The organism is Pantoea sp. OXWO6B1 (genome assembly GCF_001641135.1).
GTDB lineage: Bacteria > Pseudomonadota > Gammaproteobacteria > Enterobacterales > Enterobacteriaceae > Pantoea > Pantoea allii.
Genome location: NZ_LWLR01000001.1, coordinates 2,782,405 through 2,897,449, shown reverse-complemented (window position 1 = coordinate 2,897,449; position 115,045 = coordinate 2,782,405). Strand labels below are relative to the sequence as shown.

The window sequence follows — 115,045 nt, the reverse complement described above, 5'->3', positions numbered from 1 at the left end:
CCTCCGATTTCAACCGGGACGTGACTTTTTTCGGCGTCGGTCATGAGCGAAATGCTGTATTTACCTTCACTCAATCCCAATGCCTGCGGATTAATGTTGAAATTGACGTCGCCGACCTCTTGTCTGCCCAGCTCAATTTCGGTTTCCTTTCCTGTCTCATCTTTAAGGATCACCGTAACGGAATTGGCCGCATGATCGAGGGTGAATCGACCTTCAAGCGTGGTGACACCATCGCTATTGATCGTATCCGTCTGGACCATGACCTGTTGCCCAACCAGGTTGCCGGTTGTCAGGGTTTGCAGGTTGTCCATCAACACGGAATTGTTGGCCATAAGTTGAGTCAGGGTTTCCATAGACTGAACCTGAGTCAGTTGCGCAAGCTGCCCAACATATTCAGTACCGTCCGTCGGATTTAAGGGGTCCTGGTTTTGGATTTGTGCGACCAGCAATTGCAAAAAAAGGCTGTTCATTCCTGCCGCACTGTTGTCATTTGCGGAAACGCTGCTGCTACTGCCATAGGCGGTAGTAACAGATTGAGTGGAAACACCATTCACGCTCATCGGTTACGCCTCGCCGAGACGCAGCAGGCTTTGCTGCATACTTTTTACATTATTAAGCACGTCGACACTGGTTTCGAAATTGCGCGATGCCGACATCATGTCAGCCATTTCTTCCACCACGTTGATGCCGGGATACCAGACGTAGCCATCCTGGTTTGCCATAGGATGATTCGGTTCATAGCGCTGTAACGCATTGTCTGTTTCCACAATATCGAGTACCTGCACGCGCGCACCGGATAGCCCGTTGTGATTCATCAACTCATCGTTTTTATAAACTGCAGCAAAAACCGGACGACGCGCTTTGTACACATCGCCCTCCTCCAGCGCAGGGGTTTCGGCATTAGCCAGATTGCTGGCGATCGTATTCAGTCTCAGGGTTTGTGCCGTCATTGCTGAACCTGAAACGCGATAAATATCGGTAAAAGCCATTTCTCGTCACCTGAATTAATTACTTACCTTCTATAGCCTGCTTCAGACCGGTAAATTTCATGTTCAAAAAAGCCAGGCTCATCTGATAGTCCTGAACATTTTTTGCAAATTCAGCCTGCTCCACATCAAGCGCAACCGTATTACCGTCCGAAGCGGGTTGCCAGGGCACGCGATACCTCTCTTGCGCCGAGGTGCCTGGGAAATAACCCTGTTGTGAACGTTGCATCTCCGCGGCAAAATCAATATCTTTAGCCTGGAAATGCGGCGTATCAACGTTAGCCAGGTTTGCTGAAAGCAGTTCCGCCCTGGAAAGTCGAAGTGCTACAGCTTGCGGATGAACGCCCAAAGCCTTTTCAAAACTAATACTCACAACTCACTCCTTCGTGATAATGACCGCTGCGATAGCCTGTGCTGCCCCAACTAATAAGCAACTATCGTGCCAGGTTATTAACATCATGAATTATATAGTTTTTTGTAGGAAGTTCGTCGAAGAGAGGAAGTGTTTTTTCCGCAAGGAAGTCATCGTAATACTCAGCGTTTTTTGCCTGGCGGTGCCACCTGCTTCTGCCCAGTCGGTTAGCGCCTATAAACAAGTCTCTGTGCATGTGCGGCAAATGGCAGCAGAGGCGATTCGGAATGAGGCTAATCAGCAGCGCTGGCAGCGTTATCAGGCCAAATTAAACCTGTTTATCCCCGCTGAAGCTTCCCAACTTCCGCCTTGCGTTACGCCACTTAAGGCCACGCTTTCTGGAAGTGAGCGGCCTGACCTACGCCGGCTGCGCTATGACGTTCGCTGTGAAAGCGGCAAAGGTTGGGCGGTGCCTGTCACGGTAAAACCCGATATCTATATGCCGGTACTTGTGGCCAAAAACACCCTTGAACGTGGGCATATTGTTGGCCCTGCCGACGTCACCCAGAAAAAATTCAATATCACTCAAGTGCGCAGTGGTTACCTGACCCATCCTGACGATATAACCGGGCTTACACTGAAGCGCCGGGTGCGTGAAATGCAGGTGTTAACCCCGAACCTGTTCGATTCTCCGGTACTCGTTGAGCGCGGCCAGCGGGTAACGATGATTGCTGAACAGGATGGCGTTGAAGCCCGCACCACCGGGATTGCCATCAAAAAAGGACGTAAAGGCGAAATGATTAAAATAAAAAATGAAAACAGCGAGCGTGAAGTGAACGCCATCGTGATCGGTATGGGGATGGTCAGAACCACGCAGGCTGCCTCGCGTGAAAAAACAGGTGGCTGACGTTTAAGTTGACGCCCTCAAACGTCGCTTTGAGCAGGTAAGGCAAACGGAAGTCCAGCTTCCGCTTTGAGATGTGCATGACAGACCTGAACATGGAGCTACATGATGAAAATAACATCGACCCAATATGCAATGACCCGCGCGATCAATCAGGCCAACGCTACCACGCCTTCTCGCAGCGCAGGTCGTGAAGACATGAAAATTAGCCGTTCTGCCGCAATCGATCCGGTGATCGGAGAGGCTCAAACTAAACTCTCTGCTTTACCAGAGGTGGATATGGCGCAGGTGGCTGCTGTTAAAGACGCCATTGCCAATGGGCAAATTAGCATTGACCTGGATGCATTGGCCCACGCCATCGAGCAATATCATCAGAGGTAACCATGAGTAACGCCACACAGTGCGTAAAACAGCTGGTGCAGGATATGGTTGAAGATAATCAAACCTATGGCCAGCTTAAAGCCCTGCTCAGGGAGCAACGTCAGGCGCTGATTGCCCGCGATGTTGCTGAACTGGACCGGCTGAATCCGCAAATTTTTGCGCTTTATGAGCAACTCGCCCACAACAGCCAGCAGCGTTACCAGTTGCTGACCCAGTTGGGTATTCCTGCAAGCTCCAAAGGCTTGCGCCTGTTGTTTTCCCGCCTGCCTGCCAGGCACCAGGCTCAACTTGACCCACTCTGGCAGTCGCTGGAAAGCGTGGCGACAGAATGCCAGGCCCTGAATGACGGTAATGGTCTTGTTGTCAGTATGCAGCAGGACATACTCCAGAAACTGGTTAACGTAGGTGAACCCGAGAACTGGCTTTATCAGCAGGTTTAAGCCCGATCCAGGTACAGCTGACATACCGGGCGCCAGTGTCGCATCATTGGGCCGCGCGTTTTACCCGCCTTTTACTGATAAGCCGCTTAAAACGTCCTTTTCATTTTCTGTTTACCGGGGAGACGTCAGCACAGATTCTCCTGTCCGGCGAACGTTATCCGCACATTTATTCGATACAACATACTATGCAATTTATTGACTGGGCGACCTTTTCTCAGGTGATCTATATTAATCTGCCGCACCGGCGCGATCGTAATTTCCGCATGAAACGTCATCTGAGAGAACTGAAGGCACCTAAAGAGAAGGTCTTACGCTTTGACGCTATACAGGCCAGCCCCGGTTCGGTGGGATGTGTAAAATCACATATTGCGGTACTGGAAATGGCGATCGCCCAGGGTTGGGAAGATGTTCTGATTCTTGAGGATGATTTTGAATTTACCCATGATGCCCCCAGCCTGACGCGTCTCAATCTCTGGCTGCAAAGCCTGGGGAATGTCCACTGGGACGTGGCGTTTCTTGCAGCCAACTATCAACATGTTACCCCTTTGAAAAGTGTCGATTACCTGCTGCGCGTTAATCGGGCATGGTGTGCGTGTGCATATTGGGTTAAACAGCATTATTTTTCGCAACTGCTGGAAAATTTACGCCAGAGTCTGCGGTTTCTGGAACAGGGTGGCCAGCCACAACGCTATGCTCTGGATGTACACTGGTGGCAGTTAATGGCAAAAGATTGCTGGCTTGGCCTTTACCCTTGTGCAGGGTTCCAACAGGCTGACAGAAGTGATATTGAGCAACGGCATGTCGATTATCGCCCCCTGTTTTATAAATCACTGGAGGCTATTTGTTAACGCCGTTGCTTAAATCAATGACAATCCACACAGCAACATATAATCCGCACTGTCTTCACTGTCAGCCTCTGGGGTTTTATGCTGCTGCCAGCTAAACCAGGCGCTGGCCAGGATTACCAGATCGCGCGGCATCAACCGGTTATGATCTTCCAGCCACAGCGCGCACAACATTTTTAATTCAAATATCTGGCGAGTGAGTAACAGAAATGCATGACCATAATGTTGCCCACATCCACAGGGAAAGACCTCACCATAGAGACGATAAATCAACAGATTGCGTAAGATGTGGGGATGTTCGCTAAAGAATGTGTTGCTGGCAGCAAGGGTTTCCAGCGTTCGTAATCGTTGTTGCAATGCTGAAGGTGACATAACGGCCAGTTCGCTGAGTTTAAGCATCATACTCATTTTTTGGGTCGCGGGTAGATTAAGGTTTAAACGAAGCGCCCCCATCTGTGCCAGGGCATCGATGCGATTACTTTCGATTGACGGCAACATCCCATGTTGCTGCTCAAGAATGCCGTTATCCGCAAGTTGTGATAGTTGCTCCCCCATCGTGTCCAGCAGTTGCACGTCATGCTGCCCGTTGCTCTGGTGATGCTGGGTTTTACTAAGCAGCACGCCAATCGCATACAAACTGGTTTCTAAGGCTAATGCCGGGTGCACTGCCAGATTGATGCACTGTTGATTTAAATTTTCATCCCATTGCGTCAGTTCGCGACGATCCTGACATGGGGTCTGGGTGGTATGCAGGATAAAGGCCTGAGGATTTAACAGGATTTCCGTTGCGGCAGTTTCGCATCCTGCATTGAGGCTTTGCCGCTGCTGATTTTTAAGTTTAATGCTGACTCTCGGCCAGTCATCCTGCTCTGATGCCTGGCAAGAGGGACAACAACAGGGCGCTGGCATGGCATCGAAGCGAACAACATATTCTGGACGATAGTTTTCAATTAATTCCATTTGTAATACTCCGGCCGCCCGTTAAGCGGCACTGATTAGTGAGCTTTTTTTCGGAAAAACCAGTGAGTACAGTCGACAACCGCGCCATTAATGGGATCGGTTATTTCAGATAAAAAAGCGAAACCTGGCTGCAGACCAAGCCAGCAATGGTCCCGCATTTGCTCGGTCCAACAGGCATTCAGTGAATTCCCCTGCTGAATTGCCCGCTGGTAATGGGCAAGAAGCGTTGGGATATAGTTGCCATTAACGGCATAGGCGCAACCGCAGTCACCATCAGTAATCCGTGACACGCCAGGCAACGCGTTGAGGGGGACAACCCGATGATAGCGGCCACCCAGCAAGGTTACCTGCCAGTGAATATGCGGCAAACGGACTAACAGATGGTTAAGCGTCTTGAGCGATCGTTCTTTATGGACATAGCGTACCGCCGCGTCCAGCAGCAGTACGCTTGTCCAGTGGTGATGCAGCGCATGCGTTAATACCTCACAGTGGTTTGCCAGTTCTGCTGTGCTGGCGTCAGCGGCGCGGCGTTTTGCAAACGGCACTATCTGCTGCGGATCAACCCCAAGCAAGGTCAGTTTCTGCCGCTGCTGCTGCAGTGCTTCAGGCTGCGTGGCGTCATAAAGCACCGCGATTTTGTCAAAGGTTTGCCAGGCGACCACGGTGCTGAGTGGCGCCTGTCCCAGACGTCGATAGTGATTAAGCAAATTACGGTCGGTCACGAAGTCTTCCAGCGTTAAATTCACCGGTTGTGACGACCCCAGCACAAAGTCCTTATCGTAAGTATTGGCGCTGTGAGAGATGCACAGAATGGCCTCTTTGGGATCAATTTGCTGCACAGGTGTGGTGAAATTATTCAGAAATGCCTGCTCTTCAGCCAGCGTGGCACTGTCGTTATAGCGATGGTTCCTTAGGTAATTTCGGTGATAACCAAAGGTGCCGTTCAACGCGTGCCGTTCACCAAAAGAAACGGTGCGGTAGATTTTATCAAGATGGCTGTACCAGATATAAATCGTATCGCAGCCTGAGAAACGCGCGTTATTACGCTGCATCGACGCCACCTGGTGGCTGATTTTGCTGGGGGGATAATAGTCATCATCATCAAAACAGATAATGTATTCACCACGGGCCATATCATTGAGCATGTTGCGCTTTTTACCCAAATCCAGCCGAACCGGGCTGTGGACATAGCGCACATGTTGACAGGTGTGATCGACCAGCATCGCGATCAGATCTTCATTACTTTCAGCAGAATCATCCAGAATAATCAGTTCGCGTTTGAGCGCGGGATAATCCTGATACTGATAGATATACAGAAGATAAGGTAAAAAGGCCCGACGATTCCAGGTAGGGCATACCACACTGACAAAGGGTAATTCGCTGTTTCTTTTTTGCTGTCGGCGGTTAATCAGTGACCGCATCAGGGTTGGTGTTTCAGCCATCTTATTTCTGCCGTGATGTCTGTTGTCTCAACCAACTCTGCGTCGACAGCGCATCCGTGGTTTTTTGCTCACGTTGATCCTGGGCCTGCCTGAGCGTTTTCCTTCGTGCATCCATGACGTGTTCAATGCTCTTTTCCCGTCGAAACTCAGCCAGTAAATGGCGCTGTATTTTTTGTGCTTCGACGTTCGCCAGCGCCTGCTCCTGCTTTTGCCAGTCGATAACACGTTGCAGATTGCGTTTATACACCGACTGATTGCTCAACATCACCGCGTTTTCCTGGCTGGACTGCACGCTCTGCTTTAGCCCGGATAAAGCGTGAATGTTGTTTTCCAGGCGCTGGCATAGTCGCTGCTGACTGGCAAGTTTACGGGTAAGGTCGTTCACCGCGCGATGGCGCAGAAGGTGAAGTTGTTCAAGTGTGTGTATCAGTTTGCTCATGATGAATTATCCTGCTTTCGCCAGCATGTCTAAGTCAGAAAGGGTTTTCTCCAGCGATGCCGCATCCTGCACCTCCTGCTGTAAAAAACGGGCAATCGCGGGAGCGAGATTGACGGCTTTGTCTGCCATTGGATCTGCGCCGGCGACATAACCACCCAAGGGAATTAGAGGCTTAATATTTTGATACTCTGCGTAGAGTTGCTTGAGCGTACGCGCGTTACGCTGATGTGAGATATCCGTGACCTGGCTCATACACCGGCTGATGGACTGTCCGATATCGATGGCCGGATAGTGCCCAGCCTCTGCAAGATGACGCGATAATACAATGTGTCCATCCAGTACCGCCCGAGCACAATCCACAATGGGGTCCTGCTGATCATCGCCTTCAGCCAGCACGGTATAGATCGCGGTCATGGAGCCGCTGCTTTCGCTGTTTCCGGCGCTTTCTACCAGGCGGGGGATCAGACCAAATGCCGAGGGTGGATAACCTTTAGTGGCTGGCGGCTCGCCCAGTGACAGTGCGATTTCACGTTGTGCCATGGCATAACGGGTCAGGGAGTCCACCAGTAACAAAACATCTTTGCCTTTGTCACGATAATAGCTGGCAATGGTGTGGCACAGCTCGGTGGCTTTGATTCGCATCAGCGGGGATTCATCGGCGGGTGCCGCCACAATAACCGACTTACGACGCCCGATTTCCCCCAGTGAGTGTTCAATAAACTCTTTGACTTCACGCCCACGTTCACCAATTAATCCGACCACGACCACTTCCGCCTGGGTATAACGGGTAAGCATGCCAAGCAGCACGCTTTTGCCCACACCGCTGCCTGCCATCAGGCCAACGCGTTGGCCTTTACCGATGGTGAGCAAACCGTTAATGGCCCGAACGCCAACATCCAGCGGCGCCACGACGGGCTGCCGACGCAAGGGGTGCACTTGTGTCACCTGTTGAGGAAGCACGCTATCGCCTGACAGTTTGCCTTTATCGTCAATCGGTTCGCCAATACCGTTGACCACCCGGCCCAACCACTGGTCACCAATCAGAACCCCCTGCTGCTTGTCGAGAGGAAAGACACGTGCACCGGCAATGAGTCCGGAAGTGTGTTTAAAAGGCATCAGGAAGGTGACATCACGATCGAAACCCACCACCTGCGCATCAATCAGTTGGCCATCAATGCCTTCAATCTGGCAGAACTGTCCAACCGCCAGACGACATCCGACGCACTCCAGTAAAATGCCGGCCACCCGGACCAGGCGTCCTGCCACTCTGGCGAGATGGATCTTATCGATAGAGCGTAAAGCCTGTTCGAACGCGTTATCACTCATCATGGGTGTCCGGTAATAAGTTTTCTTTCAGCACGTCCATGCACTGGTCCAGACGATGCTGGCAGCCGACGTCCATTTCTGTCGTGTCAGTGATGACCCGGCACTCACCTGGGGCAAGCGTCGGCTCGGCCATCAGCCCCCACTGGGCGGTTTTTTCCGGTTCAGCTTCGCTAATACGACGATATTCATCGCTACTGAGCAGCACTTTGATCTGTTCTGGTCGCTGCGGTAATGCTGCAAGGGCTTCTTCGACAAGCGTCAAAATCTGCGTGGGTTGCAGCGTTAATTCACAACGGATGACCTGGCGGGTGACTTTTTCTACCAGTTGCAGCAGTTCTTCCCGACGGCGCTGTTCGTAACTGGCCATAAACGACGAGACACTATGAATAAGATTGTCCAGCGGCTGGGCCGCTTCCAGAAACTGCTGGCGGGCCTGAACTTTTCCCTCTGCCAGTCCCTTACGCAACCCTTCTTCAACACCAAGGCGAACGCCTTCCTGATAGCCTTCTTCTTTGCCCTCCTCCATGCCTTGCGCGAAACCACGATTCATGCCCTCTTCAAAGCCATGCTTCAACTGCGCGTGGACGGCGGCACTGCCTTCTTCAGGCGATAACACATCACTCTCTGATGCCTGCCGGCGTTTACGCAATGGCGGGAATTTATGCAGGCGCGGTTTAACAACGGCATCACGACTGTCAGTGAGTGCACTCAAGGGTAAACTGTGCTTTTTAAACATGGTTACTCCATTGTCTTTTCTGCAAACAGCTGTACCTGGATTTCCCCTTCTTCCGCCAGTTGTCGTACGGTCATCATAATATCTTTACGAATCTGTTCGATTCGGCTTACAGGTACGGGCCCCATTCGCGCCGTTGTGGATTGCAACAGTGCCACCTGACGTTTCGGCATGACGTTGAAGATGGTCTGACGCAGAACCGGCTCGGTGCCTTTTAATGCCACAGCCCATTCCTCAATCGGAATCTCTTCCATCAGGCGTTGCAGGGTTGCCGGTGTCTGGCGGCTGAGGATAAAGAATTCGTACATCTCTTCTTCCAGTTCATCCACCACTTCGGCATCCCGTTCCCGCAGCTGATCCAGCAGTTGCTGCTGATTAGTCGGAATACGGTTAACGATGTTAGCCGCATGTTTGATGCCGAGAACTTTAGAACCATGTTCAGAAAGAACGGCGACACCGCGTTCAATCAGGCGGTCGAGTTCATCGATAACATCACGGTTAATGTCATCAAGGCGGGCAATGCGCCAGACGATCTCATCCTGACGTTCCTGAGGCAGCACGCTGAGTACGCAGGCAGCCACATCCGGCGGCAGGAAGGCAAGAAATACCGCCTGCATTTGCAAATGTTCCTGCTCAATCAGTGCGGCCAGTTGGGGGACATCTACCCATTGCAAGCGCGCCATGCGATGACGTATTTCGTCACCGTAAATACCGTTTATCACGCTGCTGGCAATTTCACCCCCAAGCGCTTTTTCAAGAATGCCGCGTAAGTAAGTACGCGATGCCCCATTGATGCCACTCTGCTCACGGTAATCATCAAAAAAGTTATTCATTGCATTGCGAGCATGATCGACCTTAATGCCATGCAAGCGTGCCATCGTGTCACTCAGCAACAGAACCTCATCCCGATTCATCTTTTGCATTACTCTGGCAGCGGCTTCTTCCCCCACACTGAGCAATAAAATGGCGGCCTGTTCCAGGCGGTTCCTTCCCGTTTTAACACTGCTTTTACTATTCTTGTTTATTAGTAGTTCGCTCATTACTGTTAACCCATTGTTTCAGCACTTCAGCAACACGTTCAGTTTCTTTCTCTGCCAACATTTGCAGATATTCCACTTTGGTTTCCAGGCCGGAACTTTGCGGTGGCAGCTCGGTATCCTTATTGAATGCGGCCCCGGGCAGACCCTGAAGGCCCGCGTCAGTGGCGATCAGTTCTTTTGCTGGCGCTGTATCTGGAACGATGACGTCTTTCTCCTGGTTTTCGATAAGGTCATTTCGGCCAAAGCGTTGTGCCAGGGGGCGCACGCCAAATATCAGGGTGAGCAGTGCCAGGATGCCAATACCGCCATTTTGTCCCCAGTACTGAATTGACGGGTCCTGCCACCATTGCAGTTCCGGCACTACATCGGTCGCCAGGTGAACAAACGCCATCTTGTTAAGGGTCAGCGAGTCTCCTCGGGCCTTTTCGATGCCTGCAGCCTCCTCAACCAGACGTGTCAGCGTGCTGAGTTGCTCTGGCGTCATTTTTGCTAAGGCCTCTGCGTTTTCGTTCAGCGCCACCGCGACGCGAAGTTTTTCCAGCTTGTAACCTGGATGACGGATATGGCGGATATCACGGTCAAACGCATACTTGCGTTGTTGCTGGCTACGGCTGGAAAGTGAACGTGGGTCGTTGTTCTGCGGTTGCTGCTGAGATTGTTCCCCGGTCTGGGGCGCTGCTGGCACGGTCTGCTGGGCTGGCGCAGGTGACGGGTTAACGGGTCGATTGCTTAACGAACCCGGGATGCCAATCGCCAGTTCGTTGGTGCTGTTCTCCTGAGAGATATTTTCGTCGCTGACTTTTGGCTCTGAACCCAGGCGTTCTTGTGTCTCTTCTACACTGCTCATATCGACGGTGGGCGTCACGCTAATACTGTAGTTTTCACTGCCAAAAAGTGGATTAAGCAACTTAGCAATATTGGCCGTCGTTTCTTGTTTAATTCGCCCAGTCACATCCCGTGCCTGGCGCAGACTGGCAACGTTACTGGCGCCCTGCGGACCATTGTCAGACAGCAGATTCCCTGCCTGATCGACAACACGAACGCTGCTGGCTTGCATACCGGGCACCGAGCCAGCGACCAGTTGCACGATAGCCGCCACCTGTTGCTCATCAAGCTGTTTTCCATAGTGTAATTGCAGTACGACGGAGGCACTGCTTTGCGGCTTATGGGTTAACACAAATGAACTCGATTCACTCAGCCCCATATGAACCCGCGCTGATTCAACCGGATCAAGCGCCATAATGCTACGTGCCAGTTCACCTTCCAGGCTGCGTTTATAACGGACATTCTGAACAAACTGGCTGCTGCCGAGCATCTCGTCTTTATCCATCAGCTCGTAGCCATCGGGCATCACCGCCGTAATACCTTTAGCCGCCAGTGCCATACGCGCACGTGGTAACTGATTTTCCCGGATCAGAATCTGACCATTGTCGGGGTTAACGCGATAGGCAATGGCTTCCGCACCAAGAACCTCAACAACCTGGGCGACGGGAATGCGTTCCTGACTGCCGTAAAGTGGCACGTAGCCATGGCTGGTGCGCCAAAGGGAAAAAACAATCGCCATCCCCAGCAAAAAACCACCAACAGTAATGAGCCACTTTGGTTTTAGCAGGCCCACAGGAAGTGATGATTCTGAAAACTTTTCTTTTAACTTATTCAGCACGAGAAGACCTTACAGCGAAGTATTCATGACTTCGTCGAGTGCGGTGGTGAGTTTATTACGGACCTGCATCATGGCTGAGAACATAACACTCGCTTTTTGTGTTTCAATCATGGCACCCGCCAGATCGTCGCTCTGCCCCATTTCAATCGCCTGCTGTTTTGCAGCGGCGGCATGTTGCACAGCGTCAACATTGTCAATGGCCTGATTCAGCACCTGCGAAAAGGAATAAGCGTTCGTCGCCGCCGTCTCAGAAAAGGATGAGGCCAAAACCGTTGACGGTGCTGCCGGATGAATGCCTGATGACGCCAATGCAGCAGCCTGTTGCATTTTTGCCAGCATCGCCTGCTGGCTTGCCCCTATATCGAAACCGATGGTGTTAATCTTGTTCAATGCTTCAATCTCTTACGCCTGTTATGAGTAATATTCAGCGTCAATGCCTTCTTCACGCATCGATGCCAACCGGTAACGTAATGCACGTGGTGTAATGCCTAAGCACTGAGCCGTTTTCGATTTATTACCGTTATGGCGCTTCAGTAATTCAATAATGTACTGATACTCAGCCAGTCGGCCGTGGAGTTTTACATTGCTCATTGCGGAGGCTGGCACTGAAAGCTGTTCACGATATTCTGGCATTATGTCTGGACCGGGTTTTTCCAGTGACCTGCGTAAAGGAAGACCAAGATCACTGGCGGCGATCTCTTCACCATTACTTAAAATCATTCCGCGTTGAATAACATTTTCCAACTCACGCACATTGCCGGGCCAGTCGTATTCCAGTAAGACCTGACGCGCCTCATCGCTTAACTGCATATTCCCTTTATGGAAATCTTTGTATTTAGCAATAAACCTGAGTGCCAAAGGAATAATGTCTCGACGTCGCTCACGCAGCGGTTTGATATGAATAGGCACAACGGAAATACGATAAAACAGATCCTGGCGGAAACGCCCTTCAGCAATCTCTTTTTGAAGATCTTTATTGGTGGAGGCTATTAGCCGAATATCTAACGGGATGCGTTTATTACTTCCCAGCCGTTCGACTTCCTGCTCCTGCAAAACACGCAATAATTTTGCCTGTAACGCTAACGGCATATCGCCAATTTCATCCAGCAATAATGTTCCGCCATTGGCTTGTTCAAACTTACCGGCAACGCCCGTCACTGCCCCAGTGAAAGCGCCCTTTTCATAACCAAACAGGACAGCTTCCAGCATGCTTTCTGGAATTGCGGCACAGTTAACCCCCACATAGGGTGCATCCGAACAGCCCGAGGCTTTTTCATGAATGTAACGCGATACGCACTCTTTTCCCGTCCCCGTCTCACCTGTGATGAGTACAGCAACATTGAAGTTCGCCACGCGGCGAGCTAATGAAAATACACTTAAGCTTTCTGGCGAACTGGCCACAAATTTGTTTTCATCGCGCACATCGCACTCATTCAAAAAACGCATAACAATCCACCACTCATCACTTTTCATTTACCTTTCGCAGACCTGAAAGCCTATATCGCCTCAGGACAGCGAACGCATTTATAATGCAACCACTAATTCAAAAAAAGAGGGGAATAAGAATGATTGCCGAAGACTTCTTTTAATTGGCCTTAGTTTATCCATGCAAAACAACCTGTCGCGCTATTAATTGGTATTAATTTTTTAATCGTTTAAAATCAGTAAGTTACGATTATAATAAGATGTAATTAATAATTTAAGTATAATGAATTAATAATTCATGGTTTATTGACCCGCTTATTAAAAAAGGGTTTAATTCACCTCTGTTATAAAACAAAAAGCAGTGAGACAGAAAAGCAATACTGGATAAGCACCCATAACAATTCCGGTTTGGAAAACCTGATCCAGGTCAAATCATCGGCATTGTAATTCATTGCTCATCATTTTCATGCGGAACAAGTATGCACGTAGCGCCTCAAAGAATAAAAATATACCAGCGTCAGGAACTCACTGACATCGTGAAGCTTGATGTCAGTAAGCTTGGTCGGCCCTGGCATAAATTACCGAAAGTGATGAATGATAACTTTGATATCTTTGATTCACGCATCAGTATTTATTTTCTCAAGAAGCTACGGGTTAATATTGCGTTAAAATCATTGTCATTTAGTATCGATCAAGCCTATAAAAACACACAAATTTTCTCTACCTGTTTTGGTTCAATTGCCTTTGATATTGAACGCCCCCTTCTGCTGCAAATACTTCATGACTATTATGGGCTCGGTAAAGACAACAACAATTTAACACCAGATATTAATCAGCCCGTAACAAAGACAGAAGGACGTTTAAAAACAAAAATCGGCCTTGACCTTACCAACCTGCTCATTGATAGCGAAATTTTTGGTCAGGACATTGCAATAAAAAGTGACAGCACGACGGTAATGACGCAATGGGCATGGTGCGTAACTTTTACGCTTGAGGGCTATGAACATGGCAATTTTACCCTGTTATTCGATGACAACCATGTTGATCAGTTATTAGCCAAAATACGCGCACCGGAAAAAAATATGGCTGTCGCGCCGCAAACGCCACCGACTCAGGCACAACTGGAGCGACTGTTTCACAGCATGCCTTTGAAGTTAAACGGTAAGGTCGCAAGCCTGAATTTAACGATTGCTCAGTTATCAAAGATAAAACCCGGGGATATTATTCCTGTCCTTATTAATGATCCTGTCCCGGTTTTTATTGGGAAAGAGCAAATCTTTGATGCTGAAATCGCCGAAGACCGAGGCAAGTTATTTTTTTGTGAATTTAATGACAGAACTATCGAGAAATATCATGAGTGATGCACAACAAGACCTTAGCCAGTCCCTGGATTTTGATGACCTGAACATTGGCGACATCGCACGCGAAAAAACAGTTGAAGGTAACATCCGGCTTGATATTCAGGAAAAACCAGACGTCGTCAATGAAAATGATGACTTACGCAAAATCGCGCTATTCAGTCGTATCCCGGTTAACCTGACGCTGGAAGTCGCTTCGGTCGAAATATCACTCGCAGATTTGCTAACGGTTAACCATGATTCAGTTATTGAACTGGATAAAATGGCAGGCGAAGCCCTGGATATTAAAGTCAATGGTATTTTATTCGGCAAGGCGGAAGCCGTCATGCTGAATGATAAATATGGTTTGCGTATCCTGGAGTTCAACAGTAACAATTTGGGCGAACTGACACGATGAATCCGTTGCGCAAAACCGGCACGTTTTCGCTGCTACTGTCTGGTTTGCTTTTTTCACCGTTGCTGTATGCCGCACAAGGCGATGTCACCCTGCTCAGTACCGCAGTTACTGAAGGGGGTCAGGACTACAACGTAAAGATTGAAATCCTGATTCTGATGACATTGCTGGGGCTGCTGCCGCTCATGGTATTGATGATGACCTGCTTTACGCGATTCATTATCGTCCTGGCTATTTTACGGCAGGCGCTCGGCCTGCAACAAAGTCCACCCAATAAGATTCTCACCGGTATTGCACTGGCGCTGACGCTACTGATTATGCGTCCAGTCTGGACGACGGTTTATCAGGATGCCATCGTGCCATTTCAGCGCGATGAAATCACCCTGAAACAGGCGCTTAGCAAAGCAGAAACGCCCTTTAAAAATTTTATGCTGTCACAAACCAATACAAAAGCCCTGTCCCAAATGATGACCATTGCCAGGGTGACAGGCGAACCGCAAGCACAAGATCTTACGATTATCACCCCTGCCTATCTGCTGAGTGAGTTAAAGACCGCCTTTCAGATTGGTTTTATGATTTACATCCCCTTCCTGGTCATCGATTTAATTGTTGCCAGTATATTGATGGCTATGGGGATGATGATGTTATCGCCGTTGATTGTTTCCCTGCCTTTTAAGCTGATGCTTTTTGTGCTGTGTGATGGCTGGACGCTGATTGTCGGCACCCTGACATCCAGCGTGCAGGGGCTTTAATCATGGTCACAATGGACATTGCCGGCGATATTATGGCGGGAGGCATCAAGCTGGTGCTTATCATCTCTGCCGTGGCGATTATTCCCAGCTTGATTGTCGGCCTGTGCGTCAGCATCTTCCAGGCGACCACCCAAATCAACGAACAAACACTCAGTTTTTTACCCCGTCTGTTGGTGACGCTGACCGTGTTAATCGTTGGCGGAAAATGGATGCTTACCCAACTGGTGGATTTTACCGTCACGCTTTTTCAGCAGGCAGCGGCGCTGGTAGGTTGATGGCGATGAGCATTGATATTCATACCCTGACAGACCCGCTACTGGCGCTGGTGTTTCCTTTTACCCGCATCATGGCATTTATCCACTTTTGCCCGGTACTGGATAACAGTGCATTTAGCCGACGAATAAAAATCGCGATGGCCCTGACGCTGGTCGTGGTGATAACGCCGATGCTGCCGGAAAAAATTCTGCCTGGCTCACTGCTCTCGGTGCGCACGATACTGTTAATCGGTGAACAACTGTTATGGGGTTTACTGTTTGGCATGTCGCTGCAGTTGGTTTTCGTTGCGTTACAGACCGCCGGACATATTTTATCCATGAATATGGGATTGGGTATGGCCACGATGAACGATCCGGTTAATGGCAGCTCAACTACGGTTATTTCCCAAATCATTTATACCTTCTGCGGATTGCTGTTTTTCGTTATGGATGGGCATTTACTGGTCGTCACCATTTTATATAAAGGGTTTATCTGGTGGCCGATAGGAACAGCTATTACCTCCCCGCAATTGATGTTTATTGCTCAGGGGCTGGGCTGGATCATGTCTTCAGCCACGCTGATCGCGCTTCCCACGACATTTGTGATGTTAATTGTGCAGGGCGGGTTCGGGCTGCTTAATCGCGTCTCTCCCACCCTTAATCTTTTTTCGCTGGGCTTTCCGATTAGCATGCTGTTTGGCCTGCTGTGTATTTCAATGATGATCACCAATATCCCTGATCATTACCTCAATCTGACCAATGACATTCTGGCAAGAATGGAAGCCATGAGGAATGACTGATGGCTGCGTCTGGTGATAAAAGCGAAAAACCTACCGCGCAAAAACTACGTAAGGCGCGAAATAAAGGCGATCTTCCCCGTTCCAAAGATCTGACGATGGCTGCCGGCCTTCTGACCTCTTTTATTACGCTGAGTGCTTTTTTCCCCTACTACAAACACCTGATTGAAGAATCATTTACCGCAGCAGGAACAATGGCAAGCCAGATCAAAGACGACGATGTTCTCGGTCAGTTTCTGTTGATTAACGTTTGGGTTTTGCTGCGTTTTATCGCCACGCTCACCCCGATTCCCGTTGCCTGCATTGTGGCCAGTCTGGTGCCGGGCGGTTGGTTATTTACGCTGGAAAAACTCAAGCCTGATTTAAAAAAAATAAATCCGATCAGCGGATTAAAACGCATGTTTTCAGCCAGTCATTATGTTGACGTCGGAAAAATGCTGCTGAAATGCGGCATTATTCTGGCCGTGCTCTATTGCATGATACACAACGCCCTGAATCCGCTGCTGCACCTTCAGCGTCTCAATCTGAATCAGGCCATTCATCAGGGGCTTGGCATTCTGCATGGTGTGCTGATCTACTTTATCGCCGTGATCATTGTCTTCGCGTTTTTAGACGTTCCGCTCAGTAAATTCATGTTTACAAAAAAAATGCGCATGACGAAGCAAGAGGTTAAAGAAGAGTACAAAAATAATGACGGTAATCCTCAGGTTAAAGGGCGTATTCGCCAGTTACAACGGCAGATGGCAATGGGGCAGATCAACCGTGCCGTTCCTGAAGCCGATGTGATTATTACTAACCCTACCCACTTTGCCGTTGCACTTAAATATGACCCAGACAAGGCAGAAGCCCCCTATATTGTGGCAAAAGGCATGGATGATATTGCCCTTTATATCCGTGAAGTAGCCCAGCAGCACGAGGTGGAAGTCGTGGAATTTCCGCTGCTGGCGCGCGCTGTTTATCACACTACCCGCGTTAATCAGCAGATTCCGGCCCAGCTGTTTCGTGCCATCGCACATGTTCTGACTTATGTCATGCAACTGAAGTCATGGCGAACAGGTCAGTTGATGTCCAAACCCCATCTGAACAAACAAATAACGATTCCGAAAGAGGTACTTAAAGCCCATGGCGACCGGTAAGTTACAGCAAATCCTTGCTCTAATCCGCAGAGGCAATATTGGCATTCCGATATTACTGCTTAGCGTGCTGGCAATGGTGATGTTGCCTTTATCACCCTTAATGCTGGATATTTTATTTACCTTCAATATTGTGCTGTCTGTGATTGTCTTACTGGTGGCGGTCAATATGCAACGTCCTCTGGACTTTGCGGTCTTCCCGACGCTGCTGCTGATCACCACGCTCATGCGTTTGACCCTTAACGTCGCTTCAACACGCGTGGTATTACTGCATGGACATGAAGGCGAAGGTGCCGCAGGTCAGGTCATCGAGGCCTTTGGGCAGGTCGTGATCGGCGGTGATTTTGTCGTCGGTTTTGTCGTGTTTATGATCCTGATGATCATCAACTTTGTGGTTGTCACCAAAGGTGCAGAACGTATTTCCGAAGTCTCGGCGCGTTTTACGCTGGATGCATTGCCGGGTAAGCAGATGGCGATTGATGCCGATCTGAATGCAGGATTAATTGATCAACAAAAAGCAAAAGCCCGTCGTAAAGAGGTCGCGAAAGAAGCGGACTTCTATGGCTCAATGGACGGCGCCTCTAAATTTGTCCGTGGTGACGCCATCGCCGGCATCATGGTGCTGATCATTAACGTGATTGGTGGTATTTGCATCGGTATTTTTAAATACGATCTTGATGCCAGCCATGCCTTTCAGCAATATGTTTTACTCACCATTGGTGACGGTCTTGCGGCACAGATCCCTTCCCTGCTGCTGGCAACGGCTGCCGCCATCATTGTTACCCGGGTGAGTGACGGCAACAATATCAGCGATGAGATAAAAACGCAGCTCTTAGCCAGGCCACAGGTGCTTTATACCGCTGCGTTTGTGATGTTTATTCTGTCCATTGTGCCCGGCATGCCCCACGTTGCGTTTCTGTGTTTTACCGCGCTGCTGTTGTTTGCCGCCTGGCGACAAAGTAAAGCGATTAAACCGGCACAAGAAGACGTTGATTACGATGCGATTAACGCCGCGCTGAACGACGATAGTGCGACGAAGATCGGCTGGGAAAACATCCCCCTGGTTGAACCTATTGGTCTTAACCTGGGCTATAAGTTAGTGAGTCTGATTGACAGCAGTAAAGGGAATCCGCTTTCACAGCGTATCCGTGGTGTGCGTCAGGTCGTTTCTGAACAGTGCGGTATCCTGTTACCTGAGATTCGGATTCGTGAAAACTTTCGCCTCAAACCCGCTCAATATGCCATCTATATTAATGGTATTCGCCTGTCGGTGGGCGAAGTCCATGCGGATAAACTGATGGCGATTCCCGGCACAGAGTTATATGGCGAAATCGATGGCGTGCTCGATATCGATCCCGCCTACGGAATGGCAATTGTATGGATAGATCCGAATCAAAAAGCACATGCGCTCAATCTTGGCTATCAGGTGGTCGATTGCGCCAGTGTGGTCGCTACCCACGTCAATAAAGTTGCCCGGCAATACTTACCTGACCTTTTTAACTACGATGACATTACGCACTTACATGCGCGACTGGCACAGCAGGCGCCCAAATTAACGGAGGATCTGACCCACGCCCTGAACTTCAGTGTCCTTCTGCGTGTTTACCGTCAGCTATTGCTGGAGCAGGTTTCGCTAAAGGATATTGTGACAATAGCCGCCACTCTGCTGGAAAGTTCAGCGGTAACGAAAGATCCCCTTTTACTCGCTGCTGATGTGCGCTATGCGCTACGTCGGGCCATCATCCACAGCATTAATGGCGATCGTAAACACTTATCGGCGTACACGCTCGATAATAATTTAGAAAGTATTTTGCTGAGTGCACTTAATCAGTCGCAGCAGGCGGGGAAAGTTGCGCTGGACAGTTTCCCTGTCGACCCTAATATACTGACGCAGCTTCAAAACACCATGCCCATGATTCAGGAACAAATGAAAGCGAAAGGATTACCGCCGCTGTTACTGGTGACGCCACAGCTACGTCCGCTTATTTCACGCTACAGCCGCTTGTTTGCGAGTGGCTTACATGTGCTTTCCTATAATGAAGTTCCTGATGACAGTGATTTAAACATTGTGGGCACCGTGGCATAGCCTCTTCCACAAAAAATACCTGGCCAGACCTGATGGCGGTTCTGGCCAGCTACCGGCGGATGCCCTCTCTGTCATGCCGATCCTCTATATTCTTCTTGTGGCAGTGTGATTTTTATTTTCATAAGGTTAAGTACGCCAGGGGTTGTGTCGTTTTTTAATATATTCATTTATTTAATGAGGCTTACATGGAAAAAAGTTCACATTACGTGGTTCAGTGTATCGAAAAGAACAAAATCGATGCGGGTATTGATTTTATGATCCAGCCCATTTTTGATCTTTCCCGTGTCGCCTGTATCGGCGGCGAAGTACTGGTTCGGGGAAAACATCGCCGTAATGTTGTTCCACCTAATTTTTTCATCAGCCAACTCGAAGCGACAGGCGGCATATTACTCATGGGTGATTATATTATGGTCCGGCTGTTCGAATTTATTGCTGAACAACCGCGAGAAATAAAGGATAAGCAGATATTCACTCTTAATGTTTCTCAGGTTCAGTTAAACGATAGCGCTTTTGCAGCTCGCGCGAACGGCCTGCTGGAGCAATATCAGATAACACCACAGCAGATTATATTTGAAGTCACCGACAGCGCTGAACAACCTGAGCAGACAATGATAGATAATCTTCAACAGCTAAGGGACGCGGGTGCTAATCTTGCCTGGGATGGCATAGACTGTCTTGATAAGCTGAAAAGAAAACTGGACACCTTTCAGCCTGATTATATTAAGCTGGACAGAAGTTGCCTTGCCAGTAATAACCTCAATGACACGTTCATGATGCTCGAATATCTGGATAGTTATGATTGCGATGTTATTGTCGAAGGTGTGGAGAACTATACTCACATTTCTACCATGCTTCATCGTGGGGTAAAATATGGGCAAGGTTTTCTTTTTTCTCGTCCTGTCAGTAAAGAGCAGTTTCAAAAAGAATACATGGTGCCTGTTTAACCCTTTCATCAGGTAATGATATGTCGCCTTGGCTTCAGTAACGGGCGGGATATTTTGTCATGCTCAGCGTCGGATCAGATGACATTATTGTCTGATCATAAGCGTAAAAAAGGTGCGCCTTAGCGCACCAGGTGCAACAAATCAGCACTGTCGGGGTTTTTACCCCTTGCCTTTAACACTGCTGATAAATGTTTGCCGCGCGGACGTCGAGCCGAGCCGTTCGGCCTCATCCAGCAGTTTAAGCGCTTTATCAATATTGCCCTGCGCCACCGCCTGGCGAATGTTGTCGTTAAAATAGCTTTCGGTGTCTTGCACAATCGGCTGCGCCTTCACGGCAGGTGCCGCAACGGGTGCGCGACTGCTTACTGTCGCCTGACTGTTGCCTACCGTCACCGGCGCGGGGCCAGACGATCCAAACAGCGGCCCAACCAGTATCGATGAATCCTGGCGGGTACTCAGCTTGATTTTTAACGTGCCAGATGTTGTATGACGGGCAATGGGATCGGGGATATCCGGTACCGCATGGCCTGTGCCTTTTGCATAGGCTTTTGCCGGATCGAGCAGCGTCGTGGTTTGGGCAAGATCCTTCTCCGTGGTGAACACCAACAGATAGATTTTTTGCTGTCCGGGCACTGGCGTCAGCTTCATCATCCCTTCAAGCCGGTCGGCAGCCATCACTCCCGGTTGCTGATAAGAAAACCAACGGCTCGGAAACCAGGCAGCCGGACGCAGATTTTCATCCAGGATAAGCACATTGGGCGCAAAGACCTGGTTCTGCTGTACCTCACTGCTTAAGGTGATTGTTAGCTCACCCACATTGGCGGGCAGGCTGTAAGCGGCGACCGGGCCAGTGATACCGGCAAGGTTCAGCTGGCTGTTACCCGGCGGTAAGGTTGTCACCTGCGGGCGAGACATATCCAATGGCTGCCAGTGAATGTGCTGCAGACTGGACGCCGGAATAGCGGGCGCGGCAGAGACATCCTGCGGCATCAGATTGATCTCGGCGCTTGCCGTCACGCTGTGCCCTGCCAGCAGCAGCGCGCTCAGGCAAAGTGCGGTGAATGTTTTATACGTTTTCATTTTTAACCTCAAAGAATGGCAGGCCGCGCCATGCCAGGCAATAGCCGCCGCGGCCTGAAAGTCATAGCGAAACGGTTAGCGTGAATGACTCAGCGAAGGGATCACCACCAGATTTCCATTTGCGCGCCAAAGGTCCACTCATCATTATTGCCGCGGCTGTTGGTGAACAGGCCATTTCCTGTAGTGTCTTTGGACGCTAACGTGGTGATATCGCCGGACGCGTCCTTGTTATAACCCCACTTCTCATCCCATTTGGCATAGGTGGCAAATACCCGCAGCGCCGGACGTGACCAGATGCTGTCGCCCGCCTGCCACTGCTGTGCCAGGGTGATTTTGTACTGGCCGTTGCGTTCGTTAACCTGTTGGGATTTCACGTTGTCATAACCGACTTCCAATAAGGTGCTCATAATCGGCGTCCATTTGTACATGGGCCGCACGCCAACGGTGTACCACTCGTTACCGCGGTTGTTATCCAGATCGGTGTTTTGGTACATCGCGACATACATCAGGTCCCAGCGCTCGGCCAGGGTGATGGCACCGTGATCCAGCACCCGATACATCTTGCCGTTGTTATTAATATTGCTGCCCTGTGCCAGTCCCTTGCCCTGCGACGTCAATGCGTCGGTCGCATACTGCAGCACAAATTTGTTGTAGCCTTTGAGCATGCTCTGCGTATGTTCAGCGGTGAACAACCAGCCATCTCTGGATGCGCCATCCTCTAAGCGGTAGCCGTCACGCGCGTTGGCACGGCCATAATCCACGCCCAGCTCCAGCACGCCGTTCGGGTTGGTTTCCAACCCGGCGAGACGGACGTCAAACACATCATCTGCGGTGCTGGTGGCGTAGTCACGAATCCGATCGTTTGAAAAGGTGTAAGATCCGCCCGCTTCCGATGAGCGCGTGGCAGCGAACGAGAGTTTACCGAAGCCCAGATCGACATCTTCCAGACCGGCACCCGGGCCGGAGATATCCCAGTAGTAGAAATCGATCATATGAACGTCATGACGCTGGTAGAAACGTTTACCGGCCCAGATGGTGGAGCCTGGCAGCGCATCAATCAGGTTTTTACCTTTGACGTTCGCCTCACGGAAAGCGGGTGAGGTGGATTCCCAGTCATTTTGCTGTGAAACGGAGTACGCCACGTTGGTATCGAAATAGAAGCTCTTGTCGCCCTCTTTCCACACTTCCTGGCCCAGCTTCAGCTCAGCGTAGGTTTCGCACTCGTTACCCAGACGGTATTTACTTTGAGCGCCAGTAGCCTGGAAGCATTGCTGCTCGCCGCCGCTGCCCGTCCAGCCGATGCCGGAACGAGCATAACCGGTAAAATCCACCGCCATAAGTGGCGAAGACAGCGTGCCTGTCGCCAGCGCCACGGCAAGGGAAAGTTTGCGCAGAGTTAACATTTTCGATCTCCTGAGGTCATTGCTTTTATTGTTTTTCCGGACTAAATACCGGGCTCCTGATGCAGCCTGCGACACGCGCGTCCGTCCTCGCGGAACAGATGACAACGCTCGGGTGGCAAGCCAATGCCCATCGTGGCGCCCTCTTTTACCAACACCACGTCCTCCTGGCGGTACACCAGGTTTTGACGGATGGCGGGGATTTGGATGTGGATTTGAGTTTCGTGTCCCAGTTGCTCTACCACCTGCACTTCACCCTCAAGGGTGACGTCCGCGATATCACTGGACAGCAAATGTTCTGGCCGAATTCCTAATGACATATTGCTGCCGACCTGCACATCGGCGCTGTCTACTGGCAGCCAGACCAACTGGCTATTGGGCAGGCGCACCTGCACCTGATCAATCGCGGTGGCAGTGACCTTCACGGGGAGGAAATTCATTTTTGGCGATCCGATAAATCCCGCCACAAAACGGTTTGCCGGATAGTGATAAAGCTCCAGCGGTCGGCCCACTTGTGCCACATGACCGGCGTCCAGTACGACGATTTTATCGGCCAGCGTCATCGCTTCGATCTGGTCATGGGTGACATAAATCATCGTGCGCTTGAGGCGCTTATGCAGACGGGAGATCTCAATGCGCATCTGCACCCGCAACGCGGCATCCAGATTAGAAAGCGGTTCGTCCAGCAAAAACACGCGCGGTTCTGCAACCAACGTGCGGCCTATGGCAACGCGCTGACGCTGCCCGCCAGAGAGCGCCTTTGGACGGCGGTCAAGCAGGTGTGCCAGTTGCAGCACCTCAGCGACCTGCGTCACGCGTTGCGCTCGCTCGGCTTTTTTGACCCCCGCCAGCTTCAGGCCAAACGACATGTTTTCTGCCACAGTAAGATGGGGATAAAGGGCGTAAGACTGAAATACCATACCAATGCCCCGTTCCGCAGGCGGCACCTCATTCATCCGTTTATCGCCGATGAACAGATCACCACGGGTGATGGTTTCCAGACCGGCGATCATGCGCAACAGCGTGGATTTGCCGCATCCCGACGGCCCGACAAACACCACAAACTCCCCTTCGCCAATTTCCAGGCTGATGTTATTCGACACGACCGTGTCGCCCCAGGCTTTGGTGACATTGCGTAACACGACGCTCGCCATAGTGCTTTCCTCTTTACTCGCTAATGCAGCCTGCACGGCAGCGGACAGATTCTGGTGCCCACTATGCGTCGCGCGCTTAGCCGCCACATCCTCCACCGCCGTGCTTTAGCTGGGGGAGGAGACGGGAGGAGGAGAACGCCCCAGCGCACGCGAGCCGCCCTGTGCCGCACTGATTTTTGTGATCGGCAACGCAGTCTGGCCCCCACTTTTCTGTGAGCCATACCGTGATAACCCGGTCACTTTGCAACGGCGATCACAACTCAGCACGGGCAGGCGTAGACGTCAGGAGGATGAGAAGCCGGTCAGAACACGCAGAATGTGCTGCAAGCAACATGTTCGTTTCCGCTAACAGGATGGAGTGTTAAAGATGAAAACCGGCACTAAAATTTTGGCGCTGTCAGCCCTCTCGGCAGTGCTGTTCTCGGCCTCCGCAGTGGCGAAGATTGAAGAAGGTAAACTGGTCATCTGGATCAACGGCGATAAAGGCTATAACGGCCTGGCCGAGGTTGGAAAAAAGTTTGAACAGGAAACCGGTATTCACGTCACGGTGGAGCACCCGGATAAGATGGAAGAAAAATACCCGCAGGTAGCCGCAACCGGTGACGGCCCCGATATTATCTTCTGGGCACACGATCGCTTTGGCGGTTACGCGCAATCTGGCCTGTTAGCGGAAGTCTCGCCAGACAGCAGTTTCCAGCAAAAAATCTTCCCCTTTACCTGGGACGCGGTGCGCTTCAATGGCAAGCTGATCGGCTACCCGGTGTCGGTTGAGTCGCTGTCGCTGATTTATAACAAGGACCTGTTACCTGCTCCGCCGAAAACGTGGGAAGAGATGGCCGCACTGGATAAGACCCTGCGCGCAAAAGGCAAAAGCGCCATCATGTTTAATCTGCAGGAGCCCTACTTTACCTGGCCGCTGCTGGCCGCAGGGGGCGCTTATGCCTATCAATTGACCGACGGGCGCTATGACCTGAAAAACACCGGCGTCGACAATGCAGGGGCAAAAGCGGGTATGCAGTTCCTGGTGGATCAGGTTAAAGCCAGGGTGCTGAACGCCGATACGGATTATTCCATCGCAGAAGCCGCCTTCAATAAAGGCCAGACGGCGATGACCATAAACGGCCCCTGGGCCTGGAGCAATATCGATAAAAGCGGGATCAACTATGGCGTTGCGCCGCTGCCGACGTTAAAGGGTAAGCCCACGAAGCCTTTTGTTGGCGTGCTGAGTGCTGGCATCAATGCGGCCAGTCCAAATAAAGAGCTGGCAAAAGAGTTTCTGGAAAACTATCTGTTAACCGATTCAGGTCTTGAGGCGGTGAATAAAGACAAGCCGCTGGGCGCGGTCGCGCTGAAGTCCTATCAGCAAGTGCTGGAGAAAGATTCGCGTATTGCCGCCACCATGAACAACGCCCGCAACGGCGATATCATGCCCAATATCCCGCAAATGTCCGCGTTCTGGTACGCCATGCGCACCGCCACGCTGAACGCCCTGAGCGGTCGTCAGTCGGTTGATGCTGCGCTCAAGGATGCACAGTCACGTCTTAACAAGTAAATCGTCTAACGCAGGCCCGTTTTGCTGGCCTGCAACCTGCCGTTAAGGAAATCGGGTTATGTCAGAAAAACCGCAAGCGGGACGGCATCGTTCTCTGTTGAAAGGCGCACTGGTGGGCATTTGCTGTCTGCTGGTCGGTTACCTGCTGGTGCTGATGTACGCGCAGGGGGAATATCTGTTTGCCCTGCTGACGTTGGTCATGAGCGGACTGGGCATCTGGATTTATGCCAATCGTCGGGCCTACGCCTGGCGTTACGTTTATCCCGGCATCGCCGGAATGATGCTGTTTGTATTGTTTCCCCTGGCCTGCACGGTGGGCATTGCCTTTACCAACTACAGCAGCACTAACCAACTGACCCAGGAACGTGCGCAGCAGGTCCTGCTCAGCAGGCAATATCAGGACGGCGCGGGCCTGAATTTCAACCTGATATCGGCAGGCGACCGCTGGCAGTTGGTTCTTACCGACAGCACGGATAACCGAACCTGGGTATCACCGGCGTTTGACATTGCTCGCGTAGCGCACCTCAAGATGGTCAGCGCCCCTGCGCCTGCGGGCGAACGGGCAAACTTACGGGTGATCACGACACATCGTCAGGCACTGGCGAAGATTCGGGCTGAATTACCTGACGGTCGAGAGCTGGTCATGAGTTCTCTACGCCAGTTTTCCGGGACGCGCCCGCTGTATGTGATAACGGAGAGTCAAACGCTAAAAAACCAGCAAAGCGGCGTGACCTATCGCGCAAATCTGGATACCGGTTTTTATCAGGCGGTGGAGCCAAATGGCCATTGGGGGGAAGAACGCCTGAGTCCCGGCTTTACCGTCGGCGCGGGCTGGAAGAACTTTATTCGGGTGTTTACCGATGAGGGAATTCAAAAACCCTTCCTGGCGATCTTTGGCTGGACGATGATTTTCTCTTTGCTGACCGTGGTGCTGACGGTGGCGGTAGGCATGATTATGGCCTGTCTGGTGCAGTGGGAGGCGTTAAAAGGCAAAGCGGTTTATCGCGTAATGCTGATCCTGCCTTATGCGGTGCCCGCCTTTATCTCTATTTTGATCTTCAAGGGATTATTCAATCAGAGCTTTGGTGAGATCAACGTGATGCTCAACGCCCTGTTTGGTATCAAACCCGCGTGGTTCAGCGATCCCACGCTGGCGCGCGCCATGTTGATCATCGTGAACACCTGGCTGGGCTATCCCTACATGATGATTCTGTGCATGGGGCTGCTTAAGGCGATTCCGGAGGATTTGTATGAAGCCTCTGCGATGGACGGCGCCGGGCCGCTACAAAACTTCTTTCTGATTACGGTGCCGCTACTGTTAAAGCCGCTGACGCCGCTGATGATTGCCAGTTTTGCCTTTAACTTTAATAACTTTGTGCTGGTGCAGTTACTGACAAATGGCGCACCCGACAGACTCGGTACCACCACGCCTGCGGGTTATACCGACCTGCTGGTGAACTACACGTGGCGTATTGCCTTTGAAGGCGGTGGTGGTCAGGACTTTGGTCTGGCGGCGGCTATCGCCACGCTGATCTTCCTGCTGGTTGGCGCACTGGCGGTGATCAATCTGAAAGCCGTGCGGATGAAATTTGATTAAGGAGTCGTTATGGCGATGGTGCAACCCAAATCGCAAAAGTTACGTCTGTTGATGACGCATCTGCTGCTGCTGGCCTTTATCGCGGCAATACTGTTTCCGTTACTGATGGTGGTGGCAATTTCACTGCGCGCAGGCAATTTCGCCACCGGCAGTATCATTCCTGAACATATATCCTGGGAACACTGGCGGCTGGCGCTGGGTTTCAGCGTTCAGCATGCCGACGGCTCGGTTACGCCGCCGCCCTTTCCTGTTTTGCTGTGGCTGTGGAACTCGGTAAAGATTGCAGCCATCAGCGCGATGGGCATTGTGGCGCTGTCCACGACCTGCGCCTATGCGTTTGCCCGCATGCGCTTTAAAGGTCGCGAAAGCCTGCTAAAAGGCATGCTGATTTTTCAGATGTTCCCGGCGGTGCTCTCTCTGGTTGCGCTCTATGCCCTGTTTGATCGTCTGGGACAATACCTGCCGTTTATTGGGCTGAATACGCATGGCGGCGTGATCTTTGCCTATCTTGGCGGCATCGCGCTGCATGTCTGGACGATAAAGGGCTATTTTGAAACCATTGACGGTTCGCTGGAGGAAGCGGCTGCGCTGGATGGTGCGACGCCGTGGCAGACGTTTCGACTGGTGCTGCTGCCCTTGTCGGTGCCCATTTTAGCGGTAGTGTTTATTCTGGCGTTTATCGCTGCGGTGACTGAAGTGCCGGTGGCCTCGCTACTGCTGCGCGATGTCAACAGCTACACGCTGGCGGTGGGAATGCAGCAATACCTTAACCCGCAAAACTATCTGTGGGGCGATTTTGCCGCCGCCGCCGTTCTCTCTGCGATTCCTATTACCCTGGTGTTCCTGCTGGCGCAACGCTGGTTGGTGAACGGCCTGACCGCCGGTGGCGTGAAAGGCTGATCTTGTCATTCTTATAAAGACCAGATGATAAGGCGCACTCTGGCGGCCAGTGGCCGCCTTTTTTAGTCGTTATTTACCAGATCGTCGTAGACCGCACGCAAACGCATACGCAGATACAGCACCGCTTTATGCTTGCGCGACAGCAAGGTCTGAACACTGATCCCGGTTGATTGTGACAGCGCTTTATAGCTGATCCCCTGTAGCTCCGTCTGATCAAACACCTCAAACTGAGCGGGCGGAAGTTCGGATAATGCCTCTTCCAGCGCGTCCCAGAGCAGTGCTCTGAGGTAATCATCTTCTGGCGTTTGCGGAAGGCCAAACAAGGTTTCAGCCAGTTCGTTTTCTACCGCCTCCTCCTCGTCGTTTTCCCTGAAGACGGAAAGCGGCAGTTCCCGCTTCTTACGCGCCCGGTCCGTCATTTCATTCCGCGCCGCCCGAAACAGCCAGGCGGAGATATTCTCAACCGGCTGTTCCACACCCATCAGCTGACAGGTAATTTCCTGCAAAATATCCTCAGCCTCATCGCGTGCTGAGGTACGGGCGCGAATAAAAGAGTGGAGTTTTGTTCTGCAGAGCGTAAGCGCTTTTATCCATGATGAGGTTTGCGATGCGCTGGCCTTCATCATTTACTCAGTCCGGGCATCATGGCTGTCATTGGGAGACGGCGGCTGTTCGTTCCGGGCTTTATCCCGGCAATGGTGTCCCCGATGACCAAAACCGTCACGACGTTGCTTCATAAATGCGTCTCGTTGTTCTGGTGTCATCTGCATCCAGCGCTCATGCATACGGCGTCGGGCATGGCCAAACATCCCCGGCCTGATCCCCAATCCGCCAAACAGAATCCGGCACAGTAACAACAGTCCCGCAGCCTGCCAGAAACCGATCGTTTTGACCCCAATAATGGCGGGCAGTAAGGCGTTCCATAGTGACATGACCAGCAGACACAGCGCGACAATTAAAACGACACCGACGATCAATGGCTTCGCCAGTCGGTTTCTGCCCATACCACGGGCATGACGGAACGGATGGTTATCAATATCTCTCATATCAGGGTGACCTCATCAGTAATTAACAATCCTGTGTGATGAGGTAGACGAATGAGGCGGCATAATATTGCTGACGTTGTAAAAAAAAGCGGCAGAAAAGGGATGGTTGAGTTCATCACGATGTTAAAAAACAACGGTGCCGGTCAGCTATCGCCACCGGCACCGGGAGAAAAGCGTGGATCTGAAAAGCGTAAAACGCCCTGTTTTATGTGACGTTGTCACATCAGGATTTACTGGCCTGTCCGGGCGTGATTTTTTCAACCGCCTTTCCTTCCAGCACGGCCTTCACGACGGTAAAAACATCGGTGTTATCGATGTAATTGCCATCATTCAAACCGACATGTTTGGCATAGCCCGCATCGTTTCCACGTACACGTTGGGCAAAGGCTTCAGCCCCCACACCTTTCGCCCACAGCGGAACCAGTGCGTTGGAGTGATTACCGGTCGGACGGAAAGAAATACCGGGCATCGCGGCTTTACCTTTATTGATGACAGGCTGGAACGCTGTAGTCTGCGCATCGGGCCCCATCGGCATACCGTTATCGTGGTCCGTTGTCACGATCAGCAAGGTCTCATTCCAGTTGCTGTTTTTCTCGACCCATTCAATGACGGAGGCAACGGCGTTATTAAAATCGGCGCTTTCTTCAATCAGACGACCGTATTCAACGCCCACACAATTGGGGTTATAGGTATTGCCCCAGTCGCCTTTGCCGCTACAGGCGTTGCTGGTATGCGCAGACCAGTCGGTCGCCCCACCTTCTACCATCATGAAGAAGCCAGCCGGATTTTTACTCAGGTGCTGCATCGCGCCTCGGGTCATCATATTCAACGTTGGCACGGTGGTAATAAATGCATCGCCGGACGGGTTAGCGGCATCTTTACCGACAAACTCAGCCTGACGTCCCTGCTGCAGCGTACCGTTGGGTGCCACATTCGGCGATCCCAGCAGCGGGCCGTCATAGTTCAGAGAGCCATTAGCCAGTTGGGTGAACGCTTCTGTACTGCGCACCATTTTCCACGGCTGACCGCCTGCCGGTGCCAGCTTACCGGCACGCAGCTGATCCCACTCGGCGTTCGCCAGATAGCGGTTCGCATCAGCGCCACAGCCTGTCGTGGATTCATTGTGTGCCAGATGCTGGCAATCCGTTCCGTTCACATTAAAACCGGGTAGCCCGGTTCCCATGATGAGATCGAGCTGACCGGCGGTGAGCATTTGTCTGGCGATCGCGTGGTAGTCATTACGTGACGCGTTTTGCGCCCCAAAGGCGGCTGGCGTAGCGTGCGAGAACGGCACGCTGGTGACTACGCCCGTGGCTTTCCCCTGCGCTTTGGCGGTGAGGGTGATAAAGTCGACCGGCTTGCCGTTATTGTCGACGTTAATGGCGTTGTTATAGGTTTTTATCCCCGATGCCAGCGCGGTGCCAGCAGCAGCGCTGTCGGTAGGGTTAATGGCCAGATATTCATAGCCTTTAAAGGGCAGATCCCTGTTATCTCTTTTCGTGGTATCCCAGGCTTTCTGCGCATCGTAATTAACCAGGGATTCATCGCTGTGTGTCGCCTTTTTCGAAGCATTAAGCGGATAGGTTGTCATGGCATATTTTGCCGGAAATCCGGCATAAGGAGTTTTGTCGCGCCCGCCATACTGCCAGTATGCTGTTGCATCCCATGTTCCCCACCCTGCACCGTCGTTAATCATGACAATCACGTTTTTCGCTTTCATCTCGACGGCAGGTGCAGCTGCACTGGCTGTCATACTGCCTAGCACCAGCAGGCACAGGCTTAATTGACGTCGTGAAAATGTTGCAGAGGCATTGTATTGACGAGGTTGGCGTGACATAAAACTCTCCTTATAATTGCAGCAACCGCCTGAACGCAAAACAGGTTTCAAATGATTTCAAAAAATGTCTTTTTGTGACTTCGTGGCTGCGCAGTATTGCGGCACGGTATGACAGTTTTATGAAAACCTTCGGTTGATGAACGGATTGTTTCCTTAAGCCAAATTTCGTATTTTTCACATCTGTTATTTATCAATCAATTACAGGCATAAACCGGCTATTTTGCGATTTTCCTGGCAATGTAAAGCTCTGTAAGCCTGCTGCAATCCGCCTTTTGCGGCGCGCATTAATGCGCTCCCCGCTCAATTGTTTGTTTTGTGTTGATATTTTGTATCTGGATTTCACAACCTGTAAGCAGACACGAAAAACCTGCCATATTTCAGCTCAAGTGTGGCTGAAGCTTTCATAAGCATCTGATTAGCAAGAAAAGCCAAATTCGTTAACTCGAAAAGGTATTTTATAACTTTTGCCGACAGTCCTTAACATGCATGCGTTAATCGAACCCATGGCGAATTAATAAATCGATGGCGCTTAACAGGCGCGTGATGCTGTAAATTCAGATACTCAGGAGCACGAAAATGAAAGCACTTGTTCAGGATATTTTGTCTATCTTTTCTCCTCAGACAGTAAGCCCTGTTTTTATCCGCACTGGCTTATCCCAGGAAGAAAAAAATGCCATCAAGCCGATGGGCGTGACGACCGTGACCTGGGCAACGTCGATGGAAGAAATCACGGATGCACTGCTGCGCAAAGCGACTGAGGCCGGTGCGGTCGGCTATCACATTACCCACGTTGATTCCCATAAGCCGGGTAATGACCAGCAGCATATTCTGGAAGCGACCGCTACCCTGTATTCGCTTGATGAGAAGGCATTGCAGAGAGCCTGATTGTGACCGATCAATCTTCGCAACGCGTTATTCTACGCCCTGAACCCTGCTGTTATCATCGGCATTAACAGCAAGGGTTCATGCCCTCTTTTCCTGCTGACGCTGACAGATTTCTCTTCATACAGCCCATGACTTATCTTCATATTGCACCTGTTGGTGTGATTTTATATGTATGCTGTAACTAAAGGCGGTAACCGTCATCACCAATAAATTGTTACGCTGCTTTACGCACGCGTTTGCCAATCAGCCACTATAGTTTTCACCAGACTGTTAACCGAGCGCAGACAATGAGGTTTTTATGAGCAAACTCTTTTCCCCCTTCTCTCTGGGTGAGTTAACCCTGGATAACAGGATCGTTATTGCGCCCATGTGTCAGTATTCGGCCGAGGAAGGTCGTGCGACCGCCTGGCATCGTATCCACCTTGGCCATCTTGCCCTTTCGGGCGCAGGCTTGTTGATTATTGAAGCCACCGCCGTTGAAGATATTGGCCGAATCACTTACGGCGACTTAGGCTTGTGGAACGATGAAACCGAAACCGCGCTGGCTGACGTCCTGCACGATATTCGCCACTATTCCGACATGCCTATCGGGATTCAGTTAGGCCATGCCGGGCGTAAAGCCTCCTGTACCGTTCCCTGGGAAGGTGGCAAGCAGATTGCGCCTCAGGATGGCGGCTGGAAAACCCTTGCCCCCTCTGCCCTGTCGTTCAGTGATGGCGAGCATCTTCCGCTGGAAATGCAGGTCAGCGATCTTGAGCGCGTTAAAAATGCCTTTGTCGCGACGGCAAAACGCGCCGTTTGTCTGGGGATTGAATTAATTGAAGTTCACGCCGCCCATGGCTATCTGCTGCATCAGTTCCTTTCCCCGTTATCTAACGTGCGGAGCGATGAATACGGCGGCTCGCTGGAAAACCGGATGCGTTTTCCTTTAGAGGTGTTTAACGCGGTGCGCGAAGCCGTTCCGGCAGAGATTCCGGTTGGCGTACGGATTTCAGCCAGCGACTGGGTAGAGGGTGGATGGGATGTCAGCCAGTCCATCGCCTTATCAAAGCAGCTTGAATCCCTGAACTGCGCCTATATTCACGTCTCCAGCGGTGGGCTGTCTGAACAGCAGCAGATCAAGGTCGGACCAAACTATCAGGTTCCCTTTGCGCGCGATATCCGCCAGCAAATTGGTATTCCGGTGATTGCGGTGGGATTGATTACCGAGCCGCAGCAGGCCGAGGCGATTTTACAACAGGACGAAGCCGACCTGGTCGCACTGGCCCGTGGAATGCTTTATAACCCGCGCTGGCCATGGCACGCCGCGGCTGAATTTAGCGCCAACGTCAAAGCACCGCCACAGTATCTGCGCTCAGAACCCCACGGGGCAAAAGGCACGCTGAAACCAGACGAATAACCTGTACGGGCCGCAACCTGGTTGCGGCCTCAACGGTTGAGTTGATGATGACACTGCAGCAGCGCCAGATGAGGCCCTGACAGCGGCTGACGTTGCGGTGTAAAAAACTGCGCAACCGGTGCCATCGAACTTTGAGCCAGCACCACCTGCTCTGCGCCCTGCAGCCAGGCATCTTCTACCGCCGTACGCACACAGTGAAGATATCCCGCCTCATCACCCGCTTTAAATCGCTGCCAGGCATCCGGGATAAGCCGTACTTCAGGCGTCCGTCCGTTAGTGCAGAACAGTGCCCGTGTTGCGCCGAGCGTGGATTCAGCGGCACAAAGCACCACCGTTTTTTTCTCATTGCTGTGCACGGCTTTTGCCAACATGCCGTCGGTACGCCAGACAGCGCAGGGTTTTTTGAGCGGAAAAAACGCGGCAGAAACCGGCCCAAGCGTTGAACAGGTGATCAGAATGACATCAAAATGCGGTTGCAGATCCTGTAGCAGCATCACCAGCCGATCGTAAAGCCCTGCCGTCAGGCCACCGCTGGCTTCGGCTTCCGCCAGCAGGTGCGGCATGACCAGATGGCTGAGCTGCAGATGCGTCAGATTAAGCTGCCGGGCAGCATCGTCAAAGATGGCGATATTGCTGGCGGCGGTATGTAAGCAGGCAATATTGATCACGTGTTGGCTCTTTGGCTAGAAAACGTTCCCTATCATGCCATGCGTTTATCCGGGCACCAATACCAGGCTTTCGCACGCAGAGATGTCCACTTTGGCAGACGTGGGCATTGCCTGACGAATCCGCTAACCATCACGTCCGCTATCGCTGTTTAGTCGCTCATGCGGAAAGTGTGCGGCGCAGTACGGCGTTTAACGACGAATCACGCTGACCTCAGCCACCATGAAAAAGAATGCGTGCGGTAGAGGTAAAAGCAAAAGAATCGCGGGGAAATTGCGTTAACAAGATCGGGCATCAGAATGGCAGTTGCTGTAGCGCCTGTGAAAAATTCCGTGTCTTAACCGTTGCGCTGAGTTTTAAAAAAATCCGATGTCAGTCGTAAAACCCTGTTGGTTACAGACAAGAATTCGCTTTATCGACAACGTAAATGAAAATATGCCATGCATTAACGTTTGATTGATTGCCATAAAATTAGCGTCCATCGGCGATAGTGCGTTGCGCTTTGCTTCGCCTTAACTGAAACAAAGCGCCTGTAACGCGCGAAACTGAAAAGGCAGGCGTTAAGGTTGCCACGCGCCGTGCTGAAGCACGAGCCGATAACCATCGTTGTCCTGAAAGGTTGCGCCGTTTTTCTCCCAATAAGGATTAAACGCGGTGACCCTCACAAAGCCTGCGCGCGTCAGGTCTGAGCAGCGCTGTTGCCAGTGGGTTTCATCCGGCAGATAAAGCACCAGAAGATCCTCGGCTGTCGAAGCCGGTTGTACCGGATGGTGATGACATTGGGTAAATTCCAGATGCCAGGACAGGGTTTTATCGCCCAACATCACCCCGCTAAAACCCTCATGATCCGTGAATTCTCCCATGCGCGTGAGTCCCAGACCGGCACAATACAGGCTGCTGCTTGCGGCTACATCGCTCACGGGCCGCGCAATACGCATTTGCTGAATATTCATCACTTCTCCTTGTTGAGTAAACAGGCTATTAATACGTCATTCAGATAGCTTTACAGTGAGGTTTATAGTGCATCTTCAGACCGAGCGTTTGTTGCTCAGAGCTATGCGCCCTTCCGATGACAAGGATCTGTTCAGCATTTACGGCGACCCCGCGACCAATACGTTTAACCCCGCAGGCCCTTATCCAGACCTGGCCCACGCGCAAAAGGTGCTGGCCGACAGACTGGCGTCGTTTCAGCGTTACGGCTATGACAGCTGGGCGATAGCGACCCAGGAAGCGCCAGAGATCATCATCGGCTTTGGTGGATTAAGCGTGCGCACCTATGGCGAAAGGACCGTCAACAACCTTGGCTACCGCTTCGCCACCCACGCCTGGGGCAAAGGGTTCGCTACCGAGTTGTCACGCTTCGCCGTTGACTATGGTTTTGGCGAACTGGGGCTGGAGACGATTTCAGCCTCGGTAAGACGCCCTCATCAGGCCTCAATACGCGTGCTGGAAAAAACCGGTTTGCGGTTTATCGACGAGATCTATGATGTCGACAATGCACCACCCAGCCTGTTTTATTCGATTAATCAGAAAGCGTGGCAAGCACTGAGGGCGGCGGGCAACCCCCCCAGCGCCAGACAGTAATAGCAGTTGTTCAACTGCTGAGACGCAGATTCTTAAGGCTCGTGCAGTGAAGGTGCCGACATCACGACGGCTGATAAGCTGGTTGATAACAACCCGAACAGCGGTCTCTGGGGATCAATGCGGTTGCCGTGGTTGCTGCCAACAACGCAAGCTAGCCGCCAGATTCTCTGCACGCTTTCGGCCGCTTTTCGCCAATCGATCCCCGCACCACCATCCAGCTTTCAAACTCAGGTAACGCGCCAGCCGGTTGCTGTCGGATATGGCAGATCAGCCTGCGCGCAGCCTCTCTGCCCATCTCATACACTGGCTGCGCCACGACGGTAATCGCCGGCGTCATCAGTTCGGTCCAGGGAAAATCATCATACATCACGAACGAGATATCCTCGGGGACGCGTAGCCCGCGTTTTGCCAGTCCGCGCAGTATCCCCATGGCAATGAGATTATCCGAGGCGATCAATGCGCTGGGCGGATCGGAGAGTGCGAGTAGTTCAGTTAATATCTGCTCAATGCAGTCATTATTAATAGCATTCAGACGGACCAGGGCCGGATCGAGAACCTTTCCCGCTTCATGGTGCGCATCAATCATGCCTTTAACACGTTGCGCGACAGGCGTGGGCCCCAGCGCCACAGAGTGGGAATAAGGTGTGGCGATGCGCATACTGGAAAGATAAGCGATACGTTGGTGGCCGGCGTTCAGTAATAATTCCGTGGCATGCTTTGCCACGTTCAGAAAGTTTGCCTGAATCGTTTCCACCTCCAGCCCTTCGACAGAGCGGTCAAACGTCATCAGTGCCCGCCCTTCCACCAGCACCTGTTTCAGATGTTCATTATCCCGTGCCAGGGAGCTACAGGGCGCCACGATGATGCCATCGACGCGTTTATCCAGCATCACACGTACGGCTTCCCGTTCCTCTTCCACGGTTTCATCACTGTTACTCAGGAGCAAATGAAAACCCGCCTGGCGGGCAACATCGGCCATGCCGCGTAATGCCAGCCCAAAATGGGGGTTTTCGATATCGCCCACAATGACGCCAAGGGTATTTGAACGCCCGGTGTTCATGCTGCGTGCCAGTTCATTGGGCCGATAGCCCAGCGTTTCCGCCGCCTGAGCCACACGGGTTTGTACATCTTCACTGACCGATCCATATCCGCCTAACGCTCTTGCTGCCTGCGCTTTGGAAACGCCTGCCTGGCGTGCAACATCCGCGACCGTCGGCCCCCGTAATTGAGGTTTTTTTGTTGTCATAATTATTTCGAATCACAAGTTGATAACATCTGGATTGACGCTGCTTAAAGCGTGTGCTTAATATCATTATATCCACTTGAGACCGGTCTCACAACAAGCACCGGTTTCATTTTACGCCTCACTGAGACCGGTCTCAATATAATATCGCCGGCTAAGTGGACTCTGACGTTTCACCTGCAAAATCGGAAGAGCTTTATGACATCGCATAAACGTTTACCCTCTTTATCCGCAGCCCTGTTTGGCATTGCTGTAATGCTCTCAGCCAGCTTCAGTGCCCACGCGGCAAGTGATAACAATCCGTATGGCTTAATCGAACCGGGGCACCTGCGTGTCGCCAGTCTGGGTGATTCAAAGCCTTATACCTTTACAGACAAAAACGGCAATTTCACCGGTTTTGACGTCGAATTTTTCAGAAATGTAGCCCATCGCATCGGGATCGATAAGGTGGATTTCGTTGGGCAAGATTTCTCTGCCATCCTGCCCGCCGTCGCCAACGGGCAATATGACGCGGGCGTAGCCGCAATCGGCATTACCCCCGCCCGTGAAAAAACCGTGGATTTCTCGACAGGTTATCTGGCGGGTTATTTGACGGTGTTAACGCGCAGTGATTCTGGCGTGAAAAATGTCGAGACGCTGGCCCATAAGCGACTGGGCGTGATTCAGGGAACGCTGCAGGAAACCTATGCGTTGCAGCACTTTAAACAGACCGACCTGGTTCGGTTTCCTGACAACAACGCGGCGGTTTCCGCGCTGAATAACGGCACGCTTGATGCCACCTTCCTTGATTATGAAGCCGCCAAAGATTATGCCGCGCGCTTCAATCTGGTCATGGCCGCAAATATCCCTTCTTTTGATGCGCCTGCCGGGGTGGCGATAGCCAAAAACAAGCCAGCGTTCAAAGCGGCGCTGGATAAAGCCATTAAAGATGCGATGCAGGATGGCACCTGGGAAAAGCTCTATGAGAAGTGGTTCCCAGGCTCGCCGATGCCTGCACAGTACCTGCCCCAGCACCCTTAATCGCCGCGCACGTTGTGCGTGTGAATGTACCTGGTGATGGACCCTGTCTGTCACCCGCAAAAGAGAATCGGCTATGGATCTCATTACTATTCTTTCGCGTACCTTCTTCGATATCCCTGCGATGATGGACGTCCTGCCCCAGTTGCTGGCAACGGGGCTGGTTAACACCATGATTATCTCGGTGTCGGCCACGCTACTTGGCACCTTTTTCGGCCTGATCCTGGCGCTGATGGGGATCTCACCTTCGCGCTGGCTGCGCCTGCCTGCCCGGCTGTATACCGACTTGTTTCGCGGCCTGCCTTCCATCCTCACCATTTTGCTTATTGGTCAGGGGCTGGCGCGTTTCAGTTACCAGTTATTTGGCCCCACGCCTTATCCCCTCGGCATCTTTGCCCTAAGCCTGATTGCAAGTGCCTATATGGGTGAAATCTTTCGTGCGGGTATTCAGAGCATCGAACAGGGGCAGATGGAAGCCTGTCGGGCGCTGGGCATGAGTTATAGCCGGGCCATGCGGCTGGTGATCATCCCACAGGGCATCCGGCGTGTATTACCCGCCATCGTGAACCAGTTTATCGCCATCATCAAAGACTCTTCACTGGTGTATCTGCTGGGGCTGATGACTTATCAGCGCGAGCTGTTCCGGGTAGGCCAGGATGCTGCGGTACTGAGCGGCAACCTGTCTCCCCTGATGCTGGCCGGCCTGTTTTATCTGGTGATTACCGTGCCACTCACGCACGCCGTGAACCACATCGACATCCGTTACCGCACCGGACGCCGTCGTGCTGCGGCCCCTCAAAGCGGTTTAAAAGAAATCGATGAAGTGGAGGTAAAACGGGCGGTCGCGCCCACTGCCTCTCTGACCAGCGGACAAGGACATTAACATGGCAACCTCTTCTGCCTTTCATGGCGCAAGTCTTGAGCTGCGCAATCTGACCCTGGCATACGGCCCGATTGAAGTGCTGCGCAATGTGTCGTTAGCCATCGCCCCCGGCACCACAACCTGCATTATCGGCCCTTCCGGGTCAGGAAAATCGACGTTACTGCGGGGCATCAACCGCCTGCATGAACCCAAAAGCGGCGATGTTTTACTCGCCGGCCGCTCGGTATTAAAAGACAAACCCGATGCGCTGCGACTGCGCATCGGCATGGTGTTTCAACACTTCAATTTGTTCCCCGACCACAGCGCGCTGGAAAACGTGGCGCTGGCACCGTGGAAAGTCAAAGGCCAGCCGAAAGCGAAGGCGCTGAGCATTGCCAGGCAACGTCTGGCCGAAGTGGGATTAGCACAACGCACCGATCATCGACCGCGCGATCTTTCCGGGGGGCAGCAGCAACGCGTTGCCATCGCCCGGGCGCTGGCGATGGAACCGGAAGTGATGCTGTTTGACGAAGCCACCTCCGCACTCGACCCCGAACTGGTGAAAGGCGTGCTGACGCTGATGGCCGAGCTGTGCCAGCGTGGCATGACAATGGTGGTGGTGACACATGAGATGGGATTCGCCCGACGCGTTGCCGACCAGGTGGTATTTATGGACGAAGGCGAGATCGTCGAAGCCGGCACGCCCGAGCAACTGTTTGAACGTCCCCAGTCTGCCCGTTTACAGCGATTTTTATCGGAGGTGCTCTGATGTCACATTCTACCGTTTCAGGCCCTGTCCGCACGGCGCTGGTGGGTTTTGGTATTGCCGGAAACGTCTTTCATGCCCCGCTGCTAGCGCACAATGCCGATTACCGGCTTGACGTGATTGTCAGTCGCGATGAACAGCGCGTGGCATCCGCCCAGCAAGGTTACCCGCAGGCACGGATTGTGCCGGACTGGCCTTCGCTGATGCAGCTTATCGACAGCGGTGAAATCGCCCTGGATCTCATCGTGCTGGCCACACCACCCGCACAACATCGTGAACAGGCTTTGCAGGCCAGTATGCGCGGCATTCATCTGGTGGTGGACAAACCCTTCGCCCCTGACGTCGAGGCGGCAGAAGCGATGATTAGCGCTGCCCGTCAAGCCAATACCTTGCTGACGGTCTTTCACAATCGCCGTTGGGATGGGGATTTTCTGACGCTTAAGCGCCTGGTGCAGGAAGAGGCGTTTGGCACAGTAAGAAGTTTTGAATCCCGCTTTGAGTGGTGGCGACCTGAGGGGTTTGGCAACTGGCGTGACACGGTGTCCCTTGCACAAGGCGGCGGCCTGCTGCTGGATCTCGGCAGTCATCTGATTGATCAGGCCATACAGCTATTCGGTCCGGTAGAGGAAGCCAGCGCCGAGTTAGCCCGCTATTCGGGCCAACAGTCGGACACCGATGAGGATTGTTTTGTCTCCTTACTGCATAAAAACGGCGTGCGTTCGCGGCTGTGGATGAACGGTCAGGCTGCCCTGAACGCACCGCGCTTCCATCTGCTGGGCAGCAAGCGCGCCTTTACCCACTGGGGACTGGATAACCAGGAGCCACAGCTGGCTGCAGGCATGTCGCCCACGGACAACCAGTACGGCGTTACGCCGCCCGAAGGTTATCCCCGGATGGGGACCGCGGAGGAAAGCGATGTCGTTATCCTGCAGCGCGGTAACTATCCCGCATTTTATCAATTGCTTGCCAGTGCGCTTTTGCATGGCGGCCCACCGCCTGTCGAGACAGATGAGGCGCTTGCGGTACTGAAGCTTATCGATCAGCTTCATCAGCAAAACCGCGTGCGCACTGCCTGAACGGCGTAACTTTTTAACAAAGGAATCAATCATGACTGAACAAGCTGTAGTCAAAACCGTTGTTGTACTGGGCGGTGGCGTGCTGGGCGTATCGACCGCCTGGCAACTGGCCAAAGCCGGTGCCAGAGTGACGCTGGTAACCGAAGCGGAACTCTGCTCCGGGGCCTCGGGACGTTCACTTTCCTGGCTCAACTCGTCGGGCGAACGGTCGCAACCTTATCATGCGCTAAGAATGGCAGGGATTGCGCGTTACCATACCCTGTTTGCACGCCATCCCGATCTCGACTGGCTGCGTTTTGATGGCGCGCTGTTCTGGGAGGAGGACGATGATACGGGAACCCTGGCGCGCCATGATTACGAAAAAGCGCATGGCTACGAATCTCTCCTTGTCGATCACACCACAGTAAATCGTGTTGACCCTCAGGTGAACAGAACCGCCCTTACCCGTGTCGCGATTGCCAATCCGGGTGAAGGCTGGGTCAGTCTGCCCCATCTTATGGAACATCTGATTCATGAGTTCAAAGCCTCAGGCGGCGAAGTCGTTGAGCATGCGGGAAAAGCAAGCGTAATCACCACTGCGGGGCGTGCGACAGGCATTCGTAGCGAAAAGCGCGGTGAGTTTAGCGCAGATCGTGTGCTTGTCGCCTGTGGCCCCTGGACACCCGAGGTGGTTGCGCCGCTTGGTGTGCACATTGCAAACGCGTCGCCTGTCGCCATGCTGGTCACCAGCACTGCACAAAATCAGGGTTTGCAGGTTGTCATGAACACGCCGCGCGCGGCGATACGCCCCAATCCGGGCAATACGCTGGCGGTGGACCATGACTGGTACGAAGAGGATATCGTTGCGCATGCCGATGGTCAGTACAGCATTGATCAGGCGGTCATCAGCCAGTTAATGGCGGAAGCCGGTAAACTGATTGGTGAGGGTAAACCCCTGGACGCAAAGAGCTGGAAAATCGGGTTAAAGCCGGTTCCGGGTGACGGGGAACCGGTTGTCGGGGAGCTGAAAAAAGTGCCGGGGTGCTTTGTTGCGTTTACCCATTCGGGCGCAACGCTGGCACTGATTTTGGGCGAGCTTCTCACCGATGAAATACTCAATGGTGTGCAACATCCGATGCTCGCCACTTTCCGGCCAGAAAGGTTTAGCTAAGCCCTTTCCAGCGTCATGGCGGTGATGCGGTGATGGCCGTTATGGCGCTGGATGAACGCCCTGAAGCCTGTCACTGCCGTGCATGTCGTTACTGGCGCAGGCTTGATTTTGACTCGACTGCAGAAAGAGACAAATATCAGGTCTGCTAACCTCGGTTTCCGCAGTTTTAGCGGCTGTGTCTCACACCAGGGCTGTCACGGCGGTCCTGAAAAGCGCCACCGCCAACCCGCTTCGCGCGTTAAAGCACTGTCACGCCGCGCGGGTGATTCAGAGCAATCTGAATCCCCCCAACAGAAACGCGCGCTGCTGCGTCGCGCGCCGGTCTTACCCTTTCCCTCCTGCCCGTTAACCGCCAGCAGGGTTAAGCATCCTTTTTTCAGTCATCTACACTTTAGCCATTCATTCCCGGCAACCCGCAGCGGTTAGCCCATGCAAAGGACGACACTATGACTGAACAATCGACAACAAATCACGCCTGGCTTCTGGCTTCACGCCCACAGGGTGAACCAACGGAAGATAATTTCCGTTATGTTGCGCAGCCGACGCCGGAGATTAAAGACGGCGAGATCTTACTGCGGACGATTTATCTGTCACTGGACCCTTACATGCGTGGACGCATGGATGAGGGAAAATCGTACGCGCCACCGGCTGAGCTGGATCAACCGATGGTCGGCGGTACGGTCTGTCAGGTCGCTGCATCCAAAAACAGTGAGTTTAAAGAGGGCGACTGGGTACTTTGCCAAAGTGGCTGGCAGGAATATGCGGTTTCTGATGGCAAAGATGTTGCCCGTCTGGATAACAATCTGCCCCATCCTTCCTGGGCGCTGGGTATTCTGGGCATGCCCGGTTTTACCGCCTATATGGGATTAATGGACATCGGTCAGCCGAAAGAAGGTGAAACCCTCGTGGTCGCCGCTGCAACCGGTCCGGTGGGTGCCACTGTGGGTCAGTTAGGTAAAATGAAAGGCTGTCGCGTGGTGGGCGTGGCGGGCGGCGAGGAAAAATGCCGTCATGCTGTAGAAAATCTGGGGTTCGATGCCTGTATCAATCATCACAGCCCGGACTTTGAAGAACAGCTTAAAAACGCCTGTCCGGACGGCATCGATATCTATTTCGAAAACGTCGGTGGCAAAGTGTTCGACGCCGTCTTCCCGCTGTTAAATACCGCCGCGCGCGTGCCAGTCTGCGGTCTGGTTTCCGCCTACAGCCAGAAAGCACTCCCTGCCGGTCCGGACAGAACCTCGCTGATTATGGCGGGCATCCTGAAACGTCGCATTCGTATGCAGGGTTTCATTATTTTCCAGGATTACGGCCATCGTTATCCCGAATTCCTGAAAGCCATGACGCCGTTGGTTGAGAGCAAAAAAATTCAGTATCGCGAACACGTGATTGAGGGCCTTGAACAGGCCCCCAAAGCCTTTATCGATATGCTGAACGGCAAAAACTTCGGAAAAACCGTGGTTAAAGTCGCCTCGTAATCCAGCCGATCCTGTAAAAATGCAACGTCCCTGACGTTGCATTTTTTTATCTGATCGGGCGTGAGACGTGCTCTGCCGCAGCATCGTTGGCGGTTGCTACCGCGTGCGCAAGGTCATGGCCATCATTAAGCGCCTTGCACAAGACGCCCATAAAGCAGTCACCCGCGCCGTGCGTGCTGACCAGCGTAATCTGACGGGCAGGCAGGCTGTGCGTTTCGCCGGCTTCGCTGAAAGCCACGCCATGTTCCCCTGCCGTGACCACAACACGACTGAAACGTGATGCCAGCTGCTCTGCCGCCTGTCTGGCTGACAGCAGATCGGTCACCGCTACGCCGCTCATATCACGGGCTTCAACCGCATTCACCACCAGCAAATCGACGCAGCGTTCAAATTCGGCAGAGAGCTGGCGAGCCGGGGCGGCATTTATACATACCGGAATACGCTGCTGCCGCGCAGCCTGCGCCGCCGCCAGATTCACCGCTTCCGGCACTTCATTTTGCAGCACCAGCATCGACACATCCTGCCAGAAACCGGCCTGCATGAACGGCTCCGCCGCTATGTACTGATTGGCATTGGATACCACCACCGCGCCATAGTCGCCTTCCGCGTCGGTAATCGCCACGCTCATGCCAGACGGGACATCCTTAATCGTTGCGACCGAATCGGTGTTAACCCCGGCCTGACGCAGCGTATTCAGTAAAAACGCGCCCTGTTCATCGGCCCCTACGGCCCCGATAAAACGTACATCTGCGCCAGCGTTGGCTGCCGCTATCGCCTGGTTACCGCCTTTGCCACCAAACTTATAGTGGCAGGCGTTTCCCATTACCGTTTCGCCCTTTTCAGGCCGATGATGGGCATCCAGCATAATGTCGTAATGAAGACTGCCGGTGACTGCAATTTTACTCATGCTCAGAATTCCCGCAGATCCTGAACCGCATGCTGGGTTTTGATCAGGTTTTTCTCCGCCCGCTTTAAATCCTTTTTCGCGATAGCCACGAACAGCGCATCCAGTATATTTAACTGGGCAATTCGTGATGCGGCATTTTCACCTAACAGATGCGATCCCTGAGAAGTTGAATTAAGTACCACATGCGCATGACGCGCAATAGGCGACTCGGCGTAATTCGTAATCACAATCACTCTGGCACCGTTACGGGCGGCTAATTTAACCGGATCGTTCACAGCACGCGTGGCACCGGAGTGACTGATGGCGATAACCACATCATCATCAGATAACACTGCCGCAGACATCAGCATTATATGGGCATCATCATAAGCGGTGGATTTAATCCCAATCTTAAGCATCTTGTGGGAAAGATCGCGCGCAACCGTTGCCGATCCGCCCACGGCATAAAGATCGATATGACGAGCCTTAAAAATAATCTCTGCCGCACGGTTAAATTCAGAGACATCTAAAACCGACAGGGTTTCTTCAATGGCCTGAATTGAGGTTCTGAATACTTTCGCCAGTAACTGTTCCGATGAATCATCGGGCTCAATTTCCGCATGCAAACCTGCCACTTCAGAGGCGTTATAATAAATTAAACTGCTTCTGAAATTTCTGAATCCTGTGAAGTTAAGCTTTTTCGTGATCTTAACCACCATTGCTTCCGATACACCGTTTTCCTGCGCGATCTCTTTTAACGACGTTTGTTCGGTAATATCGGTTCTGGCAGTGATTGCCTCAATAACCCGCCGTTCTAACGGCGTCAGTTGAGGTAATCGCATACGTATCTGAGCGCCAATGGCTCGCGGATCTTGCTTCATTACTTGCCTCGGGTCGCTCGGTCAATCAACATCGCTATGATAATAATAAGACCCGTAGCGAGCAATTGATAAAACGCCTGAATATTAAGCAAGGTCAGACCGTTACGCAGCGCCCCCAAAATAATCACCCCAATCAGGGTGCCAAAGATACTGCCTTTGCCGCCCATTAATGACGCGCCGCCAATGGCCGCAGCGGCGATGGCGTCCAGCTCCCACAGGTTGCCGATGGTCGGTTCCGCCGCGCCCAGGCGGCCAATCAGAATCAGCGATGCCAGAGAGGCCAGCATGCCTGAGATCACGTACACCGTGACTTTGGTTCGTTTGACCGGCACACCGGCCACGCGGGCCGCCTCTTCATTGCCGCCAATCGCCAGAATGTACTCACCCAACGGGGTTTTGTTCATTACCGTCCACAGGCAGAGGGCAATCACGGCCACCACGACGATGGGCGTTGGCACACCGAACACCGTGCTGTTAATCAGGCTGCGGAACGACATCGGAATACCAAAGACCGGATTGCCGCCGGTGTAGATCAGCGCGATGGCACGAAACAGCGACAAGCCGCCCAGCGTCACGATAAAGGGTTGCAGCCCGGCATAGGCGATAAGCGTACCGCTGAAAATACCGCTCAGTGCGCCAATGCCCAGCGTGGCGATAATCGCCAGAGGCACAGGCACGCCAGAGACCATGAGCGTTGCGCCAAACACGGCAGACAGTGCGGCGGTTGGCCCGACCGATAAATCAATACCGCCTGAAATAATCACCAGCGTCATGCCCAGAGCAATTAAGGCATTAATCGAAGATTGCTGCAAAATATTCAACAGATTCGGGACGGTAAAAAATACCGGCGACAGGAAAGAGAATGTCACCACAATAATCAGTAAGCCAATTAAGGTTCCGGCATCGCGCAGGTTAAATTTCAACAGCGGTGATGCACGGCCAACCGGCTGCATATTTGTTTCAGTCGTCATAGTGATAACCTTTATAGAGAGGTGTTCGCTCAGGCAGTTTCGACATCTTTAATCGCAAAGCGGGCAATATTGTCTTCGGTAATCGCCTCGCCCTTTAACTCTTTCGTTATTTTTCCTTCCCGCATCACTAATACGCGATCGGAGATGCGAATAATTTCTGTCATCTCTGACGAGACAACAATAATGGCTTTACCTGCCTGCGCCAGTCGTTCAATCAGATTATAAATTTCGGATTTGGCACCAATATCAATGCCGCGCGTGGGTTCATCAAATAAAAAGACCTTGGCATCCGCTGCGACCCAGCGTCCGATAATGACTTTTTGTTGATTTCCGCCACTCAGCGTACCGATGGTTTTTTCAATATCCATAGGGCGAAGTTTAAGGTCGCTCATGACATCGTGCGCCACCCGATTTAACCGGACTTTATTTATCACACCCGCCAGGGTGAACTGACGCATGGACGGCAGCGCCATATTCATCTTCACCGAGCGCGCTTTAATAATGCCCTCTTTTTTCCGGTCTTCCGGTACCAGACCGATTCCGGCTTTTATGGCCGCGCTGATATTATGATTCGGGACGGGCTGACCATTGACCTGCACCGTGCCGCTGCTGCGCTTGTCAATACCGGCAATCAGCTTGAGCAACTCGGTGCGTCCTGCCCCGACCAACCCGGCAATGCCCAACACTTCCCCGGCGTTGACGCTAAAATTAGCGGGTAATATTTCGTTGCCACGCGCCAGATTTTCGACCCGCAACACTTCCTGTGCGGTCACGAAGGCGTTGTGATCGAGCCTTTCTATCTTACGGCCGACCATTTTGGCGACGATGCTCTCTTCATCTTCGTCACAGATATTCACCACCCCGACCTGTTTACCATCGCGCATGATGGTCGCCCGGTCGCAGACCCGGAAAATCTCGTTCATCTTGTGTGACACATAGATCAAGGACACACCCAGCGACTTGAGATCGGCAATCAGTTCAGCCAGCCGGTCAAATTCGCGCGGCGTCAGGCTGGATGTCGGCTCATCCATGGCGATGATTTTAGCGTCATCCAGTAACGCACGGGCAATTTCGACGATCTGCTGCTGAGACACTTTAAGATCTTTGATCGGGCTGTTGGGATCGATCGTGGGATCAAGCCGTTTCAAAATCAGCGTGGCGCGCGACAGCTGGGCTTTTTTATCCACCCACCACCCTTTTGCTTTGGTCAGTGGGCGGCCCAGGAACATATTCTGCGCAACCGAGAGCTCTGGAACGTGTTGCAGTTCCTGGTGGATCATCGCAATCCCCGCATGACGGGCGCTGAGTGGGCTTTTCATCTGCACCGTCTTACCGTTGACGCTGATTTCTCCACTGTCTGCGCCCCGCACACCGGAAAGAATATTCAACAGCGTGGATTTCCCCGCGCCATTCTCACCAATCAGGGCATGCACTTCACCGGGCTTCACAAAAAAGTCGACATTCTGTAAAGCTGCGGCGCTGCCGTAGGTTTTGTTGATGCCGCGCATCATTAAACGATACTGTTCCATACGCTCTCCGCCAGGCTTACTGTTGCGCTAAAAGTTGACGCAGCTTGTCCATGTCTTTGGTGGAAAATGCATCCGCATTCTCTTTGGTGATCAGCGCCTGCGGGGTGGAAACCACGCGTGAGATTTTCTGGCCGTTAATCAAACGCAGCATCACATCCATCGCCACTTCACCCGTCAGCACCGGGAAGCTGTCCACGGTACCGGTCAGTTCGCCGCGCTTGATGGACGCATAGGCATCGGAGATCCCGTCAGTACCAAATACGGCTACCTGTTTGGCTTTGTCCATCGAACGCACCGCTTCCACGACACCCAATGCCATGGTGTCGTTATTGGCGTAAAAGCCGATCAGGTCAGGATGCTGTTGCAGAATAGTACTGGCGGCGTTAAATGCCTGCTCACGGCTCCAGTTGGCCGGTACGCTGGCCACCACATTGAACTTGCCGTTGGCCTTCAGCGTTTCTTTAAATCCTCTGGTGCGCTGTCCGGCAGCATAGACGCCAGGCTGCCCTTCAATCACCGCAACTTTGCCGCCCTGCGGATGGTGCTCGATAAACCATTTCGCCACCCGCACACCGTTGTCTTTCTGGACGTTACCGACGTAATGTTCGGCATCTGGCATCACCGCATCGTTAACGTTCACTACCGGGATTTTTTTACTGTTGGCGCTTTCCAGTGCAGGCTCAAGGTTAATGTCGGTTTGCGGGGAAACCAGCAGGCCGTTATAGCCCTGGGAAATCATGGTTTCGGCAATCGACAGCTGCCCCAGTTGATCGTCTTCATTCGCTGCGGCCTGATAAGCCACGGTGATGCCATATTTTTTAGCGGCGTTCTGATAACCCTCGCCCAGCAAACGCCAGTATTCATTGGTCAGGGTTTTAGAGACACCACCGATTTTGAGCGATTTATCGATCTTGGGCATCGCGCCATATTTACTGTCGAGCTGCGACCATTCGGTGCGATCCTGTTCGGTATCGGACTTGAGCGGCGCCATCTCTGCGGCATAGACACTGGCGCACAGCAGCGAGGAAGCGATGACGGCGAGTAAACGTTTTTTCATTTTTTCAGCCTTTTATTATGCATTTGTAGGGTAAGATTTTGCTGTTCTGCAGCTGACGCCCTGCATTAACGCGCCAGCATAATGTCGTTGACGATTTGCTGTGAGGCGACGGCGTCCTGACGGCTTATCGCCTCCATCAATGCGGGATTATCGTTAAGCTGGTCGCAAAGCTTGAGTAATCGCGTCACGGTGGCGATGTTGATTTCTGCTTCGCGCACCGGGTCCAGCCCGCTGGCATCCGGGAAGGTGTCAAAATAGTAGGCACCCTGATAACCATCGCGCTGCATCTGCCACAGAAACTCCAGCGTGGCGCGCGGATTAACCGATGCCGCCATCAGCCCGTCATCCCGTTTGCCCCAGCCGTCATTCAAATCCAGCCCCAGCAGCCTTGAACGACGTGCCACCATGGCCGCCGCCCAGGCAGGAATTTCATTGGCGAACAGGACATGGGCAAAATCCAGCGTGATGCCCAGATTAGGGCTACCGGCTTCTTCTACGGCCAGCAGGCAGGTTGTTACGTTAGGAAAGATGCTGTAGGCGCGAGGCTCATTGGGTTTGTATTCAATGCTCACATCCACGTCCGGCGCATAGTCGGCGATTTCACGCACCGCACTCACCGCGTCCTCCCAGATTTTTTTGTAATCGACCTGGAAGCAGTAGTCGAAACCGTCCTGCCCCATCCATAACGTCATTAACCGGGAGCCAAACTCGCGGCCGGTATCGATGCCGCGCTTGGTCAGATCAATCGCCTCACGGCGAATCTTTGCGTCGGGATGCGTAAACGCACCGATTTTGAACTGCGGTGCATCCCAGCGCATCTGCATGCCGTTGACCGACAGGCCGGCGTCGTCGATAGCCTGACGCAGGGTTTTCACATCACTGGTCAGGTGCTGGGGATAGTTGAGATCCAAATGCGTTAAGCCTTTAACCTTGCCCGCGCGCGCAACCATTTGCAGTACAGAGGGTTTGCCCTGCAAATCCGGCCAGTAGAGATGTGCCCCTGAAGCGAATGAGTTAAGACGTGTAGCAAACTTTAAATCTGACATGAGGCTCAATCCTTAGTAACAGGGTTGTAATGTACTTTCCTTTTTCACAACTAAATGTGAAGTTATAATAGAATTTACTCTTTACGCGATAACGCGCAACCGTTGTTGTGGGGGAAATAAGTAAATTGCGAGGGCGGTCACGTATTAATCACCTCAGGCAACAACCTGCGGTGATCAGTCAAAAAGACACAACCTCTGCGTCAGCAAGGCGTTGCGGGGACAGGTGCGGGAAGGCGTCAGAAACGGGCAGGCGCCGTAAAAATGCACATCGGCGCGGGATCGGCCATTGCTGTGTCCAGATTTACGCTACGCTTACTCCATGCATTACCCTTACAAAAATGGAGACAATTTCAATGAGTCATGATGAGCGTAAACCCACCACAACAGACGCTGGTATTCCCGTCGCCAGTGATGAACACTCCCTTTCCGTCGGTCCCGACGGTCCGCTGGTGCTTCACGACCACTACCTGATTGAACAAATGGCCAACTTCAACCGCGAGCGTATTCCTGAGCGGCAGCCCCATGCGAAAGGAAGCGGCGCGTTTGGCTTTTTTGAGGTGACTGAAGATGTGAGTCGCTACACCAAAGCCAAAGTCTTTCAGCCGGGCACGAAAACCGACGTCGTGATGCGTTTTTCAACGGTGGCTGGCGAGCGCGGCAGTCCGGATACCTGGCGCGATCCGCGCGGATTTTCCATTAAGTTTTATACCAGCGAAGGCAATTACGACATGGTGGGCAACAATACACCGGTGTTCTTTATTCGCGATCCCATGAAGTTCCAGCATTTTATCCGCTCGCAAAAGCGCCGCGCCGATAACAATCTGCGTGACAACGACATGCAGTGGGATTTCTGGACCCTGTCACCCGAATCATCACACCAGGTCACCTGGCTGATGGGCGATCGCGGTATCCCTAAAAACTGGCGTCATATGAATGGTTACTCCAGCCACACCTATATGTGGGTGAATGACCAGGGTGAGAAGTTCTGGGTGAAATACCACTTCCATACCGATCAGGGCATTGAAAACCTGACGCAGGAAGAAGCCGACAAGCTGGCAGGGGAAGATGGCGATTACCACACGCGTGACCTGTTCATGTCTATCAAAAACGGCCATTTCCCGAGCTGGACGTTGTACATGCAGATCATGCCGTTTGCCGACGCTGACCACTATCGTTACAACCCTTTCGATTTGACCAAGGTCTGGCCGCACAGTGATTATCCGCTAATCAAAGTCGGCAAGCTGACGCTCAACCGGAACCCGACCGATAACCATGCGCAGATTGAACAGGCCGCTTTCGAGCCCAATAATCTGGTGCCTGGCATTGGACTCAGCCCGGACAAGATGCTTCTCGGTCGCGTGTTTGCCTATGCCGACGCCCACCGCGCACGACTTGGGGTGAACTATAAGCAGATTCCGGTTAATGCCCCGCAGTCGCCGGTGAACAGCTACAGCAAAGATGGCGCGATGCGCATGAACCCGGTGTCCGATCCGGTTTATGCACCTAACAGCAAAGGTGGCCCCGCCGCCGATGGCGATCGTTATCCCACCGACTCTGTCTGGTCTGCCAGCGGTGATATGGTGCGTGCGCCTTACACTTTGCGTCGGGACGATGACGACGTCGGCCAGGCAAATACCTTAATCAACAAGGTGATGGATGACGCCGCGCGCGACAGGCTGGTGAATAATGTCAGCGGGCATCTGCTGAACGGCGTTGAAGAACCGGTGCTTTCACGTGCCTTTGCCTACTGGCGCAATATCGATCAAACCATCGGCGACCGTATCGCCAGCAAGGTGCAGGAAGCGCGCGCTAAGCGCTAACCCGCACGCCAAACGGTGGCGTTCGCCACCGTTTATTGGCTTTTCTGACGTTCTCAGCCATGTCTGGCACAAAACTGCTCAATGTCGTCTGACTGAAAATCGGCCAGGTTTGCCATGATTTTTTCCAGCGGCCAGTTCCACCATGCAATGTGCTGTAACCGGCTTGCAATGGCCGGATGAAAGCGAACGCGAATCGGTTTTGCTGGCACACCGCCGACCACGGTATAAGGCGCAACGTCTTTCGTCACCACCGCACCCGCCGCCAGGACCGCCCCATCGCCAACCGTCACGCCCGGCAGCACAATCACGCCATGGCCTATCCAGACGTCGTTGCCAATCACTACCCGGTCCTCACGGCGCGCCGTGAAAAAACCGTGGTCGCGCGTCGCGGCAGCATCATAATACTCTGGGCAATAGGTAAAGCGGTGTTGTGATGCCCGATCCATAGGATGGTTGGGCGCGCCAATACGCACCTGATTGGCGATGGCGGTGAAGCGGCCTATTTCGGTATCGGCTATGCAGCAGTGCTCGCCGACGTAAGAGAAATCGCCAATGGCGCTGTACTCAAGGTAACTGTGCGCCAAAATTTCACACTGCGCCCCAACCTCGGTTTCACGCATACGTACGCTGGTGTCAATTTCGGTCTGCTGAAGCCTGGCGGGTTTGACTGCGGCAAGTGACATGAAAAACTCCCGGATCTGGTCTGATGTCTGGATAAGTCGTGCCTTTCGGGCGCCTGATTGCCGCGCCACTGTAGCCGGGAAAGATGACAGGCAATTGACAACGAAAAAGGCGGAGTGGTTAGCTCCGCCTTGGTCAAAGTTCCGGTTAGTTTGCATGACCGGTCAGTTGCATAAGGGCAACGATGATCTGCAAGATGATCCGGATAATCTCCAGAATCAGCTTTGTCAGTTCCATCACTTTCCTTCTCCCACAACAGGAGCGCGCTGTTCAGCAGCCGGGGCTTTACCCTTACCCGCCGGGTGCCTGAGCACATCTTTGTGGAGAGGGCTGAGCGGCACTCATGGTTTAAGCCACAGGTCAGCACCACCTGTTACCTGCCGGGATTTATGTAACCGTGCTCCCCTGGAAGCAGTCAGTTAACCATGAGGCGATGCCCAACACTCAACAACTGTATAAATATACAGCATTTTCACTAAACTTGAAGTCTGCGGCGGCACTCTTTACAATCTGTTTGTGGAGAGTGCTGAGCACCTCGTTCGCCATCCGGTTACCCGCCGGGCAACGAACACAAGAAAAAAGGATTTGGCATCACGCCAAATCCTTTTTTTATGCCTGCTATTTACCGCTTAGTTCGCCGAACTGACGCGCCAGATGGAATCACCCGCATCATCTGCGATGATCAAACCGCCCTGTTTGTCACTGGCCAGGCCGACCGGTAAGCCGCGCACCTCTTTTTCATCTTCGGTTAAAAAGCCCGATACCACGGTTTGCGGTTGCCCCACCGGTTTTCCGTTCTCGAACTTCACCCAAACCACTTTGTAGCCGTTAAGCGGTTTACGGTTCCAGCTCCCGTGCTCGCTGATAAATGCGCCGCCGCGATACTGTGGCATATTCTCCGCGCCATAGAACAGCAATCCCAGCGGGGCGACATGCGAGCTTAGTGCATAGTCAGGCTTGATCGCTTTTTCGACCAGGTCTGGACGCTGCGGCTGTGCCCGTACATCCACATGTTGACCAAAATAGCTGTAGGGCCAGCCATAGAAGCCGTTCTCTTTCACGGAGGTCAGGTAATCAGGCACGAGGTCCGAACCAATTTCGTCACGCTCGTTAATCACCGCCCACAGCTGCTTCGTCTGGGGTTCCCAGCCAAGACCGGTGGGATTACGCAAACCGCTGGCGTAGATACGACTGGCACCGCTGGCGGCATCCACTTCCAGAATGGCGGCGCGGCGATATTCTGCGCCGATGCCGTTCTCGGTAATGTTGCTGTTGGAACCCACGCCAACATAGAGTTTACTGCCGTCCGGACTGGCGAGCAGCGCTTTGGTCCAGTGGTGGTTGATCGGGCCACCAGGTAACTCGGTAACCCGTTGCGGAGCGGTCCGAATTTCGGTTTGTCCTTCGGTATAAGGGAATTTCACCAGGCTGTCTGCGTTGGCGACATACAAGGTGTTACCCACCAGCTGCATACCAAACGGGGCGCTCAGGTTGTCAATAAAGCGGTGCTGTTCCCATTTTCCGTTAACGTTACGCAGCAGGGTAATGCGGTTGCCGCCCTTACCACCTTTCCCCGAGGCATTTTTCACCAGACCGGTGATTAACTCTTTGGGTTTCGTCGTGGGTTTGGGCATGCCGTTGGATTCGGCAATCAGAATATCGTTATTGGGCAGCACATAAACCTGACGCGGATGCTGAAGATGGTCAGCAATCTTCTCAATCTTCAGGCCCTGCGCCACCGTAGGTTTTTCGCCGTTCTTCCACGGCACGCCTTTAGGCACCTGCATTGGCGGTACCATAAAGTTTTTGGCGTCGGGTAATTCGGGATTGGCACCCGTTTGCTTTTGCGGATCGATTGTCGCACCGGTATCACAACCCGTCAGCAGGGCCATCATCGTCAGCGCAATAAGGGAATGTTGCGGCATTTTCATTATGGCTTCTCCTTAAGCAGTACGTTGACGCAGTGCAAGTTGCACATTCGCCAGCAGCAGCAGTATCACGACCAGCGTCGACAGCACAGCCGCCGTCGGCACCACGGCATAAGCATCACGGCTGTGAATAAAGGCATTGGCGATAGCCAGAAGAACGGCAACCAGGGAGAGCCAGAAATGGGTTTTCTCGGGTGCGGTACTGCCGCGAAACATATAAACCAGACTAATTACTCGGGGCAGGATTGCCATCACCAGGCCGATGGCAATCAGCCAGCTGGCACTGATTGACCAGAGAATGATATAGGTCTTCATATAGATGATGTCGAACAACCAGGCTGCCACAAAAAAGCCAAGCGGCACGGGTTCCAGAAGAGCATAAAGCGTCACGGCAACGGCCGATCGTCCAGAGGTATTGCGCATTTTCATCTCCATTTTCAATAATAATACCGCTCAGGCACAGCGCATTACGTTTCCATCGCGCGGTAAACCTGCCTGTAAAATATTAGTAAACCTGAAGGAAAATGAAGGTTTTAATTCACATTCGTGGTGTTTTTTACTGCAACCGCGTTGCGGTTAGGGATGTGGCGGCAGAAAGCGGCCCGGATAATCTGCCTGAATAGCCTGTTGAGCCGGGTGGCGGCCAAACCACCTGTAGCGGTTTAGCGCAATACAGTCGTAAAAAAAATTACTGATGCGCGGGGGAAACCAGCGCAGCACGCTCAGCGCCCGCCACGGCATCGGTAGCTGCTGCATCACACGCAGCACCGCCTGTGCCCGCAGCCAGTGCCGATCGCCACGGATATAGACGATGGTATTGATATTGTCCTCCGGCAACCCCGCCCACTTCAGCAGCGCTTTGCCCTGCTCACTTTGCACCGCAGCAAAACGGACCTGCTGCGCCAGTTGGTGGCGCAGCAGGAAACTCACCCAGCCTGTACAGAGTTTGCAAACGCCATCATAAAGCACGACGCTCTCGCCCGTTTGCAGATAAGGCGGCTGTGGCATGCTGCTTCTCCTCGGTATTATCCTCATCAGAAGCAGTATAGCCTGCCCGGCCCAGAGACTGAGCCAGCCACTGGATCACGGCGTGCTCGTCGATAGCACTGGCATTGACCTTTAACAGCGGCCCCAGTGCCATCGGCTGCGCTTCCTCAGCCAGACGACGCAACTCAGGAAGGTACTCAGCACCGGGATGACCCGGCATGCGTTGCGTCAGCCGCGCCTGGTAGCGTGCCACGGCGGCGTCCGGTGAGATCTGCATCCACACCTCCAGCACGTCATTCACGCCAGCCCGCTGTAATCCCTGCTCCAGTACCGTTTTAGGCTGAAAGCCAAACCAGGCATCAATCAGGAATACGCAGTCGCTGGGCGACTGGCCGATGATATTCCAGATAGCCTGATAAGCCGCACAGCCCAGCTGTCGGTTGCGCTGGCGATCGACCGGCGCAAAGCTGGACATAAACGGCTCCTTCAGGCTGTCCAGCGTTAACACCGGCAAGGAAAAGCGCTGTGACAACGTGCGGGCCAGCGTGCTTTTCCCGGAGGCAGGAATCCCGTTAACTAACACCACGCGCTTTATGTCAGTCTCACTGGTCATAGGATCTCCATTACTTCCGCAACGCTGCTGGCACGCCGTAATTTTACCAGCGTCTCTTCATCCTCAAGCATACTGACAATGGCGCGAATGCCCTCTTCTATGTGCGCATTACTGTCGCGGGCACCAAACATGATCACAATATCCGCCTTATCGCTTCCCTCAAACGAGATGGGTTCCGCCAGCAATACCATGCTGAAGCAGTCGCGGATAACGCCCGTTTCCGGGCGGGCATGGGGAATAGCGATACCTTCTTCAAACACGTAATAGGCACCATGCGTCAGCGTATTATCAATGACCGCCTGAGGATAAGAGGCATGAACATAACCGCCCTCCACCAGCGGTTTTGCCGCCATGGCAATCACCTGCCGCCAGTCCCTGGCGGCAATGCCTACCTGAACAGCATTGGCTTCCTGTAATAACTGTTTAATGGTCATTACTGCTCCTTAAACTGATTTACGCACCAGATTACGTAATTCATCAATTTTCACAAAAAGAGGATCAATGTCATCCCGGTAACGGCGGCTTTTCGCAAACAGGGATAATGCACGATTATATTCCAGCATTAATTGTTTCTGCGTTTCAATATCGCCTGAATTAATCGCCAGTTTCGCTTCCAGCGCAGTTATTTTTTCACTGACACTTTCTGCCTGACGATCCCGTTCTGCATCATCTGGGGCATTATTTCCCCCTTTCTTTTTCATGAATCCAAACATAGCGTCTCCTGCCCCGAAAAGCGCCAGGGCACCTCAGGTTTATTCACGTCGGGATAATAAAAGTGCTTAACGGAACAGCTGCATTTTCTCAACTAATACATTGGTGACGGCATTATTGGCAGGTACGAGGAAATTACGCACGCTGTCATTGACTTTGCCTTTCTCAAAGGTCGCTTTGCACTGGGCAACCCACTGCACATTCATTTCCGTGCCTACGTTAACTTTTTCGATACCGCTGCCCACGGCCAGGCGCATGTCCTCATCGCTGACCCCGGTTCCGCCATGCAGGACCAGCGGCGTTCCCGTGGCAGCCGTGATCTCCGCCAGGCGTTGATGCTGGATGTGGGCTTTACCGGTATAAAGGCCGTGAACGGTACCGATGGAGATGGCCAGCATGTCCACGCCGGTTTCATCCACAAAGCGTTTCGCATCCTCGACCGTGGTAAACACGATATCGCTCATTTCCACACATTTTCCGTCTTCAGAACCGCCGATAGCACCCAGCTCAGCCTCGACGGAAACATTCACGGGACGAGCCATATCAATCACCCTGCGGGTATTCGCGATATTCTCTTCCAGCGATAAATGTGAACCGTCATACATCACCGAACTGAATCCGGCATTAATTGCCGTCTGAATCGAGTCTAAATCGGAACAGTGATCCAGATGCAGACAGGTCGGAATATTTTTACTTTTGGATAATGACTTAATGGCATCAACCAATAATTCGTGCCCAAGATATTTCGCGGTCCCGGTTGATATTTGAATCATCAGTGGACTGTGCGTATTTTCTGCCGCTTTAAAAAACGCCGGCAACATCTCAAGACAGTGTAAATTAAACGACCCTACCGCTTTAAATTCACGTTCTTTGGCAATTTTCAGTAATTCGGTAAAGTTATAAAGTTTCATGCACGTTTTCCTCACGGGGCTTAGTGGATTTTCCGTTAACAAACCAGGCGATAGCGGTAACAAAAGCAACGAATACGGCGACAAACAGCCAGTTATGCTGGAAAGCATGTCCCAGAACCAGACCGGTACTGATCACGTCGGAATCACTGAAGGTCACGCCGGTAAAGCCGTAGCTTTCCAGCATCGGTACCAGAATGGCGGGCAGGAAGGTAATAAATAATCCGTGGACGAATCCACCAATCATTGCCCCGCGCCGTCCACCCAGTGCGTTACCAAATACGCCTGCTGTACCGCCGGCAAAAAAGTTGGTCAGCAAGCCGGGCAGAATCATCGCCAGACCAAACATTGGGAAGACCAGCATGCCCACAACAGAGCCGAGCGTGGTCGCAAGAAAGCCGACGATGACCGCGTTAGGCGCATAAGGGAACATGACCGGGCAGTCGAGTGCAGGTTTGGCATCCGGCACCAGTCGCATCGCAATGCCGCGGAAGGCCGGGACCAGTTCATTCAGCAGCAGTCTCACGCCGCTGTATAAAACAAAGACGCCCGCCACAAACTGGATAGACTGCATAAAGGCATACATCAGGTAGTTGGTACCACTGCTGTACTGGGCGATAAAGGCTGGACCTGCCGCCACAGCGGGAATCAGGTACATCGGCACCATGACCACCGCCATCGACAGATAGGTGTCCTGCAAAAACTTAAAGTTATCGGGGAGCTTTAAATCTTCCGTTGAGCGTGAGCCTCGGCCGACGACTTTCGCCACCGCCGCCGTGAGCAGATAACCGATAGTGCAGAAGTGGCCGAGCGCGACGTCATCCGAGTCCGTGATACGACGCACCACCGGCTGTGCCAGTGCCGGCATCACCACCGCCATAATGCCGCCGAAAATACCGCCGGTCAGAATTAACGGTAATCCGGTCAGACCGGCTTTGTAACCGATCACGGCCCCGATGGTTGCCATCCACAACAGCGCCTGGCCGGTGAGGAAGATGTATTTGAACGGTGTCAGGCGCGCAATGATGATATTGACGATAAAGATCACCAGTAGCGTCATGGCCACTTCCGAGCCCAGCTCACGGTTTGCCAGCCCGGCAATCGCGGCCACGTCAGTGATGTAGCCCTGCATGCCGAAACCGTGGGTAAAAATGCTGTTAAGGAAGGTAAGCGCACCCACAATAATGTTGATGCCCGCCATCATGATCAAGAAGCCCAGAAGGGTTTTAAAGGTCCCTTCCACGACCTTCCCGGCCGATTTTTTTTGCAGGACCAGTCCGATTAGCGCAATAAACGCGATCAGAATAGACGCCTGCCCCAATAAGTCTTTAACCAGAAAATTGATTACACTATTCATGATTAGCAACCTTCACATTACGTTCTTTTAAGAAAGCCACGATCTTTTGCTCAATTTCAGCTTTATCGGTGAGTTTATTTAATATAATTACGCGTTTAATTTGCTCTGGTGTGGCGTCGGCATTTAAGACATCCGCAAAGGCTTTTTGCGTTAAAATCATGTCGGATTTAAATGCGTTAGCTTCTGAAATCGTGGTGTGATCGATATCGGCTTCAATCTCCAGTTTTTTTAAAACTGATTTCGCACTCATTTCGATAGCGAAACTTGATCCCAGACCGCAACCACAGACACATAAAATTTTCAGCATGTTTTCTCCTCACAATATATGCAGTTGTTTAGCGAGTTTATAATGGTGCCCTTCTGTATCGACCAGGCGTTTTTTCATGCTTATTAAGTCAATCGGAATAGGCTTATTGCTGCCATTAATAATGACGGCTTTATTACGCATTCCGGATTGAATACAACGGACGACTTCACTTGCCATAATGGTGCCCTGATAAATCTCCTCACAGGTGGGGTCGCCATTACGCAGTCCATAGCCGACGATCGTTTTGCGAATACGCACGCCGATCAACGGTTCAAGTTGCTTGATTAATGTATCAATCGCGCCCTGAAATCCCGGTGAATATTCTCGTGTGTAACCTTCTGAACAGAGGATTACCACGCTGTTCTGTTCGCTGAGCCGCTGAGTGATGCGTTCTGCCAGCACGCTAGTGGGAATCTGGCATTCCGGGATCAGCGCAAAATCGGCATTGGATTTTATGGCGGACTGTAGCGTCAGCTCACCACAATAACCGCCGAGCAGTTCTACCATAAACACACGCCCGGTTAAGGCCCGACCGGTGTTTCTCAGCTTTGCCACCTCTTTTAAAACCTGCTCACAGGCGGTGGAAAAACCCACGGTGTAATCACTGCCGTAGACATCGTTATCAATGGTCATTCCGATGCCAAAACAGTTGACGCCAAATTCACTCAGCGTGTGCAAAAATTGCAGCGACCCGTCACCGCCAGCCAGAATTAATACATCAATGCGTAATGTTTTTAACTGCCGGGCAATGGTTTCATATTCGCTGCGAATTAATTTTCGCGCAGTTCTGCCCGACTGCATCACCGGAATGGACGTGATGGAAAAATCCAGTAAATCACGCTGCGATATTTCCTGACAGACATTATCCAGCAGTCCAGGAATACCGCCATTAAATAACACCATTTCCGCCTGGGTCATTCTGCCCACCTGGAAAATGAAATTATTAATGCCGGTTACGTCACCGCCGCTAATTACCATTCCGATTCTCATCCTGACTTCCTTCTGGCTTAATGCGTCTGACGCTATTGTTTCGGGATAACAGACTGATATTTGCAATTAAGATCACAAAAATGAGAGGAATTTATTTAGGTGATGTATTGACAGCGCGTACGGATGGCTTATTTATGTGAAAGAAATCACATTTTAATCGCAAAGGGGGGTTGTGAGCTTATCCTTTTAAAACAACAAGTTAAATATAACGATGCCCCTCGCTTTTCTGTCAACGTTATATCGCGCAGGCGTCGATAAAATCACGATGCAAATTTGTGATTTTCGCCTCATTTTTTTAGGTACGGCAGAGGATTAATTTTACGCGGGACGGGCTCAGGCTTTTTCAGCCGCCGAAAATAACGTGATGAAGTGCTTTTTTTTTCAGACAATGCTGGCGCTTTTTGAGCCGGTTTCGGTCGCCGCCGACTCGTTCAGGGCCTGACAACGCTGAATGCAGACGCTGCCTGTTTGCCGGGTTGCCCGTAGCCAGGCCAGGCAAAAAAAAACCCGGCACCTGAGTGCCGGGCTGAGAACGCAAACGCAGAATTACTTCGCGTACGCTTCGGTAGAGAGCGTCAGTTTCACGTCATCACTGACCGCTGGCACGTACTTGTCCAGTTTGAAGTCTGAACGTTTGATGGTGCCGGTGGCATCAAAACCAATCGCCTGCTTCTTCACCATCGGATGCTCGCCCTGCTTGTTCAGCGTGGCGTGCAGTGTGACAGGTTTGGTAATACCTTTCAGGGTGAGGTTCCCTTCCACATCAAACTTGTTATCGCCTTTGGCGATGACTTTAGTGCTGCGGAAGGTGGCGCTGGGGTATTTCGCAACGTCGAAATAGTCCGCACCTTTGAATTCTTTGGTCAGGGCAGCGACATGGCTGTCAATTTTACTTACCGGCAGGGTAACGTCGACACGCGACTGCTCAGGTTTGCTGCTGTCAAACACCAGGGAACCTGTAGCATCTGGAATATCAGCGGTAGGATGCGAAAAGCCGAAGTGCTCCCAGCTCATCACTACAGACGTATGCTGTGGGTCGAGTTGATAATGCATGGCTTCTGCCTGAGAAGCAGGGACATACAGCGCAGCAGCCGCGAGCAGTGGCAGAGTTAAACGTTTTACATTCTTCACTTTCTATTCCTTATTTTATGGCGTCCATCTGAGTTTGGGGCATATACACGCGAATAAAAAGTGAAGAGATTTGGCGTAAACAATCAAATTTATTCAGCAATATCACTGAGTGATTATTTTAATTCTTACCTTTAGTGTAGAGAATGCGCCAGCGGTGTCGGCAGGTTAACAATCGTTGATGCAGCTGTTGCACCGCTTCCTGAGTCAGTGAGGCGACCTTTTCAGGCTCAAGGTTGGTCAGGCCGTTCGCCTGACGCAGGGCTGCCACCTCGGGGTCTTCTTTCATCCCCATGAGCTGAGTTTTGATCGGGTTGATATCACATTGTGCAACGCCAGGGGTCATGTCATGCAGGAAGGCTTCACAGAACTGAATCAATGTTGATGCCGGACAATCCGGCGACTGTAAGCCAAAAAGAAGGCCATCGGTGTCCACACTGCGATGGTAGCGGCAGCTGACCACATAACCTACCGGCTGCTCAACGCGATAGCGCTGGTAAAAACGCGGCTCACAGATCAGCGCCAGAGCACGAAGCGCTGCCAGTTGCTGCCCGTCGTCCAGGGGAATAAACAGCAAAACAGCACTGTCATCCGTCGCCTGGGGGATACAGGTTTCACCGGCAACCGATGCGGGAGACGGACGCGTCGGGGAATTCACCTTAAGCACACTGAGTTGCTGCGCCACGATCCGCTGCTGGTCAGCATCACCGCCCAACAGGACAGCACGCCAGCCTGCAGGCTCCACAGAGGTAGCCAGTTGGTAAGGCAGTTGCCGCAGCAGCTCGCGTATCGCAATGCCCGGTATGTGTGGTGAGGATGCCCTGGCTGGCTGGCTCAGGCGTTGCAGAAGCTGCGCCAGCGCCGCGCTGAGCAGTGTCTTGTCTGACGGCAGCTGCAGCCTGAGTTGCCAGACGCCCTGAACGTCGCGCCACTCGCCGCTAGCGGCAAAATGGCGTAACACCGCAAAGACGGGCCGTAAGGCATGGTCATATGCCGGGCCCGCCGCCAGCGTGGTAAACAGCTCGGGGCGCAGCACCAGCGTACCCGGCGACGTATCCGGCGCGATGTGCGGCAGAACCGCCACATCCGTGGGCGCATCACTGAGTGGGAAAGGACTTTGCTGCGGGTAAAATGACCAGTTAACGGTCGGGCAACGGTACGCTGGCACCTGCCAGGTTGCCAGCGCGAGTTCATAGCCCTGTATAAGGCGCTTTTCAGCCTGCGCATCGGCGGTACAAAAAAGCGTGGTCGCGGCACGGGTGGACAATTCGCTTAATAAGGCAGAGATATCAGGACATTCACCCACGGCCGCAAAGCCCAGTGCACGCGCCTGCAGTTGCATCAGTGGCGATTGCGCAGCCAGCCGTTGCTGTGCCAGCTGCCAGTAATGTTGCCGTTGCGCCGTGCTGGTAAGACTTAACGCCTGCAGAAACGCATTCAGCAGTGCCATCACAGGCGCAGGCTGCTCGCTGGCGACCGTTATCGCCAGCCAGTCGGTCGTGTCAGATCGATAAAGCCATTTCACCTGCAGGCCGGTCGCGATGCTGCGTGCATGGAGCGTGGCCAGTAAGCCACCCGGCGCGTCATCAAGTAAAAATTCCCGCACCAGAGTGACACTGTCACGAAATGCGGCAGGTAACAGCCAGCTTTGCCACAGCGCGGACGGCCCTTCCTGCTGTAAGGCCAGGCTCCGGTCGGGGGACAGCTGAACCGGTTGCGGGGTGATGCTGGCACGCTTGCGCAGCTGCAATGGACGTGGGGAAAATGCGGCGGTAAAGGTTTCTGCCAGACCGGTGAGCGCTTCCAGAGACTGCGGCCCCTGGAGCCACAACGCCATATTCTCAGGGTGATAAAAACGCTGATGAAAGGCCTGCAACGCCGCGTGCAATTCTGTGACGTTGTCACCAAACGCTGCCCTGTTGCCCGTCTGGAAGCGCTGAAATACGGCGGGGAACGTCACCGGCGTGAAGATAGCGGCTTCCGCCCGCGCCGGAGCATGATGCTGCAGCAGCCGGTATTCCGCATCAATAACGCCAATCTCCTGGCGGATAGCCTCAAGGGTTAATCGTGGCGCACTCAGCATATCCTGCAGGCGCAGCAGGCCTTCGCTAAAATTCTCAGGCGCGACTTCAAAAAAGTACGCGCTCTGGCGGGCCTGGGTGCTGGCATTCACCTGCCCCCCGCAGGCCTGAACCCAACTCATCAACCGCCCGTCATTTGGCCAGCGCTGACTGCCGGTAAAAAGCAGGTGCTCAAGCAAATGCGCCAGGCCGGGCCAGCTATCCGGCTCATCATGGCTGCCTGCCGCGACGCTCACCAGTGCCGCTGACTGACTGGCCTCCGGCTGGTGGATCAGCGTCACCTTCAGTCCGTTGAGTTGCAGGCAACGTGTGTGCATTACAGAATCCGCGTTTTATAAATCAGCTGAGAGTTGCTGCGATTGCGGAACTGTAGCTGGCCGATTTTGATGTCGCTACAGTCAGCTTCACGGCGTGCATCAAGAATTTTACCGTGGTGCGGGGATTTACTGCACACCGGATCGGCATTGTCTGCATCGCCGGTAAGCATAAAGGCCTGGCAGCGACAGCCGCCAAAATCTTTCTCTTTTTCATCACAAGAGCGACAAGGCTCCGGCATCCAGTCAAAGCCCCGATAGCGGTTAAAGCCAAACGAGTGGTACCAGATATCTTCCAGGCTCTGCTCAAGCACAGAGGGAAAAGCCACCGGCAGCTGCCGTGCGCTGTGGCACGGGAGTGCCGTGCCTTCCGGCGTGACGCTCAGGAAGATAGCGCCCCATCCGCCCATGCACGGCTTGGGACGTTCTTCATAGTAATCGGGGGTAACAAACAGCAGATTGGTCAGATTACCGCTGTCGCTCATGCGTTCACGGTACTGGTTAACGATGCCTTCGGCCCGGGCAATCTGCTCACGGGTTGGCAGCAGGCCCTCGCGGTTTAACTGCGCCCAGCCGTAAAACTGACAGGTCGCCAGCTCCACGTCATCGGCTTCCAGCTCGATACAGAGATCGATGATCTTATCGATCTGGTCAATATTGTGACGGTGCAGGACGAAATTCAGCACCATGGGATAACCATGGGCTTTGACCGCGCGCGCCATGTCCAGCTTCTGCTGAAACGCCTTTTTCGAACCGGCCAGTGCTGCGTTCAGGGTTTCATCACTGGCCTGAAAACTGATCTGAATATGATCCAGCCCGGCGTCGCTGAATGCCTCCAGCTTTTTCTCCGTCAGGCCGATTCCGGAGGTAATGAGGTTGGTATAAAAACCTAAATCGCGCGCCGCTTTGATCAGTTCGGGCAGGTCTTTCCGCGTCAGCGGCTCACCGCCTGAAAAGCCGAGCTGCACGCTGCCCATAGCACGTGCCTGGCGGAACACCTCAATCCACTGCTCGGTGCTCAGCTCTTTTTCCTGCTGGGCAAAATCCAGCGGATTCGAGCAGTACGGGCACTGGAGCGGGCAGCGGTAGGTCAGTTCTGCCAGCAGCCAGAGCGGTGGGTTCACGCCGGGTTTATGCTGGGTCACGAAACTGTATCCACTTTTGTTCATACGCTGACTGCAGGAATTCTTTAACATCCTCGCCGACGCCGCCTGCTTCGGGAAAACGGGCATCCAGGATGGCAATGATGGCGGCAATATCCTGTTTGCCGTCCACCAGCGCCAGAATGGCGGCGGCCGTTTCATTGAGTTTCGCCATGCCTTCTGGATAGAGCACGACGTGACTGTCCTGAGCTGCTTCCCATTGCATACGGTAGCCACGGCGAAAAGCGGCAATTGCGTGTTCGTTCATCGTTATACCAGTCGGGTTGTGTGCCAGGCTGCCTTATCCGTAACGCTATGATAAGGCGGGCGTTTGAGTTCGTAAGCCATTGTCATGGCATCCAGCATCGTCCACAGAATATCCAGCTTGAACTGCAGAATCTCCAGCATGCGGTTCTGTTTTTCAGCGGTATCACAAAATGCCAGCGCCAGCGCAAGGCCGTGTTCAACGTCGCGGTTCGCCTGACTCAGGCGGCTGCGGAAATAGAAATAGCCCTCTTCTTTGATCCACGGATAGTGCTGAGGCCAGCTGTCGAGCCGCGACTGATGAATCTGGGGAGCAAAGAGTTCGGTAAGGGAACTGCAGGCGGCTTCCTGCCAGTTAGCGCGACGCGCAAAGTTGAGGTAGGCATCAACCGCAAACCGCACGCCCGGCAGGACATGCTGTTCCGAGACCAGCTCATCCCGGCTCAGGCCCACCGCTTCGCCCAGGCGTAACCAGGCTTCAATGCCGCCATCGTCGCCCTGGCTGCCATCGTGATCCAGGATGCGCTGTACCCATTTACGCCGGGTCGCCGGGTCCGGGCAGTTGGCCATGATCGCTGCATCTTTGAGCGGAATACTGGTTTGATAATAGAAGCGGTTCGCCACCCAGCCCTGAATCTGCTCAGGCGTGGCCTGGCCGTTATGCATCGCAATATGGTAAGGGTGATGAATATGGTAGTACGCGCCTTTATCACGCAGCGCCAGTTCAAAGGCCTGCGGCGACAGGGTTTCCGTAATCAGCATGATTTAGTCCTGAAGATGTATCGCCATCCCGTCGTGACTCACCTCTATTCCCTGTTGTGACAGGAAGTGCCGCTGAGGTGACTGTTCGTTAAGGACAGGATTGGTGTTGTTAATGTGAATTAAAATTTTACGTTTTGCCGGCAGCCGGGCGAGTAATGCCATCAGCCCCTGCTCGTCGGCCAGCGCCAGGTGCCCCATCGCTTTTCCGGTATTTTTACCCACTCCGGCGGTCAGTAACTCATCGTCCTGCCATACCGTCCCATCAATCAGCAGGCAATCGGCCCGCTCCAGCCAGGGAAGGATCACCGCATCCGGCTCACCAAGGCCTGGCGCATACAGCAGTGTCTGACCGTTAGCGCGATTTTCAATAAACAACGCCACGTTGTGGCCCGGTAGCGGACGATCGCGGTATGGCGAGTATGGCGGCGCATTACTGAGAATCGGGATGGCGGTGAACTGGAGATCCGAACAAACATCGACGTTAAACGGCGTTAACGGACGAATGGGCCGATGCTGCAGTCCGCCATTCCAGTGTTTGAGCATGGTAAAGACCGGGAAACCGGTGGTCAGATCGTCATGAACTTCGGGCGTACACCACACCTGATGTGGGCAGCCTTCACGCAGGCTGAGCAGGCCCGTAGTATGGTCAATCTGGCTGTCGGTAAGAATTATGCCGCCGATGGCTGTACCGCGCAGGACGTTTTTTTTAACCAGTTCTGGCGTGTGCAAAATCTGCTGGCTGATGTCAGGAGAGGCATTGCATAAAACCCAGTCTTCCCCGTTATCGCTAACGATGATCGAGGACTGAGTACGCGGCGTGGCCTGGAGGGTGCCGTTACGCACACCCTGGCAGTTGGGGCAGTTGCAGTTCCATTGCGGAAATCCACCGCCTGCAGCAGATCCAAGGACTTTAATAAACATGAAAGGGACCAGGTGTTGAAACGAAATGCCCGCGCAAACGGCGGGCAAATGATTAGCGGTTGGAGATGTACAGTGTGACTTCCAGACCGAGGCGCAGATCAACAAACGTTGGTTTTTTCCACATAATTTTCTTCCTTATAGATAAACAGACAAATAAATTACTGCAAAACAGCAGTGTGACAGGGATTGAAATGCGAACCTTGTCACACTATTTTCTCGCAGACCGCACAGTGAAATCAATGAAAAGCCCGTAAGAAAACGTGTTAACCCAGCCAGGTTTGGTGCAAAACCCGCAGCCAGTTTCCCCACGTTAATTTCTCCAGTACGTTTTGATCATAGCCCGAGTCGCGAAAAACGGCGAGCAATCGCGGCAGACCGCTCACGTCGCCCAGCGCTTCCGGCGGCGAAATCCCGTCAAAGTCCGATCCGAACGCCACATGATTGTCGCCCATTATGTTAATCAAGTGATCACAATGTTTGACGATTTCTGCCAGATCGGTGTCGCTGTCACGTTTACCGTCGGCGCGAAGGAAAGCATTGCCAAAATTAATACCGACCACCCCACCGCTCGCGCGAATAGCCTTGAGCTGGTCATCCGTCAGGTTTCGGGGCTGTGGGCACAGAACATGGGCGTTGGAGTGGCTGGCAACCAGGGGCGCGTCTGACAGCCGGGCCGTATCCCAGAAGGCTTTTTCATTCATATGCGAAACATCAATCATCATGTTTAGCGCAGCGGCCTGGCCGATCAGCCTTTCCCCCTCTGCCGTCAGCCCTGGTCCTGTGTCCGGCGATCCCGGGAAACTGCCGTTAACGCCCTCTCCAAAGCGGTTTTTCAGATTCCAGAATGGCCCGATGGAGCGGACGCCAGCCTGATAAAAGGCGTTCAGCGTTTCGCCGTCTGCGTCCAGGGCGTCAGCGCCTTCAATATGCGCCACCAGCGCCAGAACCCCTTCAGCGCGGCAGGCTTCAATCTCTGCGGCGCAGTGGCAAAGCCTGGCGCGCCCGTCGGACTGCGCGGCTATTTGCTGCAGTATCGCCAGTTGCTGCCACATAATCGTCAGTGGCTCATAGTCTTCTTGCGCCGCACGCGCCGGGGCGACCTGAGCAAGGTAGTCCTGCGGCGGTACAAAAAGAGCAAACAACCCGCCGGCAAAACCGCCCTGCTGCATACGAGAAAAGTCCAGATGGCCTTTCGGCACGCCCGCAAAGAATGCCTCTGCGGGCGCATCGCGATGGTACAGCCACAGATTAAGTAACAGATCGTTGTGCCCGTCAAAAACCAGCATAGGAAAACCACCTTGGGAAACATCGGCTTATGCTACCGCTGTCTTTCCACTTCAGCAAACGCCTGCGCACGCAGCGCCACACGCCGTCAACAAGGTTGTCACTTTTGCGCTTCAGGTTGTCAGTTTTCCGCGCGCGACAGACTTCTCGCCACGCCACACTGGCTTAAACACCTACAAGGAGATGACTATGTTGATGCACCCGGCTGAGAAATACCGCCCGTTCCCCTCCGTTGATCTGGCTGGCCGCCAGTGGCCTTCACAACAGATCACCCGTGCGCCGCGCTGGCTGTCTACTGACCTGCGGGATGGAAATCAGGCGCTGGCGGAACCGATGAACCGCACGCAAAAACTTCAGTTCTGGCAGTTGCTGCTGGACTGCGGTGTCAAAGAAATTGAAGCCGCCTTTCCTTCCGCCTCGCAAACCGATTTTGACTTTGTGCGCGACCTGATTGAACAAAAGCGAATTCCAGATGATGTGACGCTGCAGGTATTAACGCCCGCGCGTCAGGACCTGATTGCAAAAACCTTCTGCGCACTGGAAGGGGCACCGCGCGCCATTGTGCATTTGTACAACGCCACCGCCCCCTTATTTCGTGAGCGCGTGTTTAATCAGAGTAAACAACAGATCGTGGCGCTGGCGACCGCAAGCGCACAACAGATTCGAGCCGCCTGTGAGGCCGCGCCCGAAACACATTGGAGCTTTGAGTACTCGCCGGAAACCTTCTGTTTTACAGAGCCCGCCTTCGCGCTGGAGATTTGTGAAGCGGTCGCCGACGTCTGGCAACCCAGCGCGGAACGGCCAATGATCATTAACCTGCCGGCCACCGTTGAAGTTAACACGCCCAACGTTTACGCCGATCAGATAGAGTTTTTCTGCCGCCACTTTAGCCGACGTGACGCGGTGTGTATCAGCGTTCATCCTCATAACGACCGGGGGACGGGCGTTGCCTGCGCGGAACTGGCTCTGCTGGCGGGTGCCGATCGCATTGAAGGCTGCCTGTTTGGCAATGGTGAGCGTACCGGTAATGTCGATTTAGTCACGTTGGCGTTAAATCTTTACACCCAGGGCATTGCGCCGGGACTGGATTTTAGCGATATGGCCCGGGTGATTGAGGTGGTCACCGACTGCAATAAACTGCCGGTCCATCCCCGTCATCCCTATGCAGGCGAGCTGGTTTTTACCGCTTTTTCCGGCTCTCATCAGGATGCGATTAAAAAGGGATTCGCTTATCGCCACCAGCACCAGGAAACGCGGTGGCAGATCCCCTATTTGCCGCTCGATCCTGCCGATATTGGATGCAGTTATGAAGCCGTTATCCGGGTAAACAGTCAGTCAGGTAAAAGCGGCGCGGCCTGGTTGCTGGAGCAAAACCACGGCCTGCACCTTCCCCGCGCACTGCAGCAGGATTTCAGCCGTTGTGTTCAACAGGAAACCGATCTGCATGGAAAAGAAATGACACAGCATGCTGTCTGGCAACTTTTTTGCCGTCACTATCAGATTGAACAGCCTGCCCTGCGCCTGATGGATGCACACAGTCAAAGCGAGTCGGGCGAGCAGACGCAGTTGCGGGCTCACGTCCATCATCACGACCGCACCGTGCCGCTGACTGGTAGCGGGAATGGCCTGCTTTCCGCCGCCGTTACGGCACTGCGTCAGACGCTGGACCTGGCGCTGACCATTGAACATTATCATGAACATACGCTGGGAAAACGCAGCGACAGCCGCTCAGTCGCCTATGTCAGTTGCATGAATCTTCAGGGTGAACGCCACTGGGGCGTCAGCATCGACAATGATACGTCGCGCGCCGCACTGCAGGCATTGCTTAACGCGGCGAGCCACTTTCTGCCGCAGGAAAGTAGTCCGTTGGTGACACGCCCAGCAGACGGCGAAACATGGCGCTGAAGGCACTTGGGCTTTCATAGCCCAGATCCAGAGCCACGCGCAATACGCTGTCGCCCTGTGCCAGCCGCGTCAGGGCGATAGCCACGCGGGCTCGCCGTACCCAGTCGCTGAACTGCAGGCCGGTTTCACGTACAAAATGGCGAGCCAGTGTTCGACCAGACAGGTTGAGCCTGGCGCTGGCTGCCGCCAGCGACCAGTCGCCAGACAGGTCAGCCTGAACCTGCAGGCAGAGCGCCTGTAAACGTGGACTCTGTGGCAGGGGCAAGGCAAAAGGCAGCACGTCCATGCTGCGTATCTCATCCAGGATCAATTCATAAATCCGTTCGGTGCGGCTGGCTGGCGCGTAGGACACAGGCAAATCGATGGCGTTGATAATCAGCTCGCGCAGCAGCGCAGAAATTTGCACGACCTGACAGCTGGCGGGAAGATCGGCTCTGGCAAAGGGATCGATAAACAGCGTGCGCGCAGCGACCGCCCCGGTGATGTGTAAGCTGTGGCGGGTGAAGGCAGGCAGCCAGACGCCACGGCTGGGCGGTACGGTCCAGCTGCCCAGTTCAGTTTCAACCCGCACTACGCCGCTCAGCGTATGAATAAGCTGCGCGCAGCTGTGATGGTGCCAGGGTTCTGTGGCACCATGCGGATAATCGTGCGCCAGCGGCACCAGCGGGCGGGTGCTGAAATCAAAACTGACCGTCGAACTCATTGCGATTTAAGATACTTGTAGATCACCGCTAAATCCTCTTCACCGTGCCCGGCTTCCACGGCCTGCTGCCAGACGCTGGCGATATTTTCCAGTGCGGGCAGTGAACTCTCAGAGGCGTCCAGCGCCAGCCTTGCGTCTTTGAGCGCCCATTGCAGATGCATCTGCGGGGTATAATCATCGCTGGCGATCATACCCAGCTTCATTTTGGCATAGGGCACGGCCAGCGGGCCGCCGTCCAGCACCTGCCACAGGTCGTCGGTGGAAAATCCAAACTGGTCGGCGAGCCGGGTACTTTCGGCCAGACTCTGCATCAGACCAATGAGCCAGCTGTTGATGACCAGCTTCATGCGCGAACTCTTGCCCGCCTCACCCAGCCACTGCGTTCCTTTACCTATCGCGCCGAACACGGCTTCTGCTGCCTGAGCACGGGACCGATCGCCGCTGGCCATCACCAGAATCTGGGCGTTTTCTGCGGGGGCTTTGGTGCCGGAAACCGGCGCGTCAATAAACACCACATCGGGGCGCGCCTGAGCGAAGAAGGCAATCAGCGCATCGGTTTTTTCCACACCGATGGTGCCCATCTGGCACAGGGTTGCGCCCTGTTTTAACGCCGCTTTCGCCTCATGCAGCACCTGCTCTGTGGTGTTACCGTCCGATAACATCGCAATCACGACGTCGGCCTGCTGCACCGCGTCCGCGGCGGATGCGGCTAACGTCAGCCCGGCGTCAATCAAATCTTCGCCCCGTGCGCGGGTACGGTTCCAGCCGTAAACCCTGAAACCTTTTTTGAGCAAATTGGCGGCAAAGGCGTGCCCCATGGCGCCTAATCCCAGTACTGCAACATCAGGTTGTTTCATGCTGATTCCCTTATTTTTGATTAGTGGTGTCCGCCTTAAGCTTACCCGGCGGTGCACGCTAAAATGTAGCACCTGTGACCCTGTACGTCCGCTGGCCTTTGCCTTACTGGCTGGCTTGCCCGCCTGCCTGCCTGCCTGCCTGCCCGTCGTGCGCTATCACGGGGTTAACCGCGCTAAGGGCATGACGTTTTAACGCCATGACGATCATATAAACCGATCAATCATTTACGATTTCCAAACAACTGACAAAACTATTAATATATGCCGCGATTGTTCCAGTTGGTTCATTTAGCACCACTAGTTTCGCGACCTGCCGTTAACCGCTGTGTTTTTAAGCCGCTGGCTGGCAGGCGACATACCCAGGGAATCCACGCTTTCAGGCCAAATACAAATGAATATTAAGCGATTACGTCGGGTCAGCCTGCCGTTTTTAGTCCTGCCTGCCACATTTTCTTCGCTGCCGCTCTTCGCAGCAGACGGCGATAATACGCTGGTCGTCAGCGCGGCACCGTCCGCAAAAGGCCTGAGCGAACTTGATACGCCTGCCGCCGTTAGCGTGGTTAACGGCGATGATATGCGCCAGGCCGCGCCGCGCGTTAACCTGTCAGAAAGCCTGACCAGCGTACCAGGATTGCAGATCCAGAACCGACAAAATTACGCCCAGGACCTGCAGTTGTCCCTGCGCGGCTTTGGTTCCCGTTCCACTTACGGGGTGCGTGGCCTGCGTATTTATGTTGATGGCATTCCTGCCACCATGCCGGATGGTCAGGGGCAAACGTCTAACATTGATATCGGCTCGATTGATCGGGTGGAGGTATTGCGTGGGCCGTTTTCTGCGCTGTATGGCAACGCCTCCGGCGGCGTGATTAACGTCATCACCCAAACCGGACAGCAACCCCCGACGCTCGAAGCGGGTAGCTGGTTCGGTAGTTATGGCAGCTGGCGCAACAGCGTGAAAGCCAGCGGTGCCACCGGCGATGGCACACATGCCGGCGACGTTAACTACACGATTTCCGCCTCGCGCTTTACCACTCACGGTTATCGCGACCACAGTGCCGCGCAAAAAAATCTCGGTAATGCAAAGCTGGGCGTGCGCATCGATGACGTCAGCACCCTGACGTTACTGTTCAACAGCGTTCATATCGACGCGCAGGACCCGGGCGGCTTAACGCCGGAACAATGGCGGGCTAATCCCCGTCAGGTTGTCAGCACCGTCTCGCTGTTCAATACGCGCAAAACCGTCGATCAAACCCAGGGCGGCCTGCACTATCAGCGCCAGATGAGTGAAAACGATGACCTCAGTGTGATGATGTATGCCGGTACGCGTGAAACGACGCAGTTCCAGTCGATTCCTGTCAGCGTGCAGCGCAACCCGTCGCATCCCGGCGGCGTGATTTCCCTGACTCGCCACTATCAGGGCATTGATACGCGCTGGACGCACCGTGATACCCTGTTTTCGGTTCCGGTAACGCTTACCGGCGGACTTGATTACGAAACCATGCGCGAGCAGCGTAAAGGTTTTGAGAATTTCACCACGGTAAACGGCGTCACGCAGTTTGGCGAACAGGGAAATATGCGTCGCAACGAACGCAACCTGATGTGGAATCTTGATCCCTACCTGCAAACCAGCTGGCAGCTCAGTGAAAAATGGTCACTGGATGCAGGCATCCGTTTCAGTACGGTCAGTTTTGACTCCAACGATGTTTACATTACGCCAGGTAATGGCGATGACAGTGGCGATGCCCGTTACCACAAATGGCTACCCGCCGCCGCGTTGAAGTACGCCTTTGACGACAGCTGGAACACCTATCTGTCGGCCGGACGCGGCTTCGAAACGCCGACAATAAATGAACTGTCCTATCGTTCAGACGGACAGTCTGGACTGAATCTGGGGCTGAAGCCCGCGACCAGCGACACGGTTGAGTTAGGCACTAAAAAACGGCTGGGCAATGGCCTGGTCAGCGCCGCCATTTTCCAGACCGATACCCAGGATGAGATTGTGGCTGACAGCAGCAGCGGCGGGCGTACCACCTATAAAAATGCGGGAGAAACCCGGCGTCGTGGCCTGGAGCTGGGCCTTGATCAGCAGTTTAACTATGACTGGCGGCTGAAGATGGCTTACACCCTGCTGGATGCGCGCTACCGCACCAATGCCTGTGGTGACAACAGCTGCAACGGCAATCGTATTCCCGGCATCGCGCGCAATATGCTTTATACCGGGCTGGCTTACGCCCCGGAACAGGGTTTTTACGCCGGGGCAGAATGGCGTTACATGAGCAATATTGCGGCGGATGACAGCAATGACGTTCGCGCGCCCTCTTACGCCATTACCTCGCTGAACAGCGGCTATAAGTGGCAGGTTGCCAGCTGGACACTGGATCTGTTTGGGCGGGTAGATAACCTGTTTGACCGGAATTACGTGGGCTCGGTGATCGTCAACGAAAGTAACAGCCGTTATTTCGAACCGGCACCTGGGCGCAACTACAGCGTGGGCCTGACGGTCAGTTACGCTTTCCAGTAATACAGGGCGGCCGCGCCGCTATCACGCGGCCGCCGCTCTGGTGGCCTCTCTCCGCTATCCTTCCTGACGCTGGCATCTCGCTGTCGTCAGTCAGTTCATCGTATCACCCACCCATCCCGGTTTCCGCTGTGCCATTTTGCGAGAGCACTCGAGGTTTCGTTCAAAACTTGCTCAAAAAGATCCACTCACATAAACTCTATGTAGTAACGTAACTACATGTGAGGAGCACTCACGTTGAACAAAATCTATTCAAGTCGTGCCTTTAATCAAGACGTGTCAAAGGCGAAAAAAGAGGCGGAGGACGGCCCAGTGTACATTACCGATCGCGGTAAACCCGCACATGTCCTGTTAACGTTTGAGGCTTATCAAACATTAACAGGTGGCAAAAAAAATCTGGCGATGGCATTAGCCATGCCTGAAACAGCAGATATTGATTTTACACCGGAACGCCTAAGTATTACCGCGCGGGATGTCGATTTCTGATGCGATATTTACTGGATACGAATGTCGTTTCCGAATTGCGCAAGGCAGGAACAGCGCGCGTCGATCCAAACGTCGAAGCCTGGGCTGTCACGGTCAGCACTGACAACACCTTTATTTCCGCCCTGACGTTGCTGGAAATAGAGAGAGGGATTTTGCATCTTGAACAGCGGGATGAAGAGCAGGCCCAACGTTTGCGCCTCTGGTATCAGACACAGGTACTTGAGGCGTATCGTCAGCGAACCTTGCCTGTTGATGGCCCCATCGCGCGGCGCTGCGCCCAACTGCACGTGCCCGACCGGCGCGCTGAAACCGATGCGTTGATTGCGGCAACGGCGCTACAGCACGATTTAATCCTGGTCACGCGTAACCTGAAAGATTTCCAGGGACTGGGCGTTATGCTGCTCAATCCCTGGGATATTGCTTAGCGATTATAGCGCGTTGAGTTTTGCACGCACATCATCACAGCTGCCCGTTTCGCCCAGACGGGGAAACACGCGCTTGATGCTGTTTTCGTGGGTGTCGCTATTAAGGTCAGTCATTGCATCCACCGCCAAAGTGACGTTGTAACCTAATTCATACGCCTGACGTGCCGTCGATTCCACGCCAATGCTGGTGGCAATACCGCAAATAACGACCTGCGTAATGCCACGCTTTTGCAGCTCATCATGCAGCGCCGTGTGATGAAAAGCGCCCCAGGTTTTTTTGGTGATGGTCAGGTCGTTATGCTGCGGTGTCATGGCAGGAACCAGGGTTGCCCAGTTTGCAGGCAGCTCGCCTTCGTGACGCGGCATCTCATTGCGTCCTGGCGCACCGCCAGCAACGTTGACCAGCACAACGGGCAGATCTTTTTCACGGAATGCAGCGGCGAGCATTGCGCAGCGTTCGATAACCGGCTGTGGCTCATGCACAACTGGCAGCGCAACAATCCCCTCTTGCAGATCGATGACGATCAGCGCGGTTTTCGCATCAAGTGTGGTTAAAGCCATGATAATTCCTCTGGAAGCGGTAACAGATAACGAGTCAGTAAGGTGCAGACTGCGACGCTCAGGCAGTCAGCGTTTGCAACGAGGTGCAAACAGGCGTGCAGCGCGGCCTTACAAAGGGGGACTGAGTATACAAATGCCGGTCAGGTCTGAACAGGCGCGGCTGGTTTCAATTTGTAAGCTCAGTTTCGCCCAAGGTAATGAATCAGGCTGTGAAAGCGTAAGCGGCTGTTCAGGGGATTACGGTAGCTGTGGGCAACATCCGCCCTGAACTGAAAGGCCTCATCCTGTTTAAGCCGCCGCCAGGTATCTTCGATGCCCAGTAACAGTTCCCCTTCCACCACCACCACCTGCTCAATCACACCGTGCTCATGGGCCGCGGAATCGCTTTGTGCACCGGCTGCCAGCTCAACTGCCAGCAAATCAAAACGCAGTCGTTCGTCATAAGGTAACAGCGGCGTGACCGTCATCTGGGCATTATGCTGTCGGTAACTTGCCACCTCACCGGCGGAAAGCGATCCGTTATGAACAAAAAATGAGAACGGGACATTGAACCCGGTGGCGATTTTCCACAAGGTCGCCACCGTGGGGCTGGATTCGCCACGTTCAATCTGACCCAGCATCGCCTTGCTCACGCCCGTTTTTTCCGCGGTTGAAGTCAGGCTCCAGCCGTTGGCCTGGCGCAATTGTTTCAGCGCATCGCCAAGATATTGCTGCAAATTTTCCATGTTGTCTCCTGCTGTACCGCTTCAGTGTAACACTTGTGCGTTATAACGCCCTGTGCGACGATGTGCGCTATAACGCACGAGAGGGTTACATCATGTCTGCACGCCGCGCGCCGTTCCCCATTACCTTGCCCATGGCCGTTTCCGGCTTTGTCGCCGTGTTGGTGGGCTATAGCAGTACCGGTGCGATTATTTATCAGGTCGCTCAGTCGGCGGGCGCATCGCCCACGCAGATCGCCGGCTGGCTTTCCGTGATTGGCCTTGCGATGGGCATTGCCTCGGCGGGGCTGTCTCTGGCGTACCGGATGCCGATCTTAGCCGCCTGGTCCACGCCTGGCGCGGCGTTACTCGCGACCAGCCTGCAAGGGGTTTCTGTCAACGATGCCGTCGGGGTGTTTGTTTTTGCCAACGCCCTGATTGTGTTGTGCGGCGTAACCGGCCTGTTTGCCCGGCTGATGAACCACATTCCCGCCTCACTGGCAGCCGCCATGCTGGCGGGGATTTTACTGCGATTTGGCCTGCAGACGTTTAGCGATTTATCAGTTAATTTCACTCTGGCCGCATCAATGTGTTTTATCTGGCTGCTGGCACGCCGCTGGTTCGCCCGCTATGCCATTCTTATCGCCCTGCTGGCGGGCCTTGCCATCGCCTTTGGGCAAGGCAGCATTCATTTCCCTGAGCATGTGGCGCGCTTTAGCCTTCCCGCCCCTGTCTGGCCGACCTTTTCACTGCCCACGCTCATGGGTATTGGACTACCCTATTTTCTGGTGACCATGGCCTCGCAAAATGCCCCAGGCATTGCGACCTTGCAGGCACACGGCTACCGACCGCCGATCTCCGCATTAATGAGCTGGACCGGGCTGCTGGCCCTGGTGCTGTCTCCGTTTGGTGGATTTTCGGTTTGTGTGGCAGCGATCACTGCCGCGATTTGCATGGGCGAAGAGGTGGATGCCGATCCGCAACGACGCTGGATAGCGGCGGCGCTGGCTGGTTTTTTTTATCTGCTCGCCGGATTATCCGGGGCGTTGATTGCCGTGCTGTTCAGCGCACTGCCTGAGGTGATGGTTCAGGTTCTGGCCGGTCTGGCCCTGCTTGCCACCCTCGGCGGCAGTTTGCAACGTGCGCTGGATACGCCCGACGAGCGCGACAGCGCCCTGATTGCCTTTCTGATTACCGCATCCGGCGTGACGCTCTGCGGTATCGGTTCGGCGTTTTGGGGCCTGGTTGGTGGCGTGGTTGCACATCTGTTATTAAAGCGTAAAACAGCGTAACATCATCAGGGCATTGGTTATTTTCCCGGCAGCGGGTCAAAAAACCACGCATTTATCCCCTTTTTCAGCGGTTTGATTTGCCATTGTCCCACGTAAAATCACCGTAATCGACGATAACACGCGATCTTCTGCCTCAGACAACGACCGATAAGGGCTTAACAGGTGGCAAAAACTTTTCTGCGCAGCGGCAATCTGGATGCGGTTCTGGCTTTGGGCGAGAACGGCCAGCCTGTATTTGCTTCCGCCCTGCAAATCCGTGAAACCCTGCGTTTGCGCCGTCAAAGCGCGCTGGCAAATTGCCTGGCCATTCCACAAACCAATGAACGTGGCGACCGGCTTGACTGGTACTCGCCCTTCCCGGGCAAAGTGAAATCCTGGATGGGTGCCAGCGATTATGAACGCCGTCAGGCTTTACAACACCTCACCGCCTGCCAGCAGGACCTGCAGGAGATCAGCGCCCGCGCACGCGATGCAGCTAATCCGGCCATGCGCCTGTTTGGTGCGCTGTTAGGCAAAAGCCTGCAGTTCCCTAATCAGCAATATGTGTATCTGGTTAACGGTAAACCCGTCATTACCTTTTGGGGATTTGTCGATGCTCAGGAGCGTAATCGTGATGATGCGCTGGCCTGCCTGCGTGACAGCCTTGAAGAGTCACTGCCCACTGTGCTGGTTGAACCGCCACCTGAGCCTGTCGCCGTGGCTGCTGCGCCAGAACCTGAACCTGTGGTGACACCTGAACCCGAGGTTACGGAGCCGACGGTCAGTGATGTCCCTGTTCAGGCAGCTGAACCGTTGCCTGTGACGGCAGTGCGCCGTCGGCCTTTCCGCCTGTGGTATCTCATCCCAACCCTGGCCGTGGCCGTGGCCGCTGCGGCAGCGACGGCTGTTATTTTACATATGCCAAAGTCAGAACCGGTTACCACGGCGCAACCCGTTGCTCAAAACAGCCCGGCTCCTGCGCCGGTTATCGCGAGTAAGCCTCCGGCGGTGGTGGCTTCGGCTGAAAAACTGTCCGCCACGCTGCCACAAAAACCGGCCGCAGTGGTGGCAAACGCCGCGACAGCAACGGCCAGCGCCCCGTCATCCACGCTTTCAAACGTCGTCGTACCGGCAGTGCCCGCTAAACCCGAGGATCTGGTGGTGACACCGGATGCCGTTCGCGATGGTCAGGTACAGGTCATTGATGGTCGCTGGCGCGTGGAGATTGACCAGGTCAAAACCCCAACCGGTAAACCGCCTGTCATGCGCTTCCAGTTCAAAAACGGCAAAGGCAACGTCCAGATTAATCAGGGCAACACCACCTGTAAGGCTGATGTGACTGCTGCGATGACCAGCGCCGGTAATCTGGTGATTGAGAGCCGCTTTACTGCCCGGTGCGCGGACAAATCGCGTTATCGCATGCCGTTGTTAGTGTGTCATTCCAGCATTGGCGCGGCAGCATGTGAAGCACAGTACAGTGGGGATCGTACGTATCCCATTACGATTAAGCGTGAGAGTAAGTAACTATGTTGGCTCCCCTGATCGATGATAAGCAGAAGATTTCACTGATTGAGAACAGTGGCGTACAGTTTCTTGATTTTGGTCTGCAACTTTCCGCTACTCAGGCGCGCCGCCAGTTCGTGCGCCAGACCGCGAACGGCCCGTTGCTGCGCCTGAATGTAGACGGCAACAGCGGTAAGTTTTTACTCTATCCGCAGGACGGCGGTGCGCCGGAAGTGGTGCGCCCTGAAACCGATATCGCCCTGGCCGACTCCCTGACGCTGCTGGAAGCATGCTGGCTACCGCTGCCGATGCTGCGCTGCGCATCAGGCCGACGTTTTATTGGCGGCCCGGAAAACTGGGCGCGCATGCGGCTGGTTGCCCTGGATAAGCCGGACAGTACAGGCAATACGCACCGCGTCACCCTGGCTTTTGATACCCGCTGCGTGCCTGAAGAAGACGGCGGCGAGCAGTTGGGACTGACGCCCTCCGATGCGCAAAACGGTGTCACCTTTGCGCTGGCCTGGCACAACTACGAGCTGGGCGATTTTCTTGACCATACGTGGGTGGATGGCTGGCTGCGCGAGTCCTTCACGGATCGCGTATCCGATCGCCGGGAACAGGCAATTAGCCAGGCTCTGCGTGAGTTTGAATACCAGGCGCACTACCTCAACCTGCTGGAATTGCTGGGCGAACAGCTTAACCTTACTGAAATTCATATTCAGGCCGCCACGCTGCAAACGCCGGCGGTCAATGTCGATATCATTCTCGACGTGGGGAACTCCCACACCTGCGGCATCCTCGTGGAAGATCACCCGGAAGAGAGCAATGGCCTGAAGCAGACCTATGAGCTGCAAATGCGCGATCTGTCTCATCCCCATCGGGTTTATAACGAACTGTTCGACAGTCGACTGGAATTTGCCGAAGCCCGTTTTGGTAAAGCTAACTTTTCGCTGGAAAGCGGCCGCGAGCAGGCCTTTATGTGGCCCTCGTTAACTCGCGTCGGACGTGAAGCCAGTCGCCTGGCGCTGCAGCGTGCCGGTCTGGAAGGCAGTACCGGCCTGTCCAGCCCTCGCCGTTACCTGTGGGACGAAGCACGCTACCAGCCAGGCTGGCGCTTCAATCAGCAGAGTCCGCAGGGTGAGCCTCAGGCCTGTGCTGCACCTTTTACCTCATTGATGAATGACGAAGGTCAGCCGCTGTATGCGCTGCCCGTGGATGAGCGCTTACCCGTGTTCTCCGCCCACTACAGCCGCAGTTCACTGATGACCTTTATGCTGTGTGAGTTGCTGGCCCAGGCGCTGATGCAAATGAACAGCGCGGCACAGCGTCAGCGTATGCCGCAAAGCCATGCACCGCGCCAGCTGCGCCATGTCATTTTGACGCTGCCGTCCGCCATGCCAAAACCCGAGCGTGAAATATTCCGCCGCCGTATGCAGGAAGCCATCGCGCTGGTGTGGAAAGCCGAGGGCTGGCATCCGGCTGACGAGGATTTTACCGAACAGAGCCAGGCCCAAAGCAGCAAACCCGTGCCGGATGTGCAGATGGAGTGGGACGAAGCGACCTGCGGCCAGATGGTGTGGCTGTTTAACGAGACCCAGGTTAACTTTGCCGGTCGTGCAGAAGATTTCTTTAGCAGCATGGCGCGCCCCGACCGTCCGCGCGAAGCCGACGAGCTGCCAGGCAAGAGCCTGCGTATCGCCTCCATTGATATTGGCGGCGGCACCACCGATTTAGCCATTACCCAGTACCGTCTTGACGACGGTCAGGGCAACAACGTCAAAATCACCCCGCGCCTGCTGTTTCGCGAAGGTTTCAAAGTGGCCGGTGATGATATTTTACTGGATGTGATTCAGCTGTGGATTTTGCCTGCACTGCAGCAGAGCCTGCAAAAAGCAGGACTGACGCTGGCTGAGCCGCTGATCAACAAGCTGTTTGGTCACGACAGCCGCATGGATGGACAGGCAACGTTACGCCAGCAGGCCACGTTACAGCTGTTTATCCCGCTGGCTCAGGCGGTGCTGGAACGGTACGAAAACTGGGACCCGCTGGAAAGCCATGCCGAGATCAACGCCCTGTTTGGCGAACTGGTCGATCAGCGCCCTGCCGATGCGGTGCTTGCCTTTATTAATGGTGAAATTCAGCGAGAACTGGGCGGTAACAGCCGTTTCGATCTGCTTGAGGTGCCGCTGGTCGTGAGCATGGCCCAGCTTCACGGTGAGTTTATGCAGCACCGCATGGCGATTATTCCGGCCCTGCGCTCCATGTGTGAAGTGGTCTCGCTCTATCAGTGCGATGTGCTGCTACTGACCGGACGTCCGTCGCGGTTCCCGGGCATTCAGGCACTGGTGCGCCATCTACAGCCACTGCCGGGTAGCCGTATTCTGTCGCTCGAAGGCTATCACACCAGTGACTGGTATCCGTTTAATAAGCACGGCCGTATTGATAACCCGAAATCGACCGCCGCAGTCGGCGCGATGCTGTGTCTGCTGGCGCTGGATTTACGCCTGAGCAGCTTCTGGTTCCGTGCAGGTGACTTTGAGCCTTACTCCACCATTCGCTATCTGGGCATGCTGGACGAAAATCAGGCGCTGACGGACGAGAACCTCTGCTATAGCGACATCGATCTCGACGATCACCAGTTCTCGCTGGACCGTAAAAGCAGCTTCCGCATTCGCGGTAACGTATGCCTGGGATTCCGCCAGTTAGATAATGAACGCTGGCCCGCCTCGCCACTGTACAGCCTGACGCTCAACGATGCGGCACTGGCACGCAAGGTCGCAGGTGAAAGCGTTCTGCGCGTGAAGCTGGCAGTGAAGGCCGGTCCGGGTGCGCCCGGCCCTGAAAATCTGGTGTTAAGCGAAGCCAAACTGGATGATGGTACGCGTGTTCCACTTGAACATCTGAGCCTCAAACTGAATACTCTCTCCGCCACGGGCAATGCCAATGCGCAATACTGGATTGACAGCGGGAGTGTGTGTAAACGATGAGATCGGTAAAACCCCGCCAGCCGCAGACGCTGGCAAAACGCCTGAGTTTATTGCAGGACGCCCTGAACGGCAGCCTGGCCTGGATTGAGAGCACGCGCGAACAGTCGCCGCGGCTGGCACTGGAAGCCGAAACCCTGACCCTGCAGTTACGGCAGGCGCGTGTGCAGGCGCAGGCCCTGGCGCAGCAGGTTGCGCGCCCGGTGACGCTGGCGCTGTTTGGACAGTCGCAGGCGGGCAAAGCCTGGCTGCTGACGGAAATGGTGGCTGACGCACAAGGTCAGTTGATCACCGCGCTGAGCGATAAACCGATTAATTATTTCCAGCACGTCAACCCCGGCAATCTCGATTTTGCCACCGCAACGCGTTTTACCCACCAGCGTGAAATCCTCTCCTCGGAGTGGCCGGTCGAGCTGACGCTGCTGAGCGAGGCCGAGGTGGTGCGTTTGGCCATCTCCTGTGGTGAAGGGGTAACGCAGCCCGACACTGCGAAAATTGACAGCGTGCTGCAACGCCTGCAACGCCATCGTTTAACTACGCCGTTGCCGGGTCTGGAGAGCGATGCACTGGTCACGCTCTGGTCCTGGTGCCGCCGTCATCACCTGTATGACGCCCAGTTGGATCGCCATTTCTGGCCGCAGGCTGTTGAACTGGCTCCCTGGCTGAGCGTGGATGACCGTGTGCAGCTGTTTTCACTGCTGTGGCCCGCTGAGCCGGCCCTGAATGAGCTGGTGCGAAGCTTACTGCACTTACGCCATCAGCTGCGTAACAGCACCCGGGTACTGGCTCCGCTCAGTCTGCTGACGGATAATTCCCTGCTGCCCGCTGAGCAGTTGATCGTTCCCGCCAGCGAGCAGGATCAGTCGCTGTCGGTTGAAGTCTGTCCGTTAAACGGTAACCGTCTGGGTAAGCCGCAGAACGTGACGCTGGGATTACTGGCCCTGCTAACGCTTGAGGTCACCATCCCACTCAGCTCCACCCCGCGCACCGCGCTGTATGACGATGCCGATATGCTGGAACTGCCTGCACCCGGGACGCCGAGCGATCCGGCGCTGCGTGAAGAGCGCCAGCGTCTGCAGAAGCAGGATGCGTTACGCGCGCGCCTGCTTGAGCACAAACGAATCCTGATACCGGGCCTGTATGCCGCCCGGCAAAGTATCGACCTGCTGTTGATCTGTACCGCCGCCAGCCAGCGTCAGGATGTCGATGTCGCCAGTCGGGCATTGCGTGAATGGCAGCGCCACCAGCCGGTCAATGAAGCGGGTGAAAAACCTCGCCTGATTTGGGCGATCACGCCTTACGATGCGCGCCATCAGCAGATCAATGTTGACGAGGCGGTACAGCGCCAGGTGGGACAACCGGGTCAGCAGTGGGGTTCTATGCTGGCCCTGGATCGCGCAGGCGTGGATCGGATGTCTGACTGGCTGCAGGAAGAGATGCAGCCCGACGCACGTCGCGATATGCTGATTGCCCAGTTGGCACAAATCCAGCACGCCGTAGTCGAGCGCCGACTGCAGCCCTGGACGGAAGCCGGTGCGTCGCCAGACCAGGCGGCACGCAGACAAAGCATCGCCGACACCTTGCTGAAATGTTTACAACACCGTACCGGTTTGCATGGCGAACTGCTTGAGCGCTTACAGCCGTCCCGCGAAGCCTTGCGCCAGCTGTGGCTCAACCAGTCCACCTCGTCTGTTCCGGCGGCGACCTCCAGTATTCAGGCACCGGAAAATCAGTTTGGTATTGGCTTTGAGTTTGATTTGTTCAGCGATGCCGAAGTTGAACAGCCTGCCCCTAAGCAGACCAGCTTCGGTCAGGGTTCAGCCCAGTTTCCACGTCAGGTTTTTAGCCTGTGGCTGAACCACCTGCGTCAGCTGCCGGAAAACCAGAGCCTGTTAGCCCTGCTGAATATTGATAAAGCGACGATGGAGTGGTTGATCGAAGAACTGATTACGGCCAGCTTCCGCACCGGTATTCTGCAGTCCCTGCAGCAGGCGTTACATGAACCGGATGCACAGAGCATGACACACGAATCACGTGCCGACCGTCAGGTAACCCGCGCGATGACGGTGCTGGGGGATTTTGTCGCCTGGCTTGGTTTTCTTCAGCGGCCAGAAGCGGAACGTCCGGGAAGCCGGGTCAATCGGGGACAGTCGATTTTTTCGCGTCCGCCCGCGCCCAGCGTGAATTTTAGCGCAGGTCAGCGACTGACGAAGCTTTCTGCCGCGCCCGCTAACCATACGGCCTATTATATTTACGACTGGCTGGTGGGGCTGAACACGGTGATTATTGAGAACAACGGTTACACCGGTGGTGGCGATCTGCCGGTCGCCGCGCGCGAGTCACTCACCGCGCTGCTCAAACCGTTACGCCACTAACTGCCAATCAGGCGCAGCTCGCCCGACAGCGACTGCGCCGCCTCTTCCAGCAACGCCACCACAGGTGCCAGCTCGGCATGACACTGTTCTGCATGCAGCAGATGAATCTCGGCGGGCAACGCCATTCCTCCGGTCAGCCAGTCCCATAGCGCATCCAGATTGTTGCCGAATCCAGCGCTGCAACCGCTCTGCGCGGCAAACGCACGATAGAAGGCATCACGCTCGGTGATCTGACGCAGGTCGAAACGTAAGGTCAGCATGATTAAGGGACCGGCTTGAAGGTGCGGTAGTGATCGGTAGAGAGGAAAACCAGGCCATCGGAGGAGTAAACCAACCGGTCGGCTTCACGGTGACCGCAACGGTAGTTCACATCGGCCTCAAACCACTGACGATCGGAACGTTCAGGTAATTTTCTTTCGCGGTTGGAAAAACGATCGCCGCCGATAGCTTTACCCGGCAACACCTCGCACAAGTCCCCTTTCGCGGGATTCCAGCCAAGGCGACGGGCCTGCTTCTTGGTAATGTAATAATCGGGCAGTTGCTGATGCTGCAGGACCCACCGGGCGACCGTTCGCACATCCGTAAGGGCAGCAATGTCTGACGCAGACGTTTTGGCTGGTGCAGAGGTCAAATAAGGTTTTAACCCTACCCAACAGAGGACAAGGATCAGAACCAGCCCAACCCACAGTTTTTTTGACATGATGGCATCCCTTTAAACAGGATGCAGATGATAGCAGCTTTACCTGAGGATCAAAAAGCGCGGGCCAGATTACCTGGCCCCGGCGGTGTTTACTGCATTGACTGCATGGCAGCCTGAGAAGGCACGCTGTGACGACGCCATGCGCCCGGCGCCACACCATACTGTCGTTTGAAGCTGCGATTGAAAGACTGTTGAGAGTCAAAACCCAGCGATATCGCCACATTCAGGATAGGTTCATTGGTGCTGGTCAGGCGGTCAGCCGACTTTTTCAGCTTTTTAATGCGAATATATTCACCCAGTGGATAGCCCGTGTGCTCTTTGAACATCCGTTGCAGGTGCCATTTTGAGTAGCCCGCGCGCTCAGAAACGGTGTCGAGATCGAGACGTGCTTCGATGTTGTTGTCGATCCAGTCAATAAGGTCGTGAATAAAAGCGTTACTCATCATGTTTAGTCTCCCGTCGCGGCAGCGAACAGTATTAGTATCAGTTGCAGTTACACTAAAAGCGTGGATGACAATGCCACTTAATGCAAGTTTAATTAATACATTAAATGCCGCACTTTTTATGGGGCTTATTTTCAGTCACCGCCAGGCCGATTTCTTCGGCTTGTCATACCGCACATAAAGTGTATCAGTAATTCTTGCAGTTCTTTGACGCACAAGCCTACACTCCTCGCGATAAATTGCAACCATAGAAGTTGCAAATGTTGGCCTGCGGGCTTCATTTCACTGTTCATCGCGGAATCACAACAATGATTACTAACTGGGTTCGTCAGGGATCTACCCTACTGGGAATGGGACTGTTGGTCAGTCTGCTAAGCGGGTGCGACACCGGCCAGACAAAAAATGCACCGCCGCCGCCGCCCGAGGTCAGCGTTGCAGATGTACTGGTAAAGCCTGTCAGTCAATGGGACAGCTTCAACGGGCGCGTCGAAGCCGTAGAAAGCGTGCAGCTTCGGCCACGGGTTTCGGGTTATATCGATAGCGTGAATTATCACGAAGGTGATGAGGTTAAAAAAGGTCAGGTGCTGTTTACCATCGACGATCGCAGCTACCGCGCGGCGCTGGAACAGGCAAAAGCGACGCTGGCCCGGGCACGGAGTCAGGCCAGCCTGACCCGAAGCGAATCGGCGCGAACGGAGAAGTTAGTCGGGACTCAGGCCGTATCGCGCGAGATGTGGGAACAGCGGCGTTCGACAGCCAGTCAGGCGCAGGCCGATGTGCTGGCCGCTGAGTCCTCTGTAGCTATGGCCCAGCTCAATCTGGATTTTACCCGCGTGACCGCACCGATTGACGGTCGGGCCAGCCGGGCCATGATCACCAGCGGTAACCTGGTCACCGCCGGTGACAGCGCCAGCGTGCTCACCACGCTGGTCGCGCAGGACAAGATGTTCGTCTATTTCGACGTCGATGAAACGACGTTTCTGCACTATCAGGCGATGGCGCGTCAGGGACAACAACGGCATGCCCTGCCCGTTGAAATTGCCCTGGCAGGGGAACAGGGATATCCGCATCGTGGCAACGTCGACTTCCTGGATAACCAACTCAACGCCAGCACCGGCACAATCCGTATGCGCGCCCTGCTGGATAACCGCGATCGCACCTATACGCCCGGCCTGTTTGCCCGCGTACGTCTTCCCGGTAGCGCGCAGTTTAATGCCCTGTTGGTCGACGATAAAGCCGTGCTGACCGACCAGGATCGCAAATATGTCTATGTGGTCGATGCCCAGGGGAAAGCCCAACGTCGGGACGTTAAGCCCGGTGCGATGGCAGACGGATTACGCATCGTTGCCGCCGGTTTACAGGCGGGCGATCGGGTTATCGTTGCCGGACTGCAAAAAGTGTTTATGCCCGGTATGCCGGTAACGGCAAAAACTGTCGATATGGCTGCCACTGCCGCTCAATAATCTGAGGTTGTTATGGATTTTTCCCGCTTTTTTATTGATCGGCCGATCTTTGCCGCCGTGCTGTCCGTATTGATTTTTATTACCGGACTGATCGCTATCCCGTTGTTGCCCATCAGTGAATATCCCGATGTCGTGCCGCCCAGCGTACAGGTGCGTGCTGAATACCCTGGCGCTAACCCGAAAGCGATCGCTGATTCCGTAGCGACCCCGCTCGAAGAAGCGATAAACGGGGTTGAAAACATGATGTACATGAAGTCGGTGGCCGGTTCTGACGGTGTGTTGGTGACCACGGTGACCTTCCGTCCTGGCACCGATCCGGATCAGGCGCAGGTTCAGGTGCAAAACCGCGTGGCTCAGGCCGAGGCGCGACTGCCGGAAGACGTGCGTCGGCTCGGCATCACCACTCAAAAAATGTCGCCAACGCTGACGTTAGTGGTGCATCTGTTTTCCCCGAATAACACATACGATTCGCTCTACCTGCGCAATTACGCCACGCTGAAAGTGAAAGATGAGCTGGCCCGCCTGCCGGGGGTTGGGCAAATCCAGATTTTTGGTGCCGGTGAATACGCGATGCGCGTCTGGCTGGACCCGAATAAAGTGGCGGCGCGCGGTTTAACCGCGTCTGACGTTGTGAACGCGATGCAGGAGCAGAACGTGCAGGTGTCCGCCGGGCAACTTGGGGCAGAACCGTTAAAAAAACAGAGCGATTTTCTCCTGTCCATCAATATGCAGGGGCGGCTGGAAAACGAGCAGCAGTTTGGCGATATCATCCTAAAAACCTCGGAACACGGTTCGCTGGTGCGCCTGCGTGATGTCGCGCGTATTGAAATGGGCTCGGGCAGCTATGCTCTGCGTTCGCAGCTAAATAACAAAGACGCTGTCGGTATTGGTATCTTCCAGGCACCGGGAGCCAACGCCATCGATCTGTCCAATGCGGTGCGGGCCAAAATGGACGAACTGGCAACCCGTTTCCCTGATGATGTGAAGTGGGCCGCGCCTTACGATCCGACCGTTTTCGTTCGTGACTCCATCAAGGCCGTGGTGCAAACCCTGCTGGAAGCGGTGTTTCTTGTGGTGCTGGTGGTGATTCTGTTCCTGCAAACCTGGCGGGCCTCGATCATTCCCCTGCTGGCGGTTCCCGTGTCGGTGGTAGGCACATTCAGCGTGCTTTATTTGCTTGGATTCTCGCTTAATACGCTGAGCCTGTTCGGGCTGGTACTGGCCATCGGTATCGTGGTGGATGATGCCATCGTGGTGGTGGAGAACGTTGAACGCAATATCGAGATGGGACTGTCACCTAAGGCGGCTGCGCATCAGGCAATGCGTGAGGTCTCCGGTCCCATTATTGCTATTGCCCTGGTGCTGTGTGCCGTGTTTGTCCCCATGGCGTTTCTGTCGGGCGTGACCGGGCAGTTTTACAAGCAGTTCGCTACCACCATTGCGATTTCAACGGTCATTTCCGCCATTAACTCGCTCACCCTTTCGCCCGCGCTGGCCGCGCTGTTACTTAAGGATCATCAGGCCCCGAAAGATATGCCGACGCGCCTGATCGATCGGCTGTTTGGCTGGATTTTCCGTCCGTTTAACCGCGTCTTTCAGCGCAGCGCGCACGGCTATGAATCGATGGTGGAAAAAACGCTGCGTCGTCGCGGTGCCGTGTTTGGCGTCTACCTGGTATTACTGGTTGGTGCAGGCTGGATGTTTCATGCCGTACCGGGAGGATTTATTCCTACTCAGGATAAACTTTACCTGATTGGTGGCGTAAAAATGCCGGAAGGCTCGTCGTTAGCGCGCACCGATGAAGTGATTCGACAGATGAGCGAAATCGGCCTGCAAACGGAAGGCGTGGCTTACGCGGTGGCGTTCCCCGGCCTGAATGCGTTGCAGTTTACCAACACGCCGAACAGTGGCACGGTCTTTTTTGGCCTGAAACCCTTCAGCGAGCGCAAACAAACGGCGGCGCAGATTAATGCGGAGATCAATGCGAAAATTTCCCGCATTCAACAGGGCTTTGGCTTTTCGATTATGCCACCGCCTATTCTGGGATTAGGTCAGGGTTCGGGCTATTCCCTGTACGTGCAGGATCGGGCCGGACTAGGCTATGGCGCACTGCAAACCGCCATTAACACCCTCTCGGGTGCGGTGATGCAGACGCCAGGCATGCACTTCCCCATTTCCTCTTACCAGGCCAACGTGCCCCAGTTAGAGGTGCAGGTTGACCGTGATAAAGCGAAAGCTCAGGGCGTGGCGCTGACCGCGTTGTTCAGTACGCTACAAACCTATCTGGGTTCATCCTATGTTAACGATTTCAACCGTTTTGGCCGCACCTGGCGCGTCATGGCGCAGGCGGATGGGGAATTCCGTGACAGCGTTGAGGACATTGCGAACCTGCGTACCCGCAACGACCGCGGTGAAATGGTGCCCATTGGCAGCATGGTGCACATCACCACGGCCTATGGACCCGATCCGGTTATTCGTTATAACGGCTATCCGGCAGCAGACTTAATCGGTGATGCCGATCCGCGCGTGCTCTCTTCTGCTCAGGCGATGCGTCAACTTGAAACCCTGTCCGGCCAGTTACTGCCGAACGGTATGAATATTGAGTGGACCGATCTCAGCTATCAGCAGGCGACGCAGGGCAATACGGCGCTTATTGTTTTCCCTGTCGCTGTCCTGCTGGCGTTCCTGGTGCTGGCCGCGCTGTATGAGAGCTGGACGCTGCCGCTGGCGGTGATCCTGATTGTGCCGATGACGATGCTGTCTGCCCTGGTGGGCGTCTGGTTAACCGGCGGCGACAATAACGTATTTGTCCAGGTCGGACTGGTGGTGCTTATGGGGCTGGCCTGTAAAAACGCCATTTTGATTGTTGAATTCGCCCGTGAACTGGAGATTCAGGGTAAAGGCATTGTTGAGGCCGCGCTGGAAGCCTGTCGCCTGCGTCTCCGCCCTATCGTCATGACCTCTATTGCTTTCATTGCCGGTACGATTCCCCTGATTCTGGGTGAAGGTGCGGGCGCTGAAGTTCGGGGCGTCACGGGTGTAACGGTATTTTCCGGCATGTTAGGCGTCACCCTGTTTGGTCTGTTTCTGACCCCGGTGTTCTACGTGGCGCTGCGTAAGCTGGTGACGCGTAAAGCCGCGCATCACGCTTTACAGAATCCACAATAATCGGTTTGATCCGGGCGGTAATCTTATCGTCCGGATCGGATTTTGCTCGCTTATTTTCCTGAACCGCACCACCTGATGCCTGATGTGCAGCCGCACAGATTATGCCATGCCTGTCAGGGGCTGGTGCGTTTAAGCGAGCATGGTTTAACACCGACGAAAAGGCATTTGCCACAGAACGCCAGGTTGTGTAGCACGCGACGAAGTGAACAGATGCAACCAAGATGGCTAAGCTGGCAAACGTATCATCGCAGACTGCGAACAGGCCGTGGGTCGATAACGACATCATGGATGAAGGGAGTGAAGTACAGGCGGGCGTTAATATGCGTGTGGTTTTTCAGCTGGCGGTATGATTGCTCAGTTACTGATCCGTATGACGGATTTAGCGGCTGGCAGGTTCAGGATATAAAAAAAGCCGCATCAGCGGCTTTTTTTGCACAGGTTTTCTGGCTCTGCCACATCCGGCTCAGGCACGGCGGTGCAGTTGCTGGTATCGTGGGTTTTAAGCTCATTTAGCGCATCCGCAACGGTACGTTTGGCTAATACCGCCAGGGATGCCTGCTCGGCTTCTTCTGCGATGGATTTAAAATACCAGCACAGGTTGGCGCTGACCAGACAGCGCGGGGCAACGTCCGGGCGGGCGGCCCAGAGTTTTTTGTCATCGGTGACGGAGACATAAATATCACGCAGAGTGATATCCGCCGCCGGTCGGCCAAGATGGATGGAACCAGTACGACCCAGCGTGGACACGATAATTCCGTCACGCGTCAATGGCACCATCAACTTGCGTATAAAACTTGGGTTTGCTTCAAGCCCGTAAGCGAGAATCGCGCTGGTAGAGCGTTTTCCCATTTGCTCCGCCATCGCCACGCTCAGAACCATTTGCAAAGCTGTCGGGAAGCGATAATCAAGCATCTTTGTATCCTGAGTTGCGGTACGTTTTTATTGTTGTATTGCCGCATGAGTGAACAATGAATCAGCTGTAAATATAACAAACACGGTTACTTTTTAGAAGCAACAGGCCCGCGACAAGGCACATATTCACCAGCATAAGGCCCACGACAGCACAAGGTGCTTACCGCCCTGCCACTTCCCCGATTCGCTTACGGTGCAGCACTGACGCGCGCGGGAAGCCGTTTTTTCAGCGCCACCACCAGCAATACATTAAGCACGGCCAGCACGCACAGGAGCCACAACGTGACGTTTGCCCCATAGGTGGCAAACACATAGCCAAACACCAGCGGCGTCAGCGCCTGACCGATCAGCGCCGGACGCGCCATTCTGCCCGCCAGTACCGCATAGGCTTCCGGCTTAACCATCACCAGCGGCAAGGTGCCACGCACAATCGCACGCAGGCCGTTGCCCGCGCCGTACAATATCATGCTGAACAGCGCCGTTTGAGGAAACAGTGCCAACAGCAATAAACCCAGCGCGACCAGTCCCACTGAAAAAAATGTGGTCCAGATGGGATGCCCGCCTTTAAAAGCCATATCGATAATGCGCGACGCCACCTGACACGGCCCCAGAATGGCACTGATTGCTAGCGCAGAGGCCAGGCTGTAACCGCTTGCTTCCAGCAGCGTGATTAACTGAACGGATATCGCCGTCATGATCACCGATGCCAGGGTAAAAATGGCGCACAGCAGGCGGAACAGCACCACAGGAAAATCCGCTTCAGCGCCGTGCGGACTTTTATTACGCTTTACCGGTGCGGGCGGCTTGCCTGGCGGCAACGCAAACAGATAGGCAGGCAGGACACAGGCCAGCAACAACCCGGCGATGGCGAAACAGGCACCGCGCCAGTCAAACCAGTGAATAAGCAGCGCCGTGCCCGGCCAAACCAGGCTGGTGCAGAATCCAGAGATGAGCGTGATGCCGGTAATAGCACCGCGCGCGTGTCCGCCATAGCGAGTGCCCAGCGTGGCAAACAGTGCATCGTACAGCCCCATCGCCATGCCCACACCAATGATCACCCAGGCAAATAAAAATACAGGTAAATTATGGCTGAACCCCATCAGGGTTAACCCTGCTGCCATGACGAGCCCGTTTAATGCCAGCATCAAACGCCCGCCGGTCTGTGCAATGATGCGCCCACAGCGCGGTGCCAGCAGCCCGGAGACCAGAATACCCAACGACAGCGCGCCATAAACCCACTGTTGTGACCAGCCGGTTTCCGCTACGATGGGCGCAGCCATCACCGCCATCAGGTAGAAAGATCCCCCCCATGAGACGATCTGAACCAGCCCCATAAGGATAATGCTGAATGAACCAGGCTTTTTCATTACGTCCATGTCGGGCATCCGTTAGCAGGCAAAGGGTTTTTATAACATGTTAATGCATAGGGGAAAAATGTTGCTGATGGCTTTTTTGCTGTCAGCGCGGGCTGGCGGCACGGTTTTCATTGCCTGACTAAAAGTATGTTGTAACTATAAGCGCTATTGCAGAGAAGGAACCGTTCTGCCACAGTAAGCATGTTGTAACTATGGAGAAGACAACAGTGCGCTACGATTTAGTGACAGACATGCAGCAATGCGTAAAGGATCTTGAGCAGGCATTGGGGGAACTCCGTCAGCAGACAGAGTCGCTTCCGCTGTTGATTGCCCGGGTCTTTCGTTTACCGCCGGTCGAAAAAGGCCACGAACATGACCCCATCAGCCAGATTACCGTCGAGCAGCATCTTGGCATTGCGGCACGCGAGATGGCACTTAATCACTACTGTCGGTTGTTTATGCAACATCAGTCGGAAAAGCTCAGCACTAAAGCCGCCGTGCGCTTACCGGGTGCGCTTTGCATTGAATGCAACGAACAGGAAGAGCGTGAACTGACCGGCCGTATCGCGGGGATCAATCAAAGTAAAGCCCGTCTGGAACAGTTGATTACCGTGGAGTCCGGCCTGCCCTCTGAAGCCCGCTTTGAATTTGTTCATCAGCATTTACGTGGGCTGATCACCCTTAATGCCTACCGAACCCTTACCGCTATCACAGCACCAGAAAGTTTACGTTTTGGTTGGGCCAATAAGCAGGTCATTAAAAACGTGAAACGGGAAGAGATTGTCGCTCAACTGGAAAAAAGCCTGAAAGCCGGTCGCGCACAGGCACCCTGGACGCGTGAACAGTGGGCAGAAAAGGTGCAGCAAGAGCTGGCGGATGTGCGTGCCCTTCCCGCTTCGGCGCGTCTTAAAATCAAGCGTCCGGTCAAAGTGCAGCCTATCGCGCGGGTCTGGCGCGCAGAAGAGAAAAAGCAAACCCAGTTGGCCTGTCCGTCACCGATTTTGGTGCTGTGTCGCGACCGCAGCCAGGTGCCCCAGTTAGGTGAACTGTTGAATTATGATGCCGACAATATTACGCATCGCTATAAGCCTGCCGCTGAACCGCTGTATTTGCTGATTCCCCGACTGCATTTATGGGTGGATTGTCCGGTATGACATCAGGGCCGTGCTGGCCCTGATGAACCTGACTTACTGCTTCATACTGCCGACCATCTCTTCCGGACGAACCCAGGCATCAAACTCTTCCTCAGTGAGATAACCCAGCTTCAGCGCCGAGGCTTTAAGCGTTAAGCCTTGTTTGTGAGCCTGTTTGGCAATTTCCGCGGCTTTGTCATAGCCAATATGCGTATTTAAGGCGGTAACCAGCATAAGCGACTCGTTAAGTAACTGCTCAATTCGCTCACGTACAGGTTCAATACCGGTGGCGCAGTGGTGGTTGAAACTGTCCATGCCATCTGCCAGTAAACGCACCGACTGCAGGAAGTTATGGATAATCATCGGACGATAAACGTTCAGCTCAAAGTTGCCTGACGCACCGCCCATATTAATCGCCACATCATTCCCCATCACCTGGCAGCACAGCATCGTCAGGGCTTCGCACTGGGTTGGATTCACCTTACCTGGCATAATCGAGCTGCCCGGTTCGTTTTCCGGGATAGCGATTTCACCGATACCACAGCGTGGGCCTGATGACAGCCAGCGCACATCATTGGCAATCTTCATCAGCGACGCCGCCAGCCCTTTAAGCGCCCCGTGCGCATGTACCAGCGCATCACAGGTTGCCAGCGCCTCAAATTTATTCGGCGCGGTCACAAAAGGTTGTTGGGTTAAATCGGCTAAAGCTTTAGCCACGCGAACCGCATATTCAGGATGGGTATTCAGGCCGGTTCCCACCGCCGTGCCGCCCAGTGCCAGCTCGGCAAGGTGCGGAATGCTCTGCTCAATATGCTTAAGATTATGTTCAAGCATGGCGACCCAGCCAGAGATTTCCTGGCCCAGCGTTAACGGCGTGGCATCCTGTAAATGTGTACGACCAATTTTAACGATGTCTTTGAACGCTTCTGACTTGGCGCTCAGCGTTTGTTTAAGCACGTTCAGCTGTGGAACCAGATGTTCGCGAACCGCAATCACTGCCGCCACGTGCATGGCGGTGGGAAACACATCATTCGAACTCTGGCTCTTGTTAACATCGTCGTTAGGATGCACCAGACGCGCCATTCCGCGCTCACCGCCGAGCAGCTCACTGGCGCGGTTAGCCAACACTTCATTCATGTTCATGTTGGTCTGGGTGCCGGAACCGGTCTGCCAAATCGCCAGGGGGAACTCGTCACTGTGCTTGTCCGCTAACACCTCATCGGCGGCGTTAACGATCGCCTCAGCCCGCTCCGCTGGCAATAAACCCAGATCCCGGTTAACGCTGGCGGCGGCACGCTTGGTCATGGCCAGCGCGTGAACCAACGCGACAGGCATTTTTTCTGTCGAAATACGGAAATGCTCCAGTGAGCGCTGTGTCTGTGCGCCCCAAAGTTTCTCAGCCGGTACATCAATTGGCCCCATTGAATCTTTTTCAACGCGATTGGCTGCCATGATTCTCTCCTTAGCACAGTTTTAGATAAGACGTCGCGTCACCCATTGCCGGTTAAAGCCTGTGTGACGCGGTTAAACCTATACAATTTATTAACATCCTCCGAGCTTAGCATCCTTCTTGCGCTGGATATGTATTTTCCATGTCAGTTTCTGGTTTAATAAGCGCAATATTTCCCGCCAGTAAGGCAATTAATTTCATGAAAAAAATGGCTAACTCTCTGCAAAATTATGCATGGGGCAGTAAAACAGCATTAACGTCGCTTTATGGCATGGCGAATCCTAAGCAGTTGCCGATGGCTGAACTGTGGATGGGGGCGCACCCAAAAAGCCCATCGACTGTAGAAGAACATGGCAAGCCCCGTTCGTTACGTGATGTGATTGCGGCCAATCCGCAGCAGATGCTGGGCGATGCCGTGGCGAAGCGCTTTGGCGAATTGCCTTTTCTGTTTAAGGTGCTGTGTGCCGATCAGCCGCTGTCAATTCAGGTGCATCCCTGCAAACGCGCCGCCGAAGAGGGCTTTGCGCGGGAAAATGCCGCTTCCATCCCACTTAACTCCGCGGAACGTAATTACAAAGACGCTAACCACAAACCCGAACTGGTTTATGCGCTGACGCCGTTTAAAGCCATCAACGGCTTTCGCGAACTGAAAGAGATGGTTTCACTGCTGGAGCCGGTTGCCGGAGCGCATCCGCAGATTGCGCAGTTCCTGCGCCAACCTAACCTGGAGAGCCTGGCCGCGCTGTTTTCCACCCTGCTCTCACTTGAGAACGATGCAAAATCGCACGCGTTAGCTGTCCTGATGACCACAGCCCAGCAACACCAGGGTGAGCCATGGCAGACCATTACCGACATCGCCGTGCAGTATCCGGATGACAGCGGTCTGTTTTCTCCGCTGCTGCTCAACGTGATCACCCTGCAACCCGGCGAAGCCATGTTCCTGTTTGCTGAAACCCCGCATGCCTATCTTCATGGTGTCGCGCTGGAAGTCATGGCCAATTCCGATAACGTGTTGCGCGCTGGCCTGACGCCAAAATATATTGATATTCCAGAACTGATGGCCAATCTGAAATTTGAAGAAAAACCGGCCAGTCAGTTACTGACCCAACCCGAACAGCACGAAAACAGTCTCAACTTTCCTATTCCGGTGGATGATTTTTCATTTTCCATTCATACGGTTACGGATAAGCCGCTTTCTGTCTGTCAGGACAGTGCAGCCCTGCTGTTTTGCATTGAAGGTGAGGCAACGCTCGTCTGCGGCCAGCAGCAACTGGTGCTAAAACCCGGCGAATCCTGTTTTGTCGCGGCGAACGATCCGTCCCTGACGATCGTGGGTCACGGCCGTGTAGCACGTGTATTTAATGCGTTAAACTGAGACGGCTGACGTCACTGCGCTTAACTGCTATTATTTCAAACTATTAGCTAAAATGCCTGCGGGCGCTTCTTCTTCCGCTGTCTGGCGCAGTCTGCAAGGCGGATGAAATCAAGGATAAGGACGATTCAGCAATGAAAAAGACTCAAGTTGCCGTTGGTGTGGTAGTTGCTCTGGGCGTAGTCTGGACAGGTGCGGCATGGTTTACCGGCAAAAAGCTGGAAAGCAATATGGATCAGATGATTCAAAATGCCAACGCTCAGTTAACTACTCTGGCGCCCAACAGTCGTCTGAAGGTCAGCTATCAGGATTATCAACGCGGCATTTTCAGCAGTAAAATGAATGTGGTCATTCAGGCGAGCTCTCAAACGGAAGATAACCCGCTGTTAAAACCAGGTCAGAGCATCATTCTTAATGAGCAGATCGATCACGGTCCTTTCCCGTTCGCCCAACTGAAAAAATTCAACCTGATCCCGAGCATGGCATCGGTTCATACCACCCTGACAAACACCGACGCGGTCAAAAAACTGTTTGAGCTGACGAACAACCAGTCGTTCATTAATGCTGAAACGCGCGTGGGTTACAGTGGAAGCACCGATACCGCGGTAAATATTCTGCCAATCGATTATCAAAATGCGCAAACGGCGCAGCGCGCGGCCACCAGTGGCGGCACGGTGAACATCAGTGCAGATAACAAAGGCGATAAAGTCTCGCTGGACAGTGACATCGCAAGCGTTGCTATCACCAGCAAGAATCAGGTCGACCAGCCAGTCATGTTTACGCTGAACGGCCTGAAAGTTAACGCCGATACCCATCTCACCAACGAAGGCGTGCGCATTGGCGATCAATCCATCAGCGTGGATAAAGTCGCCGCCGCCGTGAATGGTCAGGACGCTGTGATTCTTAACAAGATGGTCGGTGATTCTGCCTTTGATAACAAAGCGGGCAAAATCAGTGGCGATATCAATTACAAAATTGATGGCGTTGAAGTACAAAAACAAAATCTGGGCCAGTTTGCCTTAAAAATGAAGCTGTCACAGTTTGATGCGCAGAGCGTAAAAACCTTCTCGGATAACTATAACGCCCAGCTGACCACGCTGATGAATCAGCCCGGCGTGGCAGACGATCCAGTACGTTTCCAGACTGGCGTTCGTGCCATTCTGCTGAATAATCTGCCTGTGCTGTTAAAAGGCGCGCCAACGATCAGCGTTGCACCTCTGAGCTGGAAGAATGATAAAGGTGAAAGCACCTTTAATCTGAACGCGAACTTTAACGATCCATCGACAGTGACTGGCGAGCCGCAGACGCTGGCCGCCACGGTAGACCGCGTGTTGAAAACGCTGGATTTAAAACTGTCTATCAATATGCCAATGGCAACAGAAACCATGCGTCACATTGGACTGGCAGAAGGTTATCAGGCTGACGACGCGCAGAAGCTGGCCGATCAGCAGGTTAAAGGCCTGGCGGCGATGGGGCAGATGTTCCGTCTGACACAAACCCAGGACAACAACATCGTTACCAGCCTGCAGTATGCTAACGGCCAGGTGAATATGAATGGCGATAAAATGACGCTGGAACAGTTTATGTCGCGTTATATGCTGGGCGTGCCAACCAACGAAGGCATGCCAGAATAAGCGTTATCTTCCTGAATCAGGCGGCTTTGGCCGCCTTTTTTTATGCCTGAACGTCCCATGCTGCCCCATAACTGGCAAAACGCATGTTCGTAGATCACCTTCCCTTGCGCAATTAAGCAGCACCTGACTCACTTGTTGCGCAAATCGCTGGCGTTGTTGCGCAAGATATTTTTATAATGTTCTGCACTTTACAGATACCCGGACGAGTGCACTCCATGATTGATTCAACGCTTCCCCTTACTGATATTCATCGCCACCTTGATGGCAACATCCGTGCACAAACCATTCTTGATTTAGGCCGTCAGTTTAACCTGACCTTGCCCGCCACTACGCTTGAAGCCCTGCGTCCGCATGTGCAGGTTACGGAAACACAGCCGGATCTGGTGAGCTTTCTGCAAAAGCTGGATTGGGGCGTGAAAGTGTTGGGCGATCTTGACGCCTGCCAGCGCGTGGCCCGCGAAAACGTGGAGGATGCCGCCAGAGCAGGTATCCATTACACCGAGCTGCGTTTTTCGCCAGGCTATATGGCGATGACGCATAATCTGCCGATTGCAGGTGTGGTTGAAGCCGTCATTGACGGCATAAAAGCCGGATGCCAGCAGCATGATATCGACGTGCGTTTAACGGGCATCATGAGCCGCACGTTTGGTGAGCAGGCCTGCCTGGACGAACTGAACGGTTTACTGGCCTTTCGCGATCACATTACCGCCGTCGATTTAGCCGGTGATGAACTGGGCGCGCCGGGTAATCAGTTCCTGCGTCACTTTGCCCGCGCGCGGGATGCCGGTTTCCGCATTACCGTGCATGCCGGTGAAGCGGCAGGTCCGGAAAGCATCTGGCAGGCCATTCGCGAGTTAGGCGCTGAACGTATCGGTCATGGCGTAAAAGCGATTGAAGACCGCGCGCTGATGGATTTTCTGGCGGAAAACGCCATCGGTATCGAATCCTGCCTGACCTCAAATATCCAAACCAGTACCGTTGCCTCACTGGCACAACATCCGCTTAAAGTGTTCCTGGAGCATGGCGTTCTCGCCACGATTAACACCGACGATCCTGCAGTACAGGGCATTGAGCTGGAACATGAATATCGACATGCTGCACCTGCTGCGGGACTGAGTCAGGCGCAGATGCGCCAGGCTCAGGAAAACGGTCTTACGATTGCCTTCCTGAGTGAAGCTGAAAAAGCGGCTATTCGGGCGAAGCTGCAATAAAAAATGCAGAAATAAAAAGTGCAGTAAACAGAAAGGCCGCTGAATCAGCGGCCTTTTTAAAGGTTTTCACTCTCTGACTATTTCAGAGACAGGGTCTGGCGTTTCTCGGCTGACTGCAGCCCCCGTTCGATCAGCTCCATCACCTGAATCGCCTCTTCAGCCGTCACCGGATTGGGCCCACGTCCGTTGATGGCATCACGAACGCCGGCATAATAAGCCGGATAGTTGCCCGGCTGGGTCAGACAGCTTTTCTCGGTCATGGTGTCACCGTCAACCTGCGTCAGTGTGCCATCGCGCATGTCGTAGCCCCACGCTTCGCTGGGCGGAAAATCGCCGGCCTTCAGACGATCTTCCTGCGGGTCAAGGCCATATTTAACGTAGCTGCCCCGCGTACCGTGAACGGTATAACGCGGGGACTCTGCCGCCACTAACATGCTGGCGTGGAGCACCACACGGCGCTGCGGATAGGTTAACGTGGCGTGGAAATAGTCGGTGGTCTGTGCACCGGGGCGCAGTTCAGCCAGATCCAGATTGATAGCCACCGGTGGACCAAACAGCTGTAGCGCCTGATCCAACAGATGCGGCCCCAAATCGTACCAGATACCGCTGCCTGGCCCTTTCATTTCACGCCAGCGCTGACGTACCTCAAGGCGGAAGCGGTCAAAGTGCGACTCAAAATAGCGCACTTCGCCCAGCTCGCCGTCCGCTAACAGGGCTTTCAACGTCAGGAAATCACTGTCCCAGCGGCGGTTATGAAACACGGACAGCAACAGCCCTTTGGCTTTCGCCAACGCATCCAGCTCATGTGCTTGTGACAACGTCACGGTAAAGGGTTTATCCACGACCACATGTTTACCCGCATTCAGCGCCGCTTTGGCCAGAGGGAAGTGAGTATCATTGGGTGTGGGGATAACAATCAGTTGTAGGCTGGGATCGTCCAACAGCGCCTGAGGATCGGCCACCACCTTCACGGATGGCCAGTCGGCATTGACTTTGTTGGCATCGCTGCTGGAGATGGCTGCCAGTTCAACATCCGGCGTGCCCGCAATCAGCGGAGCATGAAATGTTTTACTGGCAAAGCCATATCCAATGAGTCCAACTCGCAGTTTCTCGCTCATTCCTTTTCCTCTTTATTCGCTAACCAGACTGATTTAAGACTAATAGTCTCGTCAGGACAAGGAGGATTCCCCTTAAAATCAGGAGACTGTGCTGCGGGCTGCGGTCCAGGCGCTCTGACTGGCTAAATTATCGTGCACATCCTGATTACGTCGGCGGAAATCACTTGGGCTAACGCCGACGCGTTTACGGAAGACTCGCGAAAAATAAAGCTGATCGTCGTAGCCCACTTCGCGACCAATGCTGGCGATGGGTTCCTGGGTGGTTTGCAGCAACAGTTTTGCTCTTATCACCCGCTGATCTTCGCGCCAGCGAAGCAGGTTGACGCCCATCTGCTCGCGGAACAGGTGCGCCAGCCGTGAAGGCGATAAGCACACGTGACGAGCCACTTCTTCAATTTTCACCTCGCTGGCGAGATGATTATTGACGTACTGGCAGGCTTCAATGATGCGCGGATCGCGAATTTGCTGATGATTACGCGGATCTTCTTCCACCGCGCGCAGCAACAGACGTTCCAGCAGATTCATCGCCAGCTCTTCGGCAAAGCGGCGCGAGGAGTTATGGGTTTGTTCAATGGTGGCAAACAGGCGATCAAACTCGCCACGCAGCGATTCGGGTAACCGCAGGCGTCCAACGCCTTCCTGTTCATCCTGCCAGCGCAGCCAGTCATGCCAGTAAGCGCGCGGACGGAAATAGACCCAACGATGAAACCACTGCGGGCTGTCGGGTGCACGACCGTAATAATGGGCGGTTTTAGGCTGGAACAACAGCATTTCGCCAGGTTCACAATCAAAGGCTTTTTCGCCGTCAAATACCCGGCCTTTGCCTTTAATGGTCAGGTTAAGAATATAGCCCTTCATGCCGTGTGGGCGATCAATAAAGAAATCCAGCGGACCATCCGCGGTAATAGGCGTTAAACCCGCCACCAGCCAGGCATTAAACGAATATCCAGGCAGCAAAGGGTTTTGCTGCTCTGCCGGTAATTCACGGTGATACATAACGTCCTCACTTCGTCGTTGATTGATCACGCGCGGACGCCTTTCGCGTCCGCGGGAAGGTTTCACGCCAAATCAGACTTTATTCTTTTGTTTGTAGCGATCGAATATCACCGCTGCCAACAGTATCAAACCACGTACAACATACTGTGAGAATGGCGAGATATTTAATAAATTCATCGCATTCTCGACGGTGCCAAGAATAAGCACCCCGGCCACGACGTATGAAATCTTGCCGATGCCGCCCTTAAGGGACACGCCGCCCAGCACGCAGGCGGAAATCACCACCAGTTCATAACCGATGGAGGTCATGGGCTGGCCGCTGGTCATACGTGAGGCAAGAATGATGCCCGCAGCAGCCGAGACCAAACCTGACAGGATAAAAATAATGATGCGGGTTCGCACCACCGGTACGCCAGCCAGACGAGCGGCTTCTTCATTACCACCGATGGCCAACGTATTACGACCAAAGGTGGTTTTGTTCAGCAGGAAGGCGAAAATCACCATGGTGGCCAGGGTGATCCAGATTGGCGCAGGCACGCCCAGCCAGTTAGCGAAGCCCAGAACAAAGAAACGCTCGTCTTCGATGCCTACTGCTTTACCATCCGAGAAGATATAAGCCAGGCCGCGCACAATCTGCATGGTCGCCAATGTGGTAATCAGGGCGTTGATCTTCAGCCGTGCAATCACAAAACCATTGATAAAGCCGGTTGCCATGCCCAGTACCAGCCCGGCACCGACGCCGATCCACAGGCTTTCGGTCATGTTGATGACCACGGCGGTCACCACGCCTGCACAGGCGATAACCGAGGCGACCGACAGGTCAAAATCACCCGAGGCCAGGCAGAACAGCATACCGCAGGCGACCATGCCGGACATCGACATGGCCAACCCCAAGCCTTTCATATTGATAAAAGAGCCGAAGTTAGGCACAAAAACAGCACAGGCAATAAACAGCAGTGCAAAGACCACCAACATGCCGAAATTGTCCCAGATGCGACCAAGATGCAGACCACGGCGTGGTGCTGCTGGCGGCGTATTAGATGTCGTGGATGAAGTCACGGTACTCTCCTGTCAGGCCACGGCGGCCGCTTGTGTCGTTTTAGGCATAGCCAGGCTCAGCGTCTGCTGCTCCGTAGCCTCGTCATGCAGTATTTCTCCGGCGATAGCGCCTTCACGCATCACAACAATGCGGTCGGCAAGGCCCATCACTTCCGGAAGATCGCTGGAGGCAAACAGCACCGCAATGCCTTTGTTTGCCAGTTCATAAATCAGGTTATAAATCTCGTGCTTGGCCCCAACATCGATGCCGCGCGTTGGCTCATCAAGCAGGATCACTTTCATCTCCTCTGACAGCCAGCGCCCCAGAATGGCTTTTTGCTGGTTGCCTCCAGAGAGGTTCATGATCAGCTGATCGGCACTTGGGGTTTTAATATTGAGCGAGCGGATATGGCGGTCAGCATTGGTAGCTTCCCAGCCGTTTTTGATCAGGCACCCGGCGGTCAGGTTGTGGCGGCGTGCGCTGATATTGATATTGTCGCGGACCGAATGCACCGGAATAATGCCCTCGGCTTTGCGGTCTTCCGGGCACAACATCACTCCCGCACGAATCGCATCGATCGGTGCGCCGATCTTAAGCGGCTCACCATCCAGCAATACGCGCCCACCGCGCAGTCGCGTCGCCCCGAACAGCCCTTTTAGCAGTTCGCTGCGCCCTGCGCCGACCAGGCCAAACAAGCCGACAATTTCGCCCGCATGGACATTAAGCGAAATCGGCGTTCTGACGCCCTTCGCTTCAACATTTTGCAGCTCCAGCCGCACGGCCCCTTTTTCACGCGGGGAGTAACCATAAATATCGCCCAGGTTACGTCCCACCATCGCCTGAACCAGATCGTCGTGATGCGTGTTTGCCATGTCCGTAAAGGTACGAACATAACGACCATCTTTAAACACGGTGATGGCGTCGCTGAGGGCAAAAATCTCTTCCATACGATGCGAAACATAAAGCACAACGCGCCCTTCCGCCCGCAGTTGACGGATGACGCGAAACAGATTGTCGATTTCCCGCGCGGACAGTGAACTGGTGGGCTCATCAAAGGCGATGATGCGCGCATTACGTGCCAGCGCTTTGGCAATTTCCACCATCTGCCACTGCCCCAGAGACAGATACTTCAGCGGCATGTCTGGATCGACATCCATGCCTAAATTTTTGAGTTGCAGGCCCGCTTCATAACGCAGCAGTTTTCGGTTTACCAACCCGCGCTTATGTGGCAACTGACCCAGATAGATGTTCTCTGCCACGCTCATTTAGGGGACTAAATGCAGTTCCTGGTAGATAATTGCAACACCCGCGTCCAGCGCGTCGGTGGTGTGCTGAAAATTGACCGGCTTTCCTTTGATGCGAATTTCGCCGCCGCTTGGCAGATAGCTGCCGCTGAGGATTTTAAGCAGTGTCGATTTACCGGCACCGTTCTCCCCCATCAGCGCATGCACCTGACCACCGTGGCACTCAAAAGAGATATCCTGTAACGCTTTCACGCCGGGAAAGGTTTTACTGATGCCATGAAACGACAGAAAGGCTGAATCAGTGTTCATGGTTTCTCCAATAAATAACGTTGATGAGTCGGGCCACCGGCAGTTTAGGGTTTGTCCTGTTACCCATTGCAGTCACGTGGGAAACCCCTGCGTTCTCTGTGGCCCGATTACTTTACCTGTGCTGCCTGAGCAGCCTGTTGTTACATCAACCCTTTCTTCGCCAGCTCGGCTTTGAAGTTATCGCGGGTGATTAACACCACGTCGGTGACTTCGGTAAATTTCGGTGGTTCCTGACCTTTGCTCACCCAGTTGTAGAGCATCTGGCTGCTTTTATAACCGTGGATATCCGGGCTTGGCAGCAGAGAACCGTAGAAGCCGGTAGCGTTAGCTTTTGACAGTTCACTCACCGCATCCACACCGTTAATGCCGATACCGATGACGTCAGCGGCCTTAAAGCCCTGACCTTCTGTTGCGCGCACGCCGCCCAGCACGGTGTTATCGTTCATGCCGACAATCAGCCAGTGTTTCACTTCAGGATGCTGTACCAGCAGGGAGTTACCAGCATCGAATGCGCCGGGGATGTCATTAGACTTGGTTGGCACCTGATAGATCTGTTTTGCCGGGAATCCCGCGGCTTTCAACGCATCCATCGAACCCCCGGTGCGGCGACGGGCGGTATCCAGCTCGTTGGCGGTAATCGCCATCACAGCCGTATCTTTCGCGTCCCAGCCGCGTTTTTGCATTTCTTTATACAGTTCCTGACCCTGACGCTCACCGATCTTGGTCGCCGCCATCATGACTAATGGTACGGTATCCATTGGCTTGCCTTTGGCGTTAACAAACTGGTCATCCACTGCAATCACTTTCAGACCATAGCCGCGCGCCTTGGCCATAATGGCCGAGCCCAGTTTGGGGTCCGGTGTACAGATAACAAAACCTTTCGCGCCACTTGCCGCAAGGCTGTCGATGGCATTCAGGGTTTTTTCACCATCCGGAACGGCGATTTTAATCACGTCAAAGCCCAGATCTTTACCGGCCTTATCAGCGAACTTCCATTCTGTCTGGAACCACGGCTCCTCCGGTTGCTTGACCAGGAAACCCAGCTTCATGGTTTCGGCGATAGCTGATTGTGACATAACCGCTGCCAGCCCAATGGCTGCCAACGCTTTAGTGAATTTATGCATGATGCTCTCCGGCGCTAGTTGTTTTATCGCTGTTAAAAACGAATTGGTGTAAACGTTACCAGTTAACTTTCTTTTTTGGGTACAGAAGTAAATCAGGACGTTAGCGCGAGCCGCGATGGGAGCCTGCTTAAACGTTGGCCTATTTTTAGCGGGAATGGAGAAGAAAAATGTAGAGCGGTATCACATCTTAAAATCACGACAGAATGATCCATACATTTAGCAAATTTAACCGTCCATTAACTTTTGCAATGGATCACAATTTCACTGCTCATGGCAGAAAAGTGCATATTCTCAGCCAGCCATGACTAACCGTTATTTCTTACACATCACAGGATAAGGAGGTTTATTCATAACAGGAGATTCAAATGCGTACTGAAGCCATCACCCTGGGACTGGACTTTGGTAGTGATTCGGTGCGTGCGCTGGCGGTGGATTGTCACTCTGGTCAGGAGCTGCAAAGTGCCGTGGCAAACTATGCACGCTGGCAGCAAGGACTTTACAGCGATCCTCACAGCAACCGCTTCCGCCACCATCCACAAGATTATATCGACGCCATGGAGCAGGCGATGCTCGGCGTATTAAATGCGCTGAGTGAAACGCAACGTGCGGCCGTCGTCGGCATCGGCGTTGACAGCACCGGCTCCACCCCGGCCCCTATCGATCGTGACGGCAACGTACTGGCTCTGCGGCCTGAGTTTGCTGAAAACCCGAATGCAATGTTTGTGCTGTGGAAAGATCACACGGCAATAGAAGAAGCCGAAGAAATCAACCAGCTTTGTCACAGTGGCCGCTTTACCGACTACAGCCGATATATTGGCGGGATTTACTCTTCTGAATGGTTCTGGGCAAAAATCCTTCACGTTACCCGCAACGATGCTGCGGTGCGCGAGGCCGCCGTGTCCTGGGTTGAACTGTGCGACTGGGTACCGGCGCTGCTTAGCGATACCGTCGCCCCTGATAAACTGCGGCGTGGGCGCTGCGCGGCAGGACACAAAGCCCTGTGGCACGGTGACTGGAACGGGTTGCCCGATGTTGAATTCCTCAATGCGCTGGACCCCAGTCTGACTCAACAGCTGGATTCGCCGCTGTTTAAAGAGACCTGGACGGCGGAGTTGCCGGTGGGCACCCTGAGTGCCGAATGGTCACAGCGCCTGGGTTTATCACAGCAGGTCACTATTTCAGGCGGTGCGTTTGACTGTCATATGGGTGCAGTGGGCGCAGGCGCGCGGCCTTATACGCTGGTCAAAGTGATTGGCACCTCCACCTGCGACATTCTGATTGCTGACACCGAAAAAGTCGGCGATCGTGCCATTAAAGGCATATGCGGCCAGGTCGATGGCAGCGTGGTGCCTGGCGCAATAGGTCTGGAAGCCGGTCAGTCGGCATTTGGCGATATTTATGCCTGGTTCAGCCGTCTGCTGGGCTGGCCGTTACAGCAGGCGGCGCAGCAACATCCTGAACTCAAGCCGCAGCTGGCGGAGATGCAAAAGTCGCTGATCAAAAACCTGACTGACGCCTGGGCCGCTAATCCTCAGTTGGATCACCTGCCGGTGGTGCTGGACTGGTTCAATGGCCGCCGCACACCCAACGCCAATCAGCGTCTTAAAGGCGTGATTACCGATCTTAATCTCGGCACCGACGCGCCGGCCCTGTTTGGTGGCCTGATTGCAGCGACCGCCTTTGGCGCTCGCGCCATCATGGAGTGCTTCGAGCAACAGGCTATTCCGGTTGAGAACATTTTGACCCTGGGCGGTATTGCCCGTAAATCCCCCGCCATCATGCAGGCCTGCTGCGACGTGATGAACCGTCCGCTGGATATCGTCGCCTCGGATGAATGCTGTGCGCTGGGTGCGGCGATCTTCGCTGCCGTGGCCGCCGGTGTTCACCGCGACGTCGAGCAGGCACAGAAAGTGATGGCCAGCCCGATTGACGTCACTCTGCAGCCCGATCCGCAGCGCGTCGCGCGCTATCAGGAACTTTATCAACGCTATCAACAATGGTGCGTGACGGCAGAACCTCATTATGCCGCACGTTCCGCTTCCGCTAAGTAAAGGAGTGGTTTATGCAACAGTTCAACGTGTGGTTTGTCATTGGTACACAGCACCTCTACGGAGCGGAAACGTTACGTCAGGTTGAGCAGAATGCCCGTCAGGTGGTGGAAGGTTTAAATCAGGCGGGACTGCCTGTGCGCCTGGAACTGAAACCGCTGGTGAAATCGCCTGATGAAGCGCTGTCGCTGTGCCGCGACGCCAGTCACGATCAAAACTGTGTGGGTATCATTACCTGGCTGCATACTTTCTCGCCGGCCAAAATGTGGATCGGCGGTTTAAACGTATTAACGAAACCGTTATTGCAGTTTCATACACAGTTCAATGCTGAAATCCCGTGGGACAGCATGGACATGGACTTCATGAACCTGAACCAGACGGCCCACGGCGGCCGTGAGTTTGGCTTTATTGGCGCACGTATGGGCCTGCAACACAGCGTGGTGACCGGTCACTGGCAGGATAAACACAGCCAGCAGCGCGTTGCCAACTGGATGCGTGCCGCACTGGCTAAACAGGCCAGTCAGAACCTGAAAGTGGCCCGTTTCGGCGATAACATGCGTGAAGTGGCCGTCACGGAAGGCGATAAAGTCGCCGCGCAAATCACGTTTGGCTATGCCGTCAACGGCTGGGGCGTGGGTGATTTGGTCGAGGTGATTAACGGCGTCAGCGATGGTGATGTTAACGCGCTGGTCGATGAGTACGAAAGCCACTACCGCTTTACCCCTGTGGCCGCCGTCGGCGGTGAAAAGCGTCAACATGTTCTGGATGCTGCACGTATTGAACTGGGCCTGAAGCGTTTTCTGGACGATGAAGGCTGTAAGGCGTTTACCACCAACTTCCAGACGCTCCATGGGATGACCCAGTTACCCGGTCTGGCGGTACAGCGCTTAATGGGCCAGGGTTATGGTTTTGCGGGCGAAGGCGACTGGAAAACGGCTGCCCTGCTGCGCATTTTCAAAGTGCTGGCGGGCGACCGTCCCGGCGGAACCTCCTTTATGGAGGATTACACCTACCACTTCTCACCGGGTAACGATTTAGTTCTGGGCTCACACATGCTGGAAGTGTGCCCGTCCATCGCGCTGGAAGAGAAACCGCTGATTGACGTTCAGTTCCTGGGCATTGGCGACAAAGCCGATCCGGCGCGTATGATCTTCTCAACACCCGCAGGCCGCGCGATCAACGCCAGCGTGATTGATATGGGTGACCGCTTCCGTCTGTTGGTCAACGTGGTGGATGCCATTGAACAGCCTAAACCGCTGCCAAAACTGCCTGTCGCCCGTGCGCTGTGGAAGGCTCAACCGTCACTGGCAACCGCCTCTGAAGCCTGGATTCTGGCCGGCGGCGCGCATCATACCGTGTTCAGTCAGGCATTGAGCCTGGATGATATGTATCTGTATGGTGAGATGCACGGCATTGAAGTGCTGGTTATAGATGAACATACCCGGTTGCCTGCTTTCAAAGATGCCCTGCGCTGGAACGATGCGTACTACCATATGAAACGTTAAGATTGCTGAGACGTTGCGAACGGGTCAGATTGCTGGCCCGTTTTCATGGTTCACCGGTTACTCCATAAATTCAAGCGTCTGCCCGTCAGGACTCATCACGTATATCACTCTGGTTCCCTTTAACGGGCCGGCGGCGATGGTCTGGGGTTGGCCCGGCGTCTTCCAGCCGTGTAGGGAAACACGCTCCAGCAGTGCATCCAGATGTTCAACCCTGAAAGCCAGATGTGCATAGCCCGGCGCATAGGGAGGCGACGATTCATCCGGCACCACAATATTGTCATATTGCAGGAGCTCTATTTTCATGCCTGCCAGTTCAACCAGTGCCATTTGCACATCCGCGCCTCGCGCTCCCGTTACCTCATCAATTATCGCGCCGGACATGTTCCCTTCACGTAACAGTGTGCCGCCCAGCACTGCTGTCCAGAAGTGCAAGGACTGCTTGATGTTTCTCACTGAAAACCCGACATGATCGTAACTTTTTATCATCTGATATAGCCTTTGCGTTGAGGAATCGAGCTTTTTAAGAATGTATCATTAGCTTCATCGGCATAAATCACAGGGCGTGCTTTGCCGGAGTCGATATAAAACCCAGGCAGCATAACCGTGACCGAACTAACAGAACGTCCAGGCTTCTGATCCCGCTCGTTCCAGTCACAGAAGCCAGAATAATCATTCAGTCTGGCGTTGTCGTGAGGTGATGGCTATTTGGCAACAAGCCCGGCAGGTAAACGATTATCGGGACAATAGCGGTAAGTGACTGCGCCCTGACCTCGTCTGAAGGTAAACCGGTGATGATTTATCATCGTCAGGGTAAACGTATCGCTGACGTCAGGGCCAGCCCCCACACCGGCATCAATGCAACGCTGAGTGACAACATAGTTGCGGCCCTGAGCAGACTGGATATTCAGCTTGCAGGCGTGGGTATGTGCACTATTCAGTCCCACCCCGTCATAGTGTTTTATCCCGGCGTTCGCGGGGTCACGACACGATTGTGATGTATCGACATAAATGCCCTTTTGCAGCCCTAAAACACCCTCCGCACAGGCCGGGGCGATAACAGGACGGTCACTGAGGCTAAAATCATTTTTAAGCTGCTGACTTGCGCTCGGCCCTGAAAAATCTGTGATGTTTTTTTTTGCATCCTCATCCTGCCGCTCCCTTTTCTGCCAGGTGATGCATCATCTGTTAAACATCAGACGATGGCTGGCATGCGTTCTGGATAGTAAATCCGGCGTTAAATGACTGGTTAGCGTTCATACGACTGCGCGTTAAATTCTAGCGGTTAAAAGGATAAGCAGGCTTTTTATCGCAATAATTTAGCGGATGATAATCTTTGACCCTGCGTATGCCGATATCGTTTTCAAACGTCAGGTAGGCTGTGTGCGGTTTTTTCGTCAGCACATTCGCCACAAGTTCGATAAAATGCGCCTTGTTGCCCTCTTGAGGATAGCGTTCGAAGATTTCCTCAAAAAATGACAGGGGGAACATGTCTGCGTTCATCCCTCCATCCATAAATGCCCCTAAATGTACCAGCGCGATTTCAGGTCTTTTACGCACGGGGATTTCCATACGCAAATTCACCGCTGAAACGGGTGAAACGGTGGCGAGAGTGGTCGAGCGGATTCGGGTAGATGCTGCAAAAGGGATGCTGGAAAACGGGGTGGGCAATGTTGAAAAAGTCGCCAGGCTCTGCGGTTTTGGCAGTACCGGACGAATGAGGCGGGCATTTTTAAAATACTGGGATAAATCTTCCCAGGCCTTTAAATAACACCGGCCTTCTGGCGGGCAGCGCGACATCAGCCCTGCCCGTCGTTGTTCGGGCTTATCCTGGCTGACAAGGCATTTTTAAAATGACTGACGTGACAGCAACGGACTGTCGACCAGCACGCTATTGCGGTGGCTATCCCCGTTAATGATATGCAACGTACTCAGGCGACCAATTTCGTAATGCGGCAACTGCACCGTCGACAAAGGCGGCAAAAACAGATTACCGATGCCAACAAGATTATCGTAACCCAGCACCGCAATATCCTGTGGGATACGTATTCCCTGCCCCAGCAACGTCTGATAAACCATAAACGCAATGCGGTCATTGCCACATATCACGGCATCGAACTGCGGCTGACCCTGATGAATATGTGCCATCAGCATGTCCGGAATATCACGGTAGTGCTCATCACCATATTGCATATAACAATGATCAAGATTATCGGGGTTAATATTGGCTTCACGACAGGCCTGATCCAACCCCTTACGGCGGCGGCGCGTCGCCAGATGGTTGATCGGTAAATGCAGACAGAGCGGTCGGCGGTATCCTGCCGCGAGCAGTGACTGCACCGCGTGATACTGGCCTTGTTCGTCGTCAGGGATATAGCTGGCCACCGGCTCCCCTTTATTCTCACAATTCGCCAGCACGCAGGGATGCGTCAGTAGCTTGGGTGGCACGCTGACTTCGCGCAGTCCCATGGTCGTGAAGATGATACCGCCAGGCCGGTGCGCAAGAAGCAGATCGACAATATCATCGGGGTTATCATCTGAAAACATGTTCACCACGAAGCTGTTCCAGCCATACGCGCGCGCGGTTTCCTCAATGGACAGCGTGATCTCGACAGAAAAAGGCGTGGTGACCGTATCCAGCGCAAGCACACCAATCGTTTTGTTTTTGGCACCGACACGCCGAACCTGCCTGGCAGAAAGATCCGGCACATAGTTAAGCTGTAATATTGCCGCCTGCACCCTGGCAAGGGTTTCTGCCTTCACACGGTCAGGGTCATTCAGCACCCGCGATACCGTCATTAACGATACATTAGCCAGTCTGGCCACATCTTTTAAAGACGCCATACCTCTCCATTAAGCCTGCCCACGATTCCGGCCTGGTTTTCACGCATCCCTATATTAACGGATGCTGTGCCACTACCCATGCCCTTACCTCAGCGTAAATCTCAGAAATATGCAAACCCGAATCAAAAAGTTGATCGAGGTCTCAACACATCGATGTTAACGTTAACTTTTGTGATTAACATCGACTATTGCACTCAAATGCAGTGTACACCACAAATGTTAACGTTACCATTCTGGCATATCCTTCTTATGAGATTATGTAGATGAAAAAACGGCCTTCCCGCAGCTATTTGCTACTCAGCGCACTGCTGTTCTTTTTCTTTATGACCTGGTCCTCTTCCAGTTCACTTCTCTCCATTTGGCTTCACCAGGAAGTCGGCCTTAAGGCGTCGCAAACCGGCATCATCTATTCGGTCTTATCCGTATCGGCCCTCTTTGCCCAGGTTTGTTATGGTTTTATTCAGGACCGACTGGGTCTGCGCAAACATCTGCTGTGGTTTATTACCGCCCTGCTGATTCTCTCCGGCCCTGCTTACCTGCTGTTTAGCTATTTGCTGAGTGTGAATATTCTGTTGGGTAGCCTGTTCGGTGGTGTGTTTATTGGCCTGACCTTTAACGGCGGTATCGGTGTGCTGGAATCCTATACCGAACGCGTTGCCCGTCAGAGCAGCTTCGAGTTTGGCCGGGCCAGGATGTGGGGCTCCCTTGGTTGGGCTATCGCCACGTTTTTTGCCGGGCTGCTGTTTAATATCAACCCCAATCTTAATTTCCTGGTGGCATCATGCTCCGGACTGGTTTTCTTCTGCCTGCTGGCGCGTTTGAAAGTAGCGGCCCCGGCAAGTATGGAGAAACTCGAAATCGGGGCTAAAAAAGTCTCGCTTGCCGATGCCTTTCGCCTGCTTACCCTGCCGCACTTCTGGGCGCTGATCTTTTTCGTGGTCGGCACCTGTATTTATGGCGTGTACGATCAGCAATTCCCGGTTTATTTCTCTTCTCAGTTTCCGACGTTAAAAGAAGGGAACGCCATGTTTGGCTATTTAAACTCCGTCCAGGTCTTTCTGGAGGCAGCAGGCATGTTTTGCGCGCCCTGGCTGGTTAACCGGATTGGCGCTAAAAATGGTTTGATATTCGCCGGTATGGTGATGGCGCTGCGCATGGTGGCATCAGGCCTGGTGGTAGGTCCGCTGCTGATTTCCATCACCAAACTGCTTCACGCTGTTGAACTCCCTATCCTGTTGGTCGCCATTTTTAAATATAACAGTCTGAATTTCGATAAGCGTCTGTCTTCCACTATCTATCTGGTGGGCTTCGCCTGTACCAGCTCAATTATTGGCACCGTGTTATCGCCGCTGGCGGGCTTTAGCTATGAGCGGTTTGGCTTCGCCCAGTCCTATCTGATTATGGGCATCATGGTGTTCTGCACGACGTTTATTTCCATTTTCCTTTTGCGCTCAACTAAGTCCTCCTCTGAGCCATCCTTGTTACAGCAAAACGCTGTGTAATTTATTGAGAGTAAAAACAATGACATCTTTATTAAAACAGGCTGAACAGGCACTTGAAACCTCGCAATCCGGGATTAATCCACGCTGGTATCCACGTTATCACCTTGCCGCTCGCGCAGGCTGGATGAACGACCCTAACGGCCTGGTCTGGTTTGAAGGCTGGTATCACGCGTTCTACCAGCATCACCCCTACTCCACAAAATGGGGACCGATGCACTGGGGGCACGCCCGCAGTCAAGATCTGGTGCACTGGGAGCATCTGCCAGTTGCGCTGGCACCGGAAGGCCCGGCAGACAAAGACGGCTGCTTCTCAGGCTCTGCCGTGGTGGACGGCGACACGCTGGCATTGATTTATACAGGCCATAAATTTCACGGACCCGCCGACACGGATGACAACCTCTATCAGGTTCAGTGCCTGGCAACCAGTCACGACGGTATCCACTTTGAACGCCAGGGTTGCGTGATCGATACCCCGCCAGGCCTGCATCATTTCCGCGATCCCAAGGTATGGCGCGAAGGTGAGTTCTGGTACATGGTTGTCGGCTCCCGCGTCGAGGACACAGGCCAGGTGCGCCTGTATCGCTCCGCCGATCTGCGTGAATGGCACGACGAAGGTGTTTTTGCCGAGGCGGCAGACGGAATGGGCTTTATGTGGGAGTGCCCGGACTTCTTTTCCCTGGGCAATCGACGCGTCCTGATGTTCTCCCCGCAGGGGATCGCAGCGACAGGTTATCACCATCGCAATCTGTTTCAGAGCGGCTATCTGCTCGGCGAATGGCAACCCGGTGAAGCCTTCACCCATGATGGACAATTCATTGAGCTGGACCATGGTCACGATTTTTATGCGCCACAAAGCTTCCTGACCCCGGATGGTCGCCGCATTGTCATCGGCTGGCTGGATATGTGGGAATCACCGATGCCCGAACAGCAGGACGGTTGGGCCGGGATGCTTTCTCTGCCGCGTGAGTTAAGCCTGGGCGATGATGACCGTGTGCGGATGAAACCCGCGGCCGAGGTCGCCGCCCTGCGTGGCCGTTATTATGCGGTCCCGGTGCGCGAGCTGAACAATCAAACCCTGTCTATCGGGGAACATGCCGAGGCGGTTGAAGTGCGGCTGGAATGGGATCTCAACGCGTCCTCGGCGGAGCAATATGGTCTTGCGTTAGGCGACGGGCTGCGAATTTACGTCGACAATCAGGCCCAACGGCTAATTGTCGAGCGTCGTTACCCGGAATTTTTGCTTGAGGGCACACGCAGCATTTCCCTGCCAGCAGACAAGCGACTGTCGCTGCAAATTTTCATTGACCGTTCCTCAGTGGAAGTGTTTGTCAACGAGGGCACCGCCTGCCTGAGTAGCCGAATTTACCCTCAGCCTGACAAGCGTGATTTAACGTTGTTTGCCCATAACGGCGTCGCTGCCTTAGAAGACGCTGGGTACTGGTCTCTGGACAGATAATTCCGTCCCGATCCGTAACGCCTCTTAGTTGCTGATTTTTTATTTCTGTCAGTCTCTGACTGGCTGCTCTCGCCTGAAATAATGAGACAGAAAAATGGATGAAATATTAACGCCGTTCCACCGGGTTAGTGTGATGAATAGAAAAAATAGGGTTTCGGGAAAAGAAACACTGGCATTGATGCTGTCATTAGCGGCCTTTCCTGCTGCAGCCGAAAACACACCGGACCCGTCAAATGTTTATACCGGGAACTATCAAAGTTATTTTTATGATGAAACGGATAATCACCCTATCCGCACGGCGCCTGCTAAAAAGGAACCTGCGCCGCCGGTCAGCCACGTTTCCTCCTCGCCGGTTACGGTGGACAGGACAGCCGAACATGCCGCATCACCCGTGCCGGCGACCTTATCCCCTGCAGGCGAAAATAACATAACCGACCCTGAACTCAGCAGTAAGGTGGCTATGCCAGCAGATGTCAGCCTACTGCGTTTAAGACAGGAAGATCCGCCGGTTCACTGGAACAGTATCGGCCGCAATATGGAGGCTGGCGGCTTACACGGCAACATTGGCACACAGATCGAAATTGATGATGTTCGCTGGCGTGATAAGAGTAAAAACAGCGGAAAGTTTAAGCTCGCAACCATACAGGCTTTTTTAAGGCATGATGAGTTACCAAACTGGTACTTTGGTTTCTGGAATGCCCGGGAAGACAGCTATAAAGGCCAGTTCAGTAATCAGAAATACGATGCCACCAATACGATTAATGAGTTTTTTGTTGGCCATATCTTTGAAACCTGGCGAGGTAATATAGGTACAGAAGC

The 115,045-nt window shown here is 53.7% G+C and carries 111 protein-coding genes and 1 pseudogene (2 of these 112 running past the window's edge); 48 read left to right on the top strand and 64 right to left on the bottom strand.

The genetic code is table 11. The features are described from left to right. The 3 genes in view from flgD to flgB are tightly spaced (at most 19 nt apart) and all read right to left on the bottom strand, a layout consistent with a single transcriptional unit that may run on beyond the window. A protein-coding gene (gene flgD / locus A6A26_RS15755) for a flagellar hook assembly protein FlgD (RefSeq protein WP_063879602.1) crosses the window boundary here: on the bottom strand, positions 1–560 show its 5' portion. 115 nt of this gene lie to the left of the window's left edge; only the first 560 of its 675 coding nucleotides appear in the window; the start codon lies at positions 558–560; its stop codon lies beyond the left edge, outside the window. A gap of 3 nt (positions 561–563) precedes the next feature. After that, positions 564–989 carry a flagellar basal body rod protein FlgC gene (gene flgC / locus A6A26_RS15750; protein ID WP_063879601.1) on the bottom strand — a complete coding sequence of 142 codons (426 nt, stop codon included), beginning with the start codon at positions 987–989 and terminating at the stop codon, positions 564–566. A gap of 19 nt (positions 990–1,008) precedes the next feature. Beyond that, a complete protein-coding gene (gene flgB, locus A6A26_RS15745) occupies positions 1,009–1,359 on the bottom strand; it encodes a hypothetical protein (protein WP_063879600.1) in 351 nt (116 codons plus the stop codon). A gap of 85 nt (positions 1,360–1,444) precedes the next feature. On the opposite strand from flgB, the gene flgA reads away from it, so the two are divergent. The 4 genes from flgA (at position 1,445) to A6A26_RS15725 (ending at position 3,911) form a co-directional block, all read left to right on the top strand. After that, a complete protein-coding gene (gene flgA / locus A6A26_RS15740; protein WP_082875193.1) occupies positions 1,445–2,245 on the top strand; it encodes a flagellar basal body P-ring formation chaperone FlgA in 801 nt (266 codons plus the stop codon). 102 nt (positions 2,246–2,347) lie between these two features. Further along, positions 2,348–2,623, top strand: coding sequence for a flagellar biosynthesis anti-sigma factor FlgM (gene flgM / locus A6A26_RS15735; protein ID WP_244181288.1), 276 nt, complete (start codon positions 2,348–2,350; stop codon positions 2,621–2,623). 2 nt (positions 2,624–2,625) lie between these two features. Next, complete coding sequence (locus tag A6A26_RS15730) at positions 2,626–3,063, top strand: flagellar protein FlgN (RefSeq protein ID WP_063879598.1); 438 nt, start codon at positions 2,626–2,628, stop codon at positions 3,061–3,063. A 35-nt stretch (positions 3,064–3,098) separates the two neighbouring features. After that, positions 3,099–3,911, top strand: coding sequence for a glycosyltransferase family 25 protein (locus A6A26_RS15725; RefSeq protein ID WP_082875192.1), 813 nt, complete (start codon positions 3,099–3,101; stop codon positions 3,909–3,911). Between the two features lie 9 nt (positions 3,912–3,920). Here the strand turns inward: A6A26_RS15725 and A6A26_RS15720 are convergent, their stop codons facing one another. From A6A26_RS15720 to A6A26_RS15680, 9 genes are read right to left on the bottom strand one after another with little or no spacing between them, the layout of a single operon-like run. Continuing rightward, complete coding sequence (locus tag A6A26_RS15720) at positions 3,921–4,868, bottom strand: hypothetical protein (protein WP_063879597.1); 948 nt, start codon at positions 4,866–4,868, stop codon at positions 3,921–3,923. A 35-nt stretch (positions 4,869–4,903) separates the two neighbouring features. Next, positions 4,904–6,310 (bottom strand): glycosyltransferase family 2 protein, encoded by a 1,407-nt coding sequence (locus A6A26_RS15715; protein ID WP_253851893.1) that lies wholly within the window; start codon positions 6,308–6,310, stop codon positions 4,904–4,906. 1 nt (position 6,311) lies between these two features. Continuing rightward, positions 6,312–6,749 carry a flagellar export protein FliJ gene (fliJ, locus tag A6A26_RS15710; RefSeq protein ID WP_063879596.1) on the bottom strand — a complete coding sequence of 146 codons (438 nt, stop codon included), beginning with the start codon at positions 6,747–6,749 and terminating at the stop codon, positions 6,312–6,314. A 6-nt stretch (positions 6,750–6,755) separates the two neighbouring features. Next, on the bottom strand, positions 6,756–8,075 hold the full coding sequence (gene fliI / locus A6A26_RS15705; protein ID WP_063879595.1) for a flagellar protein export ATPase FliI: 1,320 nt from the start codon (positions 8,073–8,075) through the stop codon (positions 6,756–6,758). Next, on the bottom strand, positions 8,068–8,811 hold the full coding sequence (gene fliH / locus A6A26_RS15700) for a flagellar assembly protein FliH (protein ID WP_063879594.1): 744 nt from the start codon (positions 8,809–8,811) through the stop codon (positions 8,068–8,070). The genes fliI and fliH overlap by 8 nt, the downstream gene beginning before the upstream one ends. Positions 8,812–8,813: 2 nt before the next feature. Next, positions 8,814–9,848: a flagellar motor switch protein FliG gene (locus A6A26_RS15695; RefSeq protein ID WP_063879593.1), complete on the bottom strand. Its 1,035-nt coding sequence runs from the start codon at positions 9,846–9,848 to the stop codon at positions 8,814–8,816. After that, positions 9,820–11,511, bottom strand: coding sequence for a flagellar basal-body MS-ring/collar protein FliF (gene fliF, locus A6A26_RS15690; RefSeq protein WP_063879592.1), 1,692 nt, complete (start codon positions 11,509–11,511; stop codon positions 9,820–9,822). Before fliF ends, A6A26_RS15695 begins: the two co-directional genes overlap by 29 nt. 9 nt (positions 11,512–11,520) lie before the next feature. Next, a complete protein-coding gene (gene fliE / locus A6A26_RS15685) occupies positions 11,521–11,901 on the bottom strand; it encodes a flagellar hook-basal body complex protein FliE (RefSeq protein ID WP_063879591.1) in 381 nt (126 codons plus the stop codon). A 21-nt stretch (positions 11,902–11,922) separates the two neighbouring features. Next, the gene (locus A6A26_RS15680; protein ID WP_371559445.1) at positions 11,923–12,984 is read right to left on the bottom strand and encodes a sigma-54 interaction domain-containing protein; all 1,062 of its coding nucleotides are present in this window, start codon (positions 12,982–12,984) and stop codon (positions 11,923–11,925) included. A gap of 431 nt (positions 12,985–13,415) precedes the next feature. On the opposite strand from A6A26_RS15680, the gene A6A26_RS15675 reads away from it, so the two are divergent. The 8 genes from A6A26_RS15675 (at position 13,416) to A6A26_RS15640 (ending at position 20,654) form a co-directional block, all read left to right on the top strand. Continuing rightward, positions 13,416–14,297: a FliM/FliN family flagellar motor C-terminal domain-containing protein gene (locus A6A26_RS15675; RefSeq protein WP_063879590.1), complete on the top strand. Its 882-nt coding sequence runs from the start codon at positions 13,416–13,418 to the stop codon at positions 14,295–14,297. Beyond that, entirely contained in the window at positions 14,290–14,691 is a 402-nt protein-coding gene (locus tag A6A26_RS15670; RefSeq protein ID WP_063879589.1) for a FliM/FliN family flagellar motor switch protein, read from the top strand. The genes A6A26_RS15675 and A6A26_RS15670 overlap by 8 nt, the downstream gene beginning before the upstream one ends. Continuing rightward, positions 14,688–15,440, top strand: coding sequence for a flagellar type III secretion system pore protein FliP (gene fliP / locus A6A26_RS15665; protein WP_063879588.1), 753 nt, complete (start codon positions 14,688–14,690; stop codon positions 15,438–15,440). The genes A6A26_RS15670 and fliP overlap by 4 nt, the downstream gene beginning before the upstream one ends. Positions 15,441–15,442: 2 nt before the next feature. Then, on the top strand, positions 15,443–15,715 hold the full coding sequence (fliQ, locus tag A6A26_RS15660) for a flagellar biosynthesis protein FliQ (protein ID WP_063879587.1): 273 nt from the start codon (positions 15,443–15,445) through the stop codon (positions 15,713–15,715). 5 nt (positions 15,716–15,720) lie between these two features. Next, the gene (locus A6A26_RS15655) at positions 15,721–16,494 is read left to right on the top strand and encodes a flagellar biosynthetic protein FliR (protein WP_063881175.1); all 774 of its coding nucleotides are present in this window, start codon (positions 15,721–15,723) and stop codon (positions 16,492–16,494) included. Then, complete coding sequence (gene flhB, locus A6A26_RS15650) at positions 16,491–17,627, top strand: flagellar biosynthesis protein FlhB (RefSeq protein ID WP_172823925.1); 1,137 nt, start codon at positions 16,491–16,493, stop codon at positions 17,625–17,627. Before A6A26_RS15655 ends, flhB begins: the two co-directional genes overlap by 4 nt. Further along, positions 17,614–19,710 (top strand): flagellar biosynthesis protein FlhA, encoded by a 2,097-nt coding sequence (locus A6A26_RS15645; RefSeq protein WP_063879585.1) that lies wholly within the window; start codon positions 17,614–17,616, stop codon positions 19,708–19,710. Before flhB ends, A6A26_RS15645 begins: the two co-directional genes overlap by 14 nt. A 185-nt stretch (positions 19,711–19,895) precedes the next feature. After that, a complete protein-coding gene (locus A6A26_RS15640; RefSeq protein WP_063879584.1) occupies positions 19,896–20,654 on the top strand; it encodes an EAL domain-containing protein in 759 nt (252 codons plus the stop codon). Between the two features lie 159 nt (positions 20,655–20,813). Here the strand turns inward: A6A26_RS15640 and malM are convergent, their stop codons facing one another. The 3 genes from malM to malK form a co-directional block, all read right to left on the bottom strand. Continuing rightward, a complete protein-coding gene (gene malM, locus A6A26_RS15635; RefSeq protein WP_063879583.1) occupies positions 20,814–21,734 on the bottom strand; it encodes a maltose operon protein MalM in 921 nt (306 codons plus the stop codon). A 101-nt stretch (positions 21,735–21,835) separates the two neighbouring features. Continuing rightward, the gene (locus tag A6A26_RS15630) at positions 21,836–23,137 is read right to left on the bottom strand and encodes a maltoporin (protein WP_063879582.1); all 1,302 of its coding nucleotides are present in this window, start codon (positions 23,135–23,137) and stop codon (positions 21,836–21,838) included. Between the two features lie 41 nt (positions 23,138–23,178). Beyond that, positions 23,179–24,288 (bottom strand): maltose/maltodextrin ABC transporter ATP-binding protein MalK, encoded by a 1,110-nt coding sequence (gene malK / locus A6A26_RS15625; RefSeq protein ID WP_063879581.1) that lies wholly within the window; start codon positions 24,286–24,288, stop codon positions 23,179–23,181. A gap of 367 nt (positions 24,289–24,655) precedes the next feature. Between malK and malE the strand changes: the two genes are divergently transcribed. The 3 genes from malE to malG are packed head-to-tail and all read left to right on the top strand — an operon-like array spanning position 24,656 to position 28,337. Next, a complete protein-coding gene (gene malE / locus A6A26_RS15620; protein ID WP_063879580.1) occupies positions 24,656–25,840 on the top strand; it encodes a maltose/maltodextrin ABC transporter substrate-binding protein MalE in 1,185 nt (394 codons plus the stop codon). A 58-nt stretch (positions 25,841–25,898) separates the two neighbouring features. After that, positions 25,899–27,437 carry a maltose ABC transporter permease MalF gene (gene malF / locus A6A26_RS15615; RefSeq protein WP_063879579.1) on the top strand — a complete coding sequence of 513 codons (1,539 nt, stop codon included), beginning with the start codon at positions 25,899–25,901 and terminating at the stop codon, positions 27,435–27,437. Between the two features lie 9 nt (positions 27,438–27,446). Beyond that, entirely contained in the window at positions 27,447–28,337 is an 891-nt protein-coding gene (gene malG, locus A6A26_RS15610) for a maltose ABC transporter permease MalG (protein ID WP_063879578.1), read from the top strand. A 62-nt stretch (positions 28,338–28,399) separates the two neighbouring features. Here malG and A6A26_RS15605 read toward each other — a convergent pair whose 3' ends face one another. From A6A26_RS15605 to A6A26_RS15595, 3 genes are all read right to left on the bottom strand, one after another. Next, a complete protein-coding gene (locus tag A6A26_RS15605) occupies positions 28,400–28,960 on the bottom strand; it encodes an RNA polymerase sigma factor (protein ID WP_063881174.1) in 561 nt (186 codons plus the stop codon). A gap of 3 nt (positions 28,961–28,963) precedes the next feature. Then, the gene (locus tag A6A26_RS15600; RefSeq protein ID WP_063879577.1) at positions 28,964–29,383 is read right to left on the bottom strand and encodes a hypothetical protein; all 420 of its coding nucleotides are present in this window, start codon (positions 29,381–29,383) and stop codon (positions 28,964–28,966) included. A 223-nt stretch (positions 29,384–29,606) separates the two neighbouring features. Then, the gene (locus A6A26_RS15595; RefSeq protein ID WP_063879576.1) at positions 29,607–31,220 is read right to left on the bottom strand and encodes an alkaline phosphatase; all 1,614 of its coding nucleotides are present in this window, start codon (positions 31,218–31,220) and stop codon (positions 29,607–29,609) included. A gap of 576 nt (positions 31,221–31,796) precedes the next feature. Between A6A26_RS15595 and A6A26_RS15590 the strand changes: the two genes are divergently transcribed. Next, positions 31,797–32,105, top strand: coding sequence for a YdgH/BhsA/McbA family protein (locus A6A26_RS15590; protein ID WP_063879575.1), 309 nt, complete (start codon positions 31,797–31,799; stop codon positions 32,103–32,105). A 298-nt stretch (positions 32,106–32,403) separates the two neighbouring features. Continuing rightward, the gene (locus A6A26_RS15585) at positions 32,404–33,504 is read left to right on the top strand and encodes an NADH:flavin oxidoreductase/NADH oxidase (RefSeq protein ID WP_063879574.1); all 1,101 of its coding nucleotides are present in this window, start codon (positions 32,404–32,406) and stop codon (positions 33,502–33,504) included. 29 nt (positions 33,505–33,533) lie between these two features. On the opposite strand, the gene A6A26_RS15580 is transcribed toward A6A26_RS15585, so the two are convergent. Beyond that, positions 33,534–34,169 carry a hypothetical protein gene (locus A6A26_RS15580; protein WP_063881173.1) on the bottom strand — a complete coding sequence of 212 codons (636 nt, stop codon included), beginning with the start codon at positions 34,167–34,169 and terminating at the stop codon, positions 33,534–33,536. Positions 34,170–34,730: 561 nt separating this feature from the next. Beyond that, positions 34,731–35,123, bottom strand: a complete 393-nt coding sequence (locus A6A26_RS15575) for a VOC family protein (protein ID WP_063879573.1) — start codon at positions 35,121–35,123, stop codon at positions 34,731–34,733. Between the two features lie 67 nt (positions 35,124–35,190). Here A6A26_RS15575 and A6A26_RS15570 point away from each other — a divergent pair, with 67 nt between their 5' ends. Then, the gene (locus A6A26_RS15570) at positions 35,191–35,754 is read left to right on the top strand and encodes a GNAT family N-acetyltransferase (protein ID WP_063879572.1); all 564 of its coding nucleotides are present in this window, start codon (positions 35,191–35,193) and stop codon (positions 35,752–35,754) included. 151 nt (positions 35,755–35,905) lie between these two features. On the opposite strand, the gene A6A26_RS15565 is transcribed toward A6A26_RS15570, so the two are convergent. Continuing rightward, the gene (locus A6A26_RS15565; RefSeq protein WP_063879571.1) at positions 35,906–37,000 is read right to left on the bottom strand and encodes a LacI family DNA-binding transcriptional regulator; all 1,095 of its coding nucleotides are present in this window, start codon (positions 36,998–37,000) and stop codon (positions 35,906–35,908) included. Between the two features lie 195 nt (positions 37,001–37,195). Between A6A26_RS15565 and A6A26_RS15560 the strand changes: the two genes are divergently transcribed. The 6 genes from A6A26_RS15560 to A6A26_RS15530 all read left to right on the top strand — a co-directional run bounded on the left by A6A26_RS15560 (position 37,196) and on the right by A6A26_RS15530 (position 43,346). Then, complete coding sequence (locus A6A26_RS15560) at positions 37,196–38,017, top strand: ABC transporter substrate-binding protein (RefSeq protein WP_063879570.1); 822 nt, start codon at positions 37,196–37,198, stop codon at positions 38,015–38,017. Between the two features lie 73 nt (positions 38,018–38,090). Then, complete coding sequence (locus A6A26_RS15555; RefSeq protein WP_063879569.1) at positions 38,091–38,897, top strand: amino acid ABC transporter permease; 807 nt, start codon at positions 38,091–38,093, stop codon at positions 38,895–38,897. Position 38,898: 1 nt separating this feature from the next. Continuing rightward, the gene (locus tag A6A26_RS15550; RefSeq protein WP_063879568.1) at positions 38,899–39,645 is read left to right on the top strand and encodes an amino acid ABC transporter ATP-binding protein; all 747 of its coding nucleotides are present in this window, start codon (positions 38,899–38,901) and stop codon (positions 39,643–39,645) included. Continuing rightward, on the top strand, positions 39,645–40,718 hold the full coding sequence (locus A6A26_RS15545; protein ID WP_063879567.1) for a Gfo/Idh/MocA family protein: 1,074 nt from the start codon (positions 39,645–39,647) through the stop codon (positions 40,716–40,718). Before A6A26_RS15550 ends, A6A26_RS15545 begins: the two co-directional genes overlap by 1 nt. A 31-nt stretch (positions 40,719–40,749) precedes the next feature. Next, positions 40,750–41,868: an NAD(P)/FAD-dependent oxidoreductase gene (locus A6A26_RS15540; RefSeq protein ID WP_063879566.1), complete on the top strand. Its 1,119-nt coding sequence runs from the start codon at positions 40,750–40,752 to the stop codon at positions 41,866–41,868. Between the two features lie 446 nt (positions 41,869–42,314). Further along, positions 42,315–43,346, top strand: a complete 1,032-nt coding sequence (locus A6A26_RS15530) for an NADP-dependent oxidoreductase (protein WP_063879564.1) — start codon at positions 42,315–42,317, stop codon at positions 43,344–43,346. Between the two features lie 46 nt (positions 43,347–43,392). Here A6A26_RS15530 and A6A26_RS15525 read toward each other — a convergent pair whose 3' ends face one another. The 6 genes from A6A26_RS15525 to A6A26_RS15500 form a co-directional block, all read right to left on the bottom strand. Continuing rightward, the gene (locus tag A6A26_RS15525; protein ID WP_063879563.1) at positions 43,393–44,253 is read right to left on the bottom strand and encodes a PfkB family carbohydrate kinase; all 861 of its coding nucleotides are present in this window, start codon (positions 44,251–44,253) and stop codon (positions 43,393–43,395) included. Positions 44,254–44,255: 2 nt separating this feature from the next. Further along, on the bottom strand, positions 44,256–45,113 hold the full coding sequence (locus A6A26_RS15520; RefSeq protein ID WP_063879562.1) for a MurR/RpiR family transcriptional regulator: 858 nt from the start codon (positions 45,111–45,113) through the stop codon (positions 44,256–44,258). After that, positions 45,113–46,084 carry an ABC transporter permease gene (locus A6A26_RS15515; protein ID WP_063879561.1) on the bottom strand — a complete coding sequence of 324 codons (972 nt, stop codon included), beginning with the start codon at positions 46,082–46,084 and terminating at the stop codon, positions 45,113–45,115. The genes A6A26_RS15520 and A6A26_RS15515 overlap by 1 nt, the downstream gene beginning before the upstream one ends. Before the next feature lie 29 nt (positions 46,085–46,113). Beyond that, on the bottom strand, positions 46,114–47,613 hold the full coding sequence (locus tag A6A26_RS15510) for a sugar ABC transporter ATP-binding protein (RefSeq protein ID WP_063879560.1): 1,500 nt from the start codon (positions 47,611–47,613) through the stop codon (positions 46,114–46,116). Positions 47,614–47,629: 16 nt separating this feature from the next. After that, the gene (locus A6A26_RS15505; RefSeq protein ID WP_063879559.1) at positions 47,630–48,670 is read right to left on the bottom strand and encodes a sugar ABC transporter substrate-binding protein; all 1,041 of its coding nucleotides are present in this window, start codon (positions 48,668–48,670) and stop codon (positions 47,630–47,632) included. Positions 48,671–48,735: 65 nt separating this feature from the next. Continuing rightward, entirely contained in the window at positions 48,736–49,716 is a 981-nt protein-coding gene (locus A6A26_RS15500) for a TIM barrel protein (protein WP_063879558.1), read from the bottom strand. Positions 49,717–50,069: 353 nt separating this feature from the next. On the opposite strand from A6A26_RS15500, the gene A6A26_RS15495 reads away from it, so the two are divergent. Then, entirely contained in the window at positions 50,070–51,536 is a 1,467-nt protein-coding gene (locus tag A6A26_RS15495; RefSeq protein WP_063879557.1) for a catalase, read from the top strand. A gap of 53 nt (positions 51,537–51,589) precedes the next feature. Here the strand turns inward: A6A26_RS15495 and A6A26_RS15490 are convergent, their stop codons facing one another. From A6A26_RS15490 to A6A26_RS15405, 19 genes are all read right to left on the bottom strand, one after another. Further along, positions 51,590–52,219: a DapH/DapD/GlmU-related protein gene (locus A6A26_RS15490; protein WP_063879556.1), complete on the bottom strand. Its 630-nt coding sequence runs from the start codon at positions 52,217–52,219 to the stop codon at positions 51,590–51,592. A gap of 627 nt (positions 52,220–52,846) precedes the next feature. Beyond that, positions 52,847–54,148 (bottom strand): PQQ-dependent sugar dehydrogenase, encoded by a 1,302-nt coding sequence (locus A6A26_RS15485; RefSeq protein ID WP_063879555.1) that lies wholly within the window; start codon positions 54,146–54,148, stop codon positions 52,847–52,849. A 12-nt stretch (positions 54,149–54,160) separates the two neighbouring features. Continuing rightward, positions 54,161–54,568 carry a DUF2231 domain-containing protein gene (locus A6A26_RS15480; RefSeq protein WP_063879554.1) on the bottom strand — a complete coding sequence of 136 codons (408 nt, stop codon included), beginning with the start codon at positions 54,566–54,568 and terminating at the stop codon, positions 54,161–54,163. Positions 54,569–54,721: 153 nt separating this feature from the next. Further along, positions 54,722–55,153: a thiol-disulfide oxidoreductase DCC family protein gene (locus A6A26_RS15475; protein WP_063879553.1), complete on the bottom strand. Its 432-nt coding sequence runs from the start codon at positions 55,151–55,153 to the stop codon at positions 54,722–54,724. After that, complete coding sequence (locus A6A26_RS15470) at positions 55,104–55,745, bottom strand: P-loop nucleotide/nucleoside kinase family protein (protein ID WP_063879552.1); 642 nt, start codon at positions 55,743–55,745, stop codon at positions 55,104–55,106. Before A6A26_RS15470 ends, A6A26_RS15475 begins: the two co-directional genes overlap by 50 nt. Further along, a complete protein-coding gene (locus A6A26_RS15465) occupies positions 55,742–56,179 on the bottom strand; it encodes a PTS sugar transporter subunit IIA (protein ID WP_063879551.1) in 438 nt (145 codons plus the stop codon). Before A6A26_RS15465 ends, A6A26_RS15470 begins: the two co-directional genes overlap by 4 nt. A 9-nt stretch (positions 56,180–56,188) precedes the next feature. Further along, the gene (locus tag A6A26_RS15460) at positions 56,189–56,458 is read right to left on the bottom strand and encodes a hypothetical protein (RefSeq protein WP_063879550.1); all 270 of its coding nucleotides are present in this window, start codon (positions 56,456–56,458) and stop codon (positions 56,189–56,191) included. Positions 56,459–56,524: 66 nt separating this feature from the next. Further along, positions 56,525–57,367, bottom strand: coding sequence for a class II fructose-bisphosphate aldolase (locus tag A6A26_RS15455; protein WP_063879549.1), 843 nt, complete (start codon positions 57,365–57,367; stop codon positions 56,525–56,527). Further along, positions 57,354–58,721, bottom strand: a complete 1,368-nt coding sequence (locus A6A26_RS15450; protein ID WP_063879548.1) for a PTS sugar transporter subunit IIC — start codon at positions 58,719–58,721, stop codon at positions 57,354–57,356. The genes A6A26_RS15455 and A6A26_RS15450 overlap by 14 nt, the downstream gene beginning before the upstream one ends. Continuing rightward, positions 58,714–59,028, bottom strand: coding sequence for a PTS sugar transporter subunit IIB (locus A6A26_RS15445; RefSeq protein ID WP_063879547.1), 315 nt, complete (start codon positions 59,026–59,028; stop codon positions 58,714–58,716). The genes A6A26_RS15450 and A6A26_RS15445 overlap by 8 nt, the downstream gene beginning before the upstream one ends. A 9-nt stretch (positions 59,029–59,037) precedes the next feature. Then, positions 59,038–60,018, bottom strand: a complete 981-nt coding sequence (locus A6A26_RS15440; RefSeq protein ID WP_063879546.1) for a 6-phosphofructokinase — start codon at positions 60,016–60,018, stop codon at positions 59,038–59,040. Between the two features lie 546 nt (positions 60,019–60,564). Continuing rightward, complete coding sequence (locus A6A26_RS15435) at positions 60,565–61,149, bottom strand: YceI family protein (protein WP_063879545.1); 585 nt, start codon at positions 61,147–61,149, stop codon at positions 60,565–60,567. Between the two features lie 118 nt (positions 61,150–61,267). Next, positions 61,268–63,544, bottom strand: a complete 2,277-nt coding sequence (pqqF, locus tag A6A26_RS15430) for a pyrroloquinoline quinone biosynthesis protein PqqF (protein WP_063879544.1) — start codon at positions 63,542–63,544, stop codon at positions 61,268–61,270. Next, positions 63,544–64,686: a pyrroloquinoline quinone biosynthesis protein PqqE gene (gene pqqE / locus A6A26_RS15425; protein ID WP_096010666.1), complete on the bottom strand. Its 1,143-nt coding sequence runs from the start codon at positions 64,684–64,686 to the stop codon at positions 63,544–63,546. Before pqqE ends, pqqF begins: the two co-directional genes overlap by 1 nt. Beyond that, positions 64,673–64,951 carry a pyrroloquinoline quinone biosynthesis peptide chaperone PqqD gene (pqqD, locus tag A6A26_RS15420; protein ID WP_063879542.1) on the bottom strand — a complete coding sequence of 93 codons (279 nt, stop codon included), beginning with the start codon at positions 64,949–64,951 and terminating at the stop codon, positions 64,673–64,675. Before pqqD ends, pqqE begins: the two co-directional genes overlap by 14 nt. A 2-nt stretch (positions 64,952–64,953) precedes the next feature. Beyond that, positions 64,954–65,709 (bottom strand): pyrroloquinoline-quinone synthase PqqC, encoded by a 756-nt coding sequence (gene pqqC, locus A6A26_RS15415; RefSeq protein WP_063879541.1) that lies wholly within the window; start codon positions 65,707–65,709, stop codon positions 64,954–64,956. A gap of 3 nt (positions 65,710–65,712) precedes the next feature. Then, positions 65,713–66,630: a pyrroloquinoline quinone biosynthesis protein PqqB gene (gene pqqB, locus A6A26_RS15410; RefSeq protein WP_063879540.1), complete on the bottom strand. Its 918-nt coding sequence runs from the start codon at positions 66,628–66,630 to the stop codon at positions 65,713–65,715. 52 nt (positions 66,631–66,682) lie between these two features. Beyond that, entirely contained in the window at positions 66,683–66,754 is a 72-nt protein-coding gene (pqqA, locus tag A6A26_RS24885; RefSeq protein WP_009090272.1) for a pyrroloquinoline quinone precursor peptide PqqA, read from the bottom strand. Positions 66,755–66,893: 139 nt separating this feature from the next. Beyond that, entirely contained in the window at positions 66,894–67,916 is a 1,023-nt protein-coding gene (locus A6A26_RS15405) for a dipeptidase (RefSeq protein WP_063879539.1), read from the bottom strand. A gap of 187 nt (positions 67,917–68,103) precedes the next feature. On the opposite strand from A6A26_RS15405, the gene leuA reads away from it, so the two are divergent. After that, complete coding sequence (leuA, locus tag A6A26_RS15400) at positions 68,104–69,819, top strand: 2-isopropylmalate synthase (RefSeq protein ID WP_063879538.1); 1,716 nt, start codon at positions 68,104–68,106, stop codon at positions 69,817–69,819. On the opposite strand, the gene A6A26_RS15395 is transcribed toward leuA, so the two are convergent. Both A6A26_RS15395 and A6A26_RS15390 read right to left on the bottom strand, forming a co-directional pair. Then, positions 69,740–70,522: an AraC family transcriptional regulator gene (locus tag A6A26_RS15395; RefSeq protein WP_063879537.1), complete on the bottom strand. Its 783-nt coding sequence runs from the start codon at positions 70,520–70,522 to the stop codon at positions 69,740–69,742. The two genes, leuA and A6A26_RS15395, sit on opposite strands and share 80 nt — an antisense overlap. Next, on the bottom strand, positions 70,519–71,379 hold the full coding sequence (locus A6A26_RS15390) for an NAD(P)-dependent oxidoreductase (protein ID WP_063879536.1): 861 nt from the start codon (positions 71,377–71,379) through the stop codon (positions 70,519–70,521). The genes A6A26_RS15395 and A6A26_RS15390 overlap by 4 nt, the downstream gene beginning before the upstream one ends. Here A6A26_RS15390 and A6A26_RS15385 point away from each other — a divergent pair. From A6A26_RS15385 to A6A26_RS15370, 4 genes are all read left to right on the top strand, one after another. Then, entirely contained in the window at positions 71,378–71,572 is a 195-nt protein-coding gene (locus A6A26_RS15385) for a hypothetical protein (RefSeq protein WP_063879535.1), read from the top strand. The genes A6A26_RS15390 and A6A26_RS15385 overlap by 2 nt on opposite strands. A 198-nt stretch (positions 71,573–71,770) precedes the next feature. Beyond that, the gene (gene pqqU / locus A6A26_RS15380; protein ID WP_082875191.1) at positions 71,771–73,900 is read left to right on the top strand and encodes a TonB-dependent receptor PqqU; all 2,130 of its coding nucleotides are present in this window, start codon (positions 71,771–71,773) and stop codon (positions 73,898–73,900) included. Positions 73,901–74,134: 234 nt separating this feature from the next. Next, a complete protein-coding gene (locus tag A6A26_RS15375; RefSeq protein ID WP_063879534.1) occupies positions 74,135–74,383 on the top strand; it encodes a type II toxin-antitoxin system Phd/YefM family antitoxin in 249 nt (82 codons plus the stop codon). Next, positions 74,383–74,808, top strand: a complete 426-nt coding sequence (locus A6A26_RS15370; protein ID WP_063879533.1) for a type II toxin-antitoxin system VapC family toxin — start codon at positions 74,383–74,385, stop codon at positions 74,806–74,808. The genes A6A26_RS15375 and A6A26_RS15370 overlap by 1 nt, the downstream gene beginning before the upstream one ends. Positions 74,809–74,811: 3 nt before the next feature. On the opposite strand, the gene A6A26_RS15365 is transcribed toward A6A26_RS15370, so the two are convergent. Next, entirely contained in the window at positions 74,812–75,369 is a 558-nt protein-coding gene (locus tag A6A26_RS15365; protein WP_063879532.1) for an isochorismatase family protein, read from the bottom strand. A 179-nt stretch (positions 75,370–75,548) separates the two neighbouring features. Beyond that, positions 75,549–76,094: a helix-turn-helix domain-containing protein gene (locus A6A26_RS15360; RefSeq protein WP_063879531.1), complete on the bottom strand. Its 546-nt coding sequence runs from the start codon at positions 76,092–76,094 to the stop codon at positions 75,549–75,551. Between the two features lie 92 nt (positions 76,095–76,186). On the opposite strand from A6A26_RS15360, the gene A6A26_RS15355 reads away from it, so the two are divergent. From A6A26_RS15355 to A6A26_RS15340, 4 genes are all read left to right on the top strand, one after another. Continuing rightward, positions 76,187–77,362 (top strand): benzoate/H(+) symporter BenE family transporter, encoded by a 1,176-nt coding sequence (locus A6A26_RS15355; RefSeq protein WP_063879530.1) that lies wholly within the window; start codon positions 76,187–76,189, stop codon positions 77,360–77,362. Positions 77,363–77,524: 162 nt separating this feature from the next. Beyond that, a complete protein-coding gene (locus A6A26_RS15350; RefSeq protein ID WP_063879529.1) occupies positions 77,525–78,865 on the top strand; it encodes an SrfA family protein in 1,341 nt (446 codons plus the stop codon). A 2-nt stretch (positions 78,866–78,867) separates the two neighbouring features. Next, entirely contained in the window at positions 78,868–81,831 is a 2,964-nt protein-coding gene (locus A6A26_RS15345) for a virulence factor SrfB (protein ID WP_063879528.1), read from the top strand. After that, positions 81,828–84,203, top strand: a complete 2,376-nt coding sequence (locus A6A26_RS15340) for a virulence factor SrfC family protein (RefSeq protein ID WP_063879527.1) — start codon at positions 81,828–81,830, stop codon at positions 84,201–84,203. The genes A6A26_RS15345 and A6A26_RS15340 overlap by 4 nt, the downstream gene beginning before the upstream one ends. Here A6A26_RS15340 and A6A26_RS15335 read toward each other — a convergent pair. The 3 genes from A6A26_RS15335 to A6A26_RS15325 form a co-directional block, all read right to left on the bottom strand. After that, positions 84,200–84,463 (bottom strand): barstar family protein, encoded by a 264-nt coding sequence (locus tag A6A26_RS15335; RefSeq protein ID WP_063879526.1) that lies wholly within the window; start codon positions 84,461–84,463, stop codon positions 84,200–84,202. The genes A6A26_RS15340 and A6A26_RS15335 overlap by 4 nt on opposite strands. A gap of 2 nt (positions 84,464–84,465) precedes the next feature. Next, positions 84,466–84,903 (bottom strand): ribonuclease domain-containing protein, encoded by a 438-nt coding sequence (locus tag A6A26_RS15330; RefSeq protein WP_063879525.1) that lies wholly within the window; start codon positions 84,901–84,903, stop codon positions 84,466–84,468. An 89-nt stretch (positions 84,904–84,992) separates the two neighbouring features. Continuing rightward, entirely contained in the window at positions 84,993–85,349 is a 357-nt protein-coding gene (locus A6A26_RS15325; protein ID WP_063879524.1) for a helix-turn-helix domain-containing protein, read from the bottom strand. A gap of 305 nt (positions 85,350–85,654) precedes the next feature. Here A6A26_RS15325 and A6A26_RS15320 point away from each other — a divergent pair, with 305 nt between their 5' ends. The 3 genes from A6A26_RS15320 to A6A26_RS26170 all read left to right on the top strand — a co-directional run bounded on the left by A6A26_RS15320 (position 85,655) and on the right by A6A26_RS26170 (position 90,327). Further along, on the top strand, positions 85,655–86,809 hold the full coding sequence (locus tag A6A26_RS15320) for an efflux RND transporter periplasmic adaptor subunit (protein ID WP_063879523.1): 1,155 nt from the start codon (positions 85,655–85,657) through the stop codon (positions 86,807–86,809). 12 nt (positions 86,810–86,821) lie between these two features. Beyond that, on the top strand, positions 86,822–89,977 hold the full coding sequence (gene oqxB, locus A6A26_RS15315; protein ID WP_063879522.1) for a multidrug efflux RND transporter permease subunit OqxB: 3,156 nt from the start codon (positions 86,822–86,824) through the stop codon (positions 89,975–89,977). Positions 89,978–90,198: 221 nt separating this feature from the next. Beyond that, on the top strand, positions 90,199–90,327 hold the full coding sequence (locus A6A26_RS26170) for a hypothetical protein (RefSeq protein ID WP_256392263.1): 129 nt from the start codon (positions 90,199–90,201) through the stop codon (positions 90,325–90,327). Positions 90,328–90,394: 67 nt separating this feature from the next. Here A6A26_RS26170 and A6A26_RS15310 read toward each other — a convergent pair whose 3' ends face one another. Beyond that, on the bottom strand, positions 90,395–90,889 hold the full coding sequence (locus tag A6A26_RS15310; RefSeq protein WP_063879521.1) for an RrF2 family transcriptional regulator: 495 nt from the start codon (positions 90,887–90,889) through the stop codon (positions 90,395–90,397). 188 nt (positions 90,890–91,077) lie between these two features. After that, positions 91,078–92,265: an MFS transporter gene (locus A6A26_RS15305; RefSeq protein WP_063879520.1), complete on the bottom strand. Its 1,188-nt coding sequence runs from the start codon at positions 92,263–92,265 to the stop codon at positions 91,078–91,080. Between the two features lie 191 nt (positions 92,266–92,456). Here A6A26_RS15305 and tus point away from each other — a divergent pair, with 191 nt between their 5' ends. Next, positions 92,457–93,398 (top strand): DNA replication terminus site-binding protein, encoded by a 942-nt coding sequence (gene tus / locus A6A26_RS15300; protein WP_063879519.1) that lies wholly within the window; start codon positions 92,457–92,459, stop codon positions 93,396–93,398. A gap of 33 nt (positions 93,399–93,431) precedes the next feature. Here tus and fumC read toward each other — a convergent pair whose 3' ends face one another. Further along, a complete protein-coding gene (gene fumC, locus A6A26_RS15295; protein WP_063879518.1) occupies positions 93,432–94,829 on the bottom strand; it encodes a class II fumarate hydratase in 1,398 nt (465 codons plus the stop codon). Between the two features lie 197 nt (positions 94,830–95,026). Between fumC and manA the strand changes: the two genes are divergently transcribed. The 3 genes from manA to add all read left to right on the top strand — a co-directional run bounded on the left by manA (position 95,027) and on the right by add (position 99,044). Next, positions 95,027–96,202 carry a mannose-6-phosphate isomerase gene (gene manA, locus A6A26_RS15290; RefSeq protein ID WP_063879517.1) on the top strand — a complete coding sequence of 392 codons (1,176 nt, stop codon included), beginning with the start codon at positions 95,027–95,029 and terminating at the stop codon, positions 96,200–96,202. Between the two features lie 131 nt (positions 96,203–96,333). Then, positions 96,334–97,833, top strand: a complete 1,500-nt coding sequence (locus A6A26_RS15285; RefSeq protein ID WP_063879516.1) for a YdgA family protein — start codon at positions 96,334–96,336, stop codon at positions 97,831–97,833. Between the two features lie 215 nt (positions 97,834–98,048). After that, positions 98,049–99,044: an adenosine deaminase gene (gene add, locus A6A26_RS15280; protein WP_063879515.1), complete on the top strand. Its 996-nt coding sequence runs from the start codon at positions 98,049–98,051 to the stop codon at positions 99,042–99,044. A gap of 77 nt (positions 99,045–99,121) precedes the next feature. On the opposite strand, the gene A6A26_RS15275 is transcribed toward add, so the two are convergent. The 5 genes and pseudogenes from A6A26_RS15275 to A6A26_RS15255 all read right to left on the bottom strand — a co-directional run bounded on the left by A6A26_RS15275 (position 99,122) and on the right by A6A26_RS15255 (position 104,874). Next, positions 99,122–100,162 (bottom strand): oxidoreductase, encoded by a 1,041-nt coding sequence (locus A6A26_RS15275; RefSeq protein WP_063879514.1) that lies wholly within the window; start codon positions 100,160–100,162, stop codon positions 99,122–99,124. Positions 100,163–100,240: 78 nt separating this feature from the next. Beyond that, on the bottom strand, positions 100,241–101,158 hold the full coding sequence (araC, locus tag A6A26_RS15270) for an arabinose operon transcriptional regulator AraC (protein ID WP_063879513.1): 918 nt from the start codon (positions 101,156–101,158) through the stop codon (positions 100,241–100,243). Between the two features lie 72 nt (positions 101,159–101,230). Further along, on the bottom strand, positions 101,231–102,217 hold the full coding sequence (gene araH, locus A6A26_RS15265) for an L-arabinose ABC transporter permease AraH (protein WP_063879512.1): 987 nt from the start codon (positions 102,215–102,217) through the stop codon (positions 101,231–101,233). Positions 102,218–102,229: 12 nt separating this feature from the next. Beyond that, positions 102,230–103,750, bottom strand: a pseudogene (gene araG / locus A6A26_RS15260) (L-arabinose ABC transporter ATP-binding protein AraG). 140 nt (positions 103,751–103,890) lie between these two features. Next, on the bottom strand, positions 103,891–104,874 hold the full coding sequence (locus A6A26_RS15255; RefSeq protein WP_063879511.1) for an arabinose ABC transporter substrate-binding protein: 984 nt from the start codon (positions 104,872–104,874) through the stop codon (positions 103,891–103,893). Positions 104,875–105,239: 365 nt separating this feature from the next. Here A6A26_RS15255 and A6A26_RS15250 point away from each other — a divergent pair, with 365 nt between their 5' ends. Beyond that, positions 105,240–106,925, top strand: a complete 1,686-nt coding sequence (locus tag A6A26_RS15250) for a ribulokinase (RefSeq protein WP_063879510.1) — start codon at positions 105,240–105,242, stop codon at positions 106,923–106,925. Between the two features lie 11 nt (positions 106,926–106,936). Then, on the top strand, positions 106,937–108,427 hold the full coding sequence (gene araA, locus A6A26_RS15245; RefSeq protein WP_063879509.1) for an L-arabinose isomerase: 1,491 nt from the start codon (positions 106,937–106,939) through the stop codon (positions 108,425–108,427). A 57-nt stretch (positions 108,428–108,484) separates the two neighbouring features. On the opposite strand, the gene A6A26_RS15240 is transcribed toward araA, so the two are convergent. Further along, positions 108,485–108,913, bottom strand: a complete 429-nt coding sequence (locus A6A26_RS15240; RefSeq protein WP_063879508.1) for a VOC family protein — start codon at positions 108,911–108,913, stop codon at positions 108,485–108,487. Positions 108,914–109,218: 305 nt separating this feature from the next. Between A6A26_RS15240 and A6A26_RS15235 the strand changes: the two genes are divergently transcribed. Next, positions 109,219–109,422 carry a hypothetical protein gene (locus A6A26_RS15235; protein ID WP_063879507.1) on the top strand — a complete coding sequence of 68 codons (204 nt, stop codon included), beginning with the start codon at positions 109,219–109,221 and terminating at the stop codon, positions 109,420–109,422. Between the two features lie 280 nt (positions 109,423–109,702). On the opposite strand, the gene A6A26_RS26320 is transcribed toward A6A26_RS15235, so the two are convergent. Continuing rightward, entirely contained in the window at positions 109,703–109,939 is a 237-nt protein-coding gene (locus A6A26_RS26320) for a hypothetical protein (protein WP_156506671.1), read from the bottom strand. On the opposite strand from A6A26_RS26320, the gene A6A26_RS26315 reads away from it, so the two are divergent. Further along, complete coding sequence (locus tag A6A26_RS26315; RefSeq protein ID WP_074181016.1) at positions 109,914–110,195, top strand: helix-turn-helix domain-containing protein; 282 nt, start codon at positions 109,914–109,916, stop codon at positions 110,193–110,195. The two genes, A6A26_RS26320 and A6A26_RS26315, sit on opposite strands and share 26 nt — an antisense overlap. A 77-nt stretch (positions 110,196–110,272) precedes the next feature. Here A6A26_RS26315 and A6A26_RS15225 read toward each other — a convergent pair whose 3' ends face one another. Then, the gene (locus A6A26_RS15225; protein ID WP_063879505.1) at positions 110,273–111,268 is read right to left on the bottom strand and encodes a LacI family DNA-binding transcriptional regulator; all 996 of its coding nucleotides are present in this window, start codon (positions 111,266–111,268) and stop codon (positions 110,273–110,275) included. A 263-nt stretch (positions 111,269–111,531) separates the two neighbouring features. Here A6A26_RS15225 and A6A26_RS15220 point away from each other — a divergent pair, with 263 nt between their 5' ends. The 3 genes from A6A26_RS15220 to A6A26_RS15210 form a co-directional block, all read left to right on the top strand. Beyond that, positions 111,532–112,770, top strand: a complete 1,239-nt coding sequence (locus A6A26_RS15220; protein ID WP_063879504.1) for an MFS transporter — start codon at positions 111,532–111,534, stop codon at positions 112,768–112,770. A 19-nt stretch (positions 112,771–112,789) separates the two neighbouring features. Then, the gene (locus A6A26_RS15215; RefSeq protein WP_063879503.1) at positions 112,790–114,226 is read left to right on the top strand and encodes a glycoside hydrolase family 32 protein; all 1,437 of its coding nucleotides are present in this window, start codon (positions 112,790–112,792) and stop codon (positions 114,224–114,226) included. A 94-nt stretch (positions 114,227–114,320) separates the two neighbouring features. After that, positions 114,321–115,045, top strand: partial view of an OmpG porin family protein gene (locus A6A26_RS15210; protein ID WP_063879502.1) — the 5' portion only. 562 nt of this gene lie beyond the right edge of the window; only the first 725 of its 1,287 coding nucleotides appear in the window; its start codon is at positions 114,321–114,323; the stop codon falls past the right edge of the window.

Excerpts from the sequence above, each read along its gene's own strand:
- fumC (WP_063879518.1), bottom strand. The coding sequence starts at position 94,829 with ATGGCAGCCAATCGCGTTGAAAAAGATTCAATGGGGCCAATTGATGTA.
- A6A26_RS15220 (WP_063879504.1), top strand. The coding sequence starts at position 111,532 with ATGAAAAAACGGCCTTCCCGCAGCTATTTGCTACTCAGCGCACTGCTG.
- A6A26_RS15515 (WP_063879561.1), bottom strand. The coding sequence starts at position 46,084 with ATGACGACTGAAACAAATATGCAGCCGGTTGGCCGTGCATCACCGCTG.
- A6A26_RS15670 (WP_063879589.1), top strand. The coding sequence starts at position 14,290 with ATGAGTGATGCACAACAAGACCTTAGCCAGTCCCTGGATTTTGATGAC.
- A6A26_RS15590 (WP_063879575.1), top strand. The coding sequence starts at position 31,797 with ATGAAAGCACTTGTTCAGGATATTTTGTCTATCTTTTCTCCTCAGACA.
- fliH (WP_063879594.1), bottom strand. The coding sequence starts at position 8,811 with ATGTTTAAAAAGCACAGTTTACCCTTGAGTGCACTCACTGACAGTCGT.
- A6A26_RS15605 (WP_063881174.1), bottom strand. The coding sequence starts at position 28,960 with ATGAAGGCCAGCGCATCGCAAACCTCATCATGGATAAAAGCGCTTACG.
- A6A26_RS15465 (WP_063879551.1), bottom strand. The coding sequence starts at position 56,179 with ATGACCATTAAACAGTTATTACAGGAAGCCAATGCTGTTCAGGTAGGC.
- fliP (WP_063879588.1), top strand. The coding sequence starts at position 14,688 with ATGAATCCGTTGCGCAAAACCGGCACGTTTTCGCTGCTACTGTCTGGT.
- A6A26_RS15475 (WP_063879553.1), bottom strand. The coding sequence starts at position 55,153 with ATGCCACAGCCGCCTTATCTGCAAACGGGCGAGAGCGTCGTGCTTTAT.
- A6A26_RS15310 (WP_063879521.1), bottom strand. The coding sequence starts at position 90,889 with ATGCTTGATTATCGCTTCCCGACAGCTTTGCAAATGGTTCTGAGCGTG.
- A6A26_RS15555 (WP_063879569.1), top strand. The coding sequence starts at position 38,091 with ATGGATCTCATTACTATTCTTTCGCGTACCTTCTTCGATATCCCTGCG.
- A6A26_RS15715 (WP_253851893.1), bottom strand. The coding sequence starts at position 6,310 with ATGGCTGAAACACCAACCCTGATGCGGTCACTGATTAACCGCCGACAG.
- fliQ (WP_063879587.1), top strand. The coding sequence starts at position 15,443 with ATGGTCACAATGGACATTGCCGGCGATATTATGGCGGGAGGCATCAAG.
- A6A26_RS15345 (WP_063879528.1), top strand. The coding sequence starts at position 78,868 with ATGTTGGCTCCCCTGATCGATGATAAGCAGAAGATTTCACTGATTGAG.
- A6A26_RS15540 (WP_063879566.1), top strand. The coding sequence starts at position 40,750 with ATGACTGAACAAGCTGTAGTCAAAACCGTTGTTGTACTGGGCGGTGGC.
- pqqU (WP_082875191.1), top strand. The coding sequence starts at position 71,771 with ATGAATATTAAGCGATTACGTCGGGTCAGCCTGCCGTTTTTAGTCCTG.
- A6A26_RS15525 (WP_063879563.1), bottom strand. The coding sequence starts at position 44,253 with ATGAGTAAAATTGCAGTCACCGGCAGTCTTCATTACGACATTATGCTG.
- malK (WP_063879581.1), bottom strand. The coding sequence starts at position 24,288 with ATGGCGAGCGTCGTGTTACGCAATGTCACCAAAGCCTGGGGCGACACG.
- A6A26_RS15560 (WP_063879570.1), top strand. The coding sequence starts at position 37,196 with ATGACATCGCATAAACGTTTACCCTCTTTATCCGCAGCCCTGTTTGGC.
- A6A26_RS15520 (WP_063879562.1), bottom strand. The coding sequence starts at position 45,113 with ATGAAGCAAGATCCGCGAGCCATTGGCGCTCAGATACGTATGCGATTA.
- A6A26_RS15655 (WP_063881175.1), top strand. The coding sequence starts at position 15,721 with ATGAGCATTGATATTCATACCCTGACAGACCCGCTACTGGCGCTGGTG.
- A6A26_RS15510 (WP_063879560.1), bottom strand. The coding sequence starts at position 47,613 with ATGGAACAGTATCGTTTAATGATGCGCGGCATCAACAAAACCTACGGC.
- flgA (WP_082875193.1), top strand. The coding sequence starts at position 1,445 with ATGAATTATATAGTTTTTTGTAGGAAGTTCGTCGAAGAGAGGAAGTGT.
- A6A26_RS15485 (WP_063879555.1), bottom strand. The coding sequence starts at position 54,148 with ATGAAAATGCCGCAACATTCCCTTATTGCGCTGACGATGATGGCCCTG.
- A6A26_RS15600 (WP_063879577.1), bottom strand. The coding sequence starts at position 29,383 with ATGAGAGATATTGATAACCATCCGTTCCGTCATGCCCGTGGTATGGGC.
- A6A26_RS15530 (WP_063879564.1), top strand. The coding sequence starts at position 42,315 with ATGACTGAACAATCGACAACAAATCACGCCTGGCTTCTGGCTTCACGC.
- malM (WP_063879583.1), bottom strand. The coding sequence starts at position 21,734 with ATGAAAACGTATAAAACATTCACCGCACTTTGCCTGAGCGCGCTGCTG.
- A6A26_RS15460 (WP_063879550.1), bottom strand. The coding sequence starts at position 56,458 with ATGTTTGGATTCATGAAAAAGAAAGGGGGAAATAATGCCCCAGATGAT.
- A6A26_RS15585 (WP_063879574.1), top strand. The coding sequence starts at position 32,404 with ATGAGCAAACTCTTTTCCCCCTTCTCTCTGGGTGAGTTAACCCTGGAT.
- oqxB (WP_063879522.1), top strand. The coding sequence starts at position 86,822 with ATGGATTTTTCCCGCTTTTTTATTGATCGGCCGATCTTTGCCGCCGTG.
- A6A26_RS15695 (WP_063879593.1), bottom strand. The coding sequence starts at position 9,848 with ATGAGCGAACTACTAATAAACAAGAATAGTAAAAGCAGTGTTAAAACG.
- A6A26_RS15340 (WP_063879527.1), top strand. The coding sequence starts at position 81,828 with ATGAGATCGGTAAAACCCCGCCAGCCGCAGACGCTGGCAAAACGCCTG.
- A6A26_RS15545 (WP_063879567.1), top strand. The coding sequence starts at position 39,645 with ATGTCACATTCTACCGTTTCAGGCCCTGTCCGCACGGCGCTGGTGGGT.
- A6A26_RS15680 (WP_371559445.1), bottom strand. The coding sequence starts at position 12,984 with ATGAAAAGTGATGAGTGGTGGATTGTTATGCGTTTTTTGAATGAGTGC.
- fliI (WP_063879595.1), bottom strand. The coding sequence starts at position 8,075 with ATGAGTGATAACGCGTTCGAACAGGCTTTACGCTCTATCGATAAGATC.
- araC (WP_063879513.1), bottom strand. The coding sequence starts at position 101,158 with ATGTATCACCGTGAATTACCGGCAGAGCAGCAAAACCCTTTGCTGCCT.
- A6A26_RS26320 (WP_156506671.1), bottom strand. The coding sequence starts at position 109,939 with ATGGATGGAGGGATGAACGCAGACATGTTCCCCCTGTCATTTTTTGAG.
- A6A26_RS15445 (WP_063879547.1), bottom strand. The coding sequence starts at position 59,028 with ATGCTGAAAATTTTATGTGTCTGTGGTTGCGGTCTGGGATCAAGTTTC.
- A6A26_RS15305 (WP_063879520.1), bottom strand. The coding sequence starts at position 92,265 with ATGGACGTAATGAAAAAGCCTGGTTCATTCAGCATTATCCTTATGGGG.
- A6A26_RS15335 (WP_063879526.1), bottom strand. The coding sequence starts at position 84,463 with ATGCTGACCTTACGTTTCGACCTGCGTCAGATCACCGAGCGTGATGCC.
- A6A26_RS15480 (WP_063879554.1), bottom strand. The coding sequence starts at position 54,568 with ATGCGCAATACCTCTGGACGATCGGCCGTTGCCGTGACGCTTTATGCT.
- malG (WP_063879578.1), top strand. The coding sequence starts at position 27,447 with ATGGCGATGGTGCAACCCAAATCGCAAAAGTTACGTCTGTTGATGACG.
- fliJ (WP_063879596.1), bottom strand. The coding sequence starts at position 6,749 with ATGAGCAAACTGATACACACACTTGAACAACTTCACCTTCTGCGCCAT.
- A6A26_RS15675 (WP_063879590.1), top strand. The coding sequence starts at position 13,416 with ATGCACGTAGCGCCTCAAAGAATAAAAATATACCAGCGTCAGGAACTC.
- leuA (WP_063879538.1), top strand. The coding sequence starts at position 68,104 with ATGTTGATGCACCCGGCTGAGAAATACCGCCCGTTCCCCTCCGTTGAT.
- flgC (WP_063879601.1), bottom strand. The coding sequence starts at position 989 with ATGGCTTTTACCGATATTTATCGCGTTTCAGGTTCAGCAATGACGGCA.
- A6A26_RS26315 (WP_074181016.1), top strand. The coding sequence starts at position 109,914 with ATGTCTGCGTTCATCCCTCCATCCATAAATGCCCCTAAATGTACCAGC.
- A6A26_RS15370 (WP_063879533.1), top strand. The coding sequence starts at position 74,383 with ATGCGATATTTACTGGATACGAATGTCGTTTCCGAATTGCGCAAGGCA.
- A6A26_RS15225 (WP_063879505.1), bottom strand. The coding sequence starts at position 111,268 with ATGGCGTCTTTAAAAGATGTGGCCAGACTGGCTAATGTATCGTTAATG.
- A6A26_RS15645 (WP_063879585.1), top strand. The coding sequence starts at position 17,614 with ATGGCGACCGGTAAGTTACAGCAAATCCTTGCTCTAATCCGCAGAGGC.
- A6A26_RS15720 (WP_063879597.1), bottom strand. The coding sequence starts at position 4,868 with ATGGAATTAATTGAAAACTATCGTCCAGAATATGTTGTTCGCTTCGAT.
- A6A26_RS15325 (WP_063879524.1), bottom strand. The coding sequence starts at position 85,349 with ATGATGAGTAACGCTTTTATTCACGACCTTATTGACTGGATCGACAAC.
- pqqF (WP_063879544.1), bottom strand. The coding sequence starts at position 63,544 with ATGCACACACGTTGCCTGCAACTCAACGGACTGAAGGTGACGCTGATC.
- araA (WP_063879509.1), top strand. The coding sequence starts at position 106,937 with ATGCAACAGTTCAACGTGTGGTTTGTCATTGGTACACAGCACCTCTAC.
- malE (WP_063879580.1), top strand. The coding sequence starts at position 24,656 with ATGAAAACCGGCACTAAAATTTTGGCGCTGTCAGCCCTCTCGGCAGTG.
- A6A26_RS15355 (WP_063879530.1), top strand. The coding sequence starts at position 76,187 with ATGTCTGCACGCCGCGCGCCGTTCCCCATTACCTTGCCCATGGCCGTT.
- A6A26_RS15440 (WP_063879546.1), bottom strand. The coding sequence starts at position 60,018 with ATGAGAATCGGAATGGTAATTAGCGGCGGTGACGTAACCGGCATTAAT.
- A6A26_RS15630 (WP_063879582.1), bottom strand. The coding sequence starts at position 23,137 with ATGTTAACTCTGCGCAAACTTTCCCTTGCCGTGGCGCTGGCGACAGGC.
- manA (WP_063879517.1), top strand. The coding sequence starts at position 95,027 with ATGAAAAAAATGGCTAACTCTCTGCAAAATTATGCATGGGGCAGTAAA.
- A6A26_RS15565 (WP_063879571.1), bottom strand. The coding sequence starts at position 37,000 with ATGACAACAAAAAAACCTCAATTACGGGGGCCGACGGTCGCGGATGTT.
- A6A26_RS15275 (WP_063879514.1), bottom strand. The coding sequence starts at position 100,162 with ATGAGCGAGAAACTGCGAGTTGGACTCATTGGATATGGCTTTGCCAGT.
- pqqB (WP_063879540.1), bottom strand. The coding sequence starts at position 66,630 with ATGTTTATTAAAGTCCTTGGATCTGCTGCAGGCGGTGGATTTCCGCAA.
- flgM (WP_244181288.1), top strand. The coding sequence starts at position 2,348 with ATGATGAAAATAACATCGACCCAATATGCAATGACCCGCGCGATCAAT.
- A6A26_RS15495 (WP_063879557.1), top strand. The coding sequence starts at position 50,070 with ATGAGTCATGATGAGCGTAAACCCACCACAACAGACGCTGGTATTCCC.
- A6A26_RS15320 (WP_063879523.1), top strand. The coding sequence starts at position 85,655 with ATGATTACTAACTGGGTTCGTCAGGGATCTACCCTACTGGGAATGGGA.
- A6A26_RS15640 (WP_063879584.1), top strand. The coding sequence starts at position 19,896 with ATGGAAAAAAGTTCACATTACGTGGTTCAGTGTATCGAAAAGAACAAA.
- tus (WP_063879519.1), top strand. The coding sequence starts at position 92,457 with ATGGAGAAGACAACAGTGCGCTACGATTTAGTGACAGACATGCAGCAA.
- A6A26_RS15250 (WP_063879510.1), top strand. The coding sequence starts at position 105,240 with ATGCGTACTGAAGCCATCACCCTGGGACTGGACTTTGGTAGTGATTCG.
- A6A26_RS15500 (WP_063879558.1), bottom strand. The coding sequence starts at position 49,716 with ATGTCAGATTTAAAGTTTGCTACACGTCTTAACTCATTCGCTTCAGGG.
- A6A26_RS15215 (WP_063879503.1), top strand. The coding sequence starts at position 112,790 with ATGACATCTTTATTAAAACAGGCTGAACAGGCACTTGAAACCTCGCAA.
- A6A26_RS15450 (WP_063879548.1), bottom strand. The coding sequence starts at position 58,721 with ATGAATAGTGTAATCAATTTTCTGGTTAAAGACTTATTGGGGCAGGCG.
- pqqC (WP_063879541.1), bottom strand. The coding sequence starts at position 65,709 with ATGCTGATTACGGAAACCCTGTCGCCGCAGGCCTTTGAACTGGCGCTG.
- A6A26_RS15390 (WP_063879536.1), bottom strand. The coding sequence starts at position 71,379 with ATGAAACAACCTGATGTTGCAGTACTGGGATTAGGCGCCATGGGGCAC.
- add (WP_063879515.1), top strand. The coding sequence starts at position 98,049 with ATGATTGATTCAACGCTTCCCCTTACTGATATTCATCGCCACCTTGAT.
- A6A26_RS15470 (WP_063879552.1), bottom strand. The coding sequence starts at position 55,745 with ATGACCAGTGAGACTGACATAAAGCGCGTGGTGTTAGTTAACGGGATT.
- A6A26_RS15255 (WP_063879511.1), bottom strand. The coding sequence starts at position 104,874 with ATGCATAAATTCACTAAAGCGTTGGCAGCCATTGGGCTGGCAGCGGTT.
- A6A26_RS15395 (WP_063879537.1), bottom strand. The coding sequence starts at position 70,522 with ATGAGTTCGACGGTCAGTTTTGATTTCAGCACCCGCCCGCTGGTGCCG.
- A6A26_RS15730 (WP_063879598.1), top strand. The coding sequence starts at position 2,626 with ATGAGTAACGCCACACAGTGCGTAAAACAGCTGGTGCAGGATATGGTT.
- A6A26_RS15365 (WP_063879532.1), bottom strand. The coding sequence starts at position 75,369 with ATGGCTTTAACCACACTTGATGCGAAAACCGCGCTGATCGTCATCGAT.
- A6A26_RS26170 (WP_256392263.1), top strand. The coding sequence starts at position 90,199 with ATGGCTAAGCTGGCAAACGTATCATCGCAGACTGCGAACAGGCCGTGG.
- A6A26_RS15505 (WP_063879559.1), bottom strand. The coding sequence starts at position 48,670 with ATGAAAAAACGTTTACTCGCCGTCATCGCTTCCTCGCTGCTGTGCGCC.
- A6A26_RS15235 (WP_063879507.1), top strand. The coding sequence starts at position 109,219 with ATGATTTATCATCGTCAGGGTAAACGTATCGCTGACGTCAGGGCCAGC.
- malF (WP_063879579.1), top strand. The coding sequence starts at position 25,899 with ATGTCAGAAAAACCGCAAGCGGGACGGCATCGTTCTCTGTTGAAAGGC.
- pqqD (WP_063879542.1), bottom strand. The coding sequence starts at position 64,951 with ATGAACGAACACGCAATTGCCGCTTTTCGCCGTGGCTACCGTATGCAA.
- A6A26_RS15360 (WP_063879531.1), bottom strand. The coding sequence starts at position 76,094 with ATGGAAAATTTGCAGCAATATCTTGGCGATGCGCTGAAACAATTGCGC.
- A6A26_RS15455 (WP_063879549.1), bottom strand. The coding sequence starts at position 57,367 with ATGAAACTTTATAACTTTACCGAATTACTGAAAATTGCCAAAGAACGT.
- A6A26_RS15240 (WP_063879508.1), bottom strand. The coding sequence starts at position 108,913 with ATGATAAAAAGTTACGATCATGTCGGGTTTTCAGTGAGAAACATCAAG.
- A6A26_RS15285 (WP_063879516.1), top strand. The coding sequence starts at position 96,334 with ATGAAAAAGACTCAAGTTGCCGTTGGTGTGGTAGTTGCTCTGGGCGTA.
- A6A26_RS15595 (WP_063879576.1), bottom strand. The coding sequence starts at position 31,220 with ATGTCACGCCAACCTCGTCAATACAATGCCTCTGCAACATTTTCACGA.
- A6A26_RS15330 (WP_063879525.1), bottom strand. The coding sequence starts at position 84,903 with ATGTCAAAAAAACTGTGGGTTGGGCTGGTTCTGATCCTTGTCCTCTGT.
- A6A26_RS15550 (WP_063879568.1), top strand. The coding sequence starts at position 38,899 with ATGGCAACCTCTTCTGCCTTTCATGGCGCAAGTCTTGAGCTGCGCAAT.
- A6A26_RS15575 (WP_063879573.1), bottom strand. The coding sequence starts at position 35,123 with ATGAATATTCAGCAAATGCGTATTGCGCGGCCCGTGAGCGATGTAGCC.
- A6A26_RS15385 (WP_063879535.1), top strand. The coding sequence starts at position 71,378 with ATGCTGATTCCCTTATTTTTGATTAGTGGTGTCCGCCTTAAGCTTACC.
- A6A26_RS15490 (WP_063879556.1), bottom strand. The coding sequence starts at position 52,219 with ATGTCACTTGCCGCAGTCAAACCCGCCAGGCTTCAGCAGACCGAAATT.
- A6A26_RS15405 (WP_063879539.1), bottom strand. The coding sequence starts at position 67,916 with ATGCTGGTTTTTGACGGGCACAACGATCTGTTACTTAATCTGTGGCTG.